Here is a 115343-nt window from a genome sequence, read left to right as displayed (position 1 = left end):
ATCCATGGTCCGACGTGAAGATCACGACGGTGTCGTCTCGGAGATTGAGTCGATCGAGAGTTTCGAGGAGTCGTCCGACCTGTTCGTCCATGAACGTAACACTTGCGTAGTAGCTTGCGATGGCTATTTTCTGTTGTTCCTCGTTCATTCCGTATCGACCGAAGTTTTCCATCCCGGCAGCAGCGGAAGGGACGTCGTCCAGATCGTTCTCAGGGACGTTCGGCAACTCCACTGAGTCGACGGGGTACTTGTCAAAGATTCGTTTCGGCGCAATCAGCGGAACGTGCGGGCGGACAAATCCAACTGCGAGAAAAAACGGCTGCTCTGGTCGAAGAAAACGCGAGTCGGTTCGGCCTCGTGCTCGGTTTTCGAGAATCGCGATCGCTTGCGAAGCAGCGAGATAGTCGGTCTGAGTGGTCGCTGCTTCATCGGGTGTGATGATCCGGGCGAAGTTTGAACCGTAGTGTTTTCGAATCGGACTCAACAATTCGAGTTCACCGAGACTCGCTGTCTCGGGGGCCATGATGTCGAAAGCTCGATCCCATGAAAGAGGATCGTCACCACCGCGGTCGCCGGCTTCAATGCCGCCTGGAACTCCCATGTGATAGATCTTTGAGACCCGCAACGAAACGTATCCGTTTGTCTTCAGAAACTCACCGATGCTGGGGTGATGAGCCAGGTCGGCGTTCGTTTCGTGAAAAGCTCCCAACGTTGTCTTGTTGCCAAGCATCTTCGTTAGATTCGGGTAGAGCCCGCTCATCATCGACGCGCGAGAAGGACCGCAGACCGGGTACTGGCAATAGGCACGTTCGAAGAGAATTCCTTCTTTCGCGAGGCGATCGAGATTTGGAGTTTGGCAGGTGCTGTTTTGATAACAACCAAGGCATGCTTGGAGATCGTCGCTGACAATCAGAAGAACGTTGGGAGATCGCTCGGACTGCTGTGCGTCGCTCGATTGAGCGAAACAAGCAAACGCTGCGAAAAGGACAACTGCACGAGATATCATTGCAAACTCCAGCGAAGGCATTTTCTCAGGTGGGATTGTGCGTACACGTACGGTGAAAAGTGACAGTCGCTCTGTCAATCCGGTCGAGCACGACCGCCAAAGAATCCGGAGTGAAGAGCAAGATGACTTGGCATCGGCTGATCAGTAGGAGTGCAAGGATATGGGCGAATCTCTCCTTGATGTCTGCTTGTTGAAGGTCGCTAATTTCGTGATCAACAGGGCTGTCGTGGTTGGCCGAGTGTTGTATTTTGTCGGCCCTTTCACTGAAATCAGGCGGATCGGAGAGGGAGAACACTCTGCAGCCTAACTCAGTCGCAACTGGATCACTGGAGTCACATGTCAGAAACGTTGAAGGGGCCGGAACTCGATCAACCGGAGCGGGCGAGAAAGCTTTCATCACATCCCAAGAGGTTGGGATTATGGATCGGGATCGGGTTGGTCCTGGGGATCTTGTGTGGTGTGTTTTTCGGAGAACTTTGTGCGCCGCTGCAAGTGGTTGGTAACTCTTACGTCAACCTGTTGCAGATGACCGTTCTCCCGTACCTGGTCACAGCACTGATCTCGAAGTTGGGGCGATTGAATATTGCTCAAGCGAAACGGATCGGATGGGCTGCTGCTATTATTCTGCTGTTGTTCTGGGGAGCGAGTATCGTTCTGGTCGCAACGGTGTCTGCATTTCTACCCCCGCTGAAAGGTGGCGCCTTCTTTCATTCGAGTGACTTGGCTGATGTGGCTGGCGGTTTCAACTTTCTCAATCAATTGATTCCCGGCAACGTTTTCAATTCTCTGGCAAACGAGTTCGTCCCAGCTGTGGTGGTCTTTTGTCTCTTTTTTGGAGCAGCGATGATGGCAGTTCCGAACCGAGAGCCGGTCCTAAATCTTCTTGATTCGTGTTCTGAAGCGCTTTCGAAAATCAACGCGTTTCTGATTCGGCTGGCTCCGGTCGGTCTCTTTACGCTGACAGCCGCAGCGGCAGGCACTTTGCGGGTCGAGGAGATTTCGCGACTGCAGGCTTATCTCTTGATGGTGTCGATCGCGTGCGGTGTGGCTGCCCTTCTCTTTCTACCGCTGCTTGTGACCTGCACGACCAAGATTGGATTTCGTGAGCTTTTGCGATCTGCCCAAGAACCGTTGTTGACTGCGCTGGCGACTGGAAAGCTTTTCGTGGTTCTCCCGTTGATTGCTGAAAGCTGCGAGAGTCTGTTGCAAGGGAAGTCAGATTCTGATTCGCTCGATGAAAGACTGACGCCGAGCGTGGTTGTGCCTCTTGCATACCCCTTTCCGCACATCGGCAAAGTGCTTTCGTTTTTGTTTATCCCGTTTGCAGCATGGTACGCCGGACGTGATCTCTCGTGGGGGCAGACTCTTTCGATGGCATCCACTGGGACGATTTCAAGCTTTGCCAGTCCGCTGGTCACGATCCCATTCTTGCTCGACATGTATCGATTGCCGCAGGACCTGATGACGTTGTTTATCCTTCCTGGGTTTTTGACAACGAGGATGGCAGACGCTGTGGGGGTGATGCACCTGATGGCGCTCACGCTGATCGTCAATGCGGTCGTTCACGACCAACTTCGCATCCGGTGGAGACGTCTGATGATCTCGGGAGCAGTGGTCTCGCTGACACTGTTGTTGTTTTGCGGGATCATGTCTCGATACCTCGCTTCGGTGAAATTCAGCGATCAACTCGATTCACGATTCTTGTCGCTTTCACTGCCTGCACCTGTGACAGACTACGAAGTTTTTCGGAATCGATCACAGATTCCGAAACGGCAAACGACTGGATCAACGGCACTCGAGCGAATTCAAGAAGAAAAGATCTTGCGAGTTGGGTATCTCCAGGATCACCTGCCCTACTCGTTCTTCAATTCAGAAGGAAATTTGGTCGGCTACGACGTTGAACTGATCCATCAATTCGCGAAGCAAATGGATCTTCGAATTGAGTTTGTTCCGTTCTCGGAATCGACGATCGAAGAACAACTCGCTTCGCATGAAGTGGACGTCGCGATCGGCGGATTGATCATGAAACCGGCTCGCCTGCTCAGAGTTGGGTTCACAGAGCCATATCAAACCGCGACGGTTTCCGTTGTTCTGAAGGATCACCGTCGTGATGAATGGGTTTCTTGGGAAGATGCTGTTGACTACCGGGAACTTCGCTTGGGAGTGGTTTCACCGGATCTTGTGGTACCGGCTCAGCAGTTCATACCGAACGCCGAAATCGTCACTGTCGATTCATTGCAGGACTTTTTCGATGGGCGACATGAAGATATCGATGGTCTGATGATTGCCGCAGAACAGGGAGCTGCCTGGACCGTTCTGCATCCGGAATACACAACGGTGATTCCTCGACCGGCAATTCAGCGACCGGTCGGTCTTGTTGTCCAGCAGGATGATATGGATTGGATGATCACATTGAATCGCTGGCTCGACATCGAAAGGTTAGACGGAACACTCGACCGACTGGAGCGGTACTGGATCGAAGGCGGCGGTGCGAAAGACCGAACACCTCGCTGGTGCATTCTCCGGGATGTGTTGCACTGGATCGACTGACCGTCTCTCGATGAATGAGCGCTGATGCAAAAAAACATGCTGGACCAAGTAATGATCCAGCATGTGAAATTTCACCGGAGCGAGGCTGATTCCAGACCGAATTAGTCAGTGCTGAAGGAATGGCCTCTAGCGATTCACGAAGCTGCGTTCCTAAAGGCCTTCTTCGACCCACCGCCAGGCAGCGTCGATGTCACTGACGTCGAAGTACTGGATCTTGGCCATCGTGAATGGTTTGCAGACGCTCGCCATCCATTTTTCCCAAGAATCTTCTCCGACGAGTGCGATTCGCTCAATCTTGGTGCAGTGCGTGGTAGCGAATTTAATGTCATCCCAAAGTGCGTGGGCGTCCCAACCTTTGAAATCGTGAAACTGGACCAGAACTCGCGTCTTTCCATTTTCAGCGATCGCATTGTCCACAGCTGGAACGAAGGTTTTGTAGTCCTCGTCGTGAAGCTTTCCCGAAAGCTTGAATGCAATGACTTTGCCATTGCCCTCTTCGATCATTTCAATCATCTGTCGCTCCGTAGGCCAAAGAGAAAGAGTTACCTGTTCTGTTGTCACAGATCGTTTATCGCATGCATCAGCAGTCTCTCAGTCCACCTACAAGCCTCACTTCATTCATGAGAGGCTGCCACTTTCACTGTGACTCAGTTGAGTCAACGAGGGGACCGACACTCCATTGCGACTGCACAGATTGACTTCTGAACTTCTGAAAAACGCAATCGCGAAAACTGAAGAAGCGATTCACGTCACAGAAAGCAAAGTCTCTGATTCTTTCCGTCTGATTGAATCATCGCCAGATCATTGTTGAGCATCAAGAGACCAACATCAGAAATGACAAAAATGCCTTTGCATCAACGTGAATCGCTCCCTCAAATTCCCCCAAGCAAGATCAGCTTTTGAAGTCACTCAGGGGAAATGAGTTGGTTTGGGAATTGGCTCAGTTTCCGCCAGCGTGCTTGATTCGGATTCGTCGGTATTCAATCTGCCCACGATCACCTTCGAGACCAACCGGTCCTGTCGCTGGGAGCTCGAAGGCTTCTTCGAGGACTTCACCGTTGCAAGTGCAGCGTGCGACGTTCCCCTTCACTTCCACGACGAGTTCGTTCCAGTCCTGAGGGCGGTACTTCTGAAGAGAGTTGTATGGTCCCGCCAACAAGTAATCGCGACACTGCAGCTGTGGCTGTCGAATGAAAACTCCACTGTCAGCGTTGGGAGTTGCACGAAACTCAAGCTTGAGAGTGAAGTCATTTGGAAACGACTTATGACTCCACAGCTGTTGAATTCGGCGTCCTTCCATTGGCGTTGTCACAATTAATCGGCCGTCTTTGGCGACGTAACGACCATCTGAACTCTCGGTCAGTCCATCGAAGCTGACAGCTTCTGCGACTTCCGGACGGTGTGGAGCGTTTGGATTCCGCTTTCGGTTGGGGTTCGCAGGAGGAGTCGGCAGAAATCCCCAACCTGTCAAATCTTGTCCATTGAAGAGTGACTCGAAACCCGCTTCCAATTCGAAATCGTCCTCAGGAACGTCCAGAAGCCCATTCGTTTCCAGCAGAGGAATCAATGCCATGCGCCACTTTTCGTAACCCAGTTCGTTCGGATGCAGAAGATCGGGAAACTCTTCCACTTTCGCGTCCCCTTCGGAGTTCGCGAACAGAGTCCAGGTGTCGAGAACGGTGACGTGTTCAAAGTTGCGGGCTGCCTCGCGGATGAGCTGATTCAATTCCTGAATCTTGTTGGAAGGTCGTTTCTTTGTTTCGGAACTCGGAAAGACGAGCGAAATGATGATCGGCATTTCGCTTTGATGAGCGTGAATCGCTTCGAGAATGAGCTGGATGTTACTAGCGACGGTTTTCGGGTCTGCCCCTTCCTCCAGATCGTTCGTTCCCATCAGCATGACGACGCCTGTCGGATTGAGGGAAAGAACATCTTCCTCAAGCCGAATCAGCATTCCCCGTGTCGTGTCTCCTGAGATCCCCCGATTGGCGACTTTCATCTCACCAAAACTCTTGTGCAGTTTGTCCCCCCAGCCTTGAGTGATCGAATCGCCGAGGAAAACGACGGCGTTTTGATCTTCTGCTTGTGTTTTCGCCCACTGGCCTCGCCGACTCTTCCAGAGGTTGCGGAACCAGTCATATCGACGAATCGGCCCCGCACCGGGAAGTCCTTCGTCAGTTTCAGGAAGTTCAACAGAAACCGCCTCTGCGGTTCGTTGAAAAGCATGAAGCTGGTCATTACCGAAACTGATCACCACGGCGATCAGTACAAGAAGCGTTCGAGAAAAATTCATGTGAGCGTGCATGCTTTCTGGATAGCGGAAAGAGATGGTTGTGAAACTTCCGCTTGAATGATCTGAAATCAGTTCTTTCCGATCAACTCTGTACCGTTGCTGTTTTGACAGGCGGCGAATGCTACTGCGTGTGGGGCGTATCGAAAAAAAAGCCAGTTTGAGGTGACCTCAAACTGGCTTTGGATTCAGCAGGCAAATTAGGCGTTCTCAGATTTTCCGTTTTCTTGATAAACGTGAACGTCGCGTTGTGGATACGGGATGGAGATTCCAGCTTGATCGAATCGCTCTTTGACTGCGGTTGTCAGGTCCCAATAAACGGTCCAGTAGTCACCGGTTTTCGTCCAGGGGCGAACAATGAAGTTCAGCGACGAGTCAGCCAGTTCGTTCAGCTTGACGACTGGTGCTGGATCTTTCAGGACGAGTTCGTGTTCGTTGACGAGTTCTTCCAGAATGGTCTTCGCCTGATGAATGTCATCGTCGTAGCCAATTCCGAAGACCATATCGACTCGGCGAGTTTGACTCGCGGTTGCATTGGTGATTGTCCCGCCCCAGATTTCATTGTTGGGGACAATCATGAGTTTGTTGTCGAAGGTTCGGATGTGAGTTGAGAAGAGCGAGACCGAATCGACAATTCCCGAGATGCCAGCTGCTTCAATGACGTCGCCTGTGTCGAATGGGCGATAGCCGAGAATCAGCAAGCCACTCGCGAAGTTGCTCAACGTTCCCTGCAAAGCGAGACCAACCACGAAACCAGCCGCACCGACTGCTGCGAGGAGCGGTGCAATGTTCACTTCCAAGGCGGCCAGACTGATCATCAGGCCGACGATCATTAACAGCTGCTTGACGAACTTCCCGATGAAATTGACCAGCAGCTGAGACGTTCCTTTGACACGCGAAACGGCTGAGCGAACCAAATTCGAAATGATTGTTGCCCCGAAGTAGAAGCAAATAAGAATCGCCAGAAACTTGATGATGTTCCACATCCAGCGTTTTCCGCCCTGGTCGGAAACCAACCACGATCGAATCATTGCCATCGTTGTCGCAGTGTCTGTCACATCGACAGCGACGCCGGACTGGGCTGCCACGTATTGTCGGAAAGTTTCAACGTCGCCTCCTTTGAGTTCCAGTTCATCGAGGACGACATTCAGTCGATCGACAAGGTGAGTCTTTTCGTCCTGAAGTTTTGCGAGGCTTTCACCTGTTTGAGGCGCAGCACCGTCTTCGTCTGCTTCAGGTGCGTTGTCTGCATTCGCATCTGCTTCGGCGGTTGGCTCTGCAGTCCCTGCTTCTGCTTGTGCAGCCTCTTCTTCTTTCTTGTTGATGATATTGATTCGAAGCTTGGCGATTTCCGAGACCTGGTCTTTAAGAAAATCTCTCCAACCTTCTGCTTCGACGACCAACTCGTCTTGTGTCAGCGGCTTAACGAGCAGTTCGAGGCTTTCAATCGAAATGTCCGGATCAGCAGTTGTCGTCGGCTTTGGGCTCTCTTCGTCGGAACTCGTAGCAGTCGCTGGTGGATCTGAATCTGCTTCCTGAGCGTGGATGCTCGCGGGAGGCAAGAATAACATTCCAAGAAGCAAAAAAGTTGCAAAACCGAAACGCGAAAGCTCCTGACTGTCGAATCGTCCATGAACGATTTTTGATAACATCTAATTCCTCGAAATAAGAGTCAAAATGAACGGTTGATGCCCCACGATGTTCGAGACAGCGTGTGTAGCGAGGCAATTGATCAAGGACTTGCAACCGTCGCTGGTGCAAGCTCATCAACGTGTCCAACTGCGCGGCTGCCGGCCATCGATGAATCGATTCCGGCAGTACTCAGTGGACCACGGGTTCTCAGTATGGATGATAAAGACTAGAGCTGGCTATAAGGGATTTCGAACGTATTACCCGCGTTCATATCACCACTCTTCAGGCCCTGCACGAACCATCTTGTCCGCTGTTCGGACGTTCCGTGAGTAAACGATTCAGGAACGACACGCCCTTGAGCTTGCTTTTGAAGACGATCATCTCCGATCGCAGTGGCTGCGGTGAGAGCCTCTTCGATGTCACCGGGTTCCAGAATCTGCCAGTTCTGTTGAGCGTGATGAGCCCAAACTCCCGCGAAGTAATCTGCCTGCAGTTCCAGACGGACTGACAGTTCATTTGCTTCGACTTTGCTCGATCTTTGCTGGAGGCTGGAGACCTGTTCGCTGATCCCTAGAAGTTTTTGCACATGATGCCCGACTTCATGTGCAATGACGTAGGCCTGAGCGAAGTCTCCCGGAGCGCCCAGTTTGTTCTTCATGTCTTCGTAGAAGCTTAAGTCGATGTAAACTTTTTCGTCGAGCGGGCAATAAAACGGACCGGTTGCCGATCCTTGATACCCACACGCTGATGCAACTTCACCTGTGAAGATGACGAGTGTTGGAGCTCGGTACGAGGCACCATCCTGGCGGAATAAATCGTCCCAGACTTCTTCAGTGTCTGCCAACACCACGGACACGAATTGTGCGAGTCTGTCTTCTTCCGGATCGGTTTCCACCGGTCCCTGTTGAGGTTGCTGCTGTTGCGCCTGTTGCATCTGATTCATGATTGGTCGCGGATCGCCACCAGCGCACATGATGATCAGAATCAGGACAAGTCCCAGCATTCCGCCACCTGCAACAACTGGTCCACGCATTGAGCGTCGGTCTTCAACGTTCTCACTACCGCGACGGCCTTCCCAACGCATTCTCTCGCTCCACTTCACAAATTTGAATAAAGACGGGTTGCCGATTTGTCGTCATGGATCTTCGACAACCCGTCATGAAATCATCGAGCGAATTGCTCTTTTCTCAGGTCTCTCCTGCAGGCATGCAAACCGCCATCGGTTGCGTCTGCATGCTGAAAGTCAGGAGAGGAATTTGCTACAGATGGATTAGCCTGCGAGGGCGTGCAATTTTTCCATCAAAGCATCAATTTGTGGCTGAACATGTTCCTGATACAGTTCGTTGTCTTTGACCTTTTCGACGAGAGTCTTGAGGTGGGCGATGCCCGACTCGAAGACGCCTTTCAAGGCAGTTTTAGCTTCTTCCGGCATTTCTGCGAGTTTTGGGCCCCAGCCTTCGACGGTTTCTGTCATTTCGGCGAATTTCGCTTTCGCGTTCTCAGCGGATGCTTCGTCAGTGATGCTGGAGAGTGATTCGCCTGCGTTCTTGAAGAAGTCTTTGATGTTGGTCAGCATTTCGCTGCCACCTTCGACCTCTTTCAGCTTTTCGCTCGCCTGATCCCAGGCTGCCGCGAATTTCTCGCCCATTGCGTCTTTCATGTTTTGAGCGGCTTCGCCCATTTGGGAAGCTGCATCTGAAGCAGATTCTCCGAGTTCACTGGCGCTTTCTTTGACGGAGTTTCCAGCGTCCTCCATCTGCTTTTGATCACAGCCCGAGATGAACAAAGTTCCGACAGCCAAAAGTGCAAGACAATTGGATGCGTTGCAAACGCGTTTTGCGAACGTAGAAAGTGAGATCATTTCTTCAGTTCCTGGTTAATGACAATGAAATGTCAGTGAAGCACAGTTGGGGAAATTCCCTGTCGATGATCGGTGAAACTATTCTTACAGACTTCCGGGATCTTCCTGGTCTTCCGGGTAATCCAGACGAACCAGCAGCCAGTTTTCGACGTCTCCCGGTCCGTAGTGAACGAGCACTGGAGCTTCGTCTTGAGTCAGATTGTAGAGACCCGTTTCAACAACGATGTTCTCGCTCTCCCCAACTCGGACAGCCACGCGCTGTGTCTCTTCGTCGACTCGTCCCTGAATGGTGAATGCCTGATCGGTCTGGTTGTTGTAGAGCGTTCCGCTAACGACTCCATCTCGATTGATCGCCAGTTGGCAAACACGAATTGGATTCGCATCGTCCTCAGCAGTGGAAACTGCAAACGTTCCCAGCGGCATCCACTCCGATTCAGCAGCTTGTTCTTCAGACGGTGGAGCTTCGACTGTTGCAAGTTGCATTGCTGACTGAGCGAACTCGTCCGCTGAAGCGATTTGCTCCCCGTTGATGTAAACAGTGCTGTTGTCGTAATAGACGTTGCCGCCCTGTCCGTAGTCGTAGTAAACGGGTTGTGACCAGGTCGTTGCTGGAGCCTGCCAATTAAACCAACTCGTCAAGCTGGCGAAAGTCGGCACGCCCCACCAGTAATTGGCCGGGTACGAGCCGAGGCTGTAGCCATAGTGCCAACCACCCCAGTTGTATGAGTGCCTGGACCACCATGTGTTGTCGAACCAATGATCGTGATAGTTGTGGTGCCACCAGTTGTTCCGGACACCATTTCCCCAATTGTTCCAACGCGCAGCCCGTGCTGGGTATCGCGTGTTCCAGTTGTAGATGCCCCCGATCTGGTTACTCCAGCGGTTGTTGATGTTGACGATCTGGTTGTTGTTGATGTTCACCCAGGTCGGACGATTGTTGATAATGTTGTTGTTGCCCCAGTGGACATTTCCGAAGTCGATTCCTCCACCCGGTCGCCCTGGTCGATTTGGATAACCGGGACGATCTGGACGTCCTGGCCGATTTGGGAAGCGGTCATCGTCTCCCCCTCCGCCGGGACGTGGTGGACGAGGTCGGTCACCGCCATCACCGGGTCGCGGCGGGCGTGGTCGGTTGTTATCAGGATCGACAGGTAGAATGCTGGGGCGGTCTTCCCCGCCTCCGGGTCTTGGTGGTCGATTGTCTCCATCCCCGCCTCCGCCAGGTCGTGGGGGTCGCGGTCGATCTCCTCCATCACCTGGATTGCCTGGGAGGATTGTCGGACGGTCTCCTCCGTCGCCCGGTCGTGGAGGTCTGTTGCCTCCCTGTCCTGGTGGACGATTATCGCCGGGGCGACTGGGTAGGATCGTTGGTCGATCGCCGCCGGGGCGTGGCGGCTGATTTCCTCCAGGACGAGATGGAAGAGAAACATTCGGACGGTCTCCTCCAGGTCGCGTGAAGCCGGGCTGTGTGCCGGGACGGACGGGTCGGTCCAGATCGAGAAAGTCTCCAATCCCTCCGGGAGTCGGTCTCGTGCCGGGCCTGCTGCCACTGCCGGGACGGCTCGGTTGAGTCGGACGAGTCCCGCTTCCTGGTCGGCTTCCACTGCCGGGTCGACTTCCACTTCCAGGACGATCGGCTAAATCGATTCCGGGACGAGTTGAAGGTCGGCTGCCGCTTCCTCCGCCAATACTTGGAAAGCTGGGACGGGTCGATGGTCGGCTGCCAGACCCGGGACGAGAAATGTCGGGCCGGTTTCCGCTTCCGATATTCCCGAAGCTCGGGCGGCTGGATCCTGGTCTCGTGCTCGGTGTTGAGGGTCGAGTCGATGGTTTTAATCCACCACTCGGTCGACTTGGAATTGATGGCCGACTTGGACTTGGTCGCGAAGCTGTCGGACGGTCAAGCGACGGTCGTGATCCCGATCCCGACCCAAAACTTGGACGTGACGGGCTGGGTCTGGACGGACTTGGGCGAGATGGGCTGGGCCGACTTGGGCTCGGTCGGCTGACTGATGGTCGACTGATACTCGGACGACTTCCTCCACCGCTGGGGCGACTGATGTTCGGGCGGCTTCCGCCACCGCCGCCTCCGAGTTTTGGAGTGCTGGGCCGAGAGGATGGTCGTGATCCACCGCCGCCGAGACGACTCGATCCGCCTCCGCCACGAGAGCCTCCACCACTGGGGCGACTGCTTCCTCCGCGGCTTCCGCCACCTCCACCACCGCGAATTCCGATTGCCAACAGTTCGGACGTGGAGAATGTCAGCATCACTAAAGCTGCAATTGCAGCCATTGATTTCTTATTCAATAACATGCTGAACGCTCCTTAGTTCGATTCGTCAGTATCGCCGGGTTCATCAGATTCAACAGACTCTTCGGCAGGAGCATCCACTCCAGCATCTTCAACGCGGAACATCGTGACAACATCCGAGGCAGGTTGAGGTTCCCCTTCAACTTCCTGGCCAATCACTTGAACGGAGACGGTGTTCTCATCGACGGGGGTCAAGACATAAGTGCCCGCAGCAGCATTTCCATTGGGGAGTGTCTGGCTCGATCGGATGAGCCACTTTTCTCCATTCTTCGACCAGATTCCATCTCCGAAAGAACCGTCTGAATTGAATGTCCAGGATCGGATTTCACGGCTGCGAGGATCCCAACCAATAATTTGCGTTCCTTCTTGGGTGACTCCTTCATCGTCAATCATGAAATAAGAACGAATCAGGAATGCGTTCGATGGAGACCAGCGGACGTTGGACTCGACTGAGGCATTTTCGCCTTCATCCACCCAGCGACCAACAAACCAGTCGAGTTCCGCCAAGGCATCCATCGGTGATTCCGGTGCTGGCACTGGCATTTCGGCGATGGTGTCGATCAACCACTTGCCGTCCTGCTGAACGAGGATGGCTGTGAAGCTTGATTCGGTCGGAGGAAGTCCCGGAATGACAGCGGCTGTGACTCCTTCAGCATGCGCAACGAGATCGCTGATCATTCGCACGCGTGAAGTGCTTCCACTGAGTTGAAGTCCGGGGTTTTCTTCGAAAAGAACTTTGAGGTCTTCAATAATCGAAGCTCGCCCGGTCAGTTGTTCGCCCGTCTCCCGATTGACGTATTCAGCGTCTTCTGTCCAGAATTGCCCAACCTTCTCAACATCTTGCTCGTTGAAAGCAATGACGTATGACTTCAGCGACTCGCGGACAGCAGCTTCGTCGGCGACTGCGACGGGTCCCAGCATCGTCGCACCGAAAGCTGCAATGATCGCGCAGCAGGACGATCGAAATTTGCACCACATGGGCTTTCTCCGGATAGGCATCATTGTCGTCGAGACATGAATGATCGATGTCGAAAAGTGATCCGAAAGAGATCACAAACACATCACTGGGTTGAAGAAACAGGAAAACTCAACTGAGACAGCGCGAATTCCATGGCTGCCCGTTTGATCTCGGATTGTGCTGTTATTAGCGCAATCCAAGATGAGAGCACTCCTTGCCCTGTTGCGTCTGTAGTCTGCTCCCGTCCAAAGCGAATTGCAATCGTCCAGAGAGATTTTCTTCGGTGCCCATTCGTCGATTCACATTGCTTTCATCCGCTCACATTGGAGGGTTCGAGCAAGAAGCGATCGACGACAAAGACGAAGTTTGAACAACTCGAGAATTGTTATCGGAAATCCAGAAAATTCCGTGCACCAGAGAGAAGAGGTGCGGTCAGAGTTCAGCGCAAAGAAAAGCACTCAGTCCATTTCTGAACCGAGTGCTTAAATGCTTCAACGAGGTGTTCATCAAGAGAAGCAATTTGTTCCGAAAGGTGTTGGTCCTCAGGATTGCTGAGCCAAACGACGGCGTCGTTTCAGAGTCTGCGATCCAGCCAAACCACCGATTGCCATCACGAACAATGATGCAGTCGCAGGTTCTGGAACAGTCAGATTTGGTAACTTACCTGTAACAACGATTTTGTCAAATTTCCGTCCGTCAGACCCGTGCGGATAGTTGTCGTACTGCTGAAATTTAATCTGCAGGTTTCCACTCAGGTTGAGCAAGCTTGACCCGACAGAGTTTGCGAAGTCAGTCAAGTTGACGTCGTAGGTCTTCCAGGTTCCGTTCCATTGATCGAAGTTGACAATCGGAAACCAGTTGATTCCGTTGCTGCTGATCGAAACGCCGTCAGCATTCTTTGATCCTGTGAACATCTGCGTACCGATGGGGTTTTCTTCGTCGTACGAGTCGTAATGTTTGAACGACAGTTTCACGTCCGTCAAGGACAGCAGATTGACGGTCACGATTGCTTCGTTCAATGAATAAATGCTGTTTCCACGGCTGTCGTCGAGGACCAGTACGCCTCCTCGTGTTCCACCCCAGTCATAAATTCTTGACCGACCTTCATTCGTCGAATTGAACGACCATTCCGGTCCAAGTTTTGAGTCAGCATCAACGTACCTTTGACTGCCATTCAGGCCGTTGAAATTCTGTGAGTAGGCCTCGATCTCCAAGCCGGCGTTCGCAGTCCCAGTGCTGATCCCGGCACCAATGATTGCGGCTGCAAGTAAAGCTCTTGTGAGTGACAACGTAACATCTCCATTTCGTCAAAAGTTGATCAACAGAAGTTCCTGCTCCAGCCGTGCACTCATCCCGAGTTTTGAAGCACACGTTTTGGCGAGAGTTTTTGAGGGAGGAGTCACTCTCCACCAACTCTGAAGCACGACGTTAGGTGAGCCGCAGACCCTTCACAAAGACTTTCCCTTAAGGGAAAACCCTAAGTCACTGATCAAGTTGCTGCAGTCTATGAAATCGGGATAACCGCTACGTTCCCAACCCTTTTCCGATCGTGGACTGCTAAATCAGTAGGTAAATGCCTGCATTTCGGGCGAGAGTTCGGGCAAACTACTCAATCGTTGAATTTGACACAACCGTTGCATATTACCGGTTTTACCAATCTGTGTTGCACAAGAGAGACGCGTTGTTGCCGGGAAACTCTGCGGCCTGAGAAAAAACTTGACAATTCCAGAATGCAAACGGTGGCGTTTTCCAGATTTCAGAGCAGACCCCTGGAAAGTGGCTGTCGAATCGTTGCAGAACAGGCAGAACTTCACCATCGCTTGATGTTCAGGAGGTGTGCGTCAGATTCGAAATTGCGTCTTGCAGTTGCGAAAAACGAGGAGACTCAATTGGAAGAGAGGTGCGATTCCACTAGAACTCTCCTACTGATTTCGTTGGTTTCGAAATCCCATCAACATGAGTCGCACCATGTCTTTGAAGTGAGACAAGTCACTCTGCAATGAGGAACTGTTTGATGCTGCAGAAGGATGCTGCACCACAAGACCCGAGATCGATCGATCCCGCTCACCAATACAAGACAGCTGATTATTCAAGTGATGTCCCAGTGCCGACGGGCTGGGCTGCGATCGATTGGAATCACGCGGGACCGTACATTCTCCTGCATTTGCTCTGCTTTTCCGTCTTCTGGGTCGGAGTCAGTCCCATCGCGGTGATTGTTTTCTTCCTCACGCTTTACATGCGCGTGTTCGCTCTGACTGGTTTTTATCATCGCTACTTCTCACACAAGGCCTTTCAAACTTCCCGGGTTGTTCAGTTCATCGGGGGCGTGGTCGGCTGCATGGCGGCACAGCGTGGACCGCTCTGGTGGGCTTCGCATCATCGGCATCATCATCGCCGATCAGATCAGCCTGCCGATGTGCATTCGCCACGCCATCATGGTTTCTGGTGGAGTCACATGTGGTGGTTTCTGACTCCGGAAAACTCAGAGACCGACGAAAGAGTGATCAAGGACTGGCTGAAGTTTCCAGAACTCCGCTGGCTTGAGCGGTATCACATGCTGCCAGCATTGGCGTTGACCTTCGCGATGTTTGGTCTCGGTGCCGCCCTGCAGAAGTGGGCACCATCGATGAATACCGGACCCTGGCAGATGCTGGTCTGGGGATTCCTGCTCTCAACGATTGCCCTGTATCACATCACCTACTTCGTCAATTCGCTGGCCCACGTTCTGGGAACGCAACGCTTCAGCACTGGTGATGACAGTCGCAACAATTGGCTGATTGCACTCGTCACTTTCGGTGAAGGCTGGCACAACAACCATCATTACTACCAAGGCTCCGCCCGGCAGGGTTTCTACTGGTGGGAGATCGATATCACCTACCTGATTCTCAAGTGCCTCGAGAAACTCGGTCTCGTCTGGAAACTCAAACCGGTTCCCGCTGAGATCCTCGAAGAGGGACGCGTTGCAAAACCCCCAAGCTTGACGTGAAGCAGTTTTCTCTTCAGCAAGGATGCACTCACGTCGAGTCGAAATTCATCTTCAACAGATGATCGTGTGATTTATCCAAGTCGCTTGCGTTGTCGGTTTCGTATCTGCATGATTCCAGATCGACATTTGCTTATTGATAGATCGGATAAAAAATCATGCGTTCCTCGATCATGTGCTTCGCTCTTCTGGCGTCTCTCATAGTTCTTCCGGACTCACTCTCGGCTCAACAGCCGAACATTCTTTGGCTGACTGCTGAAGACATTGGTCCGCATCTCGGATGTTATGGAGACGACTACGCTGACACTCCTCATCTCGATGAGTTTGCCAATCGCAGCTTGACCTATCTCAATGCTTGGTCGACAGCACCTGTCTGTGCACCGGCTCGAACGACTCTCATCTCCGGGATGTATCCTCCGAGCACTGGATCGGAGCACATGAGAAGCCTGACGAAGCTTCCAGAGAACTTTCACATGTATCCTGTCTACATGCGGAATGCGGGATACTTCTGCATCAATCCTGACAAAGAAGACTACAACCTCGACAAGGTCGGAAAAGTCTGGGACGAAGCGGACAAAAAAGATCCGTATGCGAAACTGAAAGCAAACCAGCCCTTCATGGCTGTCTTCAACCAGACGAACACACACGAAAGCAAGATTCGAACACGACCGCATGAGAAAGTACACGATCCCGCTGGTGTTCGCGTTCCGGCGTATCACCCCGATACACCAGAAGTCCGACAGGATTGGGCTCAGTACTACGACAACATCACGAAAATGGACAAATGGTTCGGTGATCAGCTTGCCGAACTCGAACGCCAGGGTCTCGCCGACGACACGATCGTCTTTTTCTACGGAGACCACGGTTCCGGGATGCCTCGAAACAAACGCTGGCCTTACAATTCCGGGCTTCGCGTTCCACTGATCATTCATGTCCCGGAGAAGTTTCGGGGCCTCGCACCGACCGACTACATGGCCGGCGGCAAGTCTGACCAACTCGTCGGTTTCATCGATTTTGCTCAGACCATCATCAGCCTCGCTGGAGCACAACCTCCAGAACACATGCAGGGCCATGCGTTCATGGGAGCCTTCGCCGATCCTCCTCAGGAATATGCCTTCGGATTCCGTGGGCGAATGGATGAGCGATACGACATGGTCCGCACCGTCCGCAACAAGCGATACATTTACCTGCGGCACTACATGCCCCACAAGGTTTACGGACAGTACATCGATTACATGTTCGTAACGCCAACGACTCGCAAGTGGAAAGAACTCTACGATGCTGGAGAACTGACCGCGGCGCAAAGCCTCTTCTGGCAGACAAAGCCTTACGAAGAACTTTACGATCTCGAAGCGGATCCCGATGAAGTCAACAATCTGGCTGAGTCAGCCGAGCACGCAGGAGTCCTCGCGGAACTGCGAAAAGCTCACGAGGACTGGGTCTTCGATGTCAAAGACGTCGGTTTTCTCCCGGAAGACGAACTGCACAACGCGTGGCCAAATCTCACTCCTTACGAGATCGGGCATGCGGGACCGGAAGTCTTCCCCATCAAACGAATTCAGGCAGTCGCAGCATCGGCAGCTTCACAAGATCTGCAAGAGATCCCCTTCCTCGTCGACATGCTTAAAGACGACACGTCGGCGGTCCGCTACTGGGCAGCCATGGGGTTATTGATTCGCGAATCAACCGGCGTCTCATCCGCCCAGAAACTCCTTCGACGCATGGCAAAACAAGACCCCTCCCCCAGCGTCCGAGTGATCGCTGCCGAAGGTCTCGGTCGATATGGAGACGAGCAAGACGTAAAGATCGCGCTGAACACTCTCATCGAGTGTGCCAATGCCGAAAACCACGGAGCATACGTCGCAATGCTCGCTCTCAATTCCATCGACTTCCTCGACGACCGCGCAGCTCCGATCAAAACTAAAATCGAAAGCCTCCCGAAAAAAGGAGACTGGACCCCCACGCGCGGAAACTCCTACGTCCAAAACCTGATCAAAAAGACCCTCGCGGACTTAGACAACTAAGACGATCTTCGATTTCAACCTTTAAGATCACGGACACTTGAGGGTTGATCATTCGGGCTATTTTAGGAAGTTCGACAGGGAACAGTTTTTAGATATCTGTACAGCAACAAAGACCTCTCGGGAGATTCTCGAGAGGTCTTTTTCTTTGGTCTTCGTGTTTTGAAGATACCTGACGCTCAGGTTTTGGCCGACCCTTTCCGATGTCGCAAGCACACGCAAAATGGTTGAGGTTCTTTACACTTCAATAATCTTATTCTAGGCCAGCCAGAACTCTGCAGATCGCAATTCTGGAGAAAATGCTCCTCTCTTGACCACTTGTTGCGGTCCATGAATTCAACGCTTGACGAGATGACCTACGCGATATTACAAGTTGAATACCAAGGTTTCGACTTGGCTGCCGTGTTGAGTTTATCCGCATTGCTTCACTTTGAGAGATGTCAATGTGTTCGGTCGGTCGTCGGAGATTTTGCGAAATTCCTTTCGCCACTTCTCGATGACGCATTTCTGGTGCGTTTCAACTTTGGAGAATTCTGTATGGAAAAGACTATCCCAATCGAAGGTCCATTCACCACCGGGATCAAGAGCTGGAAGAATGGGCGGTATGTTGCGGTCAGTGAAAAGTATTCTGTGCTTTTAGCAAAAAGCCTCCAGTACTCGGTGCGAGAGAAATTCACCTTTATCCCTGTGGACCAATCTTTGGGGATCTACGCGATTAAAGCAGAATGCAATGGGAAATATGTCTCGCTGGGCCAGAAGGATGTACTATCATCTACAAGCACCAATGTTGGAGATGGGGAGAAATTCAAGCTCCACTTTAGCGATCTTCAAACTCTAGCTCTTCAGTCTCTCAAGAATAATCAGTGGGTCTGTGTAGACGACGAGATTAGAGTCACATACGGGAGCAATCCCCAACTTACGGTCACATTTAGAGAAGTACTCGCAGCAAACAGACCCGGAATCGGCTTGTGGGAAGAATTTAACTTCGCACCCGGAATTCCGTTCTGAGAAGATAACGCTTAGCCCAATCGTTGTCGAAAGGCGTTCTATTTCTTGTTGTAGACTCAACAGAATTCGAGTGCTTCGAGCATTGATCCTCTATCTCTTCCAAATCGCAGCGGAGCGGATGACGAATTCGGATTCCCAGCTTCCGAAGAAGAGTTGGGGTTCGTCGACTTTCCAGAATTGTTTGCGGACTTCTAAGGTGGAAGGATCACCGGTCCAGTCGACGAGAATTGTGTCGTTGCAGGTGACGTGAATGGAGTCGGGAGTGACGTTGATCACGATATCTGACGGGTCGAGGCTGAGGAAGGAGCCGGTGACTGCGTCTGAGCGTTGGTCGAGTGATGCTCCGGAGATTGTTCCGAGTCCTGAGATGTTGCCGCCAAATCCGTCGATCACTAGAAGTCCCATTGAGTCACCGATCGGGAGACCGACGTTAAACGATTCGTTTCCAAATGCACGTTGAACACTGAGGCGCATCTCGTAAGACTCGGGGGCTTCAATCGGGATTGAGAGAATTGCTGCCTGAGTCTGAGGAGGGCTAACGACTCCACCTTCGAAATCGATCCAGTCGCCGACTGAGGAGTCAGTGAGAACGTTAATGAGCTTCAAAAGGTCTGTTTCGCCTTCGGGTAAGACCTTGGTTTCGGCGACGTCTGAAGCAGGTTGCTTGTAGGAAATGGACTCGAAGAAACTCTTCGCTCGCGGAGCGCTTTGCGGTGTCCAGGTTGCTTCCAGAATCAGCAGGCTCCCTTCAATCAAAAGTAAGCGAGCCCGGGCTTCGAGGTTGTTGGCACCTGAGACCAGGATGTCTCGGTAGGGAAACGCGTTCCAATCTCCCTGTTCGTCCGAGACGACTTGTTGATTGGTGAGGTCACTGTTGGCGAGCAGCGAACTGGCAGGCGAATGCATCATAACTGCTTCGAGAGGAGAACCGCCCTGCCCTTGAAAACTGAGAGTCCCGTAGGAGAGAAGAAGTCGGTCGGGTGCATTTTGCGTTCCGTAAGAAAACAGGTGCGTCACAGAAAACAGGTTGACGTCACCTTTCGGTGTGATTTGTCGACCATTGAAGTCTTGAGGAATCGCGAATGAAACGCCGGAGGGAAGATGAATCTCGCGAACGGTTTCTCCAGAAAGATTCTTATTTCGAACTTCTGTGATCTGGTTGTGTAGCTGGGCTTGCTGAAATCCGTCCAACAGCTTGGAACCCATCGTCCAGAGTAACCCGCCACCAATTGCAAGTCCCGCTACAGCGATCAGGACCCAGCGAAGCTGTCCCTTCTGCGAGCGTTTTCGTTTGCGGGAGCGTTTCTTGCGTGCTGTGTCCGACATCAGCTCTGTTCCTTTGACCATGTTCGAAAGGTGCGTCTGCACTCGATGCGCTTATGAGTGCTCAACTTGCTCAAGCGCACCGGCCAAGCATGTTTCTATCGATACTTAGTCGTGATTGGTCTTTATGGCTGCGGCATCCCGAATTCAGACGGGGAAACTTCGAGTTGAGCAATTTTGGCGAACTGATTGGCGAATTGGAAACGTTTTTCATGAGTTGTCATACACCTGTTCGAAGCTCTCCAAGTGGAGGCATCACGGAACAGATCGGTCCTCATGTATTGAAAGTCCTTGCACAAGCAGTCAAAATTGATCAATCCTGCCTGATTCATCATTCCGCCACCGAGCGAGAAGAAGACGTTGCCCGAATGAAGTCATAGACCGAGCGACGACGTCTCGCCAAGTGTGAGTGAGTGTTTCTCACAATTCACGTTCCAGCCGAAAAAGGAAATCTCGAATGACTCTTCATCACCAGACAACTCGTCGTCAATTCCTGCAAGGGACAGCGGCTGCGACAGCCGGATTGCTCGTCCCGTTTGCAAGCCGCTCGTTTGCTTACCAGTCGCCGAATGAACGTCCAGTCTTTGCGACAATCGGTCTTCGCAACCAGGGTTGGACGATCACGAGCAAGTCATTCAAGTTCGCCGATTTCGCGGCCTTTGCGGATGTCGATGCGAACGTGCTTGGTGACAACATTGAGAAAGCTTCGAAACATCAGTCGAAGAAACCAGACGGCTACAAAGACTATCGCAAGATTCTCGATCGCGACGATATCGATGCTGTCATGATCGCGACTCCGGACCATTGGCATACGAAGATTGCTGTAGAAGCGATGCTCGCCGGGAAAGATGTTTATTGCGAGAAACCGCTGACTCTCACAATCGACGAAGGAAAATTGATCGAGAAAATCGTTGATCAGACCGGGCGCGTTTTCCAGGTGGGAACGATGCAGCGAACCGAGTCAGAACAACGCTTCCTGCAGGCGGTTGCGCTCATCAACCATGGTCGCATTGGAACCGTGAAGAAAGTGACATGCGGTATCAACGGGATGGAAGCATCTCCGGTCATTCCAAAGGTCAAAACTCCTGATGGGCTTGACTATGATTTCTGGTTGGGGCCAGCACCAAAAGTCGACTATCGCGCGCTGCCAGAAATGCGCGAAGGTTACGGCGGAGGAGTTCCGCTCTTCAGCAATTGCCACTATTCATTCCGAAACTGGCATGAGTATTCCGGAGGCAAGCTGACCGACTGGGGTGCTCACCATGTTGATATTGCCTGCTGGGCAATCGGTGCCAGCGAGACCGGGCCGAGTCGCGTGACCCCACTCAACTACACGTTGCCCGTTGAATACAAAGAGGGAAATCCTGTCGTTGATGATCAATACAATGCAGCGACCCAGTTCAACATTCAAGTCGATATGCCGAATGACATCGAGATGATCATCACCAGCGAAGGCGACAATGGAATTCTCTTCGAAGGCACGAAAGGTCGATTCTTCGTTAACCGAGGCAAAATCACCGGTAAGCCTGTCGAAGACCTCGAATCGAATCCACTTCCAGGCGGAGCGATTGAAGAAGTATACGGCGGCCCGGTCAGCGAGAATCATACCGCCAACTTCATCGATGCGATGAACTCGCGAAAACAGCCGATCTCCGATGTGTGGTCGCACAACCGCATGCTTGAGATCTGTCATCTTTCCAATATCGCAATGCGATTGGGACGGGCAGTTAATTGGGATCCAGAGAAACGAGAGATCGTCGGCGATTCCCAAGCCAACACATTCCTCTCCCGAGAATACCGAAAGGGTTTTGAGATCGACATGTAAGTTGAGAACCAGCGAGCAATCCCGAAACGGAATCGCTCGCTCTGAAACTTCTTGCGTCCAATCAGGGGCCATTACCTGTTTGAGGTGATGGTCTCTGTTTTGGATTTTATGGGTGCGTTCACCAACTATTCTAAAAATCTGCCCAGCGACAAGACGTGCTCCTCGACTGAGTCGCCAAATATGAGTGATAAAGTCATGTTCTGGGATGCTTAACGAAGGAAGACCTTCGGGAATGAATCGTACTGGTGCTATCAAAAGCGTTGCGCTCCTGATTCTCTGCTCTCTCACAACGATGACAAGAGCAGAAGAAACTCAGCCGAAGGTGCAGGAGCAGCCCACTGCCGAGCAAATTCGATTCTTCGAAAACAAAATTCGACCACTTCTGGCAAACCATTGCTACGACTGTCATAGTGAGGAGACACAGGAAGGCGGGCTGCGACTGGATAATCTCACAGGCATGCTGCAAGGCGGAAACGCGGGGCCGGTAATGGTCGCAGGCAAACCGGATCGCAGCTTGATCATCAATGCGATCAGCTATCGAGACAGTGATCTTCGCATGCCTCCCGATGAGAGGCTGACAGACCAGCAGATCAAAGACTTGACTCATTGGATCGAGTTAGGTTCGCCGCATCCCGAAACTGGTCAGGTCGAACAGGTTCGACCGACTTCAACAATCGATCTGGAAGCGGGCCGCCAACACTGGGCTTTTCAACCGATTGTTTTGCCGGAAGTGCCAGACGTTGGGTTATCAATCGATGGTAAGGCTGCGACTCATCCAATCGATGCGTTCGTGATCGCGGATTTGAACAGTCAAGGGCTCAATCCCCTGCCCCGGGCAGACAAAAGATCGCTCATTCGACGAGCGACGTTTGATCTGGTCGGACTTCCTCCGACTGTCGAAGAGATCCAAGCGTTCGTGGAAGATGATTCGCCTGATGCTTTCAACAAGGTTGTCGAACGCTTACTGAATTCGCCGCACTATGGCGAACGCTGGGGGCGGCACTGGCTGGATGTCGCACGCTATGCCGATTCCAATGGGCTCGATGAAAATGCTGCCCACGGAAATGCGTGGCGGTATCGTGACTATGTTGTCCAGTCTTTCAATGAAGATAAGCCGTACGACGAATTCCTCGTGGAGCAACTCGCTGGAGACTTGCTGGTTCCTGATCGGGAACCGACAACCGGACACGAGCAATTAATTGCCACCGGTTATCTCGTCATCGGTCCCAAGGTTCTGGCTGAGGTCGATGAAAGCAAGATGGAGATGGACATCGTCGATGAACAGGTCGACACGATCGGTCGCGGTTTGATGGGACTCACACTCGGCTGTGCCCGGTGCCATACTCACAAGTTTGATCCGATCGAACATGCGGACTATTACGCTCTGGCCGGGATCTTCAAAAGCACCAAAACGATGGAGACATTCAAGCTCATCGCCCGGTGGAACGAAGTTGCAATCCCGAATGCAGAAGAGTTGTCGCATCAGCAAGCCCATGAGCAAACCGTTGCTGAGAAGAACGAAGAAATTGCTCAGCGCATTGATGCTGCCAAGCGTGAAGTCATCGACAAGCGAGCTGCTGCGAAGTCTGAGTCACAAGAATCGGTCGATGAAAATTCGGAGCCTAAAGCTGTTGAAGAAAAAGAGTTCTCTGAGGCAGCTGCTTCAGATCTGAAGAGACTCCGGGAGGAGTTGAAGAAGCTCGAAGAGTCTGCTCCTGAAATTCCATCGGCAATGGCGGTCGCAGAAGGAACCGTTGAGGACACCTCGATCCATATTCGCGGAAGTCATCTCACGCTTGGAGAGGACGTTCGGCGAGGATTTCCTCGGGTTCTTGTCGGCGATCATCAACCGTCAATTCCGGAAGATCGAAGTGGTCGTCTAGAATTCGCTCGCTGGCTCACCTCGCGCGAGAATCCACTCACTGCGCGTGTAATGGTGAATCGCATCTGGCGATGGCATTTCGGAAAAGGGATCGTTGCGACTATCGATAACTTTGGGATACAGGGGGAACCTCCGACTCATCCCAAGCTTCTGGACTGGTTGGCAGCGCGTTTCATCGATGATGAATGGTCGATGAAAGAAATGCATCGTCACATCATGCTCTCAGAGACATATCAACGAGCGAGCCATCCGAGTCAGCTTCCCGACAGCGAAAACCGAACTGAAGCACTTAGAGATTGGGCAACGCTGATCAAGAAAGATCCCGGGAACAGAAGCTACGGTCGGTTTGATGTCCGACGGATGGAAGCGGAAGCTGTTCGTGATGCGATTCTGGCGACGAGCGGAGAACTCGATCGCACAATCGGGGGGCCCGTCATCACGACACCAAACAGGGAACTTGTCTTCAACCACACATCTCAGGATGCGACCGCGTATGAGAGCAAACGGAGATCGCTCTATATCCCAATCATCCGTAATCATCTGTACGACATGTTTCAGCTCTTCGATTACAGCGACGCCAGTGTGCTCAACGGTGATCGAGATTCGAGCACAACTTCACCGCAAGCTTTGTTCTTGATGAACTCTCCATTCATGAATGAGATGGCGGAATCGATGGCCGCGCGAATTCTGAGTCGCGATTTGACGACGAATCAACGAATCACTCGCCTGTTCGAAGAAGCTTATGGGCGACTCCCTACAGAAGCGGAGTTGCGAGAAGTTTCTCACTTCCTCAAGGCATTCGAATTGAACAACTCTGAAGATGGCGCAGGGATGGAGGTCTCATTGCTCGACGATGACACAGGTGCGCCTGAAGCGGAAAGTGTCACCGAACCTGACAACACAAAGAGTGCTCAACTGCGCGCCTGGCGAGCACTTTGCCAGTCGATCCTGGCTTCGAGCGAGTTCCTTTACATTCGTTAGCGTGAGTATTTCATGCGATCGATTTGACTGAATCCGTTTAGCTCGCATTCCAATCACTTACCAGTTGGCAATCCTCGAATCACGAATTGTGAAACCAGTAGAGAGAAGAAATGTTTCTTTCAAGACGACAGCTTCTTCAGAAATCATCGATCGGTTTCGGTTCGCTCGCGCTGGCTTCGATGCTTTCACACGAGGCTCAATCAGGTGATCAGGCCAAGCAAACGCATCACCTACCGCGTGCCAAGAGGGTGATCTTTCTGTTCATGAAAGGCGGTCCCTCGCAAGTCGATTCCTTCGACTACAAACCGAAGCTTCAGGAAGATCACGGCAAACCACTTCCCTTTGAAAAACCTCGCGTTCAGTTTGCTCCGACTGGAAATCTTCTCGGTTCACCGTGGAAGTTCAAGAAGTATGGAGAAAGCGGAATCGCGGTAAGCGAGTTGTTTCCGAATGTGGCCCAGTGCGTTGATGACCTCTGTTTCATCAACTCCATGCATGGTTCCAATCCAGCACACGGCGGCGCTTGTCTGAAGGTTCATACCGGGAGTGACACCTTCGTTCGCCCCAGCATGGGTGCGTGGATCTCCTATGGTCTCGGAACTGAAAACGCGAACTTACCTGCCTTCATTACGATTTGTCCGACGTTGGCTCATGGAGGAACGAAGAACTGGGGAGCTGCTTTTCTACCAGCGAATTTCAGTGGAACTCCTTTAGGATTGGCAAGTCAGTCTTCTGAGCAGGCGCGGGTGAAATACATCCACAATCAAGAGATGAACTTCAAGCAGCAGCGGACGCAGCTTGATTTGACTCAGACATTCAACAGACACTTTCTTGAATCTGTTGGCGAGAACGCTGAACTCGAATCTCGAATTCAATCCTTTGAACTGGCTTTTCGAATGCAGACGGAAATGCCGGAAGCACTCGATCTGGCTTCAGAAACTGAGAACACGCACAAGCTGTACGGAACAGATCATCCGATCACAGCTGATTTTGGACGACAATGTCTGATGGCCCGTCGTTTCGCTGAAAGAGGTGTTCGATTCATCCAGGTGACGCACAGCAATACTGATGTGCAGTGGGACCAACACGGTAATTTGCGGAAAGGTCATGAGCAGAATGCGGCAGAAGTAGATCAACCGATCGCTGCGCTGCTGTCGGATCTTAAATCGCGAGGACTTCTGGAAGACACCCTCGTCCTTTGGGGAGGAGAATTCGGACGAACTCCAACTTGTCAGGGGGCTGGAGACAACGGGCGCGATCACAATCCGGAAGGGTTCACGATGTGGCTCGCCGGAGGTGGAGTGCGAGGCGGAATGCAATATGGTGCCACAGATGACTACGGGTATTATGCCGTCCAGGACAAAGTTCATCTCCACGACTTACACGCGACTCTCCTGCATCTGTTGGGATTGGATCATTTGCAGCTGACCTATCGACATGCTGGGCGAGATTTCCGTCTCACAGATGTTTCCGGTCACGTTGTGGAAGGCATCTTTGCTTAAGTCCTCTACCCTGATTTCTCTGAACATGTGTTGATGCATCGCGATCGCTGGCGCGAAAACTGAATGAGCTTCGAGCAACACGTGGGCTGAGTAAAAGCAGCGTCATGGGCATTAAAAAAGTGTTCCTCCTCCCGGTCATGCGAGAAGAGGAACACATCGCGAAATCAGAACTTGCCCAGGCGATCCGAAGATCGAAGGAGATCCCGGTGACGGAATCGACTACTTCTCGGTCTTCTTTTTCTTGTTCGCTTTCTTTTGTTCTTTCGGAGCTTCAAGTCCGTCATCAGGCTGATTCCACAACCGGTAAGGATCGTTCAGCCTTCGCATTTCCGCGAGCAACAAACCTTCCATTTCCGCAAGCTTCTCAGCGTAGTCCGCATTCTCTGCGAGGTCTTGATCGAGAAACTCATTCGGGTTTTCAGCCAGGTTGAAGAGCTGAGTTTCGTGGACTTCACCGTCGAGAACATCGTACTTGATGAGCTTCCAGTCGCCATGTTTGACGGCACGCATTCCAGGTTTCGTGCCACCTGAATAGGTTCCGTAAAGAGTGTCGCGAACAGTTAGTTCGTCTCCCATCAGAACCGGTTTCAAGCTTTTCCCCTCGACCGTTTCAGGAATCTCGATTCCAGCGAGATCGCAGAGAGTTGGAAGAGAATCGAGCAAGTAGGCGTTTCCGACGGCGCGTCCAGGTTTGATTCCGGGACCTTTGACAAAGTACGGAACTCGCCACGTGTGCTGATAGAGATTCTGTTTGCCCTGCAGCCCATGCCGACCGATGGCCATCCCGTGATCGGCGGTGTACACGATGTACGTGTTATCGAGTTCTCCCATCTCTTCGAGTTTGTGAAGAACTTTTGCGATTTGATTGTCGATGTTTTCGTTACAAGCAAATTCTCGACCGAGTTCGTTGCGAATGGTTGTTTCATCGCGACGTTCCCAGACTCCGGACACTGCGACCTCGTCTCTCAGTCCTGGGTGACCATGGTGGAATGGATGCTCAGGCAGATAGTTCACGGGCAGCGGTGGTTGCTTGTCATTGGATGGTGGGAAAGAATCTTTATCAGCGTGATTGACCGCCCCATACTTGGCGAGGAGTTCCTCTGTTCCGTCGCGCGTATCGTGGGGATGAGAGAACCCGAAGTAGATCAGGAACGGGTCTTCATCGTTTGCGCTCTCCCGGTCGTTGAGGTAATCGAGGACCTGTTTGCCGTGCCAGGCACTCCCTGATTCTTCTGTTCCGCCACGTTTGGTCGCATCGCGAACGACTTGAAATTTCAGGTTGGCGTCGTTGTAGCTGTTGCCTCTTTTGCAGGTTCGCATCGTGTCGTACCCTGCCCTGTTGAAGACCTCAGCCATGACATTGTCGAGGATGTTTTCGGGGCAATGTTGTCCGGACTGCCAGTTGGGGAGGTGCCAGACGGTTCGGCCTGTCATCACCATATGACGCGACGGAGTGCAAACTGCTCCGCTGAAAGAACCCATATGGTAAGCCCCGTCAAGGACCATTCCTTCAGCAGCGAGTTGATTGATTGTGGGAGTTTCGCAGATCGAATTCGGATCGTAGATCTTGAGGTCAAACGGTGACTGATCATCGACGATAATGAACAGGAAGTTCGGTTTCTTGTCGTCAGCAGGAAGTTGACAGACGGAAAGGACGGCAACGAGTACGGCGAGGGCTGCGTAAACTCTTTTCATAAACGAAAGTTCCTTGTTCTGCGGGAGTCAGTTTCCTGAGTGACGAATCAGGTCAACAGCATGGAGAGATACCGAACGCTAGCAAGACTGAATTTAGCGAATTCCAACCTCCACGAGGACCGTTCAACAAGAATTGATGTGATCATTTGTAGAACAACTGGGACAAGTGAGACGACTGAGTCCACTAGGTGTCTTCTCGACAGCGAGGTTATGGTCAGGTGTTGCTCGCGAGAATCTTTCGCAACACAGGTTCGAAGGCATTCGCTTGCCGGTAGAAACCGAGATCGCTCGGATGTGAACCATCGGTCGTGTCGTCGCGATCTTCTCCCAACAAGTCTTCACCAGGCAGGTAGAAGAGTTGATCGTCCCCATCAGCCTTTAACGTCTCATATGCTTTCCTTAACGCTTCACGTGCGTGTTCGTGACGCTGTTGCCGTTCCACGTAAAACGGAGTGTTGGCGTAAGTACGGTCCTCGACGAGGAGAATCGGTGTCGTCGGACGTGCTTTGCGGAGTTGTCGGACGAGTGGGGCTGCGCGCTCTTCGACTTGAGGTCCCAGCAGGTTGGGAAGGCAGTCGATGACGTAAACAGACGGATCGAGTTCGACGAGAAATCGACCGACTTCTTTCTCCAGTCGACCATTTCCTGAAAAGCCGAGATTGATCACCGGTTGGTTCAGGCGGCGACCGAGAATCGCGGGATGAGGCATTCCTGGACGAGAAGCACAGGCCCCATGTGTGATCGATGTGCCATAAAAGACAATCGGCTTTTCCCGTCGCGGTTCGATCGGCTCGAATGTCGCACCTTTCGGAACTCCGATCTTGAGCGACTCCGTTCCATTGTAAAGCGGGAGATATACGCAGAACTCTCGCGGTCCGGGGATAATTCCGGAACACATTTTCGTGACAACATGTTGAGCGTCTGGCTTTACGACCGACAGCCAGCGTAATTCTCCTTCGTCGTCCCGTGCATACAGATCGAGCCCGCTCACTCCTGTTGCAGGCATGTGAGGCATCGCGAGTTTTGAAGATGTGACGGCATAGTCAGCGGAGATGTCCGTCGCGTCTGTTTTGAATCGCACCAGCATCCCCGCAGAGTGTCGACTGAGATTCCAGACGTTGCTTCGCACAACACCCTCAGCCAAAGCGGGGAGGCGGTCAAAGTACTTCGCAGTATCGTCCCAGCCTTTGCCTTCGATCCCCCAGTCGCGCACATCGTGCCAGTTCACTTCAGATGAGGATGGTTTCGACTGTGCCCAGACAGGCAACGTCAATGAACTGACCGTCGTGAGTCCGGCCACTTGAAGGAATTGACGACGAGAGACATCAGGACGACTCATTAGAGTGTTTCCTCAGAAATAAGGTGAGCGAGCGAATTCAGGCGAGACAACGGTTTGAGTAAGCGTAAACGCTGCGGTGAGATTTCGCGGGAAGGAACTGTTTATGATTCGATTTCAAAGAGAGCGAATTGAGGAAGATGGTCACTGAGGGCGAATGAGTTTTCATCTTGAATATTGAGGCGGAAGGCTCCCTCAAAGAGCGGTCGCGACTCTTGAATTTGTTCAGCGATCGGACCGAATGCCATGACATAATCGATTCGGTATTTGGGGATGTCCGCTTTAATCGTCAGCCCTTCTCCCTTTCCGACTTGAGCGAATGTATCTTTCCAGCCAGCTTCCATCCAAAGCTTATATTCTTCGGTGTCAGGATTGTGATTTAAATCGCCGATCAGGAGCATCGACTGCCCGGATTCAAGATCTTGTCGCATGGCGGCCAACATCGCTCGAATTTCTTTCAGTCGAATTGTTGGGTCTGCCACGGGATAGAGATGTGCGGAATGAACAATCAATGGACCATATCCGGGAATCTGAATAGTTCCACGTCCCCAGTGTCGAGTGAAAAGATCTTTCGGCCGTTCGTAACCCAACGGAACGTTTTCGGAGTCTGTGATTTCATATCGGCTCAACAGCGTGCCTGGCCAGTTGCCTCCGCTCGGAAATCGAACGTGATGCATCCCGAGATGTTCAGCCACCTGCCGCGTCAATTTCTCGTCCGGAGACTCAGAGAAGTTGATAACATCGGGATCGTATAGCGACAACTCCATCGCCAGGCGCTCCGCCATTTGCCCGTTAGCGACTGCCTTTTGGGCCAATGGACGTTCAGACGGCCATCCTTTGCAGGCGTAAATGTTGTATGCGATGACCCGCAGTGATTGTTTGTTTTTCGTTTGAGCAAACAATGGAAAACCGGCTGTCAAAAGACTTGCGGAACCAATTGCCGAACAGAAGCTGCGTCTGGTGATATTCATGGAATGGCTTCCATTGAGAGAAATCGTCAGAGAATAAACAACGCGTGTGTTCAGGGAGGGTGTGCGATTTCGCGTGGAGCAAATCGACAACGTCAGGCAGCGGAGTGACACTTGAGGAAAGTGGATCGATCGTGTTTTCAGTGAGGTTCAATTCGGTTACGGTAAATGGGTGTGGTGCTGCATGCAAGACATACGAGATGAACAGGGGCCAAAGTCTCTTCCCATCGAAACGCGTCTCTTTCCCGTTGTCGATTACGAACCGGTCGTTTAAGAAATTATGAGCACAATTATGACCCGCCTCGCAAAGTTACCTTCGACTCGATTTTGTGAATGGCTCCGCTACCTGATTTTGTTGTTCGCCGTTGTTGCAGCTTCGGCTTCAAATTCATCTGATGCTGGAGAAAGTGACCTTCGTCGGTCCAGTGGAATGCTTGGAGAAGGGACCAGTTGGGCGACTCCCTGGTATGCGATTGATTCGGATGACACCGGACCGACTGTTCTGATCACTGGAGGCATGCACGGAAACGAACCGGCTGGCAGTGAAGCGGCCAAACAGATTCGTCACTGGTCGATTGCGCGTGGCAAACTCGTTGTCATTCCAAGTGTGAATCGACTCGGTTTGAAAGCCGAGATGCGTTGGTTTCCCGAACAGAGAAACGACCGTTCGCAGAGGGATTTGAACCGTAACTTTCCCAAACTCACGAACCTTCACCCTCGAACTCCGCTGTGTGAAACCGTTTGGGAATTTGTGGAATCAGTCGAACCGGACTTCGTGTTCGATCTCCACGAGGGATTTGATTTTCATGTGTCGAATTCGAAGTCCGTCGGTTCGAGTGTCATTTTCTCTCGTTCTGATGAACAGCATCAACTTGCAGAGAAGATGCTCGACGCGGTGAATCAGACTGTTGATGACGATGGGCATCTTTTTGTGGCCCTGTCGCGCAGCGGAGCAGCGCAGGGAAGTCTCGTCAGAGCATGTGCTGACGTGCTCGGAGTGCGGAGTTTCATTCTCGAGACGACTTTCAAAGAACAGCCTCTTTCGTTTCGTACGTTCCAGCATCGGGTGATGGTATCGACAGCTTTGAAGGAAATCGGACTCCTTGATTCCGACTGGTCTGATCAACTAACGGCATCTGACGATCGAGAACAGTTGTCTGCGGGGCTGTTTGACGATGCTGGAACGACGACGAATGGATTGAAGAACGTTTCGAAGGCGCTGTCCCGTCCAGAATTTGAAGTGGTTCGTTTCGGCCCTAAAGACCTGTCTGCTGCGACGCTCTCGCAATTCGATGTCTTAATCTTTCCGGGCGGAAGCGGAAGCCGTCAGGGACGAGCGATTGGTCCAGATGGTCGAGAAGTGATCCGTGACTATGTGAATCAGGGAGGTGGAGTTGTTGGGATCTGTGCGGGAGCCTATCTCTGCTCTGCACATTACGACTGGTCGCTGCACGTGATCAATACGTCCGTTTTCAACAAGACCATCGACATCCCTGGTGTCGGCAAAAAATCAATGTGGTTTCGTGGAGGTCCATTGGATGTCGAGATGGAACTGACCGCAGACGGCGAAGAAGTTTTCAGTCCGTCGGGGAAATTGACCGTTCGATACCAGAACGGTCCAATCGTGGGCCTCGGACCGGATGCTCATCTTCCGGAGTGGACTCCCCTTGCCTGGTTTCGCTCGGAAGTCGCGAAGTATGAACCTCAGGAAGGGACAATGATTGACAGCCCTGCAATCGTTGTGGCTCCGTTTGGTTCCGGCCGAGTCGTTTCGATCAGCCCGCATCCGGAAGCAACTCCCGGTCTGGAAACCATTATTGCAGAAGCAGTGAAATGGGCATCGCAGGGAGAAGATTTGCAGGCGGACTCAGAGCACGATACCAGACTTCTCGTGCCAGCAGCTTCCGGAAATCAAGACTGACGTCAGAGCCCTCTGACGCTTGAAGTATCAGTGACGTTCCATGTAAAACTAATACGTTCACGTACTAGTTGGTCTGCACGGTCTTCCAAGATTCAGTCTTTGAGCAACCGCAATGTCCAACTGAATGGAGGCAATTGTCAATGTTTCGGCGAGGTGCGTGTGAGTGGTCATGAGTTGGCGATGTCGCTCCGGGCGGCGTATCTCTCGATGCATCGGCAAGCCGATCGTGTGCTGCAACCATTCGGATTGACTGCCAATCAATATGTCGTTTTGTCTGTGCTTGACGATGAAGACGGGATCACTCAGCAACTCCTCGTTGATCGAGTGAACTCTGATCCAAACACGATTCGCCCAATTTTGGTAGCTCTCGAGAAAAAACGTTTCATCCGTCGAAAACCACATCCAACCGACAGAAGAGCACGCTCTGTACACATCACTCCGACGGGACGCAAAGCGTTTGCGAAGATGAGAAACGAAAGTGAGGAGTTTCGCACCCAATTGATCGGAGAATTGCCCCCTCAAGATGTCCGTAGTCTGATCAACTTGCTGAATCAAGTGACTCTGAACATGCAACCCGGAGCACAGAGAGTCACAACTGACTCCGAGTGAACAGCTACGATACCGCTTTTTGATTCATTAATTCTCAATTCGACAAAGGTCTAAAAATGCACAAACAGATCGCGGAGAAGTTTAAGGAGCTGATGACTTCGCAGCGTCAGTGGCGAGCTGAAGTACTCACTTTGATGTGCTTGGTTTCCCTGTGCGTCATCAGTTCTGAAGAGGGAGTTGCCCAGCCTCCACAGTTCGCTCCTCCTGTCGAGTCACCGGAGATCGCCGAGGATGGACAGGTCACCTTCCGAATTCGAGCAGCGAATGCTGACGCTGTTCGACTCGCCAGCAGCGACATTCCCAACATTGGTCGCGGCGTTGAGATGAAGAAAAGCGGGGAAGGCGTCTGGGAAGCAACTGTCGGCCCGGTTCCTTCTGGAGCCTATCGATACCGATTTGATCTCGACGGCGTTGCGGTTAACGACCCCGTCAACAATCTGACGAGTGAATCGAACAGTTCGGCCTCAAGCCTGCTCGTGGTTCCTGGAAGTTCGTGGATGGATGTTCTCGACATCGAACATGGGAGCGTGGCGGAAGTGACCTATACGTCCTCTTCACTCGGTCGATCCCGACGAATGCACGTTTACACTCCTCCTGGTTACGAACGCGGCAGCGATGATCAGTTCCCCGTGTTCTATCTATTGCACGGAGCCACTGATAGCGACGATTCATGGACAAGTGTCGGCCGAGCTAGCTTTATCTTGGACAACCTGATCGCGTCAGGACACGCAGCACCCATGATTGTCGTTATGCCAAATGGTCACACCGGACGTTTTCAGTTCGGGAGAGACGGACTTCGCATGGATGAATTCACAAAAGACTTTGAGGACGACATCGTCCCTTTTGTGGAATCTCACTACCGAGTCAAGTCGGGTCCGGATAACCGTGCGATTGCTGGCCTCTCGATGGGAGGAGCACAAACGCTCAACATCGCGATCCGAAATCTTGAGGGCTACGGATACGTTGGAGTTTTCAGTTCTGGGGTTTTCGGGATTGCGAATCAACGTCCGGGACAGGATTCAGGACCTTCCTGGGAAGAGCAGTATCTGGAAGCTTTGGATAATGCTTCAGCCAAAGAAAGCTTGCAACTGGTCTGGTTTGCCACGGGCAAAGAGGACTTCCTGTTGGAAACATCCCGCGCAACAGTCGCGATGCTGAAGAAGCATGACTTTGACGTCATCTATGAAGAAACCGATGGCGGTCATGTCTGGAAGAACTGGCGCGAGTATCTCCACACCTTCGCCCAGAATCTATTCAGGGAGAATGACAATCCCGTCAATCTCGATGGTGACTCTGCTGAATAATGAGACCGACTAAGGAGAGTCTTTATCTCCACTCATCAAAGTTTGTCCTGCGACTTGGATGAGTGCTTTATCTTGAAGTCGTTCTTGCTGATCTCTTGCAACAACCGACTGGTCTTTCATCCGCGATATGAGACCAGTCGGTTGAAGAGTATTCCTCAAATTGGCGGTCTATTTCCACGCGGAATTGAGTTCGCGGATCTTCAGGTCATGGATCACCGCAGTTCCACCGAGGCTATGGATCGAGAGCGTCTCTTGGTCGATCGGAGAGATGTAATTTGCTGAAAACGCTTCTCCGCCGAATGCATAGGTCTCGACGGAAAGGCGGTCGACCAGCACTCGCAAGTGAATTTTTCCATCACGCTCGGTGAATTGCTCCAGGCAAACTTCTTCACGGCGCTCACCACTCTCTGTCACACCATTACAAAGAAGTTGGTGGTTCTCTGCGACATATCGAAGTTGTGTTCGTGGCAAATCGAACACAACTTCCTTTGCCTCACCGGGGCTGAAAACAATTTCCAAATCAACCAGGTCGAGATCCTGCAAATCGCTGAGCGGATTGACACCTTCGCGAAGTGACAAATTCTTGAACTCGTGAGTCTCAGCGACGAGTGTTTCGATCTCGGAAATCGGAGAGCAAAACAGGCGGACTCCTTCGGGAGTCGATTTCAATTCGAGTTCAACCGGAAAGGCCATTTGCTGATTGTGAGGGACATCAAACAGCTTGGCTGAGTTTGGACCGCCTCGCATCCATCCAATCTGCACAGCACGTCCGTCCGGTGCCTGATAGAAGGTTTGGGCTGCATAATAATTGCCGCGAACGTTCTGGAGAGTTTCGGTTTCCGCGTGAAACTGCTTTCCGTCGAACGTGCCGATCTCGTAATCGAAGCTGGCGTCGTAAATCACGCACTTGACATTTTCTGGATCACCATCGACTGGCAAGAAGACGACATCCATGCACTCGAATGCCCAGTCTCGCATCAGGTCCGACGCGAATTCCCAGTCGACGAGATTCGTCGAAGTGAACCACCTGACGCGTCCCGGATTCTGTTGAACCCAGAGGACCATCACCCATTTCTGTGAAGCTTCATGCCAGAAGACTTTGGGATCACGTTCACCTTGATCGAACCCCTGGTTGTCAACGATGGCGCGCCCCTCATTCCAATAGGTCCACGTGAATCCTCCGTCTGTGCTGTAAGCCATCGCTTGGTAGAATGAAGGGTTGGCTGCGAAGGTGAAGAATGCGCAGATTGTTTTCGTGTCTCCAACTTGTTTTCCCAAGCTGTTGTTGTGGTCAATGACAGCAGTTCCGGAAAAGATGGTTCCCGATCGCCGATCGACACGATAGGGAAGAAGTGCGTGCTCGAGCTGTTTCCAGTGGATCATGTCTTGGCTGATCGCATGACCCCATGTCATGTTGCCCCATTCGGTTCCATTGGGATTGTGTTGGAAGAATAAGTGATAGTTTTCACCGTCAAACAACATTCCGTTGGGATCGTTCAACCAGTTCTTCTTCGACACGAAATGAAACTGCGGACGAAGTGGTTGATCGTAAGAGGTGTCCGGATAGCTTGAGGGTTTCACTCGTGCGTCGAGCACGAAGTCCATCGACGTTTCGGGGGCTGGCGATTCTGTTCCACGGAAGTCATCAACATTGATGTGGCCCCAGCCACCGGTCGCTGTGTCGTAGATCTGAAGTCGAGCGAGCTTGCCGATGTGCTGGCGGACGTCAGAACTCTCCATCACCATCGTTTCGTGATCGACCCCAGTGGCAAGATCAATTGATTCTCCGTCGACGAGCAATCTCACACCGACTTCACCGGGCAGGTGCCCTGCTCCGATGCGAAACGTGATGTACGGGTGTTTGATCTCAAACTCGCGAGATGTCAATGTCCCCGTCAGGTGATCGCCGGCAGTCGCACCCGGTTCACCGACTGTTCCGTTGAATCGCTCATATCCGCCAATCCACCAACTCCCTTGAAGGTTCGATGGTTCACGATTTCGGGCGGAAGTGTTGTCGCCTCGAGTGGGTTGAATGCGAAACGCTTCACCTTCAGCCGTCCAGTTTTCGAGGGTTCCCTGTTCAAAGTCCGCGTTGGGAAACAAGAGTTCGTCGGCGTGGATTTCAACACACGCAAACAGAACGAGAAGGATGACTTGGAGCACTTTCATCGGATTCCACTCAGGTTGGTAAGAATTGTGAAGCAATTGTAGTGTTTTGATGTCGATGAGAACGGATCAGTAAAGATTGCTCATCCGAATTTCATTCAGAGTTCAACAGCTCGAAGACCTGTTCTAAAGAGTTCTTCGCCCATGCGAAAGTCGCTCCGAGGAATCGTTTCAACGGCGCGGTCGGATTACGGGCAGTGCGTGCTCGTCAGGCTGTTGGTCGACATGTCGAGAGTTTGCTGAAACGTAAGAAGTCATTTCGGGAAGGAAAGTATACACAGTGATCACCACAGTCACGTTGAGAAGGATCATTGCCAACATCGTCACTTGAAACGCAACTTTGCGGTTCTTGTGACGTAGTTTCCTTTGCGCCACCAACGCACCGGGCCAACCTCCAAACAGACTGAGCATGTGGAGTTGGCGTTCTTCCCACCGCCACTTCCCGGTTTGTGCGCGGCGCTTGTCATCCGCGAAGATCACGTACGTGATGAGACTCAAGATGGTGTAGCCCAACAGAATGGCGATATTCATCATTGATGGGATGCCCGTCACGACTCCGTAGATTCCGATCGCTGCGAGTGCTCCGACTGAGATGAGCAAGTTGATTGTTTCCGCCCGAGACCACTCCAGAGGACTGCGAATGAGCTGAATTTGAACCGCTTGCAGCCCCCGCTCGCCGTTCGATTCAATCGCGAACTCGACGCGATCACCGTCGCGTGGTCGTGGAGAGCCTTTCACAAAATTGCTGATGTGAGCGAAGATGCGGTCCGCTTCATCATCTTCGGAAATGACGAAACCGAATCCTCGTTCGTCGTTCCAGCCCGTGATGCATCCTTTCACTGAAAACTCCATCAAACGCTAACTGACTTTATTGCTGATCGGCTGAAGTGATGAGACAGTTTTCGAAGTGACTCGTCGTCGCTTCGATCTGTCATCGACTCGCGATCTATCCATGACGTGATCCTCACATCGCGGAGAAGAATTCAGAGCATGACGAAACATCGACGAGTCGTCCACTTGACGATTCGATTTCGGACCATGTTGAGCGATAGCTGCGGACAATTCACGATTGATCGAGAGTTCGCCAAGCCCATACATTCAGTTGCCGGACCTCAACGCATGGCTTTCGAGACTGTCTCGCTTCGAGCGTCGAAGAGGTTTTTGCAATGATGTTGAAAGCCAGTGTCGGAAGGAACAAAGTGCCCAACCCATTGAATGAAATCCCAGAGTTTGAAAACCGAATGCCAGCACAATTCTTCCGGAGTCTTGTCGTCGTCATCGCAATGTTCTTCGGGACATTATCTTTGCCCGCAGAAGAAATTCTGCTGATTTCAGACATCCATTTCGATCCGTTCTCAGGACTCGATCGAAAAGCGTTTGAGAAGCTGGTGGAACTTCCGGAGGATGAATGGCCGGAGTATTTCCGTTCATTGCAGCAGCCCCCCAGCCAATATGGTTCGGACAGCAACTACTCGCTTTTCGTCTCGGCAATCGATGCAGCTCGAGGTCGAGTTTCAGACCCGCCGTTCATTCTCTATCCGGGCGATTTCCTCGCGCACGACTGGCAAGCCAAGTACAACGCACTGGCTCCTCAACCGATCGCCGAAGATGCCGAAGCCTACCGTAAATTTACACAGAAGACGCTCCGACTGATTGCGAACGAGTTCCAGGAAGCTTTTCCGAAGACTCCAGTTTTTGCGACTCTTGGAAACGATGATTCCTTTTGCCAGGACTATTGGATTCAGCCGGGAGGGCAGTTCCTGACGGTCTTTGCAGACATCTGGCAACCGTTGCTACTCGAGACGGTGGATAAAACGACCTTTCGTGAAACCTTTCATAGGTGGGGAGCCTATGCCGTCGATCTTCCCAGCCTCAAAAGTGAACGGTTGATCGTCCTGAATACTGTCCTCTGGAGCGGAAGCTATTGCACTGACTATCACGATCCCAAAGAGCAGAACTGCTGCGAGTGCGCACCTCGTGGCAACTCGCCCGGTCTCGCTCAATTGAAATGGCTCGAAGCTGAATTGGAGACTGCAAAGTCTCGCGGGCAGAAGGTCTGGTTGCTGATGCATGTTCCTCCGGGACTCGACAGTTATGTCGAGGAGAAAGACAGTGGTCGGAGTTCGACAGCTGAACTTTGGAAAGATCCGTTTTCAACCGGATATCGACAACTGCTTCGTCGCTTCCAAGGTGTGGTTCGCATTGCTTTCACCGGGCATACGCACATGGACGACTATCGAGTCATTGGTGACGCAGATCATCCGGTCCTGCTTCACAAAATCGCCCCGGCAGTGAGTCCGGTCTTCGGGAACAATCCCGCGTTTCAAGTTTACGAATTCGATCGCGAAACGACTTCCCTGACCAACTGGGAGACCAACATTCTCGATCTCAAAACAACTGAGAGAGACAGAAGCGGTGCCGGGTGGAAGTTGGAATACGAAGCTCGTCGCACATTCGGAATTACGGAGGTCACCGCCCCGACCATTGATCGTCTCTTCGTGCGGATGAAAGCTGACCCTGCAGGTACAGCTGCGAAAGCCTATCAGAGGTTCTATTCTTCGAGTGCCGATGAAATCCCCAGCAAAGACTTGATGATTTACATTTGCAGCGTCTTGAACGCAACGTTCCCAGAGTTTTCAAAATGCCTGACTGATTCCGGACTCGAAGCTCCGCAACATGTCGACGAGCCCGCCAAAGTCCGCCGCTCTGCAGGCGGACTCGCTCCTCCCAAAAACTGATCTTTGTTGGAAATGACCGTCTGGGTCAGTTCTCAGATTCGACTGAAGAGTTTTCAAGCGTCAGTGAAAGCACATCCAGCTTCAATATACTGCAGGGACGATTGTTTCGGGCGGCATTGGGGATCGCTGGTAGCTTTCGTCGTGTTGCCGTGGAGGAAGAGTGATCCGATCGTGTGTAACTTCGCTGTAGGGAAACTGTTGAAGCAAGTGGTGGATACAGTTCAGGCGTGCTCGTTTCTTTTCGTCTGCTTCGACGATCCACCACGGAGCTTCGGGAATGTTGGTTCGTTCGATCATTTCTTCTTTGGCGAGAGTGTATTGTTCCCAGCGGCGGCGTGATTCCAGATCCATCGGACTCAATTTCCACTGCTTCAGCGGATCGTCAATCCGGCATTGGAAACGGAATTTTTGTTCCTGGTCACTGATCGAGAACCAATACTTGAGGAGGTGGATTCCGGACCTCACCAGCATGCGTTCGAATTCTGGAACCGTTTGAAAGAACTCTTCGCATTGTTCTTCGGTGCAGAAGTTCATGACCCGCTCAACCCCGGCCCGGTTGTACCAACTGCGGTCGAAGATCACGATTTCGCCACCAGCCGGCAAGTGTTGGACGTATCGCTGGAAGTACCATTGACTCTGTTCACGCTCCGTCGGAGCGGGCAATGCGACAACGTGGCAAACGCGTGGATTCAGTCGCTGGGTGATGCGTTTGATCGCTCCCCCTTTTCCGGCAGCATCACGACCTTCAAACAGGACTGCGATCTTAATCTTGTGCTCGACGACCCAGTCCTGCAATTTGATGAGTTCCCGCTGCAAGCGTAGAAGCTCACGAAAGTAAACCTTTCTCGGAATGCGTCCCTCTTGATCATGGCTGCCGAGCGGACCATCGAATCCAGCCAGTGCATCGCCCAGTTCGGCCTCAAACTCTTCGTCGAGGGAGTCGAGGATTTCTTCACGAGTTCGGTCGATGTCGGATTGTTGATTCTCTTCAGACATGGTCTTTCCGTTTCGTTGAAGGGGCTCGAGCACGTTACAGTTCCAAGGCTACGCGTTTGTTCATGCGAGTTCGCCGTGACTGCTATTGGAAGTAGTCACTAATCCATCCGAAAGTCGTCTCTTCGAATTGCCACGCGAACAGTGTTAGAACTTGTGATCTCCTTCCTCACCGTTCATGCACAAGAACCAATTCGACTCCCAAAATGTTCTACTCGTACCACTCCGGGACATATTCTGCGGAGAGTTTTCGCAGTTGTCGGTTGAGTAGTTCATCGGTCAGAGGCACAAAGCCTGAGTCGAGGACCGCATGCTGTCCTTGCTGCGAGAGGATGAACTTCATGACCGCGTTCACAGGCGGCGGCAACGTTTCACCGGCGGGCTTGCGTGCGTATACGAACAGCATTCGCGAGAGTGGGTATTCGCCGGTGTAGACATTCTTAAAACGCTTGGCGAGGTCCGGCGAGTCTTTGTAATCGTCGACAAAGTAGTTCAAGTATTGGCCGTCTTCATGAGGAGCAATGGCGATCGACTTGACGGCTGGAATCCGGTATCCCATTCCGCAGAATCCGATCCCGAACTCGTCTCTTCCGACTGCGTCGACGACCGCAGCAGAATCTTCGTCATCAATCAGATCCGAGCGGAACGATTCACGCTGCATGACGACATCGTGAAAGAACGTCCGTGTCCCGGAGTTTTCATTTCGTCCGTAAGTCACGATCGGTTTGTTGGGGAATGGCGGCAAGACATAGTCTCCCCAACTCTCAGATTCTGTCCCGTAGATGTCCCGAATCTGCGCGAGAGTGAGTCCTTCGATGGGATTCGACTGATTGACAAAAACAGCCAGAGCGTCGAGGCCAATCCGATACTCGACCGGGTTTTCAGAGAACTCGTTCCGAAACGCCAGTCTCTCAGCGGAAGTCATTCGGCGGCTCATCAGGGCCAATTCGCATTTACCAGAGATCAATGCTCCTGGAGCGGTTTCAGTTCCAGCAGATTCAATTGCCAGTTCGAGCCCCGGTTGGACCTCGGCGAGTTCACTTTGAACTCTCTCGAAGACGATTCGCAAAGTGTCGGACCCAGCACAGCGGACAAGACCTGTGACACCCGCTTCGGTTTCGTAGGGAGGAAGAATCGCGATTGAGTCCTTCGTCAACGGTTCGGGTTGATTAGAAGTTGAAGTCGCGTCAGCAGAGGTTGTCCCGAAGGTGGCGAGTAAAACCGGCATCCCGAAAGCGAGCACGACGCTGACGATCAAACCGGTCATCGCTTTACCAGCGTCGCTGAAGACGATGCCGGATGCCTCTTTCAGCGGACGGCATCTCAACAGCAGTGACATCGCAACTTCGCGGCCAGCTAGGAGACCCAAGAACACCCAGGTCGTGCTCATCGGCATGTTGCTGTACTCCTTGAAGTACAACAGGATCAGTCCATAGATAAAGTCGATAATCGTCGCGGAACGAATATCCTGGGTGTTGGTCTTCGTTGTGACGATGTGCTGAATCTCCCCTCCGCGACGTGAGAAGATGATCGCGTGCAGAAAGAGCATGACAATCGTGGCGAAGAAGAAGTACGCCGAATTCAGATGTCTTGGAAGGTAGACGAAAATGTTCGCGAGATCGTGCATCAACCACTGGCTCCACAGGAACGCCGTGGACGTCCATTGAAGAAGAATCCAGCGCGAGCTTGGAGGTTTGTCACACGAATCGATCATTTGCTTTTCGAAAGACTTCGAGATCAGCGTGTAGACACCGATGCCAACCAGAAACGAAAGCACATACCCGACCAGCGATTTCGTCAGCATCGCTCCCATGTTCGTCGGAGCAAAGACAGCGAGAACAAGAAACGTTGTGCTTACCGGGATTCCGAAACGAGTCAGCAACAGAATCACCAACGGAGGAATCGCGTGCAGCCACGTTAACCCGCCCGTTGGTTCCGGGAATTTGGACAAACGACCGAAGGAAACATCACCGTCGTTGACGATCCAGCCATATACGAAAACGAACAGGAGAACCGTGCAGGCAAACGCCCACAAAATCCACCAGGGGCGTTTGGAGTTGGAACTTAAGAACGTCCCAAGTGTTTGAATCGCATCGTTAGCGACAATCGAATAAGCCGCGAGTAAGAAACCAACGATTGCTACGGTGCTGGCCACGAGCAGTCTCCCCAGGAACTATCTGCCACTGTAGCGAAGAAGATAGTTTCGGTGAGACTGGCGAGTATGAATAGCGAGTTAAGTTCAAACGGAAACGTACAAAACAACGGACTCAAATGGATTCGCTGACAGCGATTTACTCGCACGACTTCGATTTTCTTGCCGAGCAGCAAGTATCTCTCGAAGAAGGAGCATTTGAGATTACGAGAGCTATTCCCACTCGATTGTGCTTGGAGGCTTGGAGCTGATGTCGTAAACCACCCGGTTGACACCTCTCACGCTGTTGATGATTCGCGTTGAGACTCGTTGCAGAAGATCGTACGGCAACCTCGACCAGTCTGCGGTCATGAAGTTGTCGGTGTCGACCGATCGAATAGCGATGACATCTTCGTAGGTGCGTGCATCGCCCATCACACCGACTGTCTGCAATGGCAAGAGCACTGCAAAGGCCTGTTGGACTTTGTGGTAGTAGTCGGAATCGTAGAGCTCTTCGATCAACACCGCGTCCGCTTCACGCAGGGTCTCCAGCCGTTCCTGGGTGATTTCCCCGAGACATCGCACTGCGAGACCGGGACCTGGGAACGGATGTCGCCAGATCAGTTTCTCAGGCAAGCCCAACTCGTGACCCATCAGGCGGACTTCGTCTTTGAAGAGCATCCGCATCGGTTCAATGAGTTCGAAGCCAAGCTGTTCAGGCAGACCACCGACGTTGTGGTGATACTTAATCGTCGCAGCTGGGCCGTCTGGATTTGCACCTGATTCAATCACATCGGGATACAGGGTTCCCTGTGCCAGAAAACGGGCATCTTCGATGCTGGCTGATTCGTCTTTGAAAACGTCGATAAACGTCTTCCCGATAATTTTTCGTTTCTGCTGAGGATCGGTCACTCCAGCGAGTGCTTGCAGGAACCTGTCCCGAGCGTCAACGACGTGCAGGTCGGTTTTAAAGTGTTCACCGAATTCGTATTCGACCTGTTCACGCTCTCCTTTTCGCAGAAGCCCATTGTCGACGAAAATACAGGTCAGTTGTGCCCCGAGTGCTTTGTACAACAAGGCAGCTGTCACCGATGAATCGACACCTCCGGACAGACCGCAGATGACTCTCGATTTGCCCACACGCTCTCGAATCGATTCAATTTCCTGCTCGATGAAGGAAGAGATTTTCCACGAACCTTCACAACCGCAAATGTTGCGAATGAAGTTGCCGAGCAGGTGCTCACCATGTTGGGTGTGCGTCACTTCCGGATGAAACTGCAATCCGTAAATCGGACGGTCTTTGTGCTTGATCGCTGCATTGGGGCAGTCGTCTGTTTCAGCAAGAACAACGAAGCTCTCGTCGAGATTTTCGACTCGATCCCCGTGACTCATCCATACGGTGAAGTTTTTGGGGAGGCCGCGGAATAGCGGGTCTTCGGCGTCACAGTTCATCTCGGTGTGACCAAATTCCCGAGACTTGCTTGGCTTCACCTCACAGCCCATCGCCCGACATTCCGCCTGCATTCCGTAGCAGATTCCTAGGACAGGGATTCCCAGATTGAAGATCTCAGGATCGACCTGCGGAGCGTTCTCGGCATATACGCTGGCCGGTCCGCCCGAGAGAATCAGACCTTTGGGAGCGAGTTCTTTGATGCGTTCCGCGGAAAGGTCATGACGAACCAGCTGGCAAAAGACTTGCTGGTCTCTCACACGACGTGCAATCAACTGCGCAGTTTGAGAACCGAAGTCTAAGACGAGAACGGTTTCCTGCTGAATATCTCCGGCACTGGTTTCAGGAGATGGAGTGGAATGCGAAGGTGAATTCATCGAGGCCACACATCAAATAAAAAAGGCCGCAAAGTGCTCGCTCAGCTTGCGGCTCGAAAAAATGGGGAATCGGGCATTGTAGCTTGTCAAGTCCCCCACGCAACACCGGATTCGAGTGCGGTTTCACCCCTCAAAGACTAAGTCGCACTACCGCCACCGCGTCCACTTTCTTCTCGTCGACATCGACTCGAACGGTGAGCTGCACAGCTCGCATGATTCCACCGGCCTCATTGTTTTCGCGTTGTTCTGAGGTCAATGGCAGGACGAACTGGTAACCTCTCCGTCGTGACTCTGTGTAATCGTGAACAAAATCTGCCTGAGCGAGCATTTCTTCGAACTCGGTAACTGGTTTTCCAATCGTTTCGTGCCGGAGTGCCTGTTCGAGAAATTTCCAGATCAGCGGATCAACGGCGTCAAAATCTAGAATTTCCAAGGCAGCCAGGTCGAAGTACTCAATCCGTTTTGGCTCAGGGCAGCAACTAGAGGCAGCCAGCATCCCTCCCAATGTCCAAATCAAATATCGCCGATTGCAAGCTCGCATCTCTGGACATCCCATCGGTTTCCCTCTTCAACGCATGGACGACACAAACCGACACAGCTACGATAGTTGTTGAGTGTGCTTCATCAGTCGCCGAAAATGCTTTGCCTTTCAATTACGGCGTCCTCCACGGAAAGGATGACGAAATGTCATATAAATTGCCAAATCTTGGAAACAATCCATCATCCACAGCTGCCGGAACCACTCCCGGAAGTTTCGCGAAAAAGTCTCACATCGCTCCCGGAGTTGAAGGACGCTGGACATTCGCTTCGCCCGATACTCCGGGCATGCCGGAGCCATCATCGAAGACCGCCTGGGACTTCCTGCCAGATGGTTGGACAACCGAGATTGTTGGCCAGGCAAGCTCATCGATTCCAGGAGAGATTGTTTTCCGTCAATCCGACGAAACATTCCGCAAAGTCACCTTCCCTGCCGACTTTCAGCCGATCACACAACTTGAGTCCGCTCGACTCGGAATTGTGACTCCGGAGATGAAGCGAGTCGCCGAACGTGAACCTCACCTGACAGCTGAACAGGTGCGAGACGAAGTTGCTTCCGGGCGAATGGTCATTCCAGCCAACCGAGTGCATCTTGAGCATCAACTTGACCCCATGTGCATCGGTCGTGCTTCGAAGACCAAAGTGAATGCGAACATGGGAGCCTCGCCGGTCTCGTCGGGGACTCATGAAGAAGTGGAGAAACTGAAGTGGGCTGAGAAGTGGGGAGCGGACACCGTTATGGACCTCTCCACTGGGGGGGACCTCGACGAATGTCGACAGGCAATTATTGAGAACTCACGAGTTCCCATCGGGACTGTCCCGATCTATTCGATGATCATCGGGCGAAAACTCTACGATCTCAACATGGACATCATTCTCGACTCGCTTCGCCATCAGGCAGCCCAAGGCGTTGACTACTTCACCATCCATGCTGGAGTTCTGCAGGAACATCTTCAGTACGTGAAAGATCGTTTGATCGGAATCGTCTCTCGTGGCGGTTCACTGCTTGCCAAATGGATGATCGACCACGGCGAGCAAAACCCGATGTATACCGGTTGGGAGCAAATCTGCGATGTGATGCGAGAATACGATGTCACATTTTCGATCGGCGATGGGCTTCGTCCGGGTGGACTTTCGGATGCAACCGACCACGCACAACTCGCCGAACTTTCAACGCTGGGCGAATTGACTGAACGTGCCTGGCGAAAAGGCGTGCAGGTGATGATCGAAGGGCCGGGGCATGTTCCCTTCGATCAGATCGAATACAACATGAAGCTCGAACGACAGCTCTGCCACGGTGCTCCGTTCTATGTACTTGGACCGCTCGTGACTGACATTTTCCCGGGTTACGACCACATCACAAGCTGCATCGGTGCGACTTCTGCTGCTTACCACGGCGCCAGTATGCTCTGTTACGTGACTCCCAAAGAGCATCTCGGGCTTCCCAAAAAGGACGATGTCAAACAGGGTTGTATCGCCTACAAAATCGCTGCTCACAGCGCCGACGTTGCACTTGGAATTCCGGGGACGCGGGACCGCGACGATGAACTCACGAAAGCCCGAGCAGCTCTTAACTGGGAGAAGCACTTCGAACTTAGTTTCGACCCGGACACAGCTCGTGCCTATCACGACGAAGATCTCGATGTCGATACCGACTTCTGCGCAATGTGCGGACACGATTGGTGCAGTGTTCGTATCAGCAAGGAAATCGTGGAGTTCGCCTCAGGTAAGGACGAGATCTACAAATGGGATCGAGCCAAAGTTTCTGAAGCTTTGAGTGAAGAACAAAAAGAGATCCTCGAAAAACGGGGCGTGCTCTCGCCAGACGAAATTCACAAGCTGGCATCGAAGACAAAGAAAGCCGTCGGCGCGACCGATGGAAAAGCGTCGTGCCACAGCGACTACACCGATTCCGTTACTGCCCAGCAAATCCAGAACGCAGAGATCGTCGAGCTCAAAGTCGAATAACGACAAATCAGTTACCATGCTGCTCTCTCAGGCGACAATCCAATCTGTAATCTGTAGCGGATGGGAGTTCTCATGCTAAACGTTGAAGTCGATCATGATGACTTAATTGCGATTCTGACTCCCGATGGCGCACTCGATGCCAGCGATTTCCAAACTGCAGCGAGAGAGATTGACCCTGTCATCGAGCAGCATGGGATGTTGAACGGACTGGTGATCTACGTCAGAAAATTTCCCGGATGGGATTCGTTTTCCGCGATTACAAGCCACTTCGAATTTGTAAAGCAACACCATCGAAAGGTGAGATGTGTGGCCTTGGTGACGGACTCGTCAATGGCCGACATTGCTGAAAAACTTGCAAGTCATTTCGTTGCAGCGGAAATCAAACATTTTCCCTACTCGGACCTCAGCGAAGCCAAGACCTGGATTCGTGAGTCCGCTGAAGGAGTGGGTTGAGATCACCGGACAGACAAGATGAGCGGGAGCTAACTCTCGCGGTCTTCGGATTGATTGTTTGATGAAGGATCGGGCCCAGAGATCTTCTGCCGATCTTTTGCGAGTTTGCGTTCTGACTTGCGCCCACGCCACGCTCCTAGAAGAAGGGTCATCGCTCCGAGCAGAAGTTCGTCGGCAAACGGGATGAAGTCCGGGACAACGAGGTCGACACCAAACAGGACTCCAACGATCAGGAAGAGCCAGGGAAACCGAAGCTTTTCGAGATATCCAAGTAGAAACGAGACGATGGGGAGTCGCATAAAAAATCACATTTTGGGTGAGGACTCTTCTCCGAAGAATCCGATATTCATCGACCCAATGTTCTCATTCCGGCCATCCCAATTGCAAGTCAAATCGTCTGCGATAAAAGATTGCAATCAGGACTCGTTCACGCTCCTTCCGGTGATTGAATGACTACCTCGCCGTGACTCAACAGTTCGCGTGTTTCTCTTTTAACGAGTTGCTGGTGCGAGTCGGTTGGAATTGAGACTTCTCCGCTGATTGTGAACTTCCCTCAGCTTGAGTATCGCTCCCGAGATATTTGGTGAGCGTCACTTCGTTTCGAGATGTGTTCCACTCGACTTGATCCATTGAAGATTCCATCAACAGCAGCCCGCGGCCAGATGGCTTCAAGATGTTTTCCTCGGCAAGTGGATTGGAGACGTCATCCAGCGAGAAGCCCTGCCCTTCATCCGTGATCGTACATTGAAAACGCTTCGGATGAACATCGACACACACCATCACCTTGCGGTCACAATAGGGGCTCGTCTGTTTGCGAAGTTTGACCAGCTTCTGAAAGGCATCCGGTTCCACAGCCTTAAGCTGAGACGAGACTTCAAGGTTGCCATGTACAATTGCATTCGTGAGTGATTCACTCAGCCCCATTTCCAGTGCGAGACGTTCTTGCTCGCTTAGCGAGTGCTGAAAGTTCACAATGCTTCTCACCAGATTGGTCGCCTTCGTGACTTCAACAGGATCACTATCGACGAGAAACCCAAAGCGTCGGTTACTCACAAGCTTTGATTGACAGCAGACGCTTTCTGGATCGAGTGAGTGCAGCACGAGACGAAGGACGTCACACGTCGACCAGTCGCGATTACTGGCTGCCCCGTCAAATGTTTTGACCGTGAAGCTTCCGTGATGCAGCGGCTGTATTGCAACAACAAGAGTTGCCGGCGAGAGAGTTGTCAGTGGATCGAACAGTCCCTTCTGCCAACTTCGAAGTGTTGAGAATGTCGTCAGCAGAATCGTCGCTGGCGCATGGGCCAGTTCCAAAGCTAGAGATTGTTCGCTTTCGGCTTCAACGACAACGACATGGTTCCACTGTTCGAGAGCTTGTTTCGCCTTCGAAAGATGGAAGTGTCCTTGCCCAGCAATGATGATTTTATTCATCGGATTGATGTCCGTTCTTGAAGCGATCCGAAAACCGGTGAGCCGAGTTGTTTCTCGAAACACTCGACAGGTCAGAACAGCTTGGAGTCGAAATCTCGACAGCATTCCTTGAATCGCAGCACTGGGAAGAAATCGTTTTCACATGGAAAACAACTCGTGTCCGCGATGCGACTTGATGAAAAAGTTGCTCTGCCCAGCTATTCAACTGTTGGTCATACAATCTCGAGTCAGTAGAAATGCTTCGACGAACAGCGCTAAGAACGAAGCCCCGAGGTCCGCTTGTAGCGATTGTTTCAACAAGCTGAGATCGACTTGAGAGAATTCATGCGTGAGGGCCAAATTCCTCGCATGTTCGCAAAAAGCGGAGCGGCACCTGGGCATTGATTGACCGAAAGAAGCTTGAGGATCGCGTACTTTGAGACGCTCAATTCCAAGCTTTGGGCGAGCGAAAGCAAGTTGCTCTTACCTGTGCACTCGCGCGAGCGGTCTCACTCATCGAGAAGCTGAGTTTGCTCGAGCGAGTCGGTGCAAACTGAATTTGAAAATGATCTAGTTATCCGCATGTGATGCGTCGAGATTTTCAAACTGTTGGATGAGCCGATCCATCTCTTGGACAACGTCATCTCCTTCGTAAAACCACAAGCCGCCCTCGACTGATACTGTCTCACCCGGCGCGCAATCGGGAAACTTGGGATCAGAGTGGATGCACGGGACTGGAGGATTGGACCAGACGCGATGATTCGGTCTCCAGTCTGTCACAATCCAGCGATTTCCAGTTGCTGATCGAATGGCGATCATTGAATCCCGTTCAATCTTTTCAAGAGGCTGTTGCCGATCGAATCCAACGGCAGCACTCAGCATCGTGCAAACCTGAACCCGCATCTCGGTTAACGGTTTCTCGGTTCGATTCGTCAGAGAAATTTTCATCCGAGCCCCAGTCTCGGCCGTTTCGACCGAGCTGGTAAAACTGATTCCATTTGGGAGAGTGCGCTCGACCAACAGACCTCCGTCGGTAGCGCTCCATTCCAGTTGAGGAAGTTGCTTCTGCTGTGTATCCCAGATCGTTGGGATGTGCGTGTGAGCAAGGTATGTGAGACCGAGGTTCGAGAAGATCGCTTCCGGGACGTCGACGACAACGTACCCTCCGTTTTCCCAAGGCGGAAAGATGCTGACTTTGGTTTCTCGCTGCGGGTTGATGGCTCCTTCCAGAAAACCGGAACGAGGATGGCGGCCACCGGGATACGGCCGAATTTTCACTTCAGTGTGTTGAGTTTCATCGCTGTCCAACTCGTCGATCGCTTGTTGGGCTTCGTCAATCGACATTCCGGTCGCTTTGCGAATTTCACCAGCTGAGTAATGATGATCAAGCACCATCGTCCGCAGCCATCGATTCCGATCTGCATCGTCTTTGAATGACCGGGAAGTCATCGCAACACTCTGCGTGTCATCAATGACCGGGAGGTTCTGATAGTACTCGAGAGCTTCTCGATACTCTGCCATCCCTTCGGCGGACAACACTTTCTCGCTGCGAGCAATTTCGTCTGTCATTCGACGCACAAGGTAAGCTCTCTCGTGTTCAATTAGGCGAACCGGTTCATCGTTGACGGACACGTACCAGGGAGCGGTGTGGACAAATCGAATTCTCCCCTGCTCTCGTGATTCCCAGAATCGAATCGCAAACCAACCCGACCGCTGTGGTTCAATGGGAAGTTCAATAACCGATCGAAAGCTCCCATTCGGGAGTTGCTGATTCTGGGCGCGAAGTAAATGTTCTGGCCGGCCGTTGATCAGAACTTCTCCGTAGAGCAGTGGTTTCTCAGAACAGACCTCAATCGAAAGCGGAATCGTCGGCTGTTGCGGATCGGACTCGGTCGACCAGGAGAATTGATGCCCAGGTTGATGACCGTCAGCTGTTGCGAAAATCATTGGACCGGTGGTCACAAACGAACGACCTGCTTGAAGCCCTCCTTTCCAATCGGAGTAGTCAAACCCCTCAGGCTGATAGACGTAGACTCGCCCAAATCCAGCAGGGACGGGATGAACTCCGTTGGCTGTCCCTGCGGAGGGAGGAAGCCGAAATCCGCAGTTCAGCAATGTGTAATACATCCCCATCGTGTAATCGATCCACTCGCGTTCACCGCCGATTTGTCTTCCGTACGGAGGAAACATTTCGCGTGGGGCTGCGGTGTTCCAATTTCGAAATGCGAATTCGGTTCTCCACATGTGGTTGTTGGCGAGTTCGTACGTTGATTCCGGAACGAGTGTCGGCAAGACCATCGCAAACGGCCAGTCGAGCTTGTCCATATCGAACAGAACTGGAGTTTGTTGCTGTGTCGCGGACTCGATCATTGGACGCCACGGAGGGACTGGCTTCGTCAATGGTACTTCTTGCCCGAGAATAAACAGTGCTCCGAGCGTGTGTGGCTGATTGGCCACACGAAAGATTTCGTATTCGGTATTCAGCGGCCAGATCACATGCGTCTGATCAACTTCCACGAGTCCATCTGGAAGTTCCGTCTGCTGGTTCTTATCACCGGCACTCGGAATCCTGTCCGAATGAGTCACCCAGTGAGTCAACGGAAAGGCGACGTTGAGATCCTCTGCCAGAAGCACCGTCTTGAGTTCATCAATCGTTCGGTGAAGGTGTGTATCGCCGGAGTACCATCCTCGCTCGGCTAGATTGATCCACCTTTCCAGCGAGACAGTCCGAGTTGTGTCTTCGTTCAGTTCGAGACGCTCGTTGTGAGAGCGGTATTCTTTTCCGCGAAAGACGGAGAGTTGATAAGCCCCTTCCGGAATCTTCGCATGGGCGGGATGAGCAGACAGACTGGTGTAGAACTCTTGCGAGTCATGGTTGTTCCAGTTGCGTTTTTCATACCGGGCGGAACTGCCAGCCCCATCGAGTGATTCGAAATAGAAAAACTCGCCATCTTCCGATTTAAGAACAACTCGCGAAGCGACAGGATCGTTCGATTCCGCATCAACAACGTTGAGCGTGAATCCAACGTCGCCGGCGCTGGCAACACAGGCAATCAGAGATCCGATGACGAACGCAAAGCTGCCGAGGATGTGGGTTACCAGAAACTGACGATCACTCTTGATGAACCGCATCCTGAATCTCCGCAATAAGTCAAAACACAAAGTATTGTGCGTGCAGTGTCGCGACACTGAACAGTTTGGACCGAAATCAACTCGCCATCCAAATGGCGAGGGCATCAGCCTCGTGAGCGGTTACCCAAATCGTGATTCGTCACTTCAGAAATCGGACGGTCAACGACTCGATTCTCCACTGACCGGGTGCTTCCACTCCGAAGTGTGGATGACTGTCGAGCCGAAGTGGCGTGCCAGCTTTGAGCAGACCAATGTCACTGAGAATCCCTGATTGATCCTTCGCATCAATATCCGCGTCGACACAGTAGATCGCCAGAGGAGATCCCTCTCCGACTCGATAGAATCCGCCACAGACACCGTTGCCAGCGACGATCGCGACAGACTCGACAATGACGTCCTTATCGAACGTGACAATCACCGATTCACCGTCGTCGACCTGTTTGAAAGCTCCGCCTTCAATTCCGACTCCGCGTGGATTCACAGAGAAGCGAGCAGGATTGTTTGACGATCCCGGAATAGCGGTGAAGGTTGAGGTGAGACCTTCAGCTTCAACGGTCACAGTCGCGTGTTCCTCGTTCTGAAAGCGCTCATTGAGATCGACGAGCGTCAGCCCGGAAGTCTCCGGGATCATCGGCATCTCTGCCCAATTGAACGCAATTCTCCGATCGCTGGCGATATCAGCGAGACGATGTCCTCCGGAATTCCTGTGTTGCTCAGCAACCGCCGACAGATGAGCAACCAAGTCTTTCAGCTCTTCGTCGTCGATTCGGTTCACTTGCTCATACGGATCAACGGCGAGATCGTACAGCTCATACGGTTGAGGAATGCCTCGGCGAATCAGGTTCGCGTCGAAGAAGATCTTCCACTGACCTTCAATTCGGTTTCCATTGACGACGGGATCATCCAAACGCATCGCACAAGCTGCCGGATCATCTGCCTCGCGATGGTCGTTGTAGAACATCGGTCGTGGAGAGAGTGTTTCTCCTCGCAGCGCAGGGAGTATGCTCATGCTGTCTTCCGCTCCCTTGGCTCCGTCCGCAGTTGAGGAAATGTCTTTTCCGTTGAGGTCTGCGAATGTCGCCATGAGATCGGTCAGGCAGATCAGCGAATCGTTCGTCACTCCCGGAGTTTCCTCGTTTCCGTCTCCGATTCCAACAGCGGGACAGGCAGCGAGGAATGGAACTCGATGGCCACCTTCGTAACACGACCCTTTATTGCTTCTCCACGGGCCGGTCGCAGTGTCTCGATTCTTTTCAGCCCCGTTGTCGCTGGTGAAGATGACAAGCGTATTATCGATCAATGCATGACCTGGCCGTCGCGGATCGGGAGTCTGTTCCAGGAAGTCGAGCATTCGACCGATGGCAACATCATTTTCATAGACGAAATCTTCTCGGTCGCCCATTTTCTGGCCACTCACACTCGTCGCGGCCCCTTTGACTGGTCGGCCATCGATCGCATTGGTGGGGGTGTAAGGCGAGTGATTGGAGTTGAAGGCATAATAGAGGAAGAATGGAGTGGCTTTAGATTCAGAGTCTTTGAGATGCCGATTGAGGAAATCAATCGCATGATCGGAGTGCCGACTTCCCAGGTCTTCGAGGATGTAAGCATTGGGACCACTCTCGACGAGTTGCTTCCCGTTCTCAGTCGCACCGATTGCAGTTCGACCATCGAGATGGCCGGGGCCAACAGTTTGTTCGGGAGTGTTTTGACGCGAGTTTGACTTCGGTCCTGACGTTCCGTGCGAACGTGAAGTGACTTTAGATTCGTCGAAACCATGATCGACCGGACTGTCGTACAGCGGGAATCTGAGGTCCGCGTCGTCCCATCCGTCGGCGGGGTGATCATCTGATTTGCGAAATCGCAGCCCGACATGCCACTTACCGACCATCGCTGTGTGATAGCCAAAATCCTGAAATTGAGTGGCGATTGTCGGTCGATCTCGTTCGATCATCGGATCCCCTTGAGCACCGAACAGAACCCAATGTTTGAGCCGGTTTCTCCAAGGATAGCGGCCAGTGAGCAGTCCGTATCGTGTCGGAGAACATCGAGAAGATGGCGTATGAGCATCGGTCATCCTGACACCCATTCTGGCGAGGCGATCCATATTGGGAGTCAGAATTTGCACTTCATCGCTGTTGCCGGTGAGGTCTTGATAGGCACTCGTGTCACCGAGTCCCATGTCATCAGCCATCATGACTACAACGTTCGGCGGCAGTTCAGAAGCTGCGAAGGTCTGACTGCTCAAGAAAGCACATGCGGACAAAAGACAGCCCGCGATGGTGAAACGATTTTGTATGAACCCCATAATTATCTCTTTCGATCAAAGAGTGAATTGGTTTCGAACGGGTGACCCCGTGTCGTTGATAGTTCAGACCGGATTGATGCTCAATTCCGTCAATTCCCGTGTCGCACCTCGGTTGGCATTCTGATCTCGACGAGGTTGTTCTACCCGGATGACTCATCTCACGGTGAGTTGTTGTCCGACGATTGACCTGATTCTGGAATTTCAGCATAGCGAAGCGACCAATTGCGGTCGTTGAATCCTTCAACAGGTGGTGGCAAAGGAATTTTCTCTCCACCCAACTCAGCTACTCCCCATGCACTTGCGGTCGGAACTCCACGCGAGAGGCTGTCTCGCAGAGCATAAACTTCCAGATACGGAATCAGTTCGGGATCGCCGGACCAAGCGATGGCGTAAACGGCCCCTTCTCGAATGTACTCAAATTCCGGGACGAGAGAGGTTGTGTCGTTCAAGCGGTCGATCCAAGCGTCGATCAATTCAGAATCCGGTTCACCAGCATGCATTTGACCGAGCGACCAGATTGCCACTCCTCGCGTCAGATCATCGGTGATCACAATGTTTCCCGGTTCCTTCTTCGGGATGAATGCACGGAGCGGCTGGTCAGCCGGACGATATTTCATCATTCCCACGAGTTCCGCGAGATGCTGTGTCTGCTCGCAAGTCAATTCGAAAGCGACGCGGTTTCGCGGGTCGAGAAAGTCGAAAATTTTGGGGGTGTTTTCGACGATCTGCTCCGTTGCCGCTGCCAGGGATTCTTCCTGTTGAAATTCTTTCAGAGCATAAGCTGCGGAAGCACCGACTTCAGGGCGATCGTGCCCCAGCAACTCCATCATTCGGGGCGTGGTCTCTTTCATCTCGAGTCCCGTAGCCAGCAGGCAAGCAAGTTCGAGTGTTCGCCACGAGTCACTTTGGAGCGATGTAAAAACTGAATTGACCACAGCCTCTTGAAGTTGTTCGTTCTGAGAACTCAGCGAGAACAAGGCATCAGCTGCGATCTGCCGGTTTGTCGGGTTGGGATCGTCGAGAAAGCTGCTGAGGATCTCGACGGTGTCGAAATCGCCGACCCGAAATGCGGAACGAATCAGTGCAAGTCGAACTCCTGCGTGTGGGTGATTTATGCCGGGCGCCAGCTCAAAATCTTCCTGAGAGAGATCGACAACCAACTGAGGGTCAATCTCCGTCAAGAGAGTGAGCAGCTTCGCTTGAACCACGGGTACGGGAGTATTGGTGAGCCCCAGAAGAACCGGGAGGGTCTCATCGTCAGAGTGGTTTTCGATCAGTTCGACAGCCAGCAACGGCGCCGTCGCGTCGTCAGTTCGGCCGGCGAGTTCCGTCGCATTGGAAATCAGGCCGGTTGAGAAAATCTCGCCCAACGCCTGAGCCGATTTCATTCTCAAGTCAGATCGCGCGCGACGATTGAGAACGATCGACTCCAACGACTCTCGTGCTTCAGTGACTTTCCCAGCTTGAACGACTTCGATGGCCAACTGCATCAGTGGGCGAATCGTGAGGGGATCTGCCAGACGCTGCAAATTGCGTTCAATTGCGGCTGACGACCCTCTCTTTGCGAGTGCAGGTTCAAGAATTTGCGCGAGGGCAAAATTTCCGTTTCTGATGACTCCTTCATATCGTTCTATATCGGTGATTGCATCCAGCTCAACGATGGCAACAGCGAGGCACTTTCGTGCGACGGGATCATCAGTTTCGAAGAAGACTTTTTCCAAGAGAGGCCCTGTCTCTTTCGGGATTCCGGGGAGTTGCTCACGGTGGGCGAGAACGAATAGTTCGGCAGCCTGGCAGATCGGGGCGCGCTCTTTCTGATTGAGAGCTTTGAACCACAACTCAGCAGGCACGTCGCGCTCTTGAATCGACGAGTGACGCAATTCGAACGCAGGAACCGTCAGGAAATTGACTGATCGACGAGGACCTGGTTCCGGATCGGTTTTCTCTTGAGCAATTACCGAACGAAACGTCCATGTCGCAGAAATCGTCGCAATAAATGCGAGTAAAAATGTCCGACCAAGCTTGCTGCCCTGACCAACCGTCAACATGTTTCTTTCTCCAGTAACGCAGTGAAGATCAATTCGAGTGAAGGAGGATCAAATCAGTCGGGCTTCTGACATTGTTCCACCCTCCGCCAGAAAATGATGAGTCCGATGACGCAACCAGCGATGAGGAAGTACCAGTTCCAAGGAACGATCGCATACGGCTCAAAGCCTCGAGTTTCCATCAGAGAGAGTGCCGAGGACATCGGGTTGATGATCAAAGCTGTCTCAACGGTTCGAAAACCGAATGGAGCGTCTCTTCCGAGCCAGATCAAAATTGGAAGCGCTGTGACCGCAGTCAGAATGCAATACGAGGTGAGCGTCGCAGGCGTGCTTTTGCGAAAGAACGATCCAATCGCGGCACTCACAACGACCGTGAAGATCGACGACAGAACGAGGCTGCCGATGACGAGCAGGATTTGTTGTTGAAGGATTGGTTTGACATAAATCATGACCAGGTAGCCGGGGAGAGTTGCCAGCAGAATCATCCCCATTGTCCAACTCACACTCAGGAGTTTTCCAATCACAATCGCCATGGACGATTGCGGTGTGATGCGCAGCATCGTCCATCCGCCCGACTCAATCTCGCCAGCGAGCAAACCAGCCGACATTCCCGGAGCCAACAACACGATTAGAGCCATTTGCAAAATGACGAGCAGTCCGCCGATCATCTCGACGGACCAGTCTTCAACTCCTGTTGCTGCAAAGTAGGTCAGCGCGATCGAAGCAACGGCACAGACGGCGATGAGTCGCAGCATCCAAGTGGCTCGTCCGAATTTGCGAGAACGAAACTCCTTCGCGAGAACCGGATTTGACCAGTCGGCGATGCCTGCTGAGCGTTTTTGCGGATCGACGAGAAAGAAAACTCGTCGCGACATCCGCTGGGACAGTTCGAGATCGTCGGTCATCACTCCAGAGTCTCGTGACTCATCAAAGATCGAAACACTCAAACGTCTGATTGTCAGTGCTGCGAAAGCAAGTGTCGAAAGACCAGCGACGATTAAGTATCTCCACACCGAGTTGGCATGCGAAACGATCCCCTGCCCCGCCACATCTCCATGTCCTAAAACCTCAGACAACGCAGGAAGCGGAGAGAGGTGTCGTAGCCAGTCAGCGCCGATGGCAAGCAGGCGATTTTCAGACCCTTGGAGAATCTGATACGGCCCCAACGCACCGACAACCAGAAGCAGCGTCAACGCGTAAGAAGTGCGCACAGCGGAGTCAATATTCTTGTTGTAGCTGCTGACTGCCAATGCGAGTGCAGAGATTTGAATTCCAGCGACAATCAAAACCAGATAGAGCGGAATCAGATCACCGGTCATGGTCATCCCGCCCATTGCATAACAAGCCCCTGCAGCGGGGAGTGTCATCATCAATGAGAGAATGAAGAGCGCGACCGCTCCGACAAGCTTGCCCACGTAAATAGTGATTCGTCCAAGCGGTGTGTGGAATAAAAGATTGAGAGTCCCTTTCAGACGCTCACGCACAATCGAGACAGCAGGTGTCACCGGCGTCAGCAGGCAAACCAACGCTCCCAGCCCATAGCCAAAGATGCTGAAGACTTCCTGTGCGCGTCGACCCGACTCAGAAACGACTGCGTCAGTCGGCCATTGAAGAACCACCAGCAACGATGTCACGAACGCGGGAGCCAACATCAGAATGATCGACCGCGGCGAGCGAAAGGTCGTCATCAGTTCACGATCAACGACGGGATTATTCATTCCGCACCCCCGCCAGATGCGACGACACTTTCAGTTGCCGGCGACTTTTGTTCTTCAGACTTGGTGACACTCATGAATGTGTCTTCGAGGTCGACTTGAACTTCACGGAACTGCACGATCGACAATCCCTGAGTGATCGCCTGGCCCAGCAAGCGTTGCATCGCTGCATCGTCCGCGGTTGTTTGAAAACGGACGGTCGATTCCGTCTCGGAGGCTTCAACATCTGCTTCGAGTTCAGGTTGTTCATTGATGAGTCGAGTCACTTCTGCAACATCAGACGTGTCGGTCACCAGAACTTCAAAGACACGTTTCTGATGAACTTGTCGCAGGACGTCATCCAAAGTTCCGAAGGCACGCAGCTTCCCGGAGGTGATCACAGCGACGTCGTGACAGATGCGTGACAACTCCGGAAGGATGTGGCTGGTCACAATCAGCGTTTTCCCCATCTCGGCAAGTTGCAGCAGGAGTAGACGCATTTCGATCCGCGCCTGTGGATCAAGCCCGTTGGCCGGTTCATCGAGAATCAGCAAGTCCGGGTCGTGAATGAGCGTTCTGGCAATTCCAACACGTTGACGCATCCCGTGAGAGAGGCTTTCAACAAACAGATCTTTCATTCTGGTGACGCTGGCAGTTTCCATCACTTCTTCAATTCGGCGGCGCCTTTCTTTGCGTGGAATCCCGAAGGCGGCACCGAAGAAATCGAGGTACTCGCTGACACGCATGTGTTCGTAAGATCCAAACGTATCCGGCATGTAGCCGACGAGCCGTTTGATCTTGTGCGCCTCACTTGTGCAATCGCACCCAGCGACTTTGGCTGACCCGGATGTCGGTTTGGAATGGCCCACAAGTATTTTGATTGTTGTAGTTTTTCCTGCGCCATTTGGCCCGATGAAACCAAGAATCCGGCCCCGTTGAAGCTGTAAGCTCAGATCGTCCAGAGCGACGAAATCGCCGTACCTTTTGGTGACGTGATTGATTTCAACTAAAGGCTCGCTGTCGTTCATATGATTCACTGTCACGAAGTCTGATTGCGGGAAACGGCGGGGAAAGTTGAGGACTGATCGGGATGTATCAGGTGATCTCAGAAAAGTATTTATCGAGCGACAAATTCTCCTTCGAAGGTCACGTCGTTGATGCTCCATCCCAGAGCATTCTCTCCGTCACCCTCAATCTCTTGTAATGGGGGGCCGACATGGAGGATCAAAGTCAGGAAGTCTTGAGAGTCTTCTGAGAAGAACATTTCGTCTTGTAGAACAACCTGTTTTTGTCCGACGGGACTCGTCCATGTCGCGGCTTCGACTTCTTGTCCGTCAGGTCGGATGACGAGTAGTTTGACATTCCGGTTTGCGACTCTCAGGTCCAGAGTTGCCCTGATTTCGGAAACACCGATCGGACCGACGTCGGTCGGGAGAAAGCACTGGAGTGTGGTGTAACTCTCCTGAGACGTCGAAGCTCTCCAAGCTCCATCCTGATTCACATACACCGTCGATGTCCCATAGAGTGGATGGTTGACAGCTCGATAGCCGATCATGGCAGGAGAAGCGGCGAAGGATGAGCCTGGCGCTGGTGCATGAAGACTGACCGGCACGCTGTAGAGTGCATCGCCGACCCGGCGTTTGGCAGAAAGGTCATCGACTTCAATCGGCGAAGAGTCAGTCCAGAAATACAAACGTGGTGTATCGGGAAGTCGCCGGTGGGTGAGAAAGAGGTCTTTGGAAACGGTGACGTACCGTCGCTCACGATCCCCGAGAACATCCCCGGAGACAAATTGATCGTCGGCAAGCGTTCCGCTGAGTGGGCATCGAATGGCTCCGTCGTCAGCGAATTCAACTCTCGCAAAACGCCCCCCCGGGAAAGCTATGAAACTCTCTCGAATTTCGGAGTCGGGCATATTCGTCAGCCGACCTGAAAGTCCGTCCTCTCCAAAACTCAGCACAGCAGCCGTCGGCTGGTCATCTTGCATGAGTTGAAATTTCGCAGTTTGAACTCCTGCGGGGATATCCAGATTTTCCCAACGCACTGATCCGGCGTCAGTCCAGATCATTCGTTTTGCAGCTCCCGGAAGACTCGGCTCGAACTCGTAAAATCCATCAGCCTGCAGTTCAATTGGAATGTCGCCTGCATCATCTCGATAAATGGTGCGGGCACCTTCCAGAAGTCGATGTCCAGACTCATCTGCCTCGGCGATATACATCGTCGCAGTCGTCGTTGGGATTGCCGTTCGGGAACTGGCCCCCATTGCGACAAGCGCCCCCATTGCTGCGAATGCGAGAAGCGGGGCGTAGATCGTCATCGACATCAACTGCTCACGCTTCCATTGCGTCAAACTGACGAGAATCAACGCAACGCAGAATCCGATCAGAATTGAGACGACCATCGATCGGCTCGGAATTTCGTAACCGATTTGGCTCGTTGTCGGCTCTGACCAGTCCGGTTCAGCGACCTTGATGAATGTCTTCGGTCGATAAAACCGCTCGCTGAGAGTGAGTCCCGCGCGGGTGAGTCCCGGTTTCTCTTCGCTTCGACGTGCTTCAAGATGTTTGGTTAAGTGCCATGCAGGAGCACCAACTGTCGTGACAAGAATTTCTCCGCGTCCGAACGTTTTCATCAGTGCGGCTGGCCAGCCCTGACAGTCGAGAATCGTTTCGAACTGGTCCGCCAGGACGTTCACCATCGGGACAGGAGTTTCGTAAACGACTTCGCCGGCGTCTCCAGAATTTGAACTGCCGGGATGCGTAACAATGCCGATGGAATCCAACTCCGTTTCGTCCACAGTAACGAGACTTCCACCATCGGTGAGCAGCGAATTTGCGAGAAACTCTCCCGTCTGGTCGAGCATGATCCAAAGTCGACCACCGGAGAAAACCCACTTCCGGAGCGCATCAATTGCTTCCGGATTTGTTTCCATTTCTCGTGAAGCCAAAACGAGGTGAGTCAGCCCGTCGTAATCCATGACTCGCTGGGAGTTCTCTTGTCCTCGAATCGCGTAATACGAGATTTGATTGTAATCTGTGATTGATCGAACCAGCGACTCCGCTTCCATCTTCCCATGGTCGGTCAAAATGAGAGTTGTGGCTGCATCGCGCGCACAGCGAATCGGACGTGTGTTGATTTTTCCTTCGCCGAAGAATGTGACTGCCGTTTCCACTCCGTTTTCTTCAAGCAGAAACATTGTTCGCAGCTCGGCGTTCACCGGATCGCTCTTAGGACTTGGAAGAGCCGGTGTTCGGACGAGATAGGAACCACGTCGCACAGAGTTTGCGGGCAGCCAGAGTCTTCGTCCATAGCTTTGACTCGCTTCCCCATCCAGCGACGATGTGATCAGAACCGTCTGGTCTTCATCGGAAGCGTTTCGTGCAGAGAATTCGATGGGGACCCAAGTGTTGAACGGCGAACTGATGCGTCCCGGGACGGTCACTCCGTTTCCGAGCGAAAACCCGTCTTGTCCCCGCAATCCGTCGACAGGCAGGCAGAGAATGAAGACAAGCGAGAGAGGAATGATTGATCGCACGTTGTACCTGGGGATGAGTCCATGAGAACGAGACCTATTGGCAGATTCAGATCCTAGAGAAATTGACATGCTGATTCCATTCGATCGGCGAACTCGCATTCCGAGTTTTCTGCAAAGCCACAAAACATGGTTGAAGATCTTGCCGCGAAAATTATCTCAGCGAAATTGAATTCAAGATTGCTTTGAACCAAAGTCATCCTCATTGCGTTTCCGTTGCAGCACCAATTCTGTGTTGAATCAGTTCGCGCCCCGTCACAAACGCGACTGTCCTTACTTGCCGAATAGAATTGCATCGCCCTACTCTGCTTCGCGATCGATCATCGTGTCGTCAATCCAGGTAGAGCGTACTGCCACGGACGATGAGCATAACAAGAACGTTTCCCATGTGATTCGGAGTTCAAGATGACCAATGAATCGCCTGCATCGAAGAGTCTCCTCGGTCGCTGGAATGCGATTCCGCTCTATCTCAGAATTCTGATTTCCATGGGAATCGGATTGGTCGTTGGCCTCCTCATGGGCGAGCGTGCCATCATCTTTGAGATCCCCAGTCAGGTCATCTTGAAGTTGCTCTCAGCGCTGGCTCCTCCGCTGATCCTGATTGCGGTCACACACGTCCTGATGACGACTGAAATTTCCAGCAACAAAGCTCTTCGTTTAGCCAGCTTGCTGATTCTCAACACAACTGTCGCCATCTTCATCGGTTTAAGTGTCGCCAACTTCATGCAGCCCGGAGCGCAATCGGGGGAAGAGCAATCATCTGAGGTCTCTCTGGAAGAAGAAGACGCTCACAAGTCGCCCATCGAACTTCTCGTCTCCAATATTCCCAAAAGCCTTCTGGGACCGCTGGGTGACAAGCAGAATGTGATCGGGATTATCATCATCGCCGTCGCGTTCGGAACCGCACTCCGCAGCTACCGCGATCGACCGATTACGAATATTGTCGATCTCGTTGAAATCGCTTACGAAGTGCTGTTAAAGGTTCTCCATTGGATTATCCAGCTCGTCCCGATCGGAGTCTTCGCGGTTGTGGCAACAACGGTGGGCGTAAAGGGACTTGGCGAGCTACTCAAGATGGGCAACTTCGTCGTCGCAGTGCTTGTGGCGCTCGCGCTGCAGGCTGTCTGGTATCTCATCCGCATCCAGTTCTTCTCTTGGGTGAAACCATTTGATGCGATTCGTGGTGTTCGAGATGCCATGATCATGGCATTCTCAACCGACAGTTCCACCGCAACGATGCCGGTCACTTATGCCAATCTTAAGGAGAACGTTGGAGTCTCGGAGGAATCCGCCAGCCTTGGAGCACTTGTCGGGGCCAACTTCAACAATGACGGAACAGCCCTCTACGAAGCAATGGCTGCGCTGTTTATTGCGCAGCTGATAGGGAGTGACCTCTCGATCGCTCAACAGGCGACGGTGGTGCTCACTTCGATCATCGCATCCGTTGGAGCTTCAGGAATTCCCGAAGCGGGGCTCGTCACCATGGCCCTCGTCTTCTCAGCCGTGGGACTTCCGATCAGCTACATCCCGTTGCTTTTGACAGTCGACTGGTTCCTCGACCGATGTCGCACGACGATCAACGTGCTTGGAGACGTCAACGTCGCCTGTTTGCTGGATGGTCGAACAAGACCTACGACGAAAGAACTAGAGACCGTACCGTTAAGCAGCGACGAGACCACCGGAGCAGAAGATGCGAGTGCAAATCCGTCTGCCAGTGACTGAAATTCTGTTCATGCAGCGATGAGGCCAAAGGCTTTGAGTGGCCCTAAGATGTTCGCTCGGGCTGCGGTGTATGTTTCGCCTGGCGTTGAGGGAGCTTGGACTCGCCAGCCGCTCGATTGCGAGGATTCGGTAGATCGAACTTCTTCAAGAAACGTGGACGGTCTTCTCGTCCTCCGCTCGTGTAATCGTCCCAGATGGATCGGGCGACCATTTCTTCATCGAGCCCTTGAACATCGATTAGAAAGTGAAACAAACGCTCCGCCAGACGAGTCAACGGAATTCCGTGCGACTGCGATTCGAGCGAGTAAAGCCAGTCACTGAAACTCAGGAACGCATCGAATTCTGAGTCTCGATTTTCCCAGATGAGGTTGCGCGACTGACGAAAGTTGCCGCTGTTGGCGACAAGATCCCAGTACTTCGCAAAGCGACGCATCCGCTGCATCGTCTCGAACGAAATCAGTCGATTGCTCAAAATCTCATACGGTGGAGCAGACTGGTAGATCATCTGCCATTCTTCATCGTGCCGCGTGATCGGAGTTCCTCGCAGGCGTTTCAGCATCCCGACTTGAATCTCTTGCGGATCGAGTCGAACGAGCCGATTAAATCCCTCACCGAAGCTTTCAAGCGATTCTCCCGGAAGGCCAACGATCAGGTCCGCATGAATATGTACGCCGGTCTCAGTCCGCAGAAAGTGGAAGTTCTCTTCCAACAGCTGATTGTTTTGCCGACGGCTGATGTACTTTCCGACAGTGTCATTAAACGTCTGCACGCCAACTTCAAATTGGAGAGAGCCGGCCGGAAAGCGAACGATTAGATCTCTGAGCGAGTCCGGGAGTCGGTCCGGAATCATTTCAAAGTGCAAAAACAGATCATCGCTCATTCGATCGAGGTAGAATTCGAGAATGGCGCGACTGACACGCATGTTGAGATTGAATGTTCTGTCGACGAATTTGAATTGTCGCACCCCTCGATCGTGAAGGTTTTGCATGGCTGCCAAGAATTCGTCGATGTCGAATTGGCGTACCGGGATCTCCAGCGCGGAGAGACAGAACTCGCAGGTGAACGGGCAGCCTCGGGAAGCTTCCACATAAATTACGCGCTGCAAGATGTCCTCTTCGGTATACAGCTCGTACGGCAAACTCACTTTCGGCAGTTCGGGAACTCCAGCGGCAATCCATTTCGGCGCGGCTTCTTCTGCGTTCAGGATTGCTCGACACAGCTTGGGAAATGCAAAATCGGCCTCGCCGGAGATGACGTGATCGGCATGTTCGCAAATGTCGAGGTTGTCGGCTTCGTAGCTGACTTCAGGACCTCCCAGCACAATTTTGATATCTGGAGCAAGCCGCTTCAGGTCGGCGACGAGTCGCGTCGTCGGTTCGAGATTCCAGATGTACACACCGAAACCAACGACCTTGGGGTGTTGTTGAAGAATGGACTCCAGAACATCACTCAACTGATCTTTGATTCCAAACTCAAGCATGACCGCTTGCGAGGCCAGTTCCTCCATATTTGCCATCAAATAGCGCAGCCCGAACGAACTGTGCCAGTAACGAGCATTCAAGGTGGACAGGACAATCGCAGACATAAAGAACTTTGTTTCAAAATTGCGCGGCGGACGTCGAGATTTCAGTTGGACGAACTGTTTGGCCGTTCGTAGGGTATCTATCTTACTACGTGATTGACATCGTCACAGTAGCACTCATGGTCAGTTCGAAAAGCCCTTGAAATGCTGTTCTGACAACAATCGGATGGTCCGCCTTTCGCTCTGTGTGACACGTATGATTTACGTCTATATCTTCGTTCTCTTCATCGCGAACCTTTGCTCGTGGGGCACGACATTGTTGATGGGACCGGGAAACTGGCTCATTCTTCTCTTTTCGGCGTTGTATGCCTATCTCCTGCCCCTGGAATTAGAACCGAGAGTCGGTTGGAAAGTCGTCGGAGTCCTCGCGGCACTCGCCGTTTTGGGCGAAGTTATCGAGTCCGCTGCCGGTGCTGCTGGAGTGACACGATTGGGAGGGACCCGGCGGGGAGCACTTTACTCCATCGTGGGAGCATTTGTCGGAACTTTCACAGGAGCAATCGTCGGCGTTCCGATCCCGTTCATTGGAAGTGTTGTTGCAGCTGTCTTTGGCGGAGCACTCGGCGCTTTCGGCGGGGCGTATCTCGGCGAACGAGAACGCCTGCATGGTGACCGCATCGCCATCGGAAAGGGAGCGTTCTGGGGACGACTCCTTGGGACGTTTGGAAAGCTGATCGTAGGCGCGATCATGCTCGCACTCGTCACGCTCGATTCCATCTATTGATTCAACCTCTCCTTCTGTCGCCAGCAATATGTGTGCTCTCACAGAGACAAAATGACGCGTGTCCACTTCGTAACAGTGAGGAAGACAAACGCGGGGACTTAAAGTGAAGAACCGAGTTTGCTCGACCCGAGTCCGCGCCCGGCGTTTTGACCGAAGACGTATTTCGGTAGCTGAAACTTCAGAAGCGAAGCAGCAGCATTGCTCCACATTCGTTCGCGGAGCTGCGTCGCTGCCTGCTGGATGGCGGCATCTCCAGTCACGCCGTCTTCAATGTCAACACTGCCGGTGTTGTTGGAGGAACTCGATCGCTGCCAGAGCGTTTGTTCGCCCTGGCGAATTGAAAGTGTCCACGTGACCCGTTCTTCGTCGAGATCGGAGTCTCTTGAGAACAGCGAACCGTAATGGCCAAGACTGATTCCGTCACCAGTTTTCCCATGCTCTCCTCGAATGACCAGCCTCAACGGAGCGGACGGATCGATGCGAACGTTATGACTGGCGAACTGTCGAGTCATCGCTTCTGAAACTTCCTGCGAGAACCCACCCCGGTTTGGAGGAGTCGGAACCTGAATGTCGAGGGCGATCGATCCACCCGGTTGCAGCAGCAGGTCGATCGGTGGATCAGCTGTCGCGAGCGCATTCACCAACTGAGAAGTCGGCAAAGTTGTACTCAGCAGTTGGTATGGATCGTTGGATTTAATCTGTGAGAGAAACCAGTTCCTCTCGCCACCTTGTGATGCAATTCGCAAACCTTCGAGGTTGTAGATCCACGCCACGGATTTCTTATCAATTGAGACCAGATATCCACCGTCAACAAGCACAAAGTCCTCTCCGTACCATTGCAGAGTTTTTCCGGACATCGGAAGCGGGAACGACGTCATTGGTTGCCCGGTGGCTGTGTCGATGACTGCCATTTCCCCGCCTCCAGGAGGAGAACTGAGTAACGCCAGCGACGCACCATCTGCTGAAAACGCAACAGCCGACAGTTTTCCTGAGAGTCCAAGCTGATCACCTCGTGCGAGGACATCGCCCGATTCCGTCGAGATGACTGTGAGTCCCCCCCCCTCCAGAAGTGCCAGCTGTTTCCGCCCCGGGCTAAAAACTGGCCAGTTTTGTACGGAGTCGAGGAAGACCTCATAAACTGCTTTTCCGTCCGGGATGGACCACAGCGTCAGCTGTTTTTCCGCCATTGTGTAGAGATGGTTGTCGTCCAGAAACTCGCACCACAGAATCGGGGCGCCACCGTCACTTCGTCCCTGATCATACGGGAAGAAGCCAGCGACGTGACTCTTCGATTCAAGGTCCCACAGGTCGAATCGGTTAAAGCCTTCGAGGTCTCGAGTGACAACAAATTTCCCGGAAGGAGAGATCCCGTGAAATCCTGAAGGGAAGGAAAAGTCGAACCGTTCAGGACGAGAGCCTGATGAGATGTCGCTGTATTCCACCCAGCTCTTCAGTTTATCGAGATCGGAGGTCTTGCCGTTCCAGACACGAATCGCCTGATTGGTATACCCCGCGACAGCCATGTTTTCGCTCGGAGTGAGGGCGACGTGATAGACATTCTGTCCGGTGAAACCGTTGATTTGACCCGTCGAAGCAGACAGGTTCTGAGCCGGATCGGGATGCAGGTTCCACAGCGGTTGCCGCTCGACATGCACGTATCGAACCTGTGAGCGATCTGTGACCGTCGCGATATTCTTCCCACCAGTTGGAGTGATCTCGAAAGGATTGTCAGCCACCATCGCTTCAGATGCGAGTTGCTCACTGTTCCAACGTGTCAGGTTTATCGGGACTTCTTCGAGGTCGAATGTGTCGAAGACATCGCGCTGAACGACTCCAATATGCTGGTCGCTCAACAATCCGATGCGATAGAGAACGTTTGACGTCAGGAACTTTTCCCCGGAACCGGTTTCGGTATTAAAGACGCCCTTTCCGTACAGCAGAATTCGCTTTCCGTCAGGGAACCAGTCGACAGCTGGTCCCTGATATTTTCTCTCGCCGTCGACTGCTCGACTCAGTGAGCCTTCGTTTTCATAGGAAGCCAAAAGGCGTCCCGAGACGATATCCCAGATTTGAATCCATGTATTCCAGGAACCATCCATCAAAACCGCGAGTTTGGTTCCGTCTCGCGAAAACGCCGAAGCGACGTGACTGATGGAGCGACTTCCCGACATATCGATCTGTGCGGCCGGTCGTCCGGTCGTCAGATCGTAGATCATGATGTCGTAAGCAAAACCTGCGCTTCCCGGAACGGCGAGATAGCGACCGCCAGGGCTGAGCGCCCAATTCGTTCCCGGATACCAGACGGAGCGTCGAGCATCGCGTCCGATTTCGATTGTGTGTTCAAGTTCGAGATTTGGAACTGTCCAAACTTTCGCCACTGCGCCATCGTAAAGAACGAGGCGGTTGTCTGCCCCGAACATCAAGTAAGCTGTTCCTCCGAGCGGCACCTCGTGTGTTGTTTGAGCGACGGGTTTCTTCTGATCAATGTCGTACAGGCCGATGATGTTCGTCTTCTCTGGCTGAGCAGCGAAGTAGCGTCCATCCGGGCTGAGTGCCATCAAATGGCTGTCCTGAAGCTGAAGACTCTTCACGACCCCAATTCGCTTCTTCGGATCAAGTTCCCAGATCACACGTTGGTGGCCAGTCCGTTCGTTGAGTCCCAGACCAACTACAAGCGACGGCATTTGCGGATAGAGAATTCTCAGCGGAGTATAAAACGCGCTTGGCGGCGAATCGGTCGAGGGGACATCAATTTCGAGGGCAGCTTCTTCACTCAATTCGTACGAATAGATCGCTGGGTCCGCCTGCATCTGCCACGGGACTGGATCTTTGCCGGGAGATCGCTGGCTGATGCTGCGGTACTGTGCTTCGCTGACCCCCAGTCCACGGAGATATCCGAACGAACGATTTGTGGGAGGGGCTCCACCAATCGAGGCGGGAGGGCCTGTCGTCAGTTTTTCGGCGACGGGAAGATTGCGTTGACTCAGATTCAAAGCACTTCTCGCAATCGAAATGCCGTCGCTGATGTCGTGCCCTCTCCCTCCGAAGCTCGCGAATGATCCGAACGAATTGAAGTCGTATTGCCGCTCCAAATGAAGTTCTGCGATTTCCGCGCGTTTGATTGCATTTAGCAAACTCTCCAGCACCTCACTCTTCAGCGTGCGGGCTTCCTCGGCGGTCGGAGCCTGCATGTTCGAGAGCTGGCTCTCAATGGGGCTCATCTTTTGATAGAGCTGCTCGGTTTGAGTGAGCTGAATGCTTTGCTTGCCGCTGCCAGCGAGTCCTTCGTACTCGTTACTCATTCCGTTGAGCAGGTTGGTGATTTCCCGAACTGCCTCTTTCAAGGCTGGGATATCGGCAGAGCCGCCCGATGCAAACGAAGACTGAGCACCGGTCACGAGCGAATCTGATTGGCTCGAACCGGTGGCGTCCGCATACGGATCGACTGCTCCGCCCGGATTGGAACCATCACCACACCCAACGGACAGAACGCAAATCAAAGTGATCGATAACACTGGTGAAGCACTGATTCTGGCTCGCATCATCCCAACTTTCGGTGTCGTCACGAGGTCGCTCCCAATTCCGTTGCTCAATTCAACTTCGCGTGCGGAACTTGCAGAAGTGTAGTCTTGCATTTGTAGGAACTCCTTTCAACTTCGATTCCGCTCAATTAAATCACAAGAAACCAATCTAAGTCGAAGCGGTTTCCAAATCGGCAGGCGGTTCCTCTTTTCGACGCATCAGGTTATTCTCATTGTTCAGCAGATCAACTGGATCGAACGAAGATTCTTCACCGGTGCTCCGCTGAATTGGGCAAGCTTACAATCAGAAGGGGGAGACATGGAGTTCTTGTGTCCGATTTGCCAGCACCCCCTGAAATTTGCCGACGACGATCAACTCGAAACCTCAGATGTCTTCGCAACTCTGTCGAGTGTTGATTGTCCGAACTGCGGAACGGTCCATCTGCCTGACGCGGAAGTCCAGACGCGCATTAACTCCGCAGTGGGAGTGCAAGACAACGGGCGGATTGCTCACTTCGAATTAATTCGACTTCTCGGACGCGGCGGGTTCGGTTCGGTCTGGCTGGCACGAGACGTTGACCTCAACCGCGAAGTCGCGCTTAAGCTTCCAATCTCGCAAAGAGAGGAATCGACGAGTCTCGTCCACGAGGCCCGGGTTGCGGCGAATCTTCATCATCCAAACATCGTTTCGGTCTACGAAGTCGGAACAAGCGACGATCAGATCTTTATTGCCAGCGAGTACATCGAGGGACTGACACTCCGCGACGTGCTGAGTGCCGGCAAGCCAAAGCAGGTGCTCGCCGTTGAGTACATCGCAGTGATCGCCAATGCACTCCATCACGCTCACATGCGTGGAGTCGTTCACCGCGATGTGAAGCCATCGAACATCATGATCAACGCCGCCGGACAACCGGTCATCATGGACTTCGGTCTGGCGAAGAACATTTCGGTGGAAGAGTCCGTGTCGTCCGAAGGGCAGATTCTGGGAACAGCCAAGTACATGTCTCCCGAGCAGGCAAGCGGGAAGACAAAGGAAACCGACCATCGTTCAGACATCTATGCGATGGGGGTGATTCTCTTCGAGATGATTACCGGCTTCGCTCCCTTTCGCGGCAACGTGCGGGCTGTCTTGCATCAGAAAATCTATGAAGAGCCCCCTTCCCCACGGTCACTCGATCCCAACATTCCCAAGGATTTGGAAACGGTTTGCCTGAAGTGTCTCGAACGCGATCCTTCGAAACGCTATGCCTCGGCAGAAGAGGTTGCGAATGAACTCATGCGTTTTCAACGCGGCGAACCAATTCTCGCCCGTCCAGTCTCGTCAGCCGAAAAACTATGGCGATGGTGCCGACGAAGACCAGGAGTGGCCCTTCTCATCGCTGGGTTGATCTCAAGCCTGACGTTCGGCTTGGTCGGCGTGAGTTACTTCTGGTATCGATCTGAGACGAACGCTGCACTCACCGATCAGGCCTACTATCGCTCGCAAATGCGATTGGGAGCGGAGTACGAAATTCGAGGCGACATCGATGGCGTAAAGGCGAGCCTCTCACCGTTTGGACCAGAGCAACGACTTGCCGACCTGCGCGGCTTTGAGTGGGACTATTTGAATCATCGTCTGGCTCCTTACATCGGTCGCATCAAGACCGGAACGCCGATTAGTGAAATCGCGATTTCGCGAGACGGAAAATACGTCGCAGGTGTGGGCAATCAACGCACAGTCGACGTCTGGGAAACAAAGACTGGTCGACTGGTACGAACTCTGAAAATTGAAGCTGGCAAATTTCTTTCTGTCGAGTTTTCTCCGATCAATGCAAACCTGGTGACGGGGTCTTCTGACGGATTCGTGCGCATCTGGAATCCGATTCTCAGCGATCAAGTCGAAAACGAAACCAAGCATGGTCCCGCAGTAGCTCAAGTGGAATACTCTCCGGACGGGAAGCACTTTCTTTCAAGAGGGACACGCGGAGCAGTCCGAATCTGGGACTCACGGACGATGGAGAACATCATCGAGATCCCAACCGGTGCGAAAAACATTGTGATGGATGTGCAGTTTTCACCCGACGGCAAGCAACTCGCTGTCGGAACGCGTGATGCAATGACGCACGAGGGCAGCATTCAGCTCTGGCAATATGCCGACCGGATCAAGCAAGACCGACTCGGACCGGTCATGATGCTCGAAAAAATTGAATACACTTCAGACGGATCCGTGATTGCCGCGGGAACGGCCGGAGGGACGATTGTGTATCTCGATCTGGCTGGGGATCAAAAGGTTGAAACGAAACTGATTCAGCTAGGTGCCGTTGGGGATCTCGGGTTTGCACACCAGTCCAATCACCTGATGGTCGTTGCCAGTTCAGGAAATCTGAATGTTTATGATCCACTTTCACACAAAGAAGTGAACTCGGTCTCAAGTCACAATCTGAGCTTTGGGTGTCTGGACCAGACCGTCGATGGAAAGGTCGTTGCTGTCGGCAGCGGAACCGGTGACATCAAGCTTTTCGACACAGCTGCGCTGGTTCAACCGAGCGTGCTCTGGGCAGATGATTTTATCAGCCAGTCCGCCATTCTCCCGTCAAAGAGCGAGGCAATCCTTCTCGTCGGGAACAAATCGGTTTGGAGATACGCATACGGCGATTCGGTCACTTCCACGAAAATCTATGAAGCCGACGAAGGGATTCTCACTTCGCTTGCACTGAGGCCACAAGGAGACCAGGTCGTCCTCGCCGGACGAGGCACCGATTTCATTGTTCTGGATCTAAGAGATAACGAGATTGAATCACGAATTCAGAAGCTGTCCGATCTCGAAGCTCGCGTTACCGTTTCTCCCGATGGAACGCGACTGATCATTACCGACCAGGATGGAAACATTTCGATGCGAGACTGGTCGGACCTGAATGCCTCCCTCGTTGATGTCCCGTCCGATGGGGTGATCATTTCGTCAGCGATCTTCTCTCCCGATGGAAGCGAGTTCGTCACTGCTCATCAGGATGGACGAGTCAGCTTCTGGAGCGTCGAAAGCGGAGAGCGACTTCCGCACTCGTTTGAAGTTCCGACTCCGATCGAAGCATTGTGTTTTCTGAACGGAGGAAAACGTCTCGTGCTGGGTGATCAACGAGGAGGGATTTTTGTTTGGGATCGAGGACTGTCAGGAACAGTGAAAGAAGTGACGGGACATACCGCGCGAATCAATGCCATCACCGCGTTCCCGGATGAGCCGAGATTTATCACTGCGGGCCGCGACAGACTATTGACCATCTGGGATGCGGAGAGGATTGAGCCGATCACAAATCTTTACGGGCACGAAAAGCAGGTCTTCTCGATTTCGATTTCCGAAGACGGAGATACCGTCGTCTCGACGGGTCTTGCGGGTGATTTGCGGCTTTGGCAAGGAAAGAAGTAGTCGCTGTCTACCATCCCCGATTCAACTCAATCATCAGAGCAAACCCTCATCATCGGCTCAGCCAGCGAATTCTCTTCAACTCTCCCAACATTCCTCGCGTCGAATTCAGTCCCGTCGCTTTCGTCGTTTTCGAACTCACGCTTTCAGCAACCGCGTATTGCGAATCTACATTCTGAAGAGATGCCCTCTCGAACATTAACTAGCGAGGCTTCGACAGGCTTCGACAGGCATCGATCCAGTCGCTCGTCCACGGATTTCTATCCTTGAAATTAGTGGATTCACTTCTTGAGCCCGTTCGCGTTTCAAGTCACGGCCTGTTGCCATGAACTCAAAAAGTCCAATTCTTCCCCTAGTTTTCGCGATCTCATTTTGCACATCGAGTGCTTGTGCCGACGAGACCGTTGTCGACTCGGAAGCCAATCCGCAGACGATTGCTCATCAGATTCTCGATCTCGAGTCTGAAGTGTCAGAGGTGACTGACACGCACTACGAATTCCTCGAACAGCTTCTCTCCGAGGCAGAGTCGCTGTTTGCGAATCCTGAGAAGCTGTCAAAAACAACTTCCAGGAATGAAGCGATGCGAGCAATGGCTTCGATTGGCCAACTTCTCGCCCGCCACGGATTTCGATTGCGGCTGGGAGTCAATTCGCTTTCAGAGATGCTGACGCGTCGAAGTGACCGATACGGGAGAATCTATTACGAGTACGATTGCGACACGAGCAGCTTGCTCTATGTCTCGATCGGCGAACGTCTCGGCCTGCCGATCACGTTTGTGGAAAGCAAAATTCCTGGTAGCACCGTCAACCACAACTACGTCCGCTGGGATTTCGGGAACTCCACCGGAATTGATTGGGATACCAATGGCCGCTTCGTTCGACGTCCTGCCGTGGTTGGAAAATTCTATGGCCGATCTTTCTCTTCAGAGCGACTGCTGGCTTACGCGTACTTCATGCGCGGCAAAACCTGGGATGAACAGGGAAACCCGCTGAAATCGATTCAAGACTATCGCCGGGCTTCCGCAATCGATCCCGGGCATCCGCGACCCGCGAACAATCTGGCCTGGATGTATGTTTCGAATCCCGAAGTTCAGGAGGTTATGGAGTATTCAGAAGCTCTCGAATTTGCACAGCGATCTCTGGAGACCGATCGAGACCCCAACATTCTCGATACTCTGGCTTGCACAATCGCCGAAGGGGGCGATTTCAACGAAGCAATCGCTCTCGAGTATGAGGCATTTCGAATGACAAATTCGCGAGAGTACGCCCATCGACTCTCCGGATTTCGCCGACAGATGACCTATCTTCAGCAACAAGGGCGATGAGCATAACGCTCATTCTGAATTTGCGTCGACGAAGCTGAGCGACTTGTAGTAGCGAAGTAGGCTCAACATGATGACGAGCAATCCAACGCTCAAACCTGCAGTGATTGCCATCGAAACCGGGTCGCCAAAGAATCGTCGCATCGCGAATATGGAACCGCGACCAGGATTCTCTGCCAGCGTGAGTGGAATTTCGAGCATCCAGATCGGTTGCCAGCAAAAGAGGACGACAACTGCTCCGAGTGCCAAAAATGGTCCATAAGGAATCGCTGGGCGATTGCTCGTGACCTGAATAATCAAGCCAATCACGAGTGCTAAAACCGGGGCCAGCACGTAAGCGATCAGCGTCGGTTGCCAGCCGAGAAACGCTCCAATCATGCCCATGAGCAGAATGTCGCCTGACCCCAAAGCTGGTTGTCCGAGAAGTCGAGCGGAGATCCAACGTGTTCCCCAAGCCAGAATCCCCCCGGTGAAAACGCCGACAACACTCCAGGTGAGGCCATGCAGGTGGGGATGCGCAGAGAGCCAAGCTGGAAGATACGGACCTCTCAATTGCGGAACTTCCTGATTCCAGTCGACCCACAAATGCGCGAGCTGAGTATCTCCCGACAGAAACGCCAGACTCACTCCCAGCAAAATTCCAACCTTGCAGTTCCAGTCGAGGATTGAATACGTCCGCAAGTCGGTGACGCTCACCATCATCAGTAGGACAAGCAGAGTCAGGTGCCCGATGAGTCGCAGGTTGCGTCCCGCTTCAGAGGGAATGACCTCTGGAGTCGTTTGGCTTTGAAATCCCAAAACGCAAACAACCAGAGCGGCTCCCAGCAGGCCATTCACAATCGACGAAAGCAACGGCCATCGATCGTACGGCAGCCCAAAATCCGACAGTGACCTTCGAACTCCCAGGCAAGTTAGAACTGCCGTCGCCACACCTCCGATGACTCCCCACAGCCAAACAGGCAAGCTGAGGAAACCGAAGTCATTGATCACTTCCAGAACCGACACGTGTACTTACCCTGCCAGGCCCAAGTCTTGATAGATCGCGGAGTTCAGTTCGCGGAAGCGTTCGTTGTGAATTTCTTCCCCAGGACAACCATTCGCCACTGCTGCAACGACCAGTCCATGCTCGGGGTCAGCGAACCCAATCGACGACTGGGCTCCCCCGTGACCGAAGCTGTTCTCGCTGGCATATCGACCGAATCCGTAAGGAACTGTTTCTGCTCCGTAGCGATTTGAGTTGACGATCACACCGAGTCCGAAGTCCAGCTTGTGTTGAAACGTTTCATCGAACATCCCTTCACGCTGTCGACGGGTCATGACTTCGACAGCCTCTTCCGAAAGGATTCTTTCGCCTGAAGCACTGAGCCCGTTCGCCAGAAGCATCTCGTAAAACTTACCCAGTTGGCAGACTGGACCGCGTAAGCTGCCACCGGGGGAAGGCGAAGTACAGTAGTCTTCTCGATGGCCATGAGTGGCTTTGAGGTCACCATCGAGAACGGTGTACATGATCCCAATTCGCAAGCCGTAAGCGTTGTGGATCGATGAAGGCATCGACATCCAGCAATCGAGCATTCCGAGAGGTTCGAGGATCTCTTCGCGAACGTACTGGTCGACTCCACGTCCGTCGATACGCCGGATAATCTCTCCCAACACAAACCACGAACGAGCGGGATCGTACCCTCCCCGTTCTCCGGGAACCCAGTTCATCCGCAGCGATGCCCCGCAGATCTTTGCGAGAATGTCATCCCATTCCTGCTGAGGCCAGCCAGTCGAGACCGGTCGCAATCCTGCTGTGTGCGTGAGCAGTTGCCGAATCGTCAGAGCCTCTTTCCCTTTTTCAGCGAACTCTGGAACGATGCTGGCGACGGTTTGTTCGATGTCGATTTTCGAGCGGTCCACCAGTTGCATAATCGCCGCAGCTGTCAGCGGCTTTCCCGATGAGAGCCAGAGAGACAACGTCTCATTGGTCATCGGATCCCCAATGCGATTCTCACCGACAGCGTCATCGAGAAGTGTTTCGTTGTTTCGCGAAATGTAAATCTGAACACCGAGATGGTGTTCGCGTTCGATTCCCTGTTCGATGACCTTGAGAGTCGTTGGGAATTTGGCATCAAACTCAGGCATTGTCAGTTGGCAGTGGTGGAGAAACTGGGGTAGTGGTTAACAGGATTTCATCGTACTCTAGCAAGTGACTCGCTAATTCTCTTCCGGGACCCAAGAGGAATCTCGACTCGCGTCATGTTCGAGTGAAACGGGGGCCTTCTGCTTTTCCGAAAACATCTCGAATCTGAAATCCGCGCCGAATTCCGAATCCCCTGATGAGTCGCAATCAGCCTTTGGACCCGTTCAAGTGGTTCGCCACGAGCCGCTTACGACGAAACATGGAGGAGTGACATGAGACGGACGTTCGGATTCTTGCTAGCTCTTGGATTCTCAGCAACTCTATTTGCGCAAACTGAAGAAACTTCCAAAGAATCGCAGCTTGCCAAGTCGTACTACCAAGCTGTCGAAAACGACGACTATGAAAGTGCTCGCTCGCTCTTTCACGAATTGCGAAAGGAATTTCCCGACGATTCACTGACCAAACTCGTCACTTCGCACTGGAAGTTGACTCGCGAAAACCGTCCTGACTCAAAGAATTCCGATACGGCTGAGCAGCAGCAAATCATCAGGGTTTACGCAGTGGCCGATCTGGTTGTTCCGCTTCCACCTGTCGAAAACGGACAGACTTCCGAGTTGACTGCCCAGAACGCCGGTCAATTAGAGGATCTGATCAGGCAGACCGTCAGCCCCGACAGTTGGCATGACTCGCGGACAGACAAGCGGATCGCAGACGGAATCGGCGAGATCCACTTTCACGAATCGACTCTCTCGCTACTGATTCGGCAGACCACTGAAAATCATGACAGCATCACCAGTTTGCTTGAGCAATTGCGAAGATTGCAGGACCTCCAGGTTTCGATGGAGGCACGATTTCTGTCGATCCCTGCTAACCTGGCGAAGTCATGGCCGTCCAGCAAAATCCAGACAGCAAAACAGTGGGACAGCCAACTTGAAGCTCTCCGTTCAGGAACGGATTTCAAGTCATTCTTTGCCCCTAAAGTGACTCTCTTTAACAACCAGACAGCTTCAATCACCAGCAACGGGCTCACACTTGAACTCTGCGGAAAGATCTCTTCCGATCGACGCGACGTGAAATCGTTCGTTTCGATCCAGGATCATGGACGGACCGTGGAACAACATTGTGAGACCATTCGCGACGGAAACGTTCTCGTGCTGTATCTCGGAATCGAAAGCGACGGAAACGGAATGCAATTTTCGGGACAATTCGATCGCCGAAGATTGCAAGACGCAGGTGTGAAGGTTCCCGATTCCGACGACCGCCATCTCTTCCTCGCACTTTGCCCGCGAATTATCGTTCAGGAAGAAGAAGAGGAACTGATCGGAAGCGTGACGTCTTCAGAGGACAGTTCCAAAGCCTGGGTTGCGCCAGCTCCGCAGTGGCAACGTATTGTGATCCCGGAAATTATCCGGTCGACCATCACCTTTCCGGAAATGGGATCGCCTCAGGAAGCTTGGGAAATTAACTGGCCAGTCGAACACGTTGTCCCGATTCGGTAGTCGGAAAAGTCGCGGAATCGCTGAAGACGAAGGCGACTTCAGCAGTTCATTTCGGTGGCGAATTCCATAATTCGCTCTTCGGAGAACTCATCGCTGGTGAGTTCTCCGGTGAGGCGACCTTCGCAAAGAACGAGAATTCGATCGCAGAGAGTGATCAGTTCCGGAAGCTCGCTGGATGTCACAATGATGGCCAAACCGTCGCGGCACAGTTTATCGATCACCTGATACAACTCCGCCTTTGCTCCCACATCGACGCCCCTTGTGGGGTCATCCAGCAGGAGAACATCGGGATTGGTTCTCAGCCAGCGTGCGATGATGCACTTCTGCTGATTCCCGCCGGAGAGCGCTGTGATTGGTGTTTCGGCTGAAGCTGTCTTCACTCCCAATTCGGAGATGGACTCGCGAGCCGCTGTCTGCTCGCGACCCGGTTGAATCATGCCACTCACAGAAGACTCATCGAGTGTGCAGACGGTGATGTTCTCCCGCACGGACATCTGCTGAAACAGCCCCAGACGTTTGCGATCTTCGGTGACCATCGCAATCCCTGCAGCCTTCGCATCTGCCGGATGTTCGAAGTGAACAGCATCTCCACGGAGGAGAATTTCTCCTTGAGGAGGAGTTTCGCTCGCACCGAACAGCGCTTCGAGGAGTTCCGTTCGCCCTGCCCCCATCAATCCGGCGAAGCCCACGACTTCACCCCGGCGCAGAGAAAATGAAACGTCCTTGAGTCTCCATTCTCGCGCATGCCCGGGCCATGGAAGCGACAGATTTTTCACTTCGAGGATCGTTTCTCCAACCGCACGATTCGCACCGAGTTTGACCGATTCGATCTCGCGTCCCACCATCAGGTGTGTAATTTCTTGAGGATTGGTCTCTTCTCGGTTCAATGTCTGAACATGTTTGCCGTCGCGCAGAACGGTGATTCGGTCAGAGAGACGAAAAACTTCCTCCATTTTGTGGGAGATATAGAGGATGGTGACGCCGTCGTCGCGAAGCTTCTGTATGACGCGAAACAGCCGTTCAACTTCCGTTTCCGTCAGCGCGCTCGTCGGCTCATCCATGATGAGAATGTCAGATTTCAACGACAAGGCTTTGGCAATTTCCACAAGCTGTTGATCGCCGACTCGCAATTGTCGAACAAGCTCGCGGGCGGAGATGTCGCAGTCAAGTTGCTGAAACAGGTTTGACGCTGCCGAGTCCATAGCTCCATCGTTGAGGAACCAGCCGTGTGAGATTTCCCGTCCGAGGAAAATATTCGCTGACACACTCAGCTCTTCCACCAGATTTAGTTCCTGATGAATAATGCTGATGCCAATTTCCTCGGCAGCCCGGGTTCCAGTCAGTGAGACTCGCTCGCCCGAGACGAATAATTCTCCCTCGTAGTCGGTCAGAACTCCGGAGAGAATTTTCATGAGAGTGCTTTTACCAGCTCCATTTTCTCCGCAGATCGAATGAAACTCGCCGCGTCGCACATCGAACGAAACGTTCTCGAGTGCAATGACACCCGGAAACCGCTTAGTGACGTCGCGGAATTCAATCGCAAGCTCAGGCTCTTGCATCACTCATCTTCATGAAAACTGGAAAATTGCAGTTCGACAGGTCCGCATCTTAGAGAATCAGCCACATCGCACCAATCCAACAGTCACGGTTGATCCAAGATTGACCGACAGAGTTGTTGGGAATTTTGGTTCTATCGTAGCCCTCACAACCTGCGCTCAATACAGTACCCTGCTCCCTCAGTAATTGATGTGATTCCAAAAGCCACGGTTCGGATTGTTCTTCTGAATTTCAGGGATTTCGAAGCGGTTTTGGACCAAGCTCTAACGATTGATTGATTTGCTGTGCCGACGCCCCAGATTCCCGATTCATTCCGAAACGAGTATCCATTCAATCCCAAGACTTTGGAGATCGATGGTCACAGCTACTCTTACATCGACGAGGGAGAAGGTCGTCCGCTGCTGATGGTGCATGGTAACCCGACTTGGAGCTTCGCATGGCGTCGACTCGTCTCACGCTTCTCGCCGAATTATCGCTGCCTTGCTGTCGATCATCTCGGCATGGGACTCTCTGACAAGCCGCAAGATTACGCCTACACGATCGAACAGCACATCTCGAACCTCTGTCGGTTTATTGAGGAGCAAGACCTGCAGGACGTCACGCTGATTGGCCACGACTGGGGAGGCTGTATCGGAATGGGAGCGGCGGGCCGACTGCCGGACCGCTTTCGCAATTTCGTGATGATGAACACAGCAGCCTTTCGTTCGCAGGAAATGCCTTGGAGAATTGCCGTCTGTCGAACTCCAGTTCTGGGGGCCATTGGCGTGCGGGGCTTTAATCTCTTCGCAGGGGCAGCAGTATCTCAGGCTGTCGAAAAGCCATTGTCTCCCGCTGTGAAGAGTGGATATCTGTATCCATACGATAGCTGGGCCAATCGCATTGCCGTACATCGCTTCGTCCAGGAAATTCCCCTCAACGCAGCTCATCCGACGTATCAAACGCTCGTTGAAGTCGAAGAAAACCTTGCACAATTCAAAGACCGCCCGTTTCTGCTTCCTTGGGGTGAGAAAGACTGGTGTTTTACCACGAACTTTCTGGAGGAATGGGAGCGCCGCTTCCCCAACGCCACGACTGTGAGAATGCCCAGCGCGGGACACTACATCTTTGAAGATGAGCCCGAACAACTGATCGCGGCAATCGAAACTTTTCTTCAACAGTAATACGGTGGGCAGCGCCATCGGCTAGCAGCAGCGAGCCAGCTTCATCGCTGAATCCACTGGACTGAGAGCAACCAGACGCGTTTGCGCCATTCGTTGTGACGCATTCGGGCTCGATTCCCACTCCCCATCGATTCGAGTGACTTTCTCCCGCTCAGCCTATTTATCAGCTCGCTTTCTTGACTGTTCTGGCAACTTCGATCTCTCTCGAAAATTGACGGGAACGAATTTCGATCCAACGCGTCTCTCCTTCGACACGTAGGCGAATGTGGATCTTTTCGCAGGATGAAATGATTTCTGAGGTCCTTTTATGCCTGTGAAGTGTTGAATTCTCTGTAAAAAGAATGTTTCCGGCCAGGGTGAGTGAAGTCTGCGTGGCTTCACAACGTCGCCTGCGGTGATCACAGCCGACTGTCGATTTTTGATGTTGATTACGGGAAAGCCAAGACGTTTCGGCGAAAACGCATCGATATGAAATGATATCAGAATGTTTGAATGTGTCTGTTGCTGCTTTCTTCGTTGTTAGTTATTGTTTGGTGATACTGAACGAAAACGTTTGATTCATAAGGCACTAAGAAATGAAAGAATTGTGGCGTTTTACTTCGTTCATTTGGACCGGAGTTCTTGTGGCTGGTGTGCTCGGGTGCGGTGAAAATCCCGATCAATACGGGGTAATTCCTGTGAAAGGGGTCATCACCTGTCAGGGCGTGCCGATGGCGAAGGCATTCGTCAACTTCACTCCGCTCGATCAGGAAGATCGGAAAGAGGGTCGTCCGGGGCGTCCTGCACTGGGAGTGACAGATGACCAAGGGAATTTCGAGCTCACCACCTATGAAAACGGTGACGGAGCAATTGTCGGTAAGCATCGGGTTTCCGTCGGGCCTTACTCGGCGACAGAAGTCGACAACCCCGATGCGGTCAAGAAATTCCCCTGCATCGATTCCACGATGGAAATCGAAGTGAAACCGGGCATGGGGGAGGTGAAGATCGAATTTTAGGGCTGAATGAATTCAAGGTCTTTGTAGATGGATGGATTCGCACGACATTTCTGTTCGCTGGTGGAACCTCACTGCTTGCAACTCAGACGTGAACACCCTTCGTTGCTGCCATTCGTTCAATCAATTCTCAGAGTCTCGTCATTCTTTTCTTAAGGAGATGATCTTATGTCATTTCAGAAACTGCGACAGCGTCATTCTCGTGGGTTTACATTGATTGAGTTGCTCGTCGTGATTGCGATCATCGCGATTCTCATCGCCCTGCTTTTGCCCGCTGTTCAACAGGCGCGAGAAGCTGCCAGACGAACTCAGTGCAAGAACAATCTCAAGAACATTGCCCTGGCGATTCACAACTACCAGGACACTTATTCCCGCTTCCCTCCAGGATCAATCCTTCCGCAAGCTGGGAATACGAACCCTTATCCACCAACTTCCCATAACAACAACATGGCTCGAACAGCCGGTTGGACGTGGAGTGTTTTCATACTGCCGTTTATGGATCAGGCAGCCCTCTACCAAATTACTGCCGGGGCTGAACCGGTCATGGGACGAGTCGTTGCCGACACCGTGTTGGTCAGGGAACTTCAACGGTCACTTCCGATCTACCGCTGCCCGAGCGATACCGGCCCCATTACCAACGATGGACCGAGCGAACATCACTTCCTCTACGGTCTGACGAACGCAGCTTCCGACTGGTACATCGATGGAAGCCAGGCTGGACCGCGAGTCGCACTCGCAACATCCAACTATGTTGCGCTCCACCACCATCGCGTGCACCAGATCAGCAATGGTCGCTGGACTTACTCCGGCGGTTTCGGTCCGAATAGTTCCTTCAGCTTCCGCGACATGGTGGATGGAACAAGTAACACCATCTGCGTCGGCGAACGAGCTTACATCGTCAACGGAGCGATGATGCATGCAGCGACATGGGCTGGCTGTGCAGCTGCCTACCATGACGACTGTATCGACGACTCTTGGGCCACTGGCCGATCTCCAGTCAATCCAACACAAACCGCCGTGTTCAACACATTCGTGCGACAGCAAGGTTTGAGCAGTCTTCACTCAGGCGGAGTTCAGGTCGCCCTCTTCGACGGATCAGTCCGGTTCCTCTCGGAAAACCTGGACTTCAAAATGAACGGCGGGAACAACAACACCGCAGCAGACAGCGTTTACGAGTACCTCATCAGCCGCAACGATGGCCAACCGATCGGGGAATTCTAAAACAGCCTCGATGCTGCTGTTTCTACATTGGCTTGATCAATTGGAGAGAGAAAGCAGACGTTCCGCCACAGAGGTTTGCTGGATCGACTACTACTGAGCGGGAATAGAAGGCTCACGATCAATTGCGCACCACGTCCATCAATTTAGTTGGGCGTGGTGTTTTCGTTGAGTATTTGCATCGTCCGCTATTGATTCCGAAGGGGCCTTATCAATGCGACTGCCCTGCCCCGGACAACATCGACCGGTAACGGGCCTGTTCGTGATCCGCATAACGAAGGTAATGTTTGTTGAGAGTTTCGAGGTCACTCGGCGTGTCGCAGAGATAACGAAAGTGGCAGACTCCCATCTCGTCTCGCGTTTGCTCGCCCCACGTGACTTGCTTGGGAGGTGAATTCGGATTGAGCGGGTTCGACTCCGAATTGTCATAGACAGCGACGACATCGATGCGCGTTCCCTTCGGAAGTCGAACCGGATTCTTGTAGAGATACTGCCCCTGCCAGTTAAAATCCCAATCTTTGATCCAAACTAGCTCTTCAACTTTTCCGCTGGGCAGAGTCGCAGTTGCTTTCATTTCCTTGCCGAGCAAATGCATGTGGGGAGCGGTATCAAGCAGTGTGGCATCGACTGGCAGGACGAAGCTTGATTGATGTCGATAGTTCGCTTCTCCAGCGGGGATCACCAATGACTTATTCATAACTTGAATCTCGCCCACAACCTGTCGGCCGCCGCGAGTGAAATACAATCCGACCTGTGATCGATCTCTCTCGACCTTTCCGGTTCGTTGATAGTGAATCTCAAGGACAAGGTCGCTCCGCGCGTGAAGTGGTTGCCCTGTCCCTTTTGGCAGTCGCTGTGGTGACATTCCCGGAAGCCAACTGCGTAGTGCTCCAGCATTAAGGAAGCCGGGACCGACAAAGCTTCCGTAACCAAAATCAGGGTGTAGATCCGACAGCTTGCGGCCAGAGTGTGTTGTATCAATGTAAAAACAAGCATGATGAACGACTCGCCGATTCCCTGGTCGAAATTCAACCGCAGAAACCAAACGGCTGTCCTCCAACTGAATCGGAAGCACAAAGTGCTGATGTACATCCGGTCCATCTGGCCCCAGTTCAAACTCCTCTTCCATCGTCAGGATGAGATCGGGCTTACCGAGTCGCCACCCGGACTCCTCGTCTTCCTCAGGGAGCGCGTCCGAGATGTCTCCTTCCGGCATGCCCGAATGAACCCATTCTTCAATCAGGTCAATCTCTGCTGGCTCTAAACCTCTCGTGTTTCGAAATTCTCCATATCCCTCTGTGGGATGCCAGGGCGGCATGAATTTCGATTTCGTCACATGAACTATCTGTTCCGCATGACGGCAGGTCTCTTCGTAACTCTGCAAAGCGAACGGGGCAGCTTCATCAGCTCGGTGGCACTCAACGCAGTTCGCATGCAGGATCGGCGCAATGTCTCGATGAAAAGTAATCCGACTCGAAGCAGACTGACGCGGCTTGGTTTCCAGCAGGCAACCGATCGGAGCCACGTAAGCGTTCTCGACAGATCGGCCGAGCACGACCGCCTTCGTCGCTTCTTCCAGATCGTGGATGCTCGGCCTTCCGCGACGACGTCCTAAAGCTGTGAATCGATTGTCAATTCTTCCTGAGTACGCAATCTCACCGGTGCTAGAAATGACAAGGGCTTGCGGTGTGTGAGTCGGTTTCAAAGCGTTTCTCAGTGAACCTGAAGAGTCGAACAGCACTGGGAAGCGAATGCTGTATTCTTCGACGTGTTCGATTGCTTCAGAGCGAGAAGTGCCGGGATTCGAAATCACTCCGAAGACTTCGACACCTTGCAGCCGGTACTTTGTCGAGATCCGATGTAATGTTGGAATCGTCGCACAACTGATCGGACAACTGGTCGAAAGAAAAACAACGACCGTAGCTTGGTGATCCTCAGCTTCTCCAAATCGATGAAGGTGCCCCTCCAGATCGACGCCCTTGAGGTGCACGAGCTCAAGACGGGAGTGAACCGTTTCATCAGCGAGGCTCGGAACTTCTCGGACCGAGAGCGCCACCAGACAAGCAAGCCAAGTGGCGAAGCAAATTCCGAATCTCATTCCAAGCCTTAAGTTGAAGCGCATTTCAGGCGAGGACGCTGACTCCGGACAGGCCAGACATGACATCAACATGGCAAACTGTGCATTGAAGGCACAGTCAACTGCGACGTACTCGTGGGCTGCGAGGAGCGCGGACTCGCCGAATCGAGATGAAAATTGTCAATGAAAGATGGTGGACGAATTGTCCATGATTTGAGAGTGGCGACAGGCCAAAATCATCCACACGCTGGAAAGAATCACGTCATCAGGTTTTCAGATCGTCTCAACTGAAAACGTAAATGACAGGGACCAATCAACAGTGCATGTGGGAGTGACGCTGTGACAAATCGACACAAACAAGAAGTGAACGGCAACACGCTAAGGCCTCAAGGAACCACTCTCAAGCTCGAAGCCCCCTGAATCCATGGATAATTATGGATTGATGCGAAATGGAGGATGCATGGACTCTCGCTCGCAACTGAAGTTCGGCGGGTGGCACCTCGTGCTCGCGTTCAGTCCCTACGAAAACTTAGTGCGACGAACGAGGACAGTCCAACTGAGCGAGTCACGTGCATTGCAATTCTGGTTGTGTCACTCAGTGAGAATTCACTCCAGAAGATTCTCGACAGACTTTCGAGATGCTATTCTGAGTTTCGACGTGGGCAATTGATTTCTCAATCGAAAGGGCTTTGGGTGTTGGAACAGAATCAGGCTGGGCGCGAAGAGTATGCAGTCATCGATGTCGAACCGACAGGATTGCGAGCCACGGATCGAGTCATTGAAATTGGGATTGTCGTGCTCGACCAGGATCTCGAAGTCATTGACGAATACGAAACCTTGATCGACCCGATGAGGGACGTCGGAGAAACTTCCATCCACGGCATTTCACCGAGCATGCTTGTGCGGCCAACATAACTTCGGCCTTTGCAATCTCCGCGACAAAAAACTCGTACTTGTGACGAACCAGTGGCAACATTCTCGTGCTAGAGTTGGTTGTTTCACACCCATTCGGTGAGAAAAATGGTGGTGAATCGCCCTCTAACTTGCGGACTCTTTGCAATCAAGCAACTGTGTCGCCGCAGTTCCATCATACCAAACCCAATTCCTTTACAAGATCTTTCCAGCGGCAGCCAACGGTCAACGCAAGATCGAGTGATTTCGGTGTTTTTTCGAATTCCTAATGCTGCACTACTGAGTTAACGCACCGATAAAGTCATTTCCTGCCATTCTTACATTCCCCAGGACGTCTAAAAGTAAATCTTGGGAACTGTCGGTGGTAAGGTTTCCATCTTGCCCCGGTATTAACAAATCATTATCCCAATCCGGATTTCCGATGCCGGCCACTTCCCCAGCGGTGTATCTGTCATCGATGAAGAAGTTGTCAACCCATCGGTTTCCGAATGACTCGTCAAACGCTTTGTCTCCGACAAGTTCGTCAGCAGTAACTCGTGTGAAAATGTTGCCCGAGATGTCGAAGTGTTTCATAGAAACGAAGTCCGTTGTTTCACCACTTCGAAGATGCAGTGACTGGCCAAACGTACTTCCTCGCATATATACGTGTGAGACATCAGCGACGCGAAATTGTGACGAAATTCCAGCATTGTCAGATGACCTCAACACGGAATTAACCACTGCGACGTCATACACCTTTTCTACGGCCCTAAAGAACACACCCTGTGATACGACGTCTTCGCTAGTCCATACTCCATAGAGAAGAATATTCTCTAGATCGTCTCCCCAGAATTGCCAGATGTCTGGATGAAAATCTGTGTCCCCGGGATCAATTTGCTCGACATTCCCGCCAATTACAGCTCTCGTTTGTGTAAAAGCATCGGACCCAATGTTCTTGATTGTGATGTTTCTTGCCAGTACGCCTAGAATCGCTGCGTCTTTGGTGTCTTGAAACGTTAAGTCTGTGTAGTAAATACTCTCGAATCCATTGGCTACACGTCCTTGGACATGGGCGCCACGCCCTGTGTATGTCAACTTGTCAAGCCAGAGTGATGAATCTGGAAGCCTTGCTATGCTTGAGTTGATCAGGAACACTGGTTCGGAATTTGAAGCATCAAGTGTGACGCCCTCAATCTTGATACGGTTCGTCGCGAGTCCTCCAGATAAGCTATCCCCAGTTGCATTGATGACTGGTTGGTGACCTGTGTCGGGTTTGATGGTCAGCCAACGTTCGTTGAGAACAGCTTCTGCTGATGCGTTTGAGTATTCATACTCACCATCGCGCAGAATAATTGTTCCTCCATCCACTTTCCCAGATGCTACAAGAGAATTACGAGCCTCAGTGATTGTTGCAAACGGATTTGCAGAGGATCCGTCGCCAGTGGTGTCTGATCCGTTGTTCGCGTCGACGTAGGACTTCGCGGTCGGAAGTGTTCCATTGATGTTGGAGAACAGGGGTAAGGAAATGACCCTCGCTTGTGCACTCGGGTCCTTTGGTTGCACGGTTGCGTAAACTTCGAACGCTCCGTCGTGTTCTGGAAACTCGCTCGCATCGAGCTTGACGACATATGCTTCGAAGGGATTGCCGGCATAAGCGGATACAATTTGTGGAGCGTTAACGACAGCCTCGCTGCCTTCAACGTGGAATGTCACGCTGGCGATTCCACCCTTGCTGAATGCGACGACTGGGACGATGAAGTCTCCTGTGACATCTTGGAATGGCACGATTGCATAGTGGGCGACTGGTTTGTAGTTGACGCGGTCGGGATCTTCTGGAACGTCTCTTCCGTCCCAGTCGAGTGTTCCGTCCCACATGTCCGAGGGAGCGAGAAGTGCATCGGTGATGAGATTTCCTGACCCGCCAGAGCCGCCTGGGGCGGGAATGGAGGGTTCCGGATTTTGTCCCGGTTGGTTGAGAGGGACGACAGTCTCGTTAATTCGGTAATCTCGATCGACGATGATGTTGTGGTTACGTCTTGCGAAACGCAGAGGAGTCATCGCAGTGTTGAGACCTTGAGGTTGGTCAGCAATTTGCGGCCATTCGACGCCGACTCCCAGCATGACATCGGTGCCGTACGTATCGTCGTGGGTCACAGTTGTCGAGAGGTTCAAGTGTCCCCAGTCGACTTCCCCGCGGGCTTTCAAGCCATTGATCGTCTCTGAGTCGTCGGCGAAGAAGTGGTAGGAACCGACATAGCCTCTCAAGATCCATTCCTCAAAAGGAACGGTGAGACCGACTTCCCAGTCGAATCCCGACATGGGCCGCATCAGGGAGGTGGAAGAATAAACGTGGAGGTTGCTCCCTTCCACGCGGCTGGTCAGCAGTTGAGTTCCAAGTTCTTGGTCCCCCTGATTGAGAGGCAGGTAACCATTTCCGCGAATCTCAAACTGATCGAGGGTGGCTTCCAGGCCTAGTCCCAACTGGTAGAAGGACTTCTCGTAGAAGCGGTCATAGTCAAACCAGATCGAACCGCCCACGTAGCCTGTTTGTGTATCGTTGATGTGTCGCAGTCCCAGACCGACATTGGTTCCCATGCGGTCACCCTCTGCGACAAAGAAACGCATGTCGCCGTAGTAGACATTCTCACCGTCGACCACGTATGGCATCAGTTCCAGATCGCTGAGAGAACTATCTCGCCCAAACGTGTCGAATGCAAAATACCCGGCGCGTCCCTGAATTCCACGAATTCGATTCGAAGGCGGAGCGATCGGCCCGATTCCGCGAGGTGAAGTCCAACTGTTGTACTGCGGTTGCTGGACTGCTGAATCAATATCCATCTCTTCGTAGCCATCGAGCATGATGATGGCTGGGAGCGAGGAGTCGTCTGCTGGTGACTCAATTGCAGCTGCCGACTCAACGGCCAGAGGTGGCGGACGTCTCAGCTTGCGATTGTTTTGGAGAGAGACCACACCGTCGGCCTCATCTTCAGAAGCCTGAGATCCTCCGAGTGTCACAACTCCGACAGTTTCGGGGCCCGAATTTGCAGAAACTGTTGCGAACGCGGGGTCCGGAGTTGCACGAGCGGCCGGATTCGAATTTGGTGTCGTCGTTGTCGATTCAGATTCAGAATCGTCAGCGAGTGGTCGTCGAATGGGACCAAGCGGCATCGGCCTGGCGAGTTCAGGCTTGGCTGAGCCAGCGTCGACCTCCACTTTTGGTGGAAAAGCGAGCGAAGGCTTTCGTGCTTCGATACCTTCTGGCTGTTCTTCATCGGAAGAATCAGGGGTTGAATTGATCTGTTGAGGTGTCGAAGGAAATGGACGAACGGACTCTGTGCCCGATGGACCTTCATGCGCATGCCAGGATTCGGCAGCGCGCAGCGGTAGCCCTGTCGCGAGAGTCGCGATCACCGCTCCAATTCCTACGATTCGCCCCCAACGAGGCGTACCGTGTGTTGACCTGGCCATAAACCACGATGAATGAGAGAAAGAATGTGCCGAGAAGGTGGATACGATTGTCGGTATTGGTTGATGAAGGATGGGTAGGATTTGAAGATCCACCATCAACCGACCGGGTGTGATTCATATGCGTGGGGTGGCCCAGAGAATAGAAGATTTCTCAAAACCCCAGCAAGATGATTTTCAATCAGCGAGCTGCGACCGGCAGATGATGCAGGTCGCAATCGATCCTTCCTCAGATTCTCGGAATCATTCTTCTCTAGCCTGTGTATTCGCTGCATTTTGTGCAGTGCCAGACGGAGAATCGTGGTTAGACAGCAGGATTTCAGGGGGCGTTACGAAAGATAAATTCCCGCTTTGTCGCCGAGGTCAAAACCAACTGATCCGATATGAGTCAGTTGGTCAAACTGAGTTCCGAGGCTGGGAGCCATCCAACTCTCTCCAGAGGCCTGCTCAACTCCGACGAGATCAGCAGTTCCGTTGCCATCGATATCAATTGCTGCGATCAGGGACGGGTTTTTCCCAGCCCATTTTCCGAAGGAGAGCATTCGCGTTTCGCTCGTTTCGGTGAATTGCATAAGGAACCAATCACCTGAGCCATTGACCCCCACAATTTCACTGGTGCTGTCGCCGGTGAAATCAGCGATGATGAAATTATCCCAGGCGTCCAAAGAGTTGAAAGTTCCGAGGAATTGTTCCGTCATCGTCCCTTGGTCGTCGCCTGTGGAATGAAACTCAAAGGAGTACCAATCCCCGGACTTCGTGCGGGCGGAGATTTCTTCCAATCCATCACCGTTCCAGTCCGTAGCCTGAACGTCCAGCCAGGTCGTTTTCTTGTTCCAACTCATCACCTCGAAGCTGTCGGTCAATCCCGTTGCGGATCCCAAGCTCATGTTCCAGACGCCGGACCGCTTGCTCAGTGCCACATCGTCGTGACCGTCTCCGTTGAAGTCACCGACGACAACTGCGTCTTTCAAATAGCGTCGTCCCGCCCAGCGATCACTTGCTTCCAACTCGAGACCATTGCCAGTCGAGTATTGAACGTGCCATCGTCGATCGGAGCCGAATGAAATGAAATCATCGAGACCATCCCCGTTGAAATCACCGACTGCGAGGTTTCCATTCACCTCTTTGCTTCGCCATTCGCCCCATTTTTCCGGCGTTCCCAGTCCTGAACTGTCAGTGAGTCCAACCCAGATTTGATTGGAACCATTCACGCCTGCGACATCAATGAGGCCGTCACCATTGAAGTCGCCTGTGATCAGTTCATTGACCCCAGTCGACTGCCAGTCCACGGAGTCGATCATGACCAGTTCGCCATCGACGATGACACCGAGATGAGCCATCGAGCCGTTGACCACAACGAGGTTAGTCGCTTGCTGAATGACATTCGGGTCTTCATTGACGTCCGTGATTGTGAGTTGAACATCGACGGTGTCATCGACACTGCCACCAACTTCCGGATCATTCACTCGAAGCGTGACGTTGAACTGCGAGTCGGTCTCGTAGTCGAGGTTTGTTCCCGCTTTCAGGTAAAGGTTGTCTCCAATGATCTCGAAGAGATGAGCATCCGCGCCAGCCAGGGAAACGATACTCTCGCCGAAACCGTCTTGCGTGACGGTGAATGTGCCGACCTTAAGTCTTGTGTTCAGTGTGGTGTCTTCAGCAATCGACCACGTCGTCTGGTTGAGTTCGATCGTTGGTGCAACTCGAGGAGGGGCTTCATCCACGTCCGTGATTCTGAGGCGAATGTCGACCGAATCATCAACGCTGCTTCCCACTTCGGGGTCGTCGATTCGTATCGAGACATTGAACTGTGAGTCGGTCTCGTAGTCGAGAGTCGTTCCAGCTTTCAGGTAGAGTCCATCACCAATCAGCTCGAAGAGATGAGCATCTGTTCCAGCGATCGTCACGATGCTCTGCCCGAAGCCATCCTGAGTGACTGTGAACGTGCCAATTTTGAGTCGTGTGCTGAGCGTTGTATTCTCCGCAATTGAGCCAACCGTCTGGTTGAAATCGATGGTTGGCGAGACACGTGGTGGAACTTCATTGACATCGGTGATTGCGAGTCGAACGTCGACAGAGTCGTCAATACTTCCACCGACTTCAGGATCGTTCACTTGCAGAGAGACGCTCAATTGCGAGGTGGTCTCGTAGTCGAGGTTCGTTCCCGCTTTCAGGTAAAGTCCATCGCCAAGAAGCTCGAAAAGATGAGAATCCGTTCCAGCGAGCGAGACGATACTCTGCCCGAAACCATCCTGCGTGACGGTAAAGGTGCCGATTTTAAGACGTGCGTCGAGCGTTGCGTTCTCGGTAACCGAATTTATCGTTTGATTGAAGTTAATTGTCGGGGAGACACGTGGCGGAACTTCGTTGACATCGGTGATTTTGAGGCGAACGTCTACGGAATCGTCGACGCTGCTTCCTACTTCGGGGTCGTCCACTCTTAGCGAGACGTTAAATTGCGAATCTGTCTCGTAGTCGAGGTCTGTCCCCGCTTTCAGATAGAGACTATCACCAATCAGCTCGAAGAGATGAGCGTCTGTCCCAGCGAGCGAGACGATGCTCTGACCAAAGCCATCCTGTGTGACACTAAACGTACCAATCTTCAGTCTCGCATCGAGAGTGGTATTTTCCGCAATCGAGAATGTCGTCTGGGTGAAATCAATTGTTGGTGCGACGCGAGTCGGAGATTCATCGACGTCTGTGATCTTGAGTTGGACGTCGACGGAGTCATCAACGCTACCGCCCACTTCTGGATCATTGACTCGAACTGAAACGTCCAACTGTGAGGATGTTTCATAATCGAGGTTGGTTCCAGCTTTCAAATACAGACCATCTCCGACAAGTTCAAAGAGATGAGCATGTGAACCAGCAAGTGAAACAATTGACTGGCCGACACCGTCATCGTTCACTTGCACCGTTCCAATTCGAATCGCTTCCCCAATCACTGTGTTCTCAGGGATCGAAATGACACTTTGCTCGAAGTCTATCGTTGGCGGAAGATTGATCGTCGCGGGAGGAGCTGTCGATCCGGTTCCTGACTCCGGAATGTCGCGTTGGCCATCTCCGTTGAAGTCGGCCAGTTGGAAGCTTGGAACGTTGATCGAAGCACCGAAGGACGTAGTCGTGAGTTCTGCTGAAGCCAGAGCGAGATCGCTTGAAGCCAAGAGTGCACTCGTCGAACTGACGCGATCGAGATTGAGATCAAAGTCAGTCTTGTCTCCCCAGTTCGCGACGGCAACATGACCGAACGGAATCTCGTCGAGAGGAACCGACAGGACAATTCCGCCGTCACGGATTTCGACCACTTCGCGGACGATTCCATCATAATTAACTTCAACATGATCGCCGACTTCAAAGAACTTGCCACCTCTCCACATCGGGAGATAATCCAGTTGCATCTCTCCCAGCCTTCTGACATCAACGAGGTCAGCAGCCAGGGGAGCGTTCGCAAACCCAGGGGACTCGTAAACGGAGTTCTGGTCGTCATCTTTTGTGGATTGATATGATTCGAGACTTTTGTGCCACCCGGTACTATCGTAGAAGAGAAGGCCATCGGTCACTAAATCGCTGTGCCAGTACAGATTGGAATCGGAAGTTGTGTGTTCAACATCCGAAGTGGAATACAACAGCTTATCATGGCCGGTCTGGAAGATGTTTCCGTAAAATTCGTAGTTGTCACCAGTCATTCGCATCATGCCCATGCCAGCGAAAGCAGCTGTGTTGTTCGAGATGCGAACATCGAAAACACTGTCGTGACCGAACGTCATTAAATTGCCTGTTGACCCGATCATCACATTGCCATCGACAACCACTCCCTGGGTCTCGTGCATCATGATCTGTTGGGTTGCCGCCAACAGAAGATTGTTCGAAATGACGATGTTGGAAACGTTGTAAAACGTCTGGATGTTGTCGGGGTGCCCTTTCCCGAAGTGATGATGAATGTAGTTCTCGTGGATCAGAACGTTGTTTGAGTTGTAGGCAATGACAACTCCGTCTTGACGATTGTAGGCAACTTCGTTTCGCAGAATTCGCAGGTCCGAAACCGTCACGGCAACGATCCCGTTGCCGTTTTGGGTAATCAGGTTCTGCGAGATGACCACGTTTGAAGAAGAGCGAAGCGAGACCCCAGCTTGCTGATTGTTTGTGATGACGCTATTTGAAATCTGCACATTCGTTGCATTACGAATTTCAACGCCGAGCCATTCAGATCCGCTGATTTCGAATCCATCAACCAGAACATTTGAAACGCCTATTGCCCGAAGGACTGCAGTTCTTCGGGATGCTTCGAAGTTGTCTAAGTCCGAGATGTCCCCGGATTTATAAGTGACCACAAAACCTTCAGCGGTTTCTGTGATCGAATATTCACCCGGTTGGCTGACAAAGTTCTCGTGTCCGGTTAAGTAAAAGCGGTCACCAGCTTGGATCGTCATGATTTCGTTGGGAGACTCGTAGGTAATCGTCCCTGTCGTGGAGTCAAAACCGATAATCGTTACGGTGTACTGAACGTTGCCGTGGGCCGTCCAGATGTAGAACTCCGAATCGAGAAGCGTTTCCGCATCCATTCCGATCAGTTCGGAGTCGGTGATCTTGGATTCGCCAATCGAATCGACAATCCACCATCCCTGGTCAGGGTGTCGCGATTGAGAAATCTCTTGTGAGTTCACGAAGAGCGAACTGGGGTGCCAGTCCAGTGTCGTTTGATAAGTTCCATCCCCGTTGTCAGTCCAGTTGGTGATTCGATCGCTTCCCGAAAGGACGACATGATCTCCCGGAACGGCGCGGAGAGAGATGTCCGAGGTGAGTCGAATTGTTTCGCGATACACACCTTCACGGACCCAGATCGTGTCACCTTCTGAAGCAGCATTAATCGCTGCATTGATCGACGTGAACGGGCTCGCACTATCTCCGTTTTGAATCGGGTTGGTTGAGCTTTGATCAACCCAGATCTCAGTGCCAGAAGTGGCTGCCTCGGGAACGTCCGTCGGTGTCCCACTCATGAGCGTTCTCATTTCGAGCAGTTCAAGGACTGCTGGGCTGTTCAGCGGAGAGCGTTTTTTGGGGGCGAAGAAGCTGGTTTCAATCGGTGCAAACGCCAGCCAGGGCGCAAGGATACCGTCGCGATCAACTGTAGACATGAATTGCCACTCGAGAAAGTAGGGGGGAAAGCAGAAATGAAATTGAACGAGGTTGGCGAGGGACGCGACGCAATCCGTTGCATCCAATCGTAGGTTACATTGGAGGTCATTTCGCAAGAATCCAGGAGAATCTCAGCACGAATTCGAGATGGTGAAATCCGTCAACACGTGCCCTATTGGCAACATTTCTGTGGCCTTCGAAAAGCAATCGGACCCGCTAAGAAAGCCTCGTTGCGACGTCAGGAAGTCACAATTTTCTCAGAAAACTCTCAGAGGCTGACAAAAAGCTGATCTCAGAATCACCCTGTGGGCGGTGTGCGATTTGCTTCTTGATGAGTTGCTTCTTCACAACAATTCATCAAGAAGCAAGTCATTGATGCACGGCTGCAGGATGACTCTTACGAGGATGTCTAAGATCTATTGCCAGCACAACTCACTCCCGGACTGAATGGGGGACGCCCGCCGACGGACCACTTCACCGTTCTCAAAGTCATGTGGTTTGTGTTGACTGTTGGCTGTCGCTGGAAAGACGTTCGACTGGAATCGGGCTTTTCTGATGAAACCGCAAGCACCGGTTGCGTCACTGGGAAGAGGTTGGGATTTGGAAAATGATTCATCACCTGTTGCTCACCAAATTGAGGCGACACAACCAACTCTCGCACAAGTTTGTCGTCATTGATTCGGCTCAAGTACGTGCTTTGGATGGCGGAGCTTGCAGCGGTCCGAGCCCTGTTGACCGCAGAAAGAGAGGAGTGAAATACACCCTGTTGGTTGATCGCAAAGTGGTTCCGCTTGCGTATCAGTCGGCCTCGGCGGCCAAAGCTCACCAGACTGCCTCGACAGGGCGTCGCAAGTTGGGCGAAGAAAAAGGAGACGCGGACAACCGCCGACGCCTTGGAAGAAGCCGAGGCAGACTGACCACCAGATTCCAAGCAGCGACCGGCAAGTCTGGGAAGCTCCCCTACTTCATTCTGCCTGCTGGTTATGTGGTGACGCCTAGCAAGGTAGACGCTCTTGGAACAGATCGAAGCTGGCGACGTTGGAGAAATCGTTGCGGTTGCTGCCTAAGATTCGAACGCATTTCGCCAGCGTGCCAAGGAACTCAATGTGAAAGGTGTACCAAACCGCATCCTCGACGCAATGTGAAGAAGCGTTGCAACAAGACGACCGACCAAAACCGCAATCGAATCGAACGCTTCTTCGGCCGCATCAAACGTTGTCGAAGAGTTGCCACCCGCTATGAAAAGAAAGCCGCCAACTTCGCTAGCTTCATTTGGCTCCCCGCACTCATCACGGATCCAATCTAAATGTCCATACGACCCATAGCAAGTTGACCAGCTCGCGCAATAGACCGTTGGCATTGGTTCGTAGAGAGTACGATCTTTTGGAGTCGTGGTTCTGAACGGTAGGAACCTTTTGAGCGTAACGGGACTCTGCTGGTAGTTCACTTGGTCTCGCTGGACACGAGTGATCAACGACAGTACCACTTATCTGTGATTTCCTTCCTAGGCTGCTGCAAGGTACAGACGCGTGAGTCCAGTTGAGGGTAGTTCTAATTGATTACGTTCATTGCCAAATGGGGGAAATGCAGCTTGGAAGTCGGCTTTCCGTTCTTGACGTAGTGAGATTTCGCCTATTGAAGATAGGGAACCGTGAGCTGCCCGACTGTCAGATCAGAGACCGGCGTTTCATTCCGCCGATGCCATTCTCAATCTCTTCAGCGTATCGCCGGTGAGAGTCTGGCGAGCCATGCAAGCCAAGATAGACGGACTTGCCATCGATGGTGACAACGGCCGGTCCAATGCCTTTGTGATGTCGATACATTGGAACTTTTTGCTTTCTCATGAACACGGCTCCGGTAGTAGCCCGGTAGTTTTGGTCGCTGCATTGCGAAAGCAGGTAGTCGTGAGTGACGACTCAGCAAGAGGTTAGAGCGTTTCCGTTGATCTTGTTGTCGTATTGCATTGGTAGTAGAGATCTTTGGTCAAGATTGTGTGATTGCTCCAGGGAGGGAATCATGAGCAAGTCAGCGAAGCGGGACGACCGTCAAATCGTTTGGGCCTATAGCAAGGATTTGCGAGAACGGCTGGTCGCGTTTGTGAAAGCAGGCCACTCTCGAGCTGAAGCGGCGAAAGTGTTTGAGGTGAGCTACTTCTCCGCCAAGAAGTGGATTAAATGGTACGAAGAAGGTCGTTCGCTGGAGTCCATCAAGCCAAGTGGTCCAGAACCCATATTGAGTGTGCAGGAGCGAGAGCAACTCGCTGCATGGGTTCATGAAAAACCGGATCGTACGCTCAATGACTACTGTGAACTGATCGCCCAGCACTTCGGGAAAACGATGTGTCCCTCTGCTGTGGATTCCACTCTCCATAAGCTTGGCTTCACCTACAAAAAAAGTCCCGGCACGCCGCCGAGCAGGATCGCTCGGACGTCGCGGCGAAACGCAGCAAGCATCAACGTCGCCAGCGATTTCGAGGACGTCGGTTAACTCATCGACTCGTCAACCTGTATGAAACAGGTGTCAGAACCGACATGTCGCGACTGCGAGGTCGGTCGTTGAAGGGCGAGCGACTTGATCACGAAAGAACCTGCCGGTCACTGGCAGACAGCCACGCTGGTTCAAGCAGTCGCCTGCGATGGCATTCGAGCCGCGATGCTGCTCGATGTTCCGATGAATGGTGTTTGCTTTGCCGAATTCTGTCGACGTTGGCTGGCTCCCAGCCTGGAACCGGGTGACCTGGTGCTGATGGACAACTTAAGTGCTCACAAATCGACGGAAGCCCTGGAAGCGATCCGTTCGGCTGGAGCGGGTGTTCTTTGGCTGCCACGTACTCTCCTGATCTGGCTCCAGTCGAGAAGATCATCAGCAAGGTCAAAGAACACTTTCGAAAACTGGCCGCACGCAGTTGGAACGAACTTGTTGAGGTCGCTGCCTCCGCTCTCAACTCAATCACTCCCCTGGAAATCCAGAACTGCTTCAAATCCTGCGGATACTACCTCTGACTAACCGTCAGCATGCCTCATGGAAACGCTCTAGAAATGGACGTTACAGGACTCGAACCTGTGACCTCTTCCGTGTGAAGGAAGCGCGCTAGCCAACTGCGCCAAACGTCCGGGACCGGTATTTTGATGATGATGTCAAAGTTCTGCAAGCGTGTTGTGCTTGCTTCATTCGCATCTTCTTTGGTTTGCGGTGATTCGTCGATGAAATCGGCAGCAACGGGTTGGTCAACAGTCCAGCTGAATTCACGGTCGCGAGAAATCTGGTGGGATTCGGAATTCGCCAACTACCTTGGAGTTAGCGATCGGCGTCTTCTTCGGATGTTGGCAGGCCGTGCCAGTCTGCGATGTAGAGTTGGCTTGATCCGTCCTCAGTTCTTGAAGATGTCCACATCAATTGTTTTCCGTCTGGGCTGAAGACTGGCAGAACATCTGCTTTCTCGTGTGTCGTGATTCGTGTGACCGCACCGGGTGAAACGGCGTCACCCTTATGAAGAAGATTCATCGTGTACAGATCGAAGTTGGCTCCTTGTGGTCCACGTGAATAGTCTGCGCGTGTCCAGATGATGTACTCACCCGACGGATGAAAGTAAGGCGCCCAGTTCACAGTTTGAAGATTGTCGGTCAGCTGGATTTCAGTCTGGCCATCGACGGAAACAAGATAAAGCTGGAGCATGTGTTCTTCGTCGCGATCGCTTCGGAAGACGATCCACTTGTCGTCAGGTGAGAAGAACGGTCCACCGTCGTAGCCGTCTTGATTGACGATCTGGTGGACGTTCGTGCCATCAGAGTTCATGATGTAGAGGTCGGGGTCTCCATCTCGCGTTGACGTGAAGACAATTTGTTTTCCGTCGTGCGAGTAACTTGCTTCTGCATCATACCCTTCCGCGTCAGTGAGTTGTTCCAGTTCCTCTCCGTCGAACCTGGTCACGTAGATGTCCATGTGTGGATCGAAGTCCCATTCGTAGCGTCTCCGACCGCCTGCAGCAGCAAGATCCCGAGCTTCCTTCTCAATGGTAGCCATGTCAGGGTTTGTGTGTGCGGAAGAGAAAAGCAGCGACTTTCCATCAGGAGAGAAGTAGGCGCATGTCGTTCGTCCCAACCCGGGGCTGACACGTACAGGTGTCTTCTCGTCGAGTGCCTGGACGTAAATCTGATAGAAGGGATAGCCGACTGGAAACGCTTGGAAGGCGATCGTCTTACCGTCCGGTGAAAAATATCCTTCGCCAGCTCGTGGCAGCCCGAAAGTGACCCGACGAACGTTGCCGAGGAGTTTCGATTCTTCAGTGGGCGTTGGATCTTGTGCTCTGCCGATTGCACAACAGATCAAAAGTGATGTCAGAAACATGAGCAATCGCGTGATCATCGGTTTATCTTTCTGCAATTCCCACCATTTGCTTGGAAGAAACTTCCGGTTCACAACTGGATGAGGATCTATCTGGATGCTTTGTCGGCATATCGATTTTGAGTTTACATGATCGGACGAGATTGAGGTTCGATCAAGTCTCAGGCACGGGACACAAAAAAACTCCGTCTGCTAACGTTCTAGCAGACGGAGTTGATGGTATCGAGTTTTTGCTCGGTTCGACTCGTCTATCGAAGACGAATTGAATGTTCGAGAACCGATTTAGTTGGTCTCAGCAGCTGCTTCTTCCGCAGCGGAAACATTCATGCGACGACCGTTGCGATCGAAGAAAACGGTTCCGTCGACGAGTGCGAACAGGGTGTAATCACGACCCATTCCCACATTCTTGCCGGGATGCCATTTGGTTCCACACTGTCGAGCAAGAATGTTTCCAGCAACGACGGCCTGGCCACCATATTTCTTGATTCCTCGTCGCTTGGCGTTTGAATCACGACCGTTGCGAGTTGAACCCTGTCCCTTTTTATGTGCCATGTCACTACCTCAATGAAAGCTTTGTCCGCAGTGGACAATCCGTTGTAACGTTGTAAGTGTGAATCGAGAACGACGTAATCGTGAGGATTAACGCTTCGAGAACTGGAAGCTTCGACGAGCTTTCTTGAAGCCGTACTTCTTACGTTCAACCATTCGTCCATCACGAGTCAGGAAGCCACCTTCACTGAGTGTCTGGTGAAGTTCGGGATGCTTCGCCTGAATGGCCCGTGCGATTCCGAGAACGACTGCTCCCGTCTGTCCGGTAGGTCCGCCACCGTTGACGTTCACAATGATGTCAACTTTGCCTTCAAGAGACGTCGCTGACAGTGGTCCGAGGACGAGCTTCTGATCACGCAGGATCGGGAAATACTGTTCGAACTCACGACCGTTGACGGTGATCGTTCCGCCACCTTCTTTGAGTCGGACTCGAGCAACGGCAGTCTTGCGACGGCCAGTTCCCCAAGCTACTCCGTAGCGATCCACTTTTCCGCGAATCACTGGATCGGGGCGAGTGATCTCCTCTTCACCTGAATCCTCGACGACAGCAGTTCCGCCAATTTCCAGGCCGGAAGCGAGAGACGCTTCGCCTGATGCGGCGGCCGCTGGTGCGGACGGAATGCTTGGAACTTCCGGCTCAGTCATCTCTGGTTGAGAAACTGCCTCGACCGGGGTTCCTTCCGCTGGTGTGTCATTTTCTGCAGGATCGTTGTTCGGTGAATCTGTCGACATCCGGTGTGTTCCAAAAACAAAAAACTAAGTCAATCGATTCGAGCGAGGAACGTCTTTCCTCGCCAATTGTCGGTAAATATCTTTGTCCGCTCGAGCTTGCTTCATTCGCCTGTGCTCGTGCGACTATCTTGTACGTTATCTCGAAGAATGGTCACTGCTGTTGAGAGTGGCTGGCTTGCTCGATGAAGTCAGCCAACGAACAGTCTAAACCCATTCTGGCAAGTTCTGAGGCTGCTGTGCCTGATGTGGATGGTTAGTCCCGGCGTACAGCTTAAGCTTTCGCAGCATTTTGCGTCCCAGTTTGTTCTTGGGCAGCATGCGACGAACAGCTTCGTGCAGAATCTTGGTTGGGTTGGTTTCAATCAACTCAGCACCGGTTTCGACACGACGACCCCCGGGATACCCGGTGTATCGATCGTACTCTTTCCGAGCCATTTTCTTGGTGAAATTTGGATTCTCGGCGTGAGCCAGTTTCTTTCCAGAGAACCGGATCTTGTCGCAGTTCAAAACGACAACGAAGTCACCGCAGTCGACGTGTGCCGTGTAGATAGGCTTGTGCTTTCCCATCAGGACAGTGGCGATTCGACTTGCCAGACGACCGACGATTTCGCTATCGGCATCGACAACGTACCAGTTCTGTGTGACGTCTTGTTCGCGAGCGAGTGTTGTTTTCTGAACCGTTTGCACGGCGATACCTCGAATTCTGACTTCGTTCCTTCGAAACCGGGAACGAATTCGCTACTTCATTAAGAGCATAACTACTGCAATGGCCGATACTTCCGACACTAGATGGAGCCAGTCCGTGGTCCATGAGAAGAATCGAAACGGGAAGGATAGCGTCCCCCGAGTGTTGAATCAACTGCTCGCGATCGACGAAACCTGTGAAAATGTCAATCTTTATGGACAATATGGTGGAGCGAAGCCGTTGCTCTGTGATGGTCTTTCGTCAGAATGGCTCTGCACGAGAGATTGAAGGGTTTTCTCTGATGTGATGGGAAAGCGGCAATCAAAATTTCTCCTGAGGCTGAGTTCTCCCCTTTTGTGAGGCGGCGAAGGTCGTTTTCGTTCAAGAAAATCGCGAGTTGATGTCATTCGGCTTTCTAAACATCCTGATGCTCACTGGATTGGCCGCTGTCGCCTTACCTGTGTTGGCCCACTTAATTAGCCGTCGCCGTTTCGAAGTTGTTGAATGGGGGGCGATGCAGTTTTTGAAGCTGGGGCATCGAACGCGTCGAAAGATTCGGCTTCAGGATTTCTTGCTGCTGCTCATTCGCATGCTGGTGCTCGGGATGCTGGCACTTGCTCTCGCTCGACCATGGGGAAGCGGGGCCATTTTCGGGAGTCTCGCCCCGGCAGTTTCTCGCGATGTCGTGTTTGTTATTGACGGTTCCGGAAGCATGGGATGGGAATCTGAAGATGGAATTCCACATCAGCGGGCAATTCAGTGGGTTTTCGATGCTTTGGAAGAACTGAATCCAGGCGATACCGTTTCGCTGATTGATGCACGAACACAAACTCGACGTCTTATTCATCCACCTTCCACTGATCTCAAACACGTTCGTGATTCACTGCAATCGATCGCTGCGCCGGATGGGACCTCCAAGCTTTCACAAGCTGTGATCGAAGCTGTGCAGATTTTGCTGACGACATCGAATGTCTCTCGTGAAGTGGTTGTCCTGACTGATCTGCAGAAGTTTCCGTGGTCGCTGGACGATCAACTTTCACGACAGCGACTCGACGATTTGATGTCTCAGCCCGCCGTTCCGCCAACAATTTCCATCGTCGATTTCTCGGAAAAGACCGGAACTCCCAATAACTTTTCTGTCGGGGAGATTGGATTGTCCAGATCTCTCACGGTGCCGGGTTTCCCAATTCAAATCCGTTCGGTCGTCAGCCAGTCCGGGGGAGCAAGCACAACGAAATCTGTTCGGTTGAATGTGAATGATCAGCCAGTCGCCGGTGCGGAACGAGAAGTAACTCTGGCTGGCAACGGTCAATCGACTGTCGACTTTTCACATGTCTTTTCCGAGCCGGGAATTTATCGGATCAGAATTGCTCTCGAACATGATCAACTCCCCGTCGACGATCTCGCGGAATGTTTGATTGAAGTTGTGGATGGTGTTCCGGTGTTGATTGTCGACGGTGCCCGTCATCAGGACGAAACGCGATCGGAGTCGTTTTTCGTCTCTGCAGCGTTTGCGTCATCGGGTGAGACGGAGCGGTGGGTTCGATCGACTGTCATTCCTCCGGCGGAACTCAATGAACAAGCGTTGAAAGGCAATCAGGTTGTTCTGCTTTGCAACGTGTCATTTCTCGATGAGTTGCAACAACGGGCTTTGACCGATTTCGTGGAGAGCGGCGGCGGACTCTTGATTGCTCCGGGAGATCGAACCGATTCGAACTCCTGGAACAACTGGCTCGTCTCGAATGGAGATGAGATACCGCAGGAGCATTTTCTTCCGGTTGAATTTCTTTCGATCGAATCGCAAATGTTCGAAGCGGTGAATGACGACGGCGTTTCTACAGAGGTCATGATCGACACGGACACCTTGACCGATTCCTGGATGGAACGCTTTCAGAAAGGCAACGATGTCGATTTCTCTGCCACACGTTTTTCGAAGTGGTGGAAGCTGGCGAAGCCGAAGAGCGGCCCTGATGCGCAGCCAGACACTGAACCAGAAAACGCAGAGATCATTGAGTCGAAGACTGAAGGCTCCGTCGCGGGGCGTTTTAACAATGGAGACCCCTTCCTGGTGATGCAGCAATCAGGGGAAGGTAAAGTGGCGGTCCTCTCGGTTCCGCTCGATGCAGACTGGAGTACCCTGCCCGCTCGATCGGACTTTGTTCCGTTCTTGCATGAGCTCGTCTTCCAACTCTCCGGGCAGGGATTCAAACGAAACGTGGCTGCGGGAACGGTTCTGCGACTTCCGCTAGAAGATGGAGAGCGGCCGCGAGACTATTCAGTTCGTGGCCCCAACGATGTAAATGGGGAACCCAAGTTGCTTCGCGAAGGTGAGTCACTCTTCGCGGCGTATGCTGAAACGTCTGTTCCGGGATTGTATGAATTTGTCCCGAAAGACGTTGGAAAACCTGACGCAATTCCGTTCCTCGTCTTACGCGATCCGGCCGAGTCGGATCTGACTCGGATCGATGAAGTGGAATGGGAAATTCTATCTGGAAACGACCGGATGAAACTGATTGACTCGATGAGTGATCTGACAGCTGCCAGTCAGGCTGAGCTGACACGGTCTGAACTGTGGTGGATCTTGTTGCTTGGAATCTTGTTATTGCTCGTCGCTGAAGTCTTTCTGACGCGGCGAATGGTTCAAGGCGGACACACTCAGTTCGCGACTGAAGTGGAGTGATCTCATTGGTCCTGCATTCTCGTCACTCGAATGCTCGATGGCGATCTTCAATTCGACATTGCGATGAGTTTGAGTCGCGGCAATAATTGGCCCGTCGCGCTCGACTCACTTTCCTCCCTGAGAACTGAATTCTGTTTGATGAACGAGCCCGAATCGTCTCCGTATCTACATCGTTTACGGAACCATTGCGACCTTCTCTATCCAGATATCGCTCCAGAAGATGTGGCACATCGCATCGAAGAAGTTCTGCAAGGTGTGAAGAAACCGCGTAGCAGCGGAAACGACTTGTGGTCTTCTCGCGATGCAATTCTGATCACATACGGAGACTCGATTCAGCGTTTAGAGGAATCACCGCTTCAGACACTGCATCAATTTCTTAAGGCCACAGTCGATAGCGACATCAACTCCGTCCACATTCTCCCCTTCTGTCCTTTCAGTTCGGATGACGGCTTTGCGGTCATTGATTATCGCGAAATCAATCCAAAGCTCGGGGATTGGAATGATGTCGAACAGGTTTCCAGCGACTATCGATTGATGGCCGATCTGGTGATCAATCACGTCTCGTCGGAGAGTGAATGGTTCGAGAATTACCAGTCGGGCAGAACTCCAGGCGCGGGCTTTTTCGTGGAAGCGAATCCCGATGAAGATCTGACAAGCGTCGTACGACCGCGTGCTTCGAGCCTATTGAGAGAAGTTCAAACTCCTCAAGGAACTCGGTACGTCTGGTGCACGTTCAGTCACGATCAGGTTGATTTGAATTTTCGTAATTTCGAAGTCTTCATTGAGTTCTTGAAGATCATCCGAATTTACCTCGATCACGGTGTCGAGATCCTGCGTCTGGACGCGATCGGTTACCTGTGGAAGAAGATCGGGACGACCTGTATTCATCTGCCTGAGACTCACGAAATGGTCCGGTTCCTGCGGACGGTTCTCGACGAATACGCGCCGGGGTCGATCCTGATTACCGAAACCAATGTCCCGAACCAGGAGAACCTGACGTACTTCGGCAACGGCAACGAAGCCCACATCATCTACAACTTCAGTCTTGCTCCTCTGATGCTGCATGCACTGCTGGCAGGGACTTCGAAGTACTTGAAAGCCTGGATGATGAGCATGCCCCCCGCTCCGATGGGGTGTACTTATCTGAATTTCACCGCATCGCACGACGGAATCGGAATGCGCCCGGCTGAGGGACTGCTCTCTGATCAGGAGCAGGAAGAAATGGTCCGAACCATCGAGAAATTCGGGGGGAAACTTTCCACTCGAAAACTGGGGGACGGGACGGAAAAAGTCTACGAGTTGAATGTCTCACTCTTTGATGCACTTCAGGGAACCCTGGAAGGGCTCGACCGCTATCAGGTTGAACGCTTCATCTGCTCGCAAACAATCATGATGGCCCTGGAAGGCATCCCGGCATTTTACATTCACAGCTTAGTGGCGACGCCGAACGACACGGAACTCGTCGAGAAAACCGGACGCGCCCGCTCAATTAATCGACATCAATGGGACGCTGACGAGCTCGAGAAACTTCTCGATGATCCACAATCTCCGCAGTCGAGAGTTTCCAGTGAGATTCTCCGCCGAATGCGAATTCGTTCTCAGCAACCTGCGTTCGACCCCAGTGCTGTCCAATTCACGCTGCATCTCAAGACGCACTTCTTCGGATTCTGGAGGCAGAGTCGGGATCGCAGGCAGAGCATCTTCGCAATCAACAATGTGACATCCCGACGCAGAAGTTTGACGCTCTCGGATCTGAATCTCATCGTGACCGACAACTGGTTCGATCTTCTCACCGGGGAACGATTTGACGACCGGTCGCAAAAAATTGCGCTCGCTCCGTATCAAACTCTCTGGATCACAAACTGGAAAAGCGACTGAGAGTTCGCCGCAATAATTCAGCCGATTCCGATTACGGGTTCTTGACTTCATCCGGGCGTCGCGTCAGCGCGAAGTAGATGACGTAGAACCAGGACAGGAAGGCCGAGATGATGGCCCACAGGATCGACCGGTTTCTTTGCCAGGAGCAAACAACCGCGAGGACAGATCCGAGCCCGATGCCGGTCTGAGCAACGTTTGTTGTGATGGTTTCAGCCAGTAGTAGCGGGATTGGCATCAGACGCTTTCTTACGAGTCAGTGACAAATGACTTGTCATTGTTTAGTGATGATCAAGACTGGTGACGAAGCTGCAAAGGGGACCTCAACAGCCTCGAGTCCTTAAAGCATTCGTTTCATCAAGGAAAATCTTAGACCGTTTTCGCATTTAATCCGTGATCAGCCATGTTCGTTTTCACCTGAAAGCGTGCGACGCATTTTGAAGTTGTCGAAGACGACTCCATTTTTGACAACCTGTTGCGGCGTGACGACCTGAAAACCGTGTCGTTCAAAGAACGGACGTGCGGTGATGCTGACATCGGACGTCAGTTCATTCAAATCGAGCTGGGCAGCCTCTTCGAGAATCGCGACCATTAATTGCCGTCCCACTCCCCTGCTCTGCCACAAATGGTGAACGTAAAAATGATCGACGTAGCCACTCTCAAGCAGTGCTGCATATCCGACGATCTGCTCATCGGCAATGCACACAAACGGGTTCATGCCAGCAATTCGGGCATTCCAATGGTCAGGATCAACCGAGTCGGGAGCCCAAGTCTGGACTTGCTCTAACGAGTAGTCACGCCGATTGATACTCCGGATGGTGTTGAAGAAAAGCTGCCGGAGCGACTCTTCTTCACCCGGTTGATAGCGCCTGATTTGAAATGACAAAGCATCCTGCCTTTGTTTGATCCGTCAGCCCACTTGAGCAACTGACCGGCTCCACGCTTTACTTGCTCTTTTTCTTTTGAAAGTAACGCTGGTACTCAGGACGATCTTTCCAGTCATCGAAGTACGGTCGATACTCATCACTTTCCGTCCAGGTCTTCGGTCCGGGATCGGCAGGAACCACTTCTCCTTCCGGGTAGTCTTGACCAGCGATGCTTTGATCGACGGACTCATGAAACTGCTTGAGTGCTTGAATCATGCGAGTAGCAACTTGCGGTGACTCTTTGATCAGGTTTTGAGTTTCGTTGGGATCGTTCTCGATGTTGTACAACTCGTAAACGTCCGCATCTTTTTTGGGAGCGACGATCTTCCAGTCGTTGTCGATTAGTGCGGATCGGCCGGTGTGTCGAAAGCCGATTGGTTTCTCGCGCTCGTCGAGTTCTTTCTCGATCAACGGCTTCAGGCTGACCCCATCTTGCGGGGTGATGCGAGCGCCTTCCGGCAGTCCGATGATGTCAGAAATCGTTGGGAAGATGTCCATTGTACATGCTGGGTATTCTGTGACTCGCGCACTTGCGATTTCGTTGGGCCATTCGATGATCGCAGGAACACGCAATCCCCCCTCGTAGACTGTTCCTTTAAAGCCTCTCAGGCCGCCCACCGTATCGGGGCGAATTTCTGGAAGTCCGCCGTTGTCGCTGCAGAACCAGAAGAGCGTGTTGTCTGCGACTCCCAATTCTCGCAGCTCCTTTCGAAGCGTGCCGATGCTTCGATCCATTGCCACCAGTTCTCCGTAGTGATGAGACGATGGATCTTTCAGTTCGTGAAACGCTGACCGATCTTCGTCGCTTGCCACAAACGGGCTGTGGGGAGTTCCGTACCAGATCACCGTGAAGAACGGTTGAGACTCCTCAACCTGTTGGCCAATGAACTTGACTGCTTCATCGACGATGATTTCCGAAGAGTCTCCTTCGAACTCTTCAAACTCCCCCATACGGCTCATGATCGGGTCACGGTCAAAGAAGTTGGTCACCGACAGCCAGTAGTCGAATCCAAATCTTCCTGGGCTGCGAATATCGTCCCCGAGGATTGGGGCACCCGCTCCGCGATAGCCGTTCAGGTGCCATTTGCCAAAATGGCCGGTGGCATAGCCAGCTGCTTGAAGAGCTTGAGCGACTGTCTTCTCTTGTGGCCTGAGCGGAACGCCATGGTTCAAAACCCCTGTCCGATCGTTTGTTCGACCCGTCATGACAGTGGCACGCGTTGGAGAGCAGTTCGGTGCTCCTGCATAGAAGCGATCGAACCTCAGCCCGTTGGCTGCCATTTCGTCGAGATTGGGAGTCTTCAACACCGGGTGGTTGTAGTAACCGGTTTGTCCCCAACCCATGTCGTCGGCCATCACGAGAATGATGTTCGGCTTCTCGGCAAGACACTCCACGCCATTTGAAACGATGATCACGAGTCCAGTCAGAAAGAGACTCAGTGAAAGACGCAGTTGAGAAATCGTCAGGAGTAGAACTGGCTTCATAAGTATCTTTCTGCACTGAATGGGTGGGGCAGGATTTGGGGAAAACGAAAAATCGTTGGCAGGACTCTTACTCTATGATCTGGAACTTGACTTCGTCGATCGTTCCAGTGAATTCAAACTTCCCGTGATCAGCGTAGGCGGGGTCGACGGGAGTGATGGAGTCTCTTCCAACTTCGAAAGGTTCCAAGCCGTGACGGAACAAGCTGCGTGACAGTTCACCTTTGCCAGCTGGCTTTCCATTCACGAACAACTGCAGTGTTCCCCCACCCTCTTTTGACCCGTTGGGAGTGAACTCAGCTGAGATCGTCACTTCTCCTGTTCCGATCGGCGAAGTTCCAGGAATGTTGACATTCGCGATATCAAAACAGGTGTACCGGAAATTGGGCTTGGAGTCCTTGATGTAGAGTGACCATCCGGCGGAGAAACCACCGGCGCAGGTGATGACCCCTTCAGATCCATTCTCCGGGACTTGAATCTTCGCTGTGATCCTGTGAGCGCGCGGGAAGAGTTGCGGACCAACCGGTTCCGGCATCGCCACCTGATTTCCGTAGTACGTCCAGTTTGTGGGAGGCGTTCCCCCGACTCGCAGCTTCGGATCGAATCGTTCAGCGAATCTAGGATCGAGCGGAAAGACCTGATACTTGAGAGCTTCTTCTGTGAACAGGTCTTGTAGCTCTTTCAGCTTCTGTGGATATTCTTCGACGAGGTTGACCGCCTGGGAGAAGTCGTCTTCGATGTTGTAGAGCTCCCACGGAGCATTCAGGAAGTCGCCCGACCGACTGTTGGTGTCCCAGGGGACGCCGAAATGAGAACAAGCGACCCAGCCATCATGATAGATGCCACGATTGCAGAACATCTCGAAATACTGAGTCTGTCGCTTCCCTTCGCTCTCTTCGTCATCAAACGAGTAGAGCATGCTCACACCTTCAACAGGCAGCTGCTCAATACCGTTCACGGTTTTCGGTTCGGGGATTTTGCAGGCTTCGAGAATCGTGGGCACAACGTCAATCACATGGTGAAACTGAGTACGCTGTTCCCCCTTGCTTTGAATTCCCTTCGGCCAGTGCACGACCATTGGGTTTCGCGTTCCTCCGAAGTGTGAAGCGACTTGTTTCGTCCATTGAAACGGGCTGTCCATGGCCCACGCCCAACCAACAGGTACGTGCGGCTCACTCGACGGGCCGCCGATTTCGTCGAGACGGTTGACGGTACTTTCCAGCCCGAGCTGAATTCCCAGCAGGCTCGCGAGTTCGCTGAATGTCCCCTCAAGTCCGCCCTCGGCACTGGCTCCGTTGTCGCCCACAATGTAGAGCACGAGCGTGTTATCAAGCTCTCCGGAGTTTTCGAGGCTGTCGATCAGACGCCCGACATGAAAGTCGGTATGCGCCATGAAGTCTGCGTAATTCTCCATGAGACGTAAGTAGACGGTCTTCTGTTCGTCGGTTTGACTGTCCCAAGCTGGAATTTCTTTCGGACGTGGCGTCAGCTTGGTGCCGGGTGGGATGACTCCGTTATCGAGTTGGCGTTGGTGAACGATCTCCCGTTCGCGATCCCAACCGTGATCGAACTTGCCTTCGTGTCGACCACGCCAGTCTTTCGGGACGTGATGCGGAGCATGGACTGCACCGGTGCTGAAATAAGTAAACCACGGTTTGTCCGGATTGGCAGCCCGCACGTTATTGATCCACTTAATCGCTTCATCAGTCAGATCTTCGGTGAGGTGGTACCCCTCCTCCGGTGTCTTGGGTGGTGAGACCCAGGTCGTGTTTCGATAGAGTGTCGGGTAGAACTGGTGAGCTTCGCCCTGATTGAATCCGTAGAAGTACTCAAACCCGAGGCCGGTCGGCCAGCGGTCAAATGGGCCAGCTGGGCTGATGTCTGGTTCGGGAGAGTTATGCCACTTTCCGAACATCGATGTGGCGTATCCGTTGCCGCGAAGAAGTTCCGGAATCAGTGCTGTGCTTTCCGGAATAATCCCGGTGTACCCAGGGAAACCGGTTCCCATCTCGATGATCACACCTGTTCCGACTGTGTGATGATTTCGCCCGGCGAGGAGCGCAGCTCGTGTCGGACTACATAGTGCCGTTGTATGAAATCGTGTGTATGTCAATCCGTTGTCAGCCAGTCGCTGCAGATTCGGCGTCTGCACGGAACCGCCAAACGGAGAACACATCCCAAACCCGACATCGTCGAGAAGAATGATAAGCACGTTTGGAGAACCCTCACGAGCCCGAAGTGGCTGTGGGTAAGATGGAGTCGAATCGCTCAACGTTTCTCCAACTTTTCCGTCAAAGGGCGGATCTGGTTGAGGGAGTTGCGTTTGCCCAAAAGACTCCGGCCCATGTGCAGCCAGTATGAAAAAGAGTGCAGCGAGACAGCATCGGAATTGCATCATCGACATCATGCTTTCCCCGGACTTTCATTGGAAACGATTTGTGTCGGCAACCAGAACTGGTCGTAAGTCAACCAAGATGGGATCTTCAAACGTCGGAAGTTCGGAACAACCAAAGCTTGATAGGCGAACTCACTCGCTTCGTTGTAACAATGCTTCGATTGAGAATCTACCGGGCAAGCAAGCACGGGCGAGGATTGTCGTTTCACAATCCTAAGATTGCTTGGTTGTCAAAGTCTGAATACCTCATCAGGATACCGTCCAACGGAAGTTGAATGAGGATCTGTGACGACTGTCATCGCTTTCGAGGTAGCATCAAGCGTTTGCTCATTGCTGCGATGAAGTAACTGCCTGTCCCGTTAGACAAAGACATTCAAACCAAAGGCAAACGAATCCATGAGTGAGATTCAGGTGACCGGCGTCGATGTTGTCATCGTCGCCATCGCGGTGCTGTGGGTGGGGAACCGCATCACTCAGTCTGTTTCGATTTTACAGAAGTACAGCATCCCGATCGCTGTGACTGGTGGATTGCTGTGCAGCCTGTTCGTTGCGGCACTCGGAGCTTTGGGTGGTCCCGAAATCGTGTTTGAAATGACAATTCGTGACACCCTCTTGATGGTGTTCTTCACCACGATTGGAATCTCTGCCAAGTTTGGTCGCCTCGCAGCGGGCGGGAAGTCTCTCGGAGTAATGGTCATATGCGCCGGCGTTTTTCTTGTGATTCAGGACTTCGTCGGTGTGATGGTCATGAAAGCCATCGGATCGCATCCGGCATACGGTCTCTTCGCGGGAAGTGTGTCACTCGCTGGCGGACATGGAACGGCGATTGCTTGGGGAAAAGAAGCGGAAGCTGCGGGTCTGCCGAATGCGGATTTAATCGGAATCGCGTTCGCGACATTCGGTTTAGTCGCCGGAGGAGTGATCGGCGGGCCAGTCGCTGAATGGTTGATCAAGCGAAACAACCTCGTCCCCGAAAGCACAGCTGGCCATGCAAGCAGCTCTGAAGAGTCAGAGTCTTGTGAGCCCTACTCCTTGAATCTTGCGCTGCGAGTCATGTTGGTCCTGGCCTTGTGCCTTTCATTCGGCGAAGTCGTGAATGCGTGGCTCTTTTCCAACGACATCAAGTTACCGGGGTTCCTGACTGCAATGATGGTGGGAATCGTTATCACTAATTTGGCAGACACATTTCAAAAGCCATTGCCGCTTGCTTTCTTCGACAAAGTCGGCGAAGTGGCCCTTCAATTGTTTCTGGCGATGAGTTTGATGAGCATGGATCTCTCATCGCTTGCGAGTTCCTTCGGCACGATCATTCTTGTCTTGATAATTCAAGTTGTCGTGATCGCGTTGTTTGGAATTCTCGTCATCTTTCGAGCGATGGGCAAAGACTACGACGCAGCTGTGATCGTCGGTGGATTCTGCGGACTCGGAATGGGAGCGACGCCGGTAGCGATCGCCAACATGAGTGCCGTTACCCGCAAGTATGGACCGTCATTCAAGGCATTCCTCGTCGTCCCGCTCGTCGGAGCATTCTTTATCGACGTACTGAATGCAATGGTGATCAAGTTCTTCGTAGGACTGCCGATCATGCAGCAGCCTTTGTGACAGCGAGTGTTTTACGATCCCGTTGATTTACCAAGCAGCTTCGTCATTCATGTCTTAAACATCACGGGGCGAAAGTGGCTCGAGTGTCGACATTTCGAGCAATTCGAACTCGAAACTCTGAAATAACTTCTCACACAAAACAACAACACCGCCGCGAGATTGGTTCTCGCAGCGGTGTGTTTGTGTTAATCAGCGGACTTTAGAATTCACCCACGATCTGGCCGTCGTTTCGAGCGCAGAGACGCTGGAATGTTCCGACTTGTGACCAGGGAATGACGTTGTTGTTCACGTCAGCCCAACTCGTCTGAGTGTGGTCGATGCTTGTGCTGAGGAATCGGACTGATCCGTCTGCCAGCAGGAACTGTGCTCCGCCATCGTGCAGACTTCCGTATGAGTTACGTTTGGTGTTGTCGTTGGCGACTGATGGTGGATTGATTCGGAACTCACCAGCTCGCATGGTGGACTCAGGAGCATCAGCGCGACCGTTATTGTTGCGCTGGAAGTGTCCGTACCAAGTAGCGTCCCACAGGAAGGCTCCGCCGCCAGTATCTGCTCCAACTCCCCAGTATTTAACCTCACCGGCCAGAATGGTGTTGGAAGAGCCATCGGTAATGTCTCGGAAACCGAAGTTTTGGTCTTCGATCATGACTCCGTTTTTACGACCGACTGGCTGTGTGTAGTAAGCGGATTGAACGAACGATCCAGGGCAAGCGACGTAACTTGATGACGCAATTCCAGGATTATTGAATTGGACGCTTCCGTTCGCTGCACCGATCTTAAAGTGAGTCGGCTGAGTGGAGGAAGGACAGGTCATCATTGTGAAAGTCGAAGTGATCACCTGATCGTTCGGTGGTTCCCACATTCCTCGACCATCGAACTCGATCAGGTTGAACAGGTTGGCCTGATCGATCATCGGGAGAATCGACATGCTCCAACCCCAGCCCGGAGCTCGATTCGGGCGGTCGCCGCGATTTCTCATTCCATTGGCCTGAAGAGCCATGGCTTCGCTTTGGAACATCCAGCCGGGAGGAAACTTGCCGTAGACATCATGATAGTTGTGCATCGCCAACCCGATTTGTTTGAGGTTGTTCTTGCACTGTGTTCGTCGAGCAGCTTCTCGGGCTTGTTGCACAGCCGGAAGTAGCAGAGCAATCAAGATTGCGATAATCGCGATCACGACAAGGAGCTCGATCAGCGTAAAAGCTTGCCGACGTCTTGTGGGGGAGTGGGACACTTCAGCACCTCATAAGGGAAGAAAGAGATGGACTAGTAAAAACGTCATTTGAGCGATGAGCGTTGCATAACGTTCGCAGTACGAACGGATAGACGACGCAATCCGAAACACAATCCTTCATTGACTGTCGTCAGCTTCGCGGGCGAGATCTGCCTCGACGATTCTGCCCGCATCTGATTTCAAATCGAAATTGAACTCATTCGATCCAGTGGCTGCGACGTCGGCGGTTAACGTCGAACTCATGTTGTAGACAGCAGGAACTTTTTCTTTGGCCCCCGCTGAATTCCCTGACCCAACATCTCCAGTGCTAATTTTGACGACATTCACACCGACCCAGGCACCTTTTTCATCGTCGCTGAACATCATCTCGTAGACACCTTGAGAATCTGTCTTTCCGTACGATGTTGTTCCGCCTTCTTTGGGAGCGAAAACGACAAAGGCATCCGGAAGAGGTTGTCCGTCCAAGGTGACTTTTCCAGTCACACGTTGAAGGTCGTTATCACTTCCTCCGCATCCCGCAAGCGGCGCAATTAGCATTAAGCAAAGCAAAATTCTCATCGGCATCAATTTGGTCCTTCATGGTGTCTGATGGAACTTCTGCGTGTTCCAATTGATCCTGAATAAATGAATTGAATCTGCTGGCTATTGACTCCTCACCACCGAGCTCACAATAGACTTACGACCCGGGAGGTATTCGCGTTTGGTTTGTTTACTCTTTGGATAAAAACTCCGTAAGAAACAGAAAACTACGAAATTGAGTCACAGCCGGTGTCTTTGCGTCACGGTGTGGAGAATTTCTCACAGTTTTTCAGAGACAGACGTATGACGTCTCAGAAAGTTTCACAAATCTGGCTTCAGTGAATTCGCGCACCGCAGTTTGGGGCAAACTGTTTTGGGGACGCGTGGAATGTGTCTTCAAAAGCTTCTGAGCAACAGCACCAATATGGATTGGATGCTTGGAGTGTTTGTGCTCAGTTCTATGTGCGGGGGATTGACGAAGGAGTCGCTTTCGTCGCTGGTCACAAGGCAAGGTTGTGAGGTCGTGGGAGGGACGTTCGCAGTGGTGGAAGGTGATCGCTTGAAATGACAAGCTGATCTGATGGCGAACGTGGGCACCAAGTTGGTGAGAGTTTGCTGTCATAAAGCCTCCACAAAATGGAGGAAGTGTGGGGGGTCGAACAAGTGTTCACCGATGTATATTACTGGACATACCAGTGAATGCCTATCCAATTCTGCTCAACTTTTCATAAGAAATCCTAATGTGCGGTTGAGGTCAATTGGACAGGAGTCGATGTTTTGAGAAGAGTTTGCGAGGCGCCTTCGGAAGAACTCAGCGACATCCGAGAGCCCGCGTCGTGGCCGGGCGGTTCAAGGAGAATGAACGCACATCGAAGATTCGGTGAGACCATCAGTCGCGTGGAACCGGTATTCAAATAAGCACGACCCACGCCAGCTACGAAGTTTTCAAGCACGGTGAAGACTGGTTTCCTGCCACGGAAGTTGGGGCTGAATTGTTATTGCGGGGCGAACTCGGCAGAATCGGGACGTTGGCAAACCACAACCATTCTTGAAAAAACAATCACATGATGTCACTTCTTGTTTTCTACGCGCTGCTTGCAATTGGCTTCTCCTTCTTTTGTTCCGTCGCGGAGGCCGTTCTCCTCAGCGTGACTCCCAGCTATATCGCGACGCTCAAGGAACAGGGAAAAAGTTCTGCCCTGTTACTCGAAAAGCTGAAGGCCAATGTCGATCGCCCTCTCGCTGCGATTCTGTCTCTCAATACCGTCGCTCATACTGTGGGAGCTGCGGGGGTTGGAGCTCAGGCTGCCGAAATCTGGGGGATGGAAACAGGCGGAGGACACGCAGTCGGCTGGGCATCGGCTGTGATGACTCTAGCCATTCTGGTTCTGTCCGAAATCATTCCGAAGACACTCGGGGCTGTGTACTGGAGAAGCCTGGCTGCTCCGATTGCGATGCTGACCAACTGGCTGATCTGGATTCTCTATCCTCTGGTTCTTCTGTCGGAAGTTCTAACACGACTGATTGCGGGCTCGGACCGTCAGGAAATCGTCACGCGGGCCGAAGTCGCAGCCATGGCAGCGATCAGTGCTCAGGGAGGACATATCGATCCCAGCGAATCACGAATTCTGGCGAATCTGTTCAAGCTGCAGAAGTTGACTGCGGAGGACGTCATGACGCCCAGAACCGTGATTCGAGCATTTCCGGAGTCCATGACTGTCGCGGAAGTGCTGGCCAAGCATCCGAATCTGTCCGTGTCGAGAATTCCCATCTACGAAGGGTCGATCGACGGCATTACAGGTTTCGTTCTGAAGTCAGAGATTCTGCTCGCTCAGGCCAACGATCAACCAGAGACTCCTCTCAGTAAGCTCAAACGTCCTCTGCGGTCGGTCAGCGCGACGACTCAACTCTCTGAGTTGTTTGATCTGCTGCTCAATGAGCGGTCACAGATTGCAATTGTGGTCGATCAGTTCGGAGGCACGGATGGACTCGTCACGATGGAAGATGTGATCGAAACGCTCCTCGGTATGGAGATTGTCGACGAAATGGACCGGACCGACGACATGCAGCGGCTTGCGCGAAAGCAATGGGAGAAACGAGCTAAAGAGATGGGGCTCGATGCGGAACCGATCACAGCAAAGCCAACACCCGAGACCGATGATCACTCCAAGTAGATCGATTCAAACTTGATTTGAGCGATGAGGGCAAACTGGCCCCTGCTCCGGTCTTCTGTGTGACTAAACGTCGATCAGGAAAGGTTTGGTTGGCCTCAAGTGCAATGACCCTTCTCCCGGGCAAGGAAAAGGGTCATAAGCACTGGCCAGCGCACCTTGTTCAACGCGGTCTGTTTTCATGCAGCCCTTTTATATGTCGACAAAATCTGAGGTCCGGTCATGGAGGAGCGACGCGTTAATAACCTTGATTCTGACGTTCGCTGAACTTCCGGTGGAACTTCAAACTCTTTCCCCAGTGTGACAATCGGCTGAGTCCATGCTCAAGTGGAAATGTACCGAATTTGCCGATTTTTGTTATTCTCCTTAAACGTCCTCTTTTCTTGTCACTCCTCACATCGAAGTGCTGAGATCTGAGACGGCGACGTTTACCAATATCGACCAATCTTGCGTCGAGGGACTTGTCCGCGAATCATGATCATGGAACGATTTGCCTGGCAGTACTGAAAGATGCATTTTGCCATACACTGGACTAAGATGTGCTCTCATTGTCGGCTTCACTTCATTCATATCTCGTTGACATCAGATTCCAATCAGTCGAATACTTTCCTGTCAAAATCTGGCGTGTGTGATTGCGGAATGATCAACGCTTTCAAGGGAGTGTTTTATGCGTGAGTTCAACAAGATCCATGTCATCGCACTCCCACGCTGCGCGACTGTCTCGATGGCAGAAGGACTCGGAGCGCTGGGAATCTCGGTCGCACACCTGGGGAAAATCTTCGGCGAGCAGTCACCACATCATCACGACTCGAAGCGTCTCATTCGAATGCACGAGCAGATTGTCAGGCAGGACTACAATCTCGACATTC

80 protein-coding genes and 1 tRNA gene (2 of these 81 running past the window's edge) are annotated in these 115343 nt (G+C 52.4%); 33 read left to right on the top strand and 48 right to left on the bottom strand.

What is annotated here, in order from left to right; all coding sequences use genetic code 11:
* Positions 1–1006, bottom strand: partial view of a sulfatase gene (locus AB1L42_RS02620; RefSeq protein ID WP_367050871.1) — the 5' portion only. Its footprint begins 482 nt before the window's first position; the window shows 1006 of its 1488 coding nt (coding positions 1–1006); it begins with the start codon at positions 1004–1006; its stop codon lies off the left edge, out of view.
* Positions 1007–1166: 160 nt separating this feature from the next.
* Between AB1L42_RS02620 and AB1L42_RS02615 the strand changes: the two genes are divergently transcribed.
* A complete protein-coding gene (locus AB1L42_RS02615; protein WP_367050868.1) occupies positions 1167–1313 on the top strand; it encodes a hypothetical protein in 147 nt (48 codons plus the stop codon).
* 29 nt (positions 1314–1342) lie between these two features.
* On the top strand, positions 1343–3556 hold the full coding sequence (locus AB1L42_RS02610; RefSeq protein ID WP_367050866.1) for a cation:dicarboxylase symporter family transporter: 2214 nt from the start codon (positions 1343–1345) through the stop codon (positions 3554–3556).
* A gap of 150 nt (positions 3557–3706) precedes the next feature.
* On the opposite strand, the gene AB1L42_RS02605 is transcribed toward AB1L42_RS02610, so the two are convergent.
* The 7 genes from AB1L42_RS02605 to AB1L42_RS02575 all read right to left on the bottom strand — a co-directional run bounded on the left by AB1L42_RS02605 (position 3707) and on the right by AB1L42_RS02575 (position 10769).
* Positions 3707–4069 (bottom strand): STAS/SEC14 domain-containing protein, encoded by a 363-nt coding sequence (locus AB1L42_RS02605; RefSeq protein ID WP_367050864.1) that lies wholly within the window; start codon positions 4067–4069, stop codon positions 3707–3709.
* 427 nt (positions 4070–4496) lie between these two features.
* Positions 4497–5849: a GDSL-type esterase/lipase family protein gene (locus tag AB1L42_RS02600; RefSeq protein ID WP_367050862.1), complete on the bottom strand. Its 1353-nt coding sequence runs from the start codon at positions 5847–5849 to the stop codon at positions 4497–4499.
* Positions 5850–6046: 197 nt separating this feature from the next.
* Positions 6047–7498 carry a mechanosensitive ion channel domain-containing protein gene (locus tag AB1L42_RS02595; RefSeq protein ID WP_367050860.1) on the bottom strand — a complete coding sequence of 484 codons (1452 nt, stop codon included), beginning with the start codon at positions 7496–7498 and terminating at the stop codon, positions 6047–6049.
* 206 nt (positions 7499–7704) lie between these two features.
* Positions 7705–8562, bottom strand: coding sequence for a neutral zinc metallopeptidase (locus tag AB1L42_RS02590; RefSeq protein WP_367050858.1), 858 nt, complete (start codon positions 8560–8562; stop codon positions 7705–7707).
* Positions 8563–8748: 186 nt separating this feature from the next.
* Positions 8749–9339, bottom strand: coding sequence for a hypothetical protein (locus AB1L42_RS02585; protein WP_367050856.1), 591 nt, complete (start codon positions 9337–9339; stop codon positions 8749–8751).
* Between the two features lie 84 nt (positions 9340–9423).
* Positions 9424–10260, bottom strand: coding sequence for a hypothetical protein (locus AB1L42_RS02580; protein ID WP_367050854.1), 837 nt, complete (start codon positions 10258–10260; stop codon positions 9424–9426).
* A complete protein-coding gene (locus AB1L42_RS02575; RefSeq protein ID WP_367050852.1) occupies positions 10257–10769 on the bottom strand; it encodes a hypothetical protein in 513 nt (170 codons plus the stop codon). Before AB1L42_RS02575 ends, AB1L42_RS02580 begins: the two co-directional genes overlap by 4 nt.
* A 311-nt stretch (positions 10770–11080) precedes the next feature.
* Between AB1L42_RS02575 and AB1L42_RS02570 the strand changes: the two genes are divergently transcribed.
* The gene (locus AB1L42_RS02570; protein ID WP_367050850.1) at positions 11081–11668 is read left to right on the top strand and encodes a hypothetical protein; all 588 of its coding nucleotides are present in this window, start codon (positions 11081–11083) and stop codon (positions 11666–11668) included.
* On the opposite strand, the gene AB1L42_RS02565 is transcribed toward AB1L42_RS02570, so the two are convergent.
* Both AB1L42_RS02565 and AB1L42_RS02560 read right to left on the bottom strand, forming a co-directional pair.
* On the bottom strand, positions 11665–12627 hold the full coding sequence (locus AB1L42_RS02565) for a nuclear transport factor 2 family protein (protein ID WP_367050848.1): 963 nt from the start codon (positions 12625–12627) through the stop codon (positions 11665–11667). The genes AB1L42_RS02570 and AB1L42_RS02565 overlap by 4 nt on opposite strands.
* 522 nt (positions 12628–13149) lie before the next feature.
* Positions 13150–13896 carry a PEP-CTERM sorting domain-containing protein gene (locus AB1L42_RS02560; RefSeq protein ID WP_367050846.1) on the bottom strand — a complete coding sequence of 249 codons (747 nt, stop codon included), beginning with the start codon at positions 13894–13896 and terminating at the stop codon, positions 13150–13152.
* Between the two features lie 725 nt (positions 13897–14621).
* Here AB1L42_RS02560 and AB1L42_RS02555 point away from each other — a divergent pair.
* The 3 genes from AB1L42_RS02555 (at position 14622) to AB1L42_RS02545 (ending at position 18619) form a co-directional block, all read left to right on the top strand.
* A complete protein-coding gene (locus AB1L42_RS02555; protein WP_367050844.1) occupies positions 14622–15593 on the top strand; it encodes an acyl-CoA desaturase in 972 nt (323 codons plus the stop codon).
* Positions 15594–15748: 155 nt separating this feature from the next.
* Complete coding sequence (locus tag AB1L42_RS02550; protein WP_367050841.1) at positions 15749–17614, top strand: sulfatase-like hydrolase/transferase; 1866 nt, start codon at positions 15749–15751, stop codon at positions 17612–17614.
* Between the two features lie 327 nt (positions 17615–17941).
* Positions 17942–18619 (top strand): hypothetical protein, encoded by a 678-nt coding sequence (locus tag AB1L42_RS02545; RefSeq protein WP_367050839.1) that lies wholly within the window; start codon positions 17942–17944, stop codon positions 18617–18619.
* A gap of 90 nt (positions 18620–18709) precedes the next feature.
* On the opposite strand, the gene AB1L42_RS02540 is transcribed toward AB1L42_RS02545, so the two are convergent.
* On the bottom strand, positions 18710–19945 hold the full coding sequence (locus tag AB1L42_RS02540; RefSeq protein WP_367050837.1) for a hypothetical protein: 1236 nt from the start codon (positions 19943–19945) through the stop codon (positions 18710–18712).
* A 454-nt stretch (positions 19946–20399) separates the two neighbouring features.
* Here AB1L42_RS02540 and AB1L42_RS02535 point away from each other — a divergent pair, with 454 nt between their 5' ends.
* The 3 genes from AB1L42_RS02535 (at position 20400) to AB1L42_RS02525 (ending at position 26132) form a co-directional block, all read left to right on the top strand.
* On the top strand, positions 20400–21767 hold the full coding sequence (locus AB1L42_RS02535; protein WP_367050835.1) for a Gfo/Idh/MocA family oxidoreductase: 1368 nt from the start codon (positions 20400–20402) through the stop codon (positions 21765–21767).
* Between the two features lie 232 nt (positions 21768–21999).
* Positions 22000–24630: a DUF1553 domain-containing protein gene (locus tag AB1L42_RS02530; RefSeq protein WP_367050833.1), complete on the top strand. Its 2631-nt coding sequence runs from the start codon at positions 22000–22002 to the stop codon at positions 24628–24630.
* A 110-nt stretch (positions 24631–24740) separates the two neighbouring features.
* A complete protein-coding gene (locus tag AB1L42_RS02525) occupies positions 24741–26132 on the top strand; it encodes a DUF1501 domain-containing protein (protein ID WP_367050831.1) in 1392 nt (463 codons plus the stop codon).
* Positions 26133–26351: 219 nt separating this feature from the next.
* Here AB1L42_RS02525 and AB1L42_RS02520 read toward each other — a convergent pair whose 3' ends face one another.
* From AB1L42_RS02520 to AB1L42_RS02510, 3 genes are all read right to left on the bottom strand, one after another.
* Entirely contained in the window at positions 26352–27827 is a 1476-nt protein-coding gene (locus tag AB1L42_RS02520; RefSeq protein ID WP_367050829.1) for a sulfatase-like hydrolase/transferase, read from the bottom strand.
* Between the two features lie 214 nt (positions 27828–28041).
* Positions 28042–29166, bottom strand: a complete 1125-nt coding sequence (locus tag AB1L42_RS02515) for an SGNH/GDSL hydrolase family protein (RefSeq protein WP_367050827.1) — start codon at positions 29164–29166, stop codon at positions 28042–28044.
* 101 nt (positions 29167–29267) lie between these two features.
* Positions 29268–30134: an endonuclease/exonuclease/phosphatase family protein gene (locus AB1L42_RS02510; RefSeq protein WP_367050825.1), complete on the bottom strand. Its 867-nt coding sequence runs from the start codon at positions 30132–30134 to the stop codon at positions 29268–29270.
* Between the two features lie 289 nt (positions 30135–30423).
* Here AB1L42_RS02510 and AB1L42_RS02505 point away from each other — a divergent pair, with 289 nt between their 5' ends.
* The 3 genes from AB1L42_RS02505 (at position 30424) to AB1L42_RS02495 (ending at position 33965) form a co-directional block, all read left to right on the top strand.
* On the top strand, positions 30424–32052 hold the full coding sequence (locus tag AB1L42_RS02505; RefSeq protein WP_367050823.1) for a BPL-N domain-containing protein: 1629 nt from the start codon (positions 30424–30426) through the stop codon (positions 32050–32052).
* 180 nt (positions 32053–32232) lie between these two features.
* On the top strand, positions 32233–32661 hold the full coding sequence (locus AB1L42_RS02500) for a MarR family transcriptional regulator (RefSeq protein WP_367050821.1): 429 nt from the start codon (positions 32233–32235) through the stop codon (positions 32659–32661).
* A gap of 56 nt (positions 32662–32717) precedes the next feature.
* Complete coding sequence (locus AB1L42_RS02495; protein ID WP_367050819.1) at positions 32718–33965, top strand: alpha/beta hydrolase-fold protein; 1248 nt, start codon at positions 32718–32720, stop codon at positions 33963–33965.
* A 168-nt stretch (positions 33966–34133) separates the two neighbouring features.
* Here AB1L42_RS02495 and AB1L42_RS02490 read toward each other — a convergent pair whose 3' ends face one another.
* A complete protein-coding gene (locus AB1L42_RS02490; protein ID WP_367050817.1) occupies positions 34134–36134 on the bottom strand; it encodes a glycoside hydrolase family 32 protein in 2001 nt (666 codons plus the stop codon).
* A 168-nt stretch (positions 36135–36302) separates the two neighbouring features.
* Complete coding sequence (locus tag AB1L42_RS02485; protein WP_367050815.1) at positions 36303–36971, bottom strand: DUF1294 domain-containing protein; 669 nt, start codon at positions 36969–36971, stop codon at positions 36303–36305.
* Positions 36972–37330: 359 nt separating this feature from the next.
* On the opposite strand from AB1L42_RS02485, the gene AB1L42_RS02480 reads away from it, so the two are divergent.
* Positions 37331–38869, top strand: coding sequence for a metallophosphoesterase (locus tag AB1L42_RS02480; RefSeq protein WP_367050813.1), 1539 nt, complete (start codon positions 37331–37333; stop codon positions 38867–38869).
* Between the two features lie 81 nt (positions 38870–38950).
* Here AB1L42_RS02480 and ppk2 read toward each other — a convergent pair whose 3' ends face one another.
* The 4 genes from ppk2 to AB1L42_RS02460 form a co-directional block, all read right to left on the bottom strand.
* Positions 38951–39865, bottom strand: a complete 915-nt coding sequence (gene ppk2 / locus AB1L42_RS02475) for a polyphosphate kinase 2 (protein ID WP_367050811.1) — start codon at positions 39863–39865, stop codon at positions 38951–38953.
* Positions 39866–40073: 208 nt separating this feature from the next.
* Positions 40074–42017 carry a substrate-binding domain-containing protein gene (locus AB1L42_RS02470; RefSeq protein WP_367050808.1) on the bottom strand — a complete coding sequence of 648 codons (1944 nt, stop codon included), beginning with the start codon at positions 42015–42017 and terminating at the stop codon, positions 40074–40076.
* A 210-nt stretch (positions 42018–42227) separates the two neighbouring features.
* Positions 42228–43820, bottom strand: a complete 1593-nt coding sequence (gene guaA, locus AB1L42_RS02465) for a glutamine-hydrolyzing GMP synthase (RefSeq protein WP_367050806.1) — start codon at positions 43818–43820, stop codon at positions 42228–42230.
* A 130-nt stretch (positions 43821–43950) separates the two neighbouring features.
* Positions 43951–44376, bottom strand: coding sequence for a hypothetical protein (locus AB1L42_RS02460; protein ID WP_367050803.1), 426 nt, complete (start codon positions 44374–44376; stop codon positions 43951–43953).
* A 128-nt stretch (positions 44377–44504) separates the two neighbouring features.
* On the opposite strand from AB1L42_RS02460, the gene thiC reads away from it, so the two are divergent.
* Together thiC and AB1L42_RS02450 are read left to right on the top strand one after the other, a co-directional pair.
* Positions 44505–46325 (top strand): phosphomethylpyrimidine synthase ThiC, encoded by a 1821-nt coding sequence (gene thiC, locus AB1L42_RS02455; protein ID WP_367050800.1) that lies wholly within the window; start codon positions 44505–44507, stop codon positions 46323–46325.
* A gap of 72 nt (positions 46326–46397) precedes the next feature.
* Positions 46398–46778: an STAS/SEC14 domain-containing protein gene (locus AB1L42_RS02450; protein ID WP_367050797.1), complete on the top strand. Its 381-nt coding sequence runs from the start codon at positions 46398–46400 to the stop codon at positions 46776–46778.
* Between the two features lie 29 nt (positions 46779–46807).
* Here AB1L42_RS02450 and AB1L42_RS02445 read toward each other — a convergent pair whose 3' ends face one another.
* From AB1L42_RS02445 to AB1L42_RS02410, 8 genes are all read right to left on the bottom strand, one after another.
* Complete coding sequence (locus AB1L42_RS02445; RefSeq protein WP_367050794.1) at positions 46808–47077, bottom strand: DUF6116 family protein; 270 nt, start codon at positions 47075–47077, stop codon at positions 46808–46810.
* A 169-nt stretch (positions 47078–47246) separates the two neighbouring features.
* Positions 47247–48209 (bottom strand): ATP-binding protein, encoded by a 963-nt coding sequence (locus tag AB1L42_RS02440; protein ID WP_367050791.1) that lies wholly within the window; start codon positions 48207–48209, stop codon positions 47247–47249.
* Between the two features lie 549 nt (positions 48210–48758).
* Positions 48759–51320, bottom strand: a complete 2562-nt coding sequence (locus AB1L42_RS02435) for a hypothetical protein (protein ID WP_367050789.1) — start codon at positions 51318–51320, stop codon at positions 48759–48761.
* A gap of 139 nt (positions 51321–51459) precedes the next feature.
* Positions 51460–53625 (bottom strand): arylsulfatase, encoded by a 2166-nt coding sequence (locus AB1L42_RS02430; protein ID WP_367050786.1) that lies wholly within the window; start codon positions 53623–53625, stop codon positions 51460–51462.
* Positions 53626–53783: 158 nt separating this feature from the next.
* Positions 53784–55673, bottom strand: a complete 1890-nt coding sequence (locus tag AB1L42_RS02425; protein ID WP_367050783.1) for a hypothetical protein — start codon at positions 55671–55673, stop codon at positions 53784–53786.
* Between the two features lie 53 nt (positions 55674–55726).
* Positions 55727–57388 (bottom strand): ABC transporter permease subunit, encoded by a 1662-nt coding sequence (locus tag AB1L42_RS02420; RefSeq protein WP_367050780.1) that lies wholly within the window; start codon positions 57386–57388, stop codon positions 55727–55729.
* On the bottom strand, positions 57385–58392 hold the full coding sequence (locus tag AB1L42_RS02415) for an ABC transporter ATP-binding protein (protein WP_367050777.1): 1008 nt from the start codon (positions 58390–58392) through the stop codon (positions 57385–57387). The genes AB1L42_RS02420 and AB1L42_RS02415 overlap by 4 nt, the downstream gene beginning before the upstream one ends.
* An 89-nt stretch (positions 58393–58481) precedes the next feature.
* Positions 58482–60899 carry a hypothetical protein gene (locus tag AB1L42_RS02410; protein WP_367050774.1) on the bottom strand — a complete coding sequence of 806 codons (2418 nt, stop codon included), beginning with the start codon at positions 60897–60899 and terminating at the stop codon, positions 58482–58484.
* Positions 60900–61301: 402 nt separating this feature from the next.
* Here AB1L42_RS02410 and AB1L42_RS02405 point away from each other — a divergent pair, with 402 nt between their 5' ends.
* On the top strand, positions 61302–62618 hold the full coding sequence (locus tag AB1L42_RS02405; RefSeq protein ID WP_367050771.1) for a dicarboxylate/amino acid:cation symporter: 1317 nt from the start codon (positions 61302–61304) through the stop codon (positions 62616–62618).
* Positions 62619–62661: 43 nt separating this feature from the next.
* On the opposite strand, the gene AB1L42_RS02400 is transcribed toward AB1L42_RS02405, so the two are convergent.
* On the bottom strand, positions 62662–64203 hold the full coding sequence (locus tag AB1L42_RS02400; protein ID WP_367050765.1) for a DUF4080 domain-containing protein: 1542 nt from the start codon (positions 64201–64203) through the stop codon (positions 62662–62664).
* 163 nt (positions 64204–64366) lie between these two features.
* On the opposite strand from AB1L42_RS02400, the gene AB1L42_RS02395 reads away from it, so the two are divergent.
* Positions 64367–64924, top strand: a complete 558-nt coding sequence (locus AB1L42_RS02395; protein WP_367050763.1) for a DUF456 domain-containing protein — start codon at positions 64367–64369, stop codon at positions 64922–64924.
* 98 nt (positions 64925–65022) lie between these two features.
* Here the strand turns inward: AB1L42_RS02395 and AB1L42_RS02390 are convergent, their stop codons facing one another.
* Complete coding sequence (locus AB1L42_RS02390) at positions 65023–68559, bottom strand: WD40 repeat domain-containing protein (RefSeq protein ID WP_367050761.1); 3537 nt, start codon at positions 68557–68559, stop codon at positions 65023–65025.
* Between the two features lie 205 nt (positions 68560–68764).
* On the opposite strand from AB1L42_RS02390, the gene AB1L42_RS02385 reads away from it, so the two are divergent.
* Positions 68765–71845: a serine/threonine-protein kinase gene (locus tag AB1L42_RS02385; RefSeq protein ID WP_367050759.1), complete on the top strand. Its 3081-nt coding sequence runs from the start codon at positions 68765–68767 to the stop codon at positions 71843–71845.
* A 322-nt stretch (positions 71846–72167) separates the two neighbouring features.
* Positions 72168–73166: a hypothetical protein gene (locus tag AB1L42_RS02380; protein WP_367050758.1), complete on the top strand. Its 999-nt coding sequence runs from the start codon at positions 72168–72170 to the stop codon at positions 73164–73166.
* Positions 73167–73175: 9 nt separating this feature from the next.
* On the opposite strand, the gene AB1L42_RS02375 is transcribed toward AB1L42_RS02380, so the two are convergent.
* Both AB1L42_RS02375 and AB1L42_RS02370 read right to left on the bottom strand, forming a co-directional pair.
* The gene (locus AB1L42_RS02375) at positions 73176–74168 is read right to left on the bottom strand and encodes an A24 family peptidase (protein ID WP_367050757.1); all 993 of its coding nucleotides are present in this window, start codon (positions 74166–74168) and stop codon (positions 73176–73178) included.
* A gap of 6 nt (positions 74169–74174) precedes the next feature.
* Complete coding sequence (locus AB1L42_RS02370) at positions 74175–75287, bottom strand: serine hydrolase domain-containing protein (RefSeq protein ID WP_367050756.1); 1113 nt, start codon at positions 75285–75287, stop codon at positions 74175–74177.
* 270 nt (positions 75288–75557) lie between these two features.
* Here AB1L42_RS02370 and AB1L42_RS02365 point away from each other — a divergent pair, with 270 nt between their 5' ends.
* A complete protein-coding gene (locus AB1L42_RS02365) occupies positions 75558–76784 on the top strand; it encodes a hypothetical protein (RefSeq protein WP_367050754.1) in 1227 nt (408 codons plus the stop codon).
* A gap of 38 nt (positions 76785–76822) precedes the next feature.
* On the opposite strand, the gene AB1L42_RS02360 is transcribed toward AB1L42_RS02365, so the two are convergent.
* Positions 76823–78343, bottom strand: a complete 1521-nt coding sequence (locus AB1L42_RS02360) for a sugar ABC transporter ATP-binding protein (RefSeq protein WP_367050752.1) — start codon at positions 78341–78343, stop codon at positions 76823–76825.
* Positions 78344–78625: 282 nt separating this feature from the next.
* Between AB1L42_RS02360 and AB1L42_RS02355 the strand changes: the two genes are divergently transcribed.
* The 3 genes from AB1L42_RS02355 to AB1L42_RS02345 all read left to right on the top strand — a co-directional run bounded on the left by AB1L42_RS02355 (position 78626) and on the right by AB1L42_RS02345 (position 81714).
* A complete protein-coding gene (locus AB1L42_RS02355) occupies positions 78626–79501 on the top strand; it encodes an alpha/beta fold hydrolase (protein ID WP_367050750.1) in 876 nt (291 codons plus the stop codon).
* Between the two features lie 575 nt (positions 79502–80076).
* The gene (locus AB1L42_RS02350) at positions 80077–80496 is read left to right on the top strand and encodes a hypothetical protein (protein WP_367050748.1); all 420 of its coding nucleotides are present in this window, start codon (positions 80077–80079) and stop codon (positions 80494–80496) included.
* A 165-nt stretch (positions 80497–80661) separates the two neighbouring features.
* Positions 80662–81714, top strand: coding sequence for a DUF1559 domain-containing protein (locus tag AB1L42_RS02345; RefSeq protein WP_367050746.1), 1053 nt, complete (start codon positions 80662–80664; stop codon positions 81712–81714).
* 208 nt (positions 81715–81922) lie between these two features.
* Here the strand turns inward: AB1L42_RS02345 and AB1L42_RS02340 are convergent, their stop codons facing one another.
* Positions 81923–83809 carry a redoxin domain-containing protein gene (locus AB1L42_RS02340; RefSeq protein ID WP_367050744.1) on the bottom strand — a complete coding sequence of 629 codons (1887 nt, stop codon included), beginning with the start codon at positions 83807–83809 and terminating at the stop codon, positions 81923–81925.
* A 672-nt stretch (positions 83810–84481) separates the two neighbouring features.
* Between AB1L42_RS02340 and AB1L42_RS02335 the strand changes: the two genes are divergently transcribed.
* Entirely contained in the window at positions 84482–84703 is a 222-nt protein-coding gene (locus tag AB1L42_RS02335; RefSeq protein WP_367050742.1) for a 3'-5' exonuclease, read from the top strand.
* A gap of 273 nt (positions 84704–84976) precedes the next feature.
* Here AB1L42_RS02335 and AB1L42_RS02330 read toward each other — a convergent pair whose 3' ends face one another.
* Together AB1L42_RS02330 and AB1L42_RS02325 are read right to left on the bottom strand one after the other, a co-directional pair.
* Positions 84977–88147: an inverse autotransporter beta domain-containing protein gene (locus tag AB1L42_RS02330; protein WP_367050740.1), complete on the bottom strand. Its 3171-nt coding sequence runs from the start codon at positions 88145–88147 to the stop codon at positions 84977–84979.
* A 326-nt stretch (positions 88148–88473) separates the two neighbouring features.
* On the bottom strand, positions 88474–93279 hold the full coding sequence (locus tag AB1L42_RS02325; RefSeq protein WP_367050738.1) for a right-handed parallel beta-helix repeat-containing protein: 4806 nt from the start codon (positions 93277–93279) through the stop codon (positions 88474–88476).
* 420 nt (positions 93280–93699) lie between these two features.
* Here AB1L42_RS02325 and AB1L42_RS02320 point away from each other — a divergent pair, with 420 nt between their 5' ends.
* Positions 93700–93891, top strand: a complete 192-nt coding sequence (locus tag AB1L42_RS02320; RefSeq protein ID WP_367050736.1) for a hypothetical protein — start codon at positions 93700–93702, stop codon at positions 93889–93891.
* A complete protein-coding gene (locus tag AB1L42_RS02315) occupies positions 93888–94586 on the top strand; it encodes a transposase (protein ID WP_367050734.1) in 699 nt (232 codons plus the stop codon). The genes AB1L42_RS02320 and AB1L42_RS02315 overlap by 4 nt, the downstream gene beginning before the upstream one ends.
* Positions 94587–94947: 361 nt before the next feature.
* Here the strand turns inward: AB1L42_RS02315 and AB1L42_RS02310 are convergent, their stop codons facing one another.
* Positions 94948–95124, bottom strand: coding sequence for a hypothetical protein (locus tag AB1L42_RS02310; RefSeq protein WP_367050732.1), 177 nt, complete (start codon positions 95122–95124; stop codon positions 94948–94950).
* Between the two features lie 172 nt (positions 95125–95296).
* On the opposite strand from AB1L42_RS02310, the gene AB1L42_RS02305 reads away from it, so the two are divergent.
* Both AB1L42_RS02305 and AB1L42_RS02300 read left to right on the top strand, forming a co-directional pair.
* Positions 95297–95767, top strand: a complete 471-nt coding sequence (locus AB1L42_RS02305; protein ID WP_367050730.1) for an IS630 transposase-related protein — start codon at positions 95297–95299, stop codon at positions 95765–95767.
* Between the two features lie 84 nt (positions 95768–95851).
* The gene (locus AB1L42_RS02300) at positions 95852–96286 is read left to right on the top strand and encodes a transposase (protein ID WP_367050728.1); all 435 of its coding nucleotides are present in this window, start codon (positions 95852–95854) and stop codon (positions 96284–96286) included.
* Between the two features lie 33 nt (positions 96287–96319).
* On the opposite strand, the gene AB1L42_RS02295 is transcribed toward AB1L42_RS02300, so the two are convergent.
* The 5 genes from AB1L42_RS02295 to rplM all read right to left on the bottom strand — a co-directional run bounded on the left by AB1L42_RS02295 (position 96320) and on the right by rplM (position 99598).
* A tRNA-Val gene (locus tag AB1L42_RS02295) sits at positions 96320–96393 on the bottom strand.
* Positions 96394–96577: 184 nt separating this feature from the next.
* Positions 96578–97645, bottom strand: coding sequence for a biopolymer transporter Tol (locus AB1L42_RS02290; protein WP_367050726.1), 1068 nt, complete (start codon positions 97643–97645; stop codon positions 96578–96580).
* A gap of 261 nt (positions 97646–97906) precedes the next feature.
* Positions 97907–98176 carry a 50S ribosomal protein L27 gene (gene rpmA / locus AB1L42_RS02285; RefSeq protein WP_367050724.1) on the bottom strand — a complete coding sequence of 90 codons (270 nt, stop codon included), beginning with the start codon at positions 98174–98176 and terminating at the stop codon, positions 97907–97909.
* Between the two features lie 87 nt (positions 98177–98263).
* Entirely contained in the window at positions 98264–98905 is a 642-nt protein-coding gene (gene rpsI / locus AB1L42_RS02280; RefSeq protein WP_367050722.1) for a 30S ribosomal protein S9, read from the bottom strand.
* Positions 98906–99109: 204 nt separating this feature from the next.
* Positions 99110–99598: a 50S ribosomal protein L13 gene (gene rplM / locus AB1L42_RS02275; RefSeq protein ID WP_367051692.1), complete on the bottom strand. Its 489-nt coding sequence runs from the start codon at positions 99596–99598 to the stop codon at positions 99110–99112.
* A 392-nt stretch (positions 99599–99990) separates the two neighbouring features.
* Here rplM and AB1L42_RS02270 point away from each other — a divergent pair, with 392 nt between their 5' ends.
* Both AB1L42_RS02270 and AB1L42_RS02265 read left to right on the top strand, forming a co-directional pair.
* On the top strand, positions 99991–102270 hold the full coding sequence (locus AB1L42_RS02270; RefSeq protein ID WP_367050720.1) for a BatA domain-containing protein: 2280 nt from the start codon (positions 99991–99993) through the stop codon (positions 102268–102270).
* A 138-nt stretch (positions 102271–102408) separates the two neighbouring features.
* Positions 102409–104148, top strand: coding sequence for a sugar phosphorylase (locus AB1L42_RS02265; protein ID WP_367050718.1), 1740 nt, complete (start codon positions 102409–102411; stop codon positions 104146–104148).
* Positions 104149–104179: 31 nt separating this feature from the next.
* Here AB1L42_RS02265 and AB1L42_RS02260 read toward each other — a convergent pair whose 3' ends face one another.
* From AB1L42_RS02260 to AB1L42_RS02245, 4 genes are all read right to left on the bottom strand, one after another.
* On the bottom strand, positions 104180–104383 hold the full coding sequence (locus tag AB1L42_RS02260) for a hypothetical protein (RefSeq protein WP_367050716.1): 204 nt from the start codon (positions 104381–104383) through the stop codon (positions 104180–104182).
* Positions 104384–104542: 159 nt separating this feature from the next.
* Positions 104543–105031 carry a GNAT family N-acetyltransferase gene (locus AB1L42_RS02255; protein WP_367050714.1) on the bottom strand — a complete coding sequence of 163 codons (489 nt, stop codon included), beginning with the start codon at positions 105029–105031 and terminating at the stop codon, positions 104543–104545.
* A gap of 58 nt (positions 105032–105089) precedes the next feature.
* Positions 105090–106556, bottom strand: a complete 1467-nt coding sequence (locus AB1L42_RS02250) for a sulfatase-like hydrolase/transferase (protein WP_367050712.1) — start codon at positions 106554–106556, stop codon at positions 105090–105092.
* A gap of 67 nt (positions 106557–106623) precedes the next feature.
* Positions 106624–108951 carry an arylsulfatase gene (locus tag AB1L42_RS02245; RefSeq protein WP_367050710.1) on the bottom strand — a complete coding sequence of 776 codons (2328 nt, stop codon included), beginning with the start codon at positions 108949–108951 and terminating at the stop codon, positions 106624–106626.
* A 393-nt stretch (positions 108952–109344) separates the two neighbouring features.
* On the opposite strand from AB1L42_RS02245, the gene gltS reads away from it, so the two are divergent.
* Positions 109345–110550 carry a sodium/glutamate symporter gene (gene gltS / locus AB1L42_RS02240; RefSeq protein ID WP_367050708.1) on the top strand — a complete coding sequence of 402 codons (1206 nt, stop codon included), beginning with the start codon at positions 109345–109347 and terminating at the stop codon, positions 110548–110550.
* A 199-nt stretch (positions 110551–110749) separates the two neighbouring features.
* Here gltS and AB1L42_RS02235 read toward each other — a convergent pair whose 3' ends face one another.
* A complete protein-coding gene (locus tag AB1L42_RS02235; RefSeq protein ID WP_367050706.1) occupies positions 110750–111784 on the bottom strand; it encodes a DUF1559 domain-containing protein in 1035 nt (344 codons plus the stop codon).
* A gap of 117 nt (positions 111785–111901) precedes the next feature.
* Positions 111902–112348 (bottom strand): carboxypeptidase regulatory-like domain-containing protein, encoded by a 447-nt coding sequence (locus AB1L42_RS02230; protein ID WP_367050704.1) that lies wholly within the window; start codon positions 112346–112348, stop codon positions 111902–111904.
* A 1019-nt stretch (positions 112349–113367) separates the two neighbouring features.
* On the opposite strand from AB1L42_RS02230, the gene AB1L42_RS02225 reads away from it, so the two are divergent.
* Complete coding sequence (locus AB1L42_RS02225) at positions 113368–114477, top strand: hemolysin family protein (RefSeq protein ID WP_367050702.1); 1110 nt, start codon at positions 113368–113370, stop codon at positions 114475–114477.
* Positions 114478–115141: 664 nt separating this feature from the next.
* A protein-coding gene (locus tag AB1L42_RS02220) for a sulfotransferase (protein ID WP_367050700.1) crosses the window boundary here: on the top strand, positions 115142–115343 show its 5' portion. It continues 527 nt past the right edge of the window; only the first 202 of its 729 coding nucleotides appear in the window; it begins with the start codon at positions 115142–115144; the stop codon falls past the right edge of the window.

Source organism: Thalassoglobus sp. JC818 (assembly GCF_040717535.1).
Taxonomy (GTDB): Bacteria; Planctomycetota; Planctomycetia; order Planctomycetales; family Planctomycetaceae; genus Thalassoglobus.
The sequence above is the reverse complement of the archived record's forward strand: the minus strand, read 5'-3'. Positions and strand labels throughout refer to the sequence as shown.

What these genes read in the sequence shown, in the direction of transcription:
- AB1L42_RS02615 (WP_367050868.1), top strand. Translation starts at nt 1,167, where the DNA reads ATGGGCGAATCTCTCCTTGATGTCTGCTTGTTGAAGGTCGCTAATTTC.
- AB1L42_RS02610 (WP_367050866.1), top strand. Translation starts at nt 1,343, where the DNA reads ATGTCAGAAACGTTGAAGGGGCCGGAACTCGATCAACCGGAGCGGGCG.
- AB1L42_RS02605 (WP_367050864.1), bottom strand. Translation starts at nt 4,069, where the DNA reads ATGATTGAAATGATCGAAGAGGGCAATGGCAAAGTCATTGCATTCAAG.
- AB1L42_RS02600 (WP_367050862.1), bottom strand. Translation starts at nt 5,849, where the DNA reads ATGAATTTTTCTCGAACGCTTCTTGTACTGATCGCCGTGGTGATCAGT.
- AB1L42_RS02595 (WP_367050860.1), bottom strand. Translation starts at nt 7,498, where the DNA reads ATGTTATCAAAAATCGTTCATGGACGATTCGACAGTCAGGAGCTTTCG.
- AB1L42_RS02590 (WP_367050858.1), bottom strand. Translation starts at nt 8,562, where the DNA reads ATGCGTTGGGAAGGCCGTCGCGGTAGTGAGAACGTTGAAGACCGACGC.
- AB1L42_RS02585 (WP_367050856.1), bottom strand. Translation starts at nt 9,339, where the DNA reads ATGATCTCACTTTCTACGTTCGCAAAACGCGTTTGCAACGCATCCAAT.
- AB1L42_RS02575 (WP_367050852.1), bottom strand. Translation starts at nt 10,769, where the DNA reads ATGTTTCTCTTCCATCTCGTCCTGGAGGAAATCAGCCGCCACGCCCCG.
- AB1L42_RS02570 (WP_367050850.1), top strand. Translation starts at nt 11,081, where the DNA reads ATGTCGGGCCGGTTTCCGCTTCCGATATTCCCGAAGCTCGGGCGGCTG.
- AB1L42_RS02565 (WP_367050848.1), bottom strand. Translation starts at nt 12,627, where the DNA reads ATGTGGTGCAAATTTCGATCGTCCTGCTGCGCGATCATTGCAGCTTTC.
- AB1L42_RS02555 (WP_367050844.1), top strand. Translation starts at nt 14,622, where the DNA reads ATGCTGCAGAAGGATGCTGCACCACAAGACCCGAGATCGATCGATCCC.
- AB1L42_RS02550 (WP_367050841.1), top strand. Translation starts at nt 15,749, where the DNA reads ATGCGTTCCTCGATCATGTGCTTCGCTCTTCTGGCGTCTCTCATAGTT.
- AB1L42_RS02545 (WP_367050839.1), top strand. Translation starts at nt 17,942, where the DNA reads ATGAATTCAACGCTTGACGAGATGACCTACGCGATATTACAAGTTGAA.
- AB1L42_RS02540 (WP_367050837.1), bottom strand. Translation starts at nt 19,945, where the DNA reads ATGTCGGACACAGCACGCAAGAAACGCTCCCGCAAACGAAAACGCTCG.
- AB1L42_RS02535 (WP_367050835.1), top strand. Translation starts at nt 20,400, where the DNA reads ATGACTCTTCATCACCAGACAACTCGTCGTCAATTCCTGCAAGGGACA.
- AB1L42_RS02530 (WP_367050833.1), top strand. Translation starts at nt 22,000, where the DNA reads ATGAATCGTACTGGTGCTATCAAAAGCGTTGCGCTCCTGATTCTCTGC.
- AB1L42_RS02525 (WP_367050831.1), top strand. Translation starts at nt 24,741, where the DNA reads ATGTTTCTTTCAAGACGACAGCTTCTTCAGAAATCATCGATCGGTTTC.
- AB1L42_RS02520 (WP_367050829.1), bottom strand. Translation starts at nt 27,827, where the DNA reads ATGAAAAGAGTTTACGCAGCCCTCGCCGTACTCGTTGCCGTCCTTTCC.
- AB1L42_RS02515 (WP_367050827.1), bottom strand. Translation starts at nt 29,166, where the DNA reads ATGAGTCGTCCTGATGTCTCTCGTCGTCAATTCCTTCAAGTGGCCGGA.
- AB1L42_RS02510 (WP_367050825.1), bottom strand. Translation starts at nt 30,134, where the DNA reads ATGAATATCACCAGACGCAGCTTCTGTTCGGCAATTGGTTCCGCAAGT.
- AB1L42_RS02505 (WP_367050823.1), top strand. Translation starts at nt 30,424, where the DNA reads ATGACCCGCCTCGCAAAGTTACCTTCGACTCGATTTTGTGAATGGCTC.
- AB1L42_RS02500 (WP_367050821.1), top strand. Translation starts at nt 32,233, where the DNA reads ATGTCGCTCCGGGCGGCGTATCTCTCGATGCATCGGCAAGCCGATCGT.
- AB1L42_RS02495 (WP_367050819.1), top strand. Translation starts at nt 32,718, where the DNA reads ATGCACAAACAGATCGCGGAGAAGTTTAAGGAGCTGATGACTTCGCAG.
- AB1L42_RS02490 (WP_367050817.1), bottom strand. Translation starts at nt 36,134, where the DNA reads ATGAAAGTGCTCCAAGTCATCCTTCTCGTTCTGTTTGCGTGTGTTGAA.
- ppk2 (WP_367050811.1), bottom strand. Translation starts at nt 39,865, where the DNA reads ATGTCTGAAGAGAATCAACAATCCGACATCGACCGAACTCGTGAAGAA.
- guaA (WP_367050806.1), bottom strand. Translation starts at nt 43,820, where the DNA reads ATGAATTCACCTTCGCATTCCACTCCATCTCCTGAAACCAGTGCCGGA.
- AB1L42_RS02460 (WP_367050803.1), bottom strand. Translation starts at nt 44,376, where the DNA reads ATGGGATGTCCAGAGATGCGAGCTTGCAATCGGCGATATTTGATTTGG.
- thiC (WP_367050800.1), top strand. Translation starts at nt 44,505, where the DNA reads ATGTCATATAAATTGCCAAATCTTGGAAACAATCCATCATCCACAGCT.
- AB1L42_RS02450 (WP_367050797.1), top strand. Translation starts at nt 46,398, where the DNA reads ATGCTAAACGTTGAAGTCGATCATGATGACTTAATTGCGATTCTGACT.
- AB1L42_RS02445 (WP_367050794.1), bottom strand. Translation starts at nt 47,077, where the DNA reads ATGCGACTCCCCATCGTCTCGTTTCTACTTGGATATCTCGAAAAGCTT.
- AB1L42_RS02440 (WP_367050791.1), bottom strand. Translation starts at nt 48,209, where the DNA reads ATGAATAAAATCATCATTGCTGGGCAAGGACACTTCCATCTTTCGAAG.
- AB1L42_RS02435 (WP_367050789.1), bottom strand. Translation starts at nt 51,320, where the DNA reads ATGCGGTTCATCAAGAGTGATCGTCAGTTTCTGGTAACCCACATCCTC.
- AB1L42_RS02430 (WP_367050786.1), bottom strand. Translation starts at nt 53,625, where the DNA reads ATGGGGTTCATACAAAATCGTTTCACCATCGCGGGCTGTCTTTTGTCC.
- AB1L42_RS02425 (WP_367050783.1), bottom strand. Translation starts at nt 55,673, where the DNA reads ATGTTGACGGTTGGTCAGGGCAGCAAGCTTGGTCGGACATTTTTACTC.
- AB1L42_RS02420 (WP_367050780.1), bottom strand. Translation starts at nt 57,388, where the DNA reads ATGAATAATCCCGTCGTTGATCGTGAACTGATGACGACCTTTCGCTCG.
- AB1L42_RS02415 (WP_367050777.1), bottom strand. Translation starts at nt 58,392, where the DNA reads ATGAACGACAGCGAGCCTTTAGTTGAAATCAATCACGTCACCAAAAGG.
- AB1L42_RS02405 (WP_367050771.1), top strand. Translation starts at nt 61,302, where the DNA reads ATGACCAATGAATCGCCTGCATCGAAGAGTCTCCTCGGTCGCTGGAAT.
- AB1L42_RS02400 (WP_367050765.1), bottom strand. Translation starts at nt 64,203, where the DNA reads ATGTCTGCGATTGTCCTGTCCACCTTGAATGCTCGTTACTGGCACAGT.
- AB1L42_RS02395 (WP_367050763.1), top strand. Translation starts at nt 64,367, where the DNA reads ATGGTCCGCCTTTCGCTCTGTGTGACACGTATGATTTACGTCTATATC.
- AB1L42_RS02390 (WP_367050761.1), bottom strand. Translation starts at nt 68,559, where the DNA reads ATGCAAGACTACACTTCTGCAAGTTCCGCACGCGAAGTTGAATTGAGC.
- AB1L42_RS02385 (WP_367050759.1), top strand. Translation starts at nt 68,765, where the DNA reads ATGGAGTTCTTGTGTCCGATTTGCCAGCACCCCCTGAAATTTGCCGAC.
- AB1L42_RS02380 (WP_367050758.1), top strand. Translation starts at nt 72,168, where the DNA reads ATGAACTCAAAAAGTCCAATTCTTCCCCTAGTTTTCGCGATCTCATTT.
- AB1L42_RS02370 (WP_367050756.1), bottom strand. Translation starts at nt 75,287, where the DNA reads ATGCCTGAGTTTGATGCCAAATTCCCAACGACTCTCAAGGTCATCGAA.
- AB1L42_RS02365 (WP_367050754.1), top strand. Translation starts at nt 75,558, where the DNA reads ATGAGACGGACGTTCGGATTCTTGCTAGCTCTTGGATTCTCAGCAACT.
- AB1L42_RS02360 (WP_367050752.1), bottom strand. Translation starts at nt 78,343, where the DNA reads ATGCAAGAGCCTGAGCTTGCGATTGAATTCCGCGACGTCACTAAGCGG.
- AB1L42_RS02350 (WP_367050748.1), top strand. Translation starts at nt 80,077, where the DNA reads ATGAAAGAATTGTGGCGTTTTACTTCGTTCATTTGGACCGGAGTTCTT.
- AB1L42_RS02345 (WP_367050746.1), top strand. Translation starts at nt 80,662, where the DNA reads ATGTCATTTCAGAAACTGCGACAGCGTCATTCTCGTGGGTTTACATTG.
- AB1L42_RS02340 (WP_367050744.1), bottom strand. Translation starts at nt 83,809, where the DNA reads ATGAGATTCGGAATTTGCTTCGCCACTTGGCTTGCTTGTCTGGTGGCG.
- AB1L42_RS02330 (WP_367050740.1), bottom strand. Translation starts at nt 88,147, where the DNA reads ATGGCCAGGTCAACACACGGTACGCCTCGTTGGGGGCGAATCGTAGGA.
- AB1L42_RS02325 (WP_367050738.1), bottom strand. Translation starts at nt 93,279, where the DNA reads ATGTCTACAGTTGATCGCGACGGTATCCTTGCGCCCTGGCTGGCGTTT.
- AB1L42_RS02315 (WP_367050734.1), top strand. Translation starts at nt 93,888, where the DNA reads ATGATTCATCACCTGTTGCTCACCAAATTGAGGCGACACAACCAACTC.
- AB1L42_RS02310 (WP_367050732.1), bottom strand. Translation starts at nt 95,124, where the DNA reads ATGAGAAAGCAAAAAGTTCCAATGTATCGACATCACAAAGGCATTGGA.
- AB1L42_RS02305 (WP_367050730.1), top strand. Translation starts at nt 95,297, where the DNA reads ATGAGCAAGTCAGCGAAGCGGGACGACCGTCAAATCGTTTGGGCCTAT.
- AB1L42_RS02290 (WP_367050726.1), bottom strand. Translation starts at nt 97,645, where the DNA reads ATGATCACGCGATTGCTCATGTTTCTGACATCACTTTTGATCTGTTGT.
- rpmA (WP_367050724.1), bottom strand. Translation starts at nt 98,176, where the DNA reads ATGGCACATAAAAAGGGACAGGGTTCAACTCGCAACGGTCGTGATTCA.
- rpsI (WP_367050722.1), bottom strand. Translation starts at nt 98,905, where the DNA reads ATGTCGACAGATTCACCGAACAACGATCCTGCAGAAAATGACACACCA.
- AB1L42_RS02270 (WP_367050720.1), top strand. Translation starts at nt 99,991, where the DNA reads ATGTCATTCGGCTTTCTAAACATCCTGATGCTCACTGGATTGGCCGCT.
- AB1L42_RS02265 (WP_367050718.1), top strand. Translation starts at nt 102,409, where the DNA reads ATGAACGAGCCCGAATCGTCTCCGTATCTACATCGTTTACGGAACCAT.
- AB1L42_RS02260 (WP_367050716.1), bottom strand. Translation starts at nt 104,383, where the DNA reads ATGCCAATCCCGCTACTACTGGCTGAAACCATCACAACAAACGTTGCT.
- AB1L42_RS02250 (WP_367050712.1), bottom strand. Translation starts at nt 106,556, where the DNA reads ATGAAGCCAGTTCTACTCCTGACGATTTCTCAACTGCGTCTTTCACTG.
- AB1L42_RS02245 (WP_367050710.1), bottom strand. Translation starts at nt 108,951, where the DNA reads ATGATGCAATTCCGATGCTGTCTCGCTGCACTCTTTTTCATACTGGCT.
- gltS (WP_367050708.1), top strand. Translation starts at nt 109,345, where the DNA reads ATGAGTGAGATTCAGGTGACCGGCGTCGATGTTGTCATCGTCGCCATC.
- AB1L42_RS02230 (WP_367050704.1), bottom strand. Translation starts at nt 112,348, where the DNA reads ATGCCGATGAGAATTTTGCTTTGCTTAATGCTAATTGCGCCGCTTGCG.
- AB1L42_RS02225 (WP_367050702.1), top strand. Translation starts at nt 113,368, where the DNA reads ATGATGTCACTTCTTGTTTTCTACGCGCTGCTTGCAATTGGCTTCTCC.